The sequence below is a fragment of the Janthinobacterium sp. NKUCC08_JDC genome (assembly GCF_019345575.1).
Classification (GTDB): Bacteria; Pseudomonadota; Gammaproteobacteria; order Burkholderiales; family Burkholderiaceae_D; genus Janthinobacterium; species Janthinobacterium aestuarii.
Window position 1 is genome coordinate 632,831 of sequence record NZ_JAHKQW010000002.1, and the last position, 115,343, is coordinate 748,173.

At 58.7% G+C, this 115,343-nt stretch carries 103 protein-coding genes and 1 tRNA gene (2 of these 104 running past the window's edge); 37 read left to right on the plus strand and 67 right to left on the minus strand.

The genetic code is table 11. The features are described 5' to 3' along the window. A protein-coding gene (locus KO538_RS08875) for a YkgJ family cysteine cluster protein (RefSeq protein WP_219328053.1) crosses the window boundary here: on the plus strand, positions 1-21 show its end. The gene continues 258 nt to the left of window position 1, outside the view; 21 of the gene's 279 nt are visible here — the last part of the coding sequence; its start codon lies beyond the left edge, outside the window; its stop codon occupies positions 19-21. 22 nt (positions 22-43) lie between these two features. Here KO538_RS08875 and KO538_RS08880 read toward each other — a convergent pair whose 3' ends face one another. Beyond that, positions 44-1,027, minus strand: a complete 984-nt coding sequence (locus KO538_RS08880) for a DUF5655 domain-containing protein (protein ID WP_219328054.1) — start codon at positions 1,025-1,027, stop codon at positions 44-46. A 186-nt stretch (positions 1,028-1,213) separates the two neighbouring features. Here KO538_RS08880 and KO538_RS08885 point away from each other — a divergent pair, with 186 nt between their 5' ends. The 8 genes from KO538_RS08885 (at position 1,214) to rfbD (ending at position 10,012) form a co-directional block, all read left to right on the plus strand. After that, on the plus strand, positions 1,214-1,984 hold the full coding sequence (locus tag KO538_RS08885; protein WP_070302905.1) for a DeoR/GlpR family DNA-binding transcription regulator: 771 nt from the start codon (positions 1,214-1,216) through the stop codon (positions 1,982-1,984). Positions 1,985-2,016: 32 nt separating this feature from the next. Beyond that, a complete protein-coding gene (locus tag KO538_RS08890) occupies positions 2,017-3,165 on the plus strand; it encodes an MFS transporter (RefSeq protein ID WP_051990746.1) in 1,149 nt (382 codons plus the stop codon). 168 nt (positions 3,166-3,333) lie between these two features. Further along, the gene (locus tag KO538_RS08895; RefSeq protein WP_070302901.1) at positions 3,334-4,179 is read left to right on the plus strand and encodes an undecaprenyl-diphosphate phosphatase; all 846 of its coding nucleotides are present in this window, start codon (positions 3,334-3,336) and stop codon (positions 4,177-4,179) included. A 6-nt stretch (positions 4,180-4,185) separates the two neighbouring features. Continuing rightward, positions 4,186-6,009, plus strand: a complete 1,824-nt coding sequence (gene recQ / locus KO538_RS08900; RefSeq protein WP_034745931.1) for a DNA helicase RecQ — start codon at positions 4,186-4,188, stop codon at positions 6,007-6,009. Beyond that, positions 6,009-6,491, plus strand: coding sequence for a hypothetical protein (locus KO538_RS08905; RefSeq protein WP_219328055.1), 483 nt, complete (start codon positions 6,009-6,011; stop codon positions 6,489-6,491). The genes recQ and KO538_RS08905 overlap by 1 nt, the downstream gene beginning before the upstream one ends. Positions 6,492-6,535: 44 nt before the next feature. After that, positions 6,536-7,513: a LysR family transcriptional regulator gene (locus tag KO538_RS08910; protein WP_070302899.1), complete on the plus strand. Its 978-nt coding sequence runs from the start codon at positions 6,536-6,538 to the stop codon at positions 7,511-7,513. 162 nt (positions 7,514-7,675) lie between these two features. Beyond that, the gene (locus KO538_RS08915) at positions 7,676-8,962 is read left to right on the plus strand and encodes a Glu/Leu/Phe/Val dehydrogenase (protein ID WP_034745922.1); all 1,287 of its coding nucleotides are present in this window, start codon (positions 7,676-7,678) and stop codon (positions 8,960-8,962) included. Between the two features lie 177 nt (positions 8,963-9,139). Further along, complete coding sequence (gene rfbD, locus KO538_RS08920) at positions 9,140-10,012, plus strand: dTDP-4-dehydrorhamnose reductase (RefSeq protein WP_072454896.1); 873 nt, start codon at positions 9,140-9,142, stop codon at positions 10,010-10,012. Positions 10,013-10,028: 16 nt separating this feature from the next. Here rfbD and galE read toward each other — a convergent pair whose 3' ends face one another. The 3 genes from galE to KO538_RS08935 all read right to left on the minus strand — a co-directional run bounded on the left by galE (position 10,029) and on the right by KO538_RS08935 (position 12,043). Continuing rightward, entirely contained in the window at positions 10,029-11,048 is a 1,020-nt protein-coding gene (gene galE, locus KO538_RS08925) for a UDP-glucose 4-epimerase GalE (RefSeq protein WP_219328056.1), read from the minus strand. Between the two features lie 148 nt (positions 11,049-11,196). Next, on the minus strand, positions 11,197-11,877 hold the full coding sequence (trmB, locus tag KO538_RS08930) for a tRNA (guanosine(46)-N7)-methyltransferase TrmB (RefSeq protein WP_070302896.1): 681 nt from the start codon (positions 11,875-11,877) through the stop codon (positions 11,197-11,199). A gap of 92 nt (positions 11,878-11,969) precedes the next feature. Then, positions 11,970-12,043: transfer RNA gene (locus KO538_RS08935), tRNA-Gly, on the minus strand. Positions 12,044-12,341: 298 nt separating this feature from the next. Here KO538_RS08935 and KO538_RS08940 point away from each other — a divergent pair. The 7 genes from KO538_RS08940 to rfbC all read left to right on the plus strand — a co-directional run bounded on the left by KO538_RS08940 (position 12,342) and on the right by rfbC (position 18,935). Continuing rightward, positions 12,342-12,584: a hypothetical protein gene (locus KO538_RS08940; RefSeq protein ID WP_219328057.1), complete on the plus strand. Its 243-nt coding sequence runs from the start codon at positions 12,342-12,344 to the stop codon at positions 12,582-12,584. A 233-nt stretch (positions 12,585-12,817) separates the two neighbouring features. Beyond that, the gene (locus KO538_RS08945; RefSeq protein WP_219328058.1) at positions 12,818-13,174 is read left to right on the plus strand and encodes a diacylglycerol kinase; all 357 of its coding nucleotides are present in this window, start codon (positions 12,818-12,820) and stop codon (positions 13,172-13,174) included. Positions 13,175-13,325: 151 nt separating this feature from the next. Continuing rightward, complete coding sequence (locus KO538_RS08950) at positions 13,326-14,744, plus strand: mannose-1-phosphate guanylyltransferase/mannose-6-phosphate isomerase (protein ID WP_219328059.1); 1,419 nt, start codon at positions 13,326-13,328, stop codon at positions 14,742-14,744. 76 nt (positions 14,745-14,820) lie between these two features. Next, entirely contained in the window at positions 14,821-16,284 is a 1,464-nt protein-coding gene (gene wbaP, locus KO538_RS08955) for an undecaprenyl-phosphate galactose phosphotransferase WbaP (RefSeq protein WP_219328060.1), read from the plus strand. Positions 16,285-16,392: 108 nt separating this feature from the next. Next, positions 16,393-17,472, plus strand: coding sequence for a dTDP-glucose 4,6-dehydratase (rfbB, locus tag KO538_RS08960; RefSeq protein WP_176389719.1), 1,080 nt, complete (start codon positions 16,393-16,395; stop codon positions 17,470-17,472). Further along, positions 17,472-18,365 carry a glucose-1-phosphate thymidylyltransferase RfbA gene (rfbA, locus tag KO538_RS08965; RefSeq protein WP_219328061.1) on the plus strand — a complete coding sequence of 298 codons (894 nt, stop codon included), beginning with the start codon at positions 17,472-17,474 and terminating at the stop codon, positions 18,363-18,365. Before rfbB ends, rfbA begins: the two co-directional genes overlap by 1 nt. Positions 18,366-18,389: 24 nt before the next feature. Next, positions 18,390-18,935 carry a dTDP-4-dehydrorhamnose 3,5-epimerase gene (gene rfbC, locus KO538_RS08970; RefSeq protein WP_219328062.1) on the plus strand — a complete coding sequence of 182 codons (546 nt, stop codon included), beginning with the start codon at positions 18,390-18,392 and terminating at the stop codon, positions 18,933-18,935. 221 nt (positions 18,936-19,156) lie between these two features. On the opposite strand, the gene KO538_RS08975 is transcribed toward rfbC, so the two are convergent. The 32 genes from KO538_RS08975 to leuS all read right to left on the minus strand — a co-directional run bounded on the left by KO538_RS08975 (position 19,157) and on the right by leuS (position 61,531). Continuing rightward, positions 19,157-19,984 (minus strand): IS5 family transposase, encoded by an 828-nt coding sequence (locus KO538_RS08975; protein ID WP_219328063.1) that lies wholly within the window; start codon positions 19,982-19,984, stop codon positions 19,157-19,159. A gap of 67 nt (positions 19,985-20,051) precedes the next feature. Next, complete coding sequence (locus tag KO538_RS08980; protein WP_219328064.1) at positions 20,052-22,049, minus strand: acyltransferase family protein; 1,998 nt, start codon at positions 22,047-22,049, stop codon at positions 20,052-20,054. Positions 22,050-22,236: 187 nt separating this feature from the next. Continuing rightward, on the minus strand, positions 22,237-23,475 hold the full coding sequence (locus tag KO538_RS08985) for a glycosyltransferase family 4 protein (protein WP_219328065.1): 1,239 nt from the start codon (positions 23,473-23,475) through the stop codon (positions 22,237-22,239). A gap of 181 nt (positions 23,476-23,656) precedes the next feature. Then, complete coding sequence (locus KO538_RS08990) at positions 23,657-24,841, minus strand: glycosyltransferase family 4 protein (RefSeq protein ID WP_219328066.1); 1,185 nt, start codon at positions 24,839-24,841, stop codon at positions 23,657-23,659. 77 nt (positions 24,842-24,918) lie between these two features. Next, complete coding sequence (locus tag KO538_RS08995; RefSeq protein WP_219328067.1) at positions 24,919-26,157, minus strand: hypothetical protein; 1,239 nt, start codon at positions 26,155-26,157, stop codon at positions 24,919-24,921. A 261-nt stretch (positions 26,158-26,418) separates the two neighbouring features. Then, a complete protein-coding gene (locus KO538_RS09000) occupies positions 26,419-27,306 on the minus strand; it encodes a glycosyltransferase family 2 protein (protein WP_219328068.1) in 888 nt (295 codons plus the stop codon). Next, on the minus strand, positions 27,303-28,436 hold the full coding sequence (locus KO538_RS09005; protein ID WP_219328069.1) for an NAD-dependent epimerase/dehydratase family protein: 1,134 nt from the start codon (positions 28,434-28,436) through the stop codon (positions 27,303-27,305). The genes KO538_RS09000 and KO538_RS09005 overlap by 4 nt, the downstream gene beginning before the upstream one ends. 16 nt (positions 28,437-28,452) lie before the next feature. Further along, positions 28,453-29,100 (minus strand): acyltransferase, encoded by a 648-nt coding sequence (locus tag KO538_RS09010; protein ID WP_219328070.1) that lies wholly within the window; start codon positions 29,098-29,100, stop codon positions 28,453-28,455. A 94-nt stretch (positions 29,101-29,194) separates the two neighbouring features. Beyond that, positions 29,195-29,845, minus strand: a complete 651-nt coding sequence (locus KO538_RS29635) for an acyltransferase (protein ID WP_307788874.1) — start codon at positions 29,843-29,845, stop codon at positions 29,195-29,197. Positions 29,846-29,847: 2 nt separating this feature from the next. After that, entirely contained in the window at positions 29,848-30,678 is an 831-nt protein-coding gene (locus KO538_RS09020) for a glycosyltransferase (protein ID WP_219328071.1), read from the minus strand. A gap of 1 nt (position 30,679) precedes the next feature. Next, positions 30,680-31,945 carry a hypothetical protein gene (locus KO538_RS09025; protein ID WP_219328072.1) on the minus strand — a complete coding sequence of 422 codons (1,266 nt, stop codon included), beginning with the start codon at positions 31,943-31,945 and terminating at the stop codon, positions 30,680-30,682. A 145-nt stretch (positions 31,946-32,090) separates the two neighbouring features. Further along, on the minus strand, positions 32,091-33,008 hold the full coding sequence (locus KO538_RS09030; RefSeq protein ID WP_219328073.1) for a transketolase family protein: 918 nt from the start codon (positions 33,006-33,008) through the stop codon (positions 32,091-32,093). After that, positions 33,005-33,814 carry a transketolase gene (locus KO538_RS09035; protein ID WP_257620235.1) on the minus strand — a complete coding sequence of 270 codons (810 nt, stop codon included), beginning with the start codon at positions 33,812-33,814 and terminating at the stop codon, positions 33,005-33,007. The genes KO538_RS09030 and KO538_RS09035 overlap by 4 nt, the downstream gene beginning before the upstream one ends. 11 nt (positions 33,815-33,825) lie before the next feature. Continuing rightward, positions 33,826-34,911, minus strand: coding sequence for an NAD(P)-dependent oxidoreductase (locus KO538_RS09040; protein WP_219328074.1), 1,086 nt, complete (start codon positions 34,909-34,911; stop codon positions 33,826-33,828). A 12-nt stretch (positions 34,912-34,923) separates the two neighbouring features. Beyond that, positions 34,924-36,249 (minus strand): lipopolysaccharide biosynthesis protein RfbH, encoded by a 1,326-nt coding sequence (gene rfbH / locus KO538_RS09045; protein ID WP_219328075.1) that lies wholly within the window; start codon positions 36,247-36,249, stop codon positions 34,924-34,926. A gap of 30 nt (positions 36,250-36,279) precedes the next feature. Then, entirely contained in the window at positions 36,280-37,347 is a 1,068-nt protein-coding gene (gene rfbG / locus KO538_RS09050; protein ID WP_219328076.1) for a CDP-glucose 4,6-dehydratase, read from the minus strand. Then, positions 37,347-38,117 (minus strand): glucose-1-phosphate cytidylyltransferase, encoded by a 771-nt coding sequence (gene rfbF, locus KO538_RS09055; RefSeq protein WP_219328077.1) that lies wholly within the window; start codon positions 38,115-38,117, stop codon positions 37,347-37,349. Before rfbF ends, rfbG begins: the two co-directional genes overlap by 1 nt. 86 nt (positions 38,118-38,203) lie before the next feature. Then, positions 38,204-39,418: a GNVR domain-containing protein gene (locus KO538_RS09060; RefSeq protein WP_219328078.1), complete on the minus strand. Its 1,215-nt coding sequence runs from the start codon at positions 39,416-39,418 to the stop codon at positions 38,204-38,206. Between the two features lie 137 nt (positions 39,419-39,555). After that, on the minus strand, positions 39,556-41,466 hold the full coding sequence (locus tag KO538_RS09065; protein ID WP_219328079.1) for an SLBB domain-containing protein: 1,911 nt from the start codon (positions 41,464-41,466) through the stop codon (positions 39,556-39,558). Positions 41,467-41,517: 51 nt separating this feature from the next. Then, a complete protein-coding gene (locus KO538_RS09070) occupies positions 41,518-44,439 on the minus strand; it encodes a YjbH domain-containing protein (RefSeq protein ID WP_219328080.1) in 2,922 nt (973 codons plus the stop codon). A gap of 380 nt (positions 44,440-44,819) precedes the next feature. Continuing rightward, complete coding sequence (locus KO538_RS09075; RefSeq protein ID WP_219328081.1) at positions 44,820-45,524, minus strand: DUF4197 domain-containing protein; 705 nt, start codon at positions 45,522-45,524, stop codon at positions 44,820-44,822. 181 nt (positions 45,525-45,705) lie between these two features. Further along, positions 45,706-47,295, minus strand: a complete 1,590-nt coding sequence (locus tag KO538_RS09080; RefSeq protein ID WP_219328082.1) for a tetratricopeptide repeat protein — start codon at positions 47,293-47,295, stop codon at positions 45,706-45,708. A 2-nt stretch (positions 47,296-47,297) separates the two neighbouring features. Further along, entirely contained in the window at positions 47,298-49,502 is a 2,205-nt protein-coding gene (locus tag KO538_RS09085) for an EAL domain-containing protein (protein WP_219328083.1), read from the minus strand. 5 nt (positions 49,503-49,507) lie between these two features. Beyond that, positions 49,508-51,670 (minus strand): HDOD domain-containing protein, encoded by a 2,163-nt coding sequence (locus KO538_RS09090; protein WP_257620236.1) that lies wholly within the window; start codon positions 51,668-51,670, stop codon positions 49,508-49,510. A 203-nt stretch (positions 51,671-51,873) separates the two neighbouring features. Next, positions 51,874-53,154 (minus strand): multidrug effflux MFS transporter, encoded by a 1,281-nt coding sequence (locus KO538_RS09095; protein ID WP_198511227.1) that lies wholly within the window; start codon positions 53,152-53,154, stop codon positions 51,874-51,876. 74 nt (positions 53,155-53,228) lie between these two features. Continuing rightward, complete coding sequence (locus tag KO538_RS09100) at positions 53,229-54,434, minus strand: class I SAM-dependent RNA methyltransferase (protein ID WP_374106838.1); 1,206 nt, start codon at positions 54,432-54,434, stop codon at positions 53,229-53,231. 405 nt (positions 54,435-54,839) lie between these two features. After that, positions 54,840-55,457, minus strand: coding sequence for a 2-hydroxychromene-2-carboxylate isomerase (locus KO538_RS09105; protein ID WP_072457224.1), 618 nt, complete (start codon positions 55,455-55,457; stop codon positions 54,840-54,842). A gap of 10 nt (positions 55,458-55,467) precedes the next feature. Continuing rightward, complete coding sequence (locus tag KO538_RS09110; protein WP_034745744.1) at positions 55,468-55,905, minus strand: CopD family protein; 438 nt, start codon at positions 55,903-55,905, stop codon at positions 55,468-55,470. 68 nt (positions 55,906-55,973) lie between these two features. Next, a complete protein-coding gene (locus KO538_RS09115; RefSeq protein ID WP_219328085.1) occupies positions 55,974-57,245 on the minus strand; it encodes a glutamate-5-semialdehyde dehydrogenase in 1,272 nt (423 codons plus the stop codon). 17 nt (positions 57,246-57,262) lie between these two features. Next, positions 57,263-58,279 (minus strand): DNA polymerase III subunit delta, encoded by a 1,017-nt coding sequence (gene holA, locus KO538_RS09120; protein WP_058048018.1) that lies wholly within the window; start codon positions 58,277-58,279, stop codon positions 57,263-57,265. 10 nt (positions 58,280-58,289) lie between these two features. After that, a complete protein-coding gene (gene lptE / locus KO538_RS09125) occupies positions 58,290-58,889 on the minus strand; it encodes an LPS assembly lipoprotein LptE (protein WP_128141709.1) in 600 nt (199 codons plus the stop codon). Positions 58,890-58,891: 2 nt separating this feature from the next. Continuing rightward, positions 58,892-61,531, minus strand: coding sequence for a leucine--tRNA ligase (leuS, locus tag KO538_RS09130; protein ID WP_219328086.1), 2,640 nt, complete (start codon positions 61,529-61,531; stop codon positions 58,892-58,894). 150 nt (positions 61,532-61,681) lie between these two features. On the opposite strand from leuS, the gene KO538_RS09135 reads away from it, so the two are divergent. After that, on the plus strand, positions 61,682-62,470 hold the full coding sequence (locus KO538_RS09135) for a helix-turn-helix domain-containing protein (RefSeq protein ID WP_257620237.1): 789 nt from the start codon (positions 61,682-61,684) through the stop codon (positions 62,468-62,470). Between the two features lie 77 nt (positions 62,471-62,547). Beyond that, positions 62,548-62,913 (plus strand): VOC family protein, encoded by a 366-nt coding sequence (locus KO538_RS09140; protein WP_219328087.1) that lies wholly within the window; start codon positions 62,548-62,550, stop codon positions 62,911-62,913. Here the strand turns inward: KO538_RS09140 and KO538_RS09145 are convergent. After that, a complete protein-coding gene (locus tag KO538_RS09145) occupies positions 62,910-63,806 on the minus strand; it encodes a LysR substrate-binding domain-containing protein (protein ID WP_219328088.1) in 897 nt (298 codons plus the stop codon). The two genes, KO538_RS09140 and KO538_RS09145, sit on opposite strands and share 4 nt — an antisense overlap. A 160-nt stretch (positions 63,807-63,966) precedes the next feature. Here KO538_RS09145 and KO538_RS09150 point away from each other — a divergent pair, with 160 nt between their 5' ends. Then, positions 63,967-65,145, plus strand: coding sequence for an acyl-CoA dehydrogenase (locus KO538_RS09150; protein WP_219328089.1), 1,179 nt, complete (start codon positions 63,967-63,969; stop codon positions 65,143-65,145). Continuing rightward, the gene (locus tag KO538_RS09155; RefSeq protein ID WP_219328090.1) at positions 65,145-66,392 is read left to right on the plus strand and encodes a CaiB/BaiF CoA-transferase family protein; all 1,248 of its coding nucleotides are present in this window, start codon (positions 65,145-65,147) and stop codon (positions 66,390-66,392) included. The genes KO538_RS09150 and KO538_RS09155 overlap by 1 nt, the downstream gene beginning before the upstream one ends. Before the next feature lie 118 nt (positions 66,393-66,510). Here KO538_RS09155 and KO538_RS09160 read toward each other — a convergent pair whose 3' ends face one another. From KO538_RS09160 to KO538_RS09170, 3 genes are read right to left on the minus strand one after another with little or no spacing between them, the layout of a single operon-like run. Beyond that, positions 66,511-66,837 (minus strand): barstar family protein, encoded by a 327-nt coding sequence (locus tag KO538_RS09160; RefSeq protein ID WP_219328091.1) that lies wholly within the window; start codon positions 66,835-66,837, stop codon positions 66,511-66,513. A 7-nt stretch (positions 66,838-66,844) separates the two neighbouring features. After that, positions 66,845-67,654 (minus strand): 4-hydroxy-tetrahydrodipicolinate reductase, encoded by an 810-nt coding sequence (gene dapB / locus KO538_RS09165; RefSeq protein WP_034745720.1) that lies wholly within the window; start codon positions 67,652-67,654, stop codon positions 66,845-66,847. 19 nt (positions 67,655-67,673) lie between these two features. Next, positions 67,674-68,321 (minus strand): outer membrane protein assembly factor BamE, encoded by a 648-nt coding sequence (locus KO538_RS09170; RefSeq protein WP_257620275.1) that lies wholly within the window; start codon positions 68,319-68,321, stop codon positions 67,674-67,676. A 195-nt stretch (positions 68,322-68,516) separates the two neighbouring features. Between KO538_RS09170 and fur the strand changes: the two genes are divergently transcribed. Continuing rightward, positions 68,517-68,948: a ferric iron uptake transcriptional regulator gene (fur, locus tag KO538_RS09175; RefSeq protein WP_034745717.1), complete on the plus strand. Its 432-nt coding sequence runs from the start codon at positions 68,517-68,519 to the stop codon at positions 68,946-68,948. Between the two features lie 48 nt (positions 68,949-68,996). Here the strand turns inward: fur and hrcA are convergent, their stop codons facing one another. Together hrcA and KO538_RS09185 are read right to left on the minus strand one after the other, a co-directional pair. After that, positions 68,997-70,013: a heat-inducible transcriptional repressor HrcA gene (gene hrcA, locus KO538_RS09180; RefSeq protein ID WP_034745713.1), complete on the minus strand. Its 1,017-nt coding sequence runs from the start codon at positions 70,011-70,013 to the stop codon at positions 68,997-68,999. Positions 70,014-70,114: 101 nt separating this feature from the next. Continuing rightward, a complete protein-coding gene (locus KO538_RS09185; protein WP_034747630.1) occupies positions 70,115-70,840 on the minus strand; it encodes an HAD family hydrolase in 726 nt (241 codons plus the stop codon). Between the two features lie 244 nt (positions 70,841-71,084). Here KO538_RS09185 and KO538_RS09190 point away from each other — a divergent pair, with 244 nt between their 5' ends. Beyond that, positions 71,085-71,684, plus strand: a complete 600-nt coding sequence (locus KO538_RS09190) for a hypothetical protein (protein ID WP_034745710.1) — start codon at positions 71,085-71,087, stop codon at positions 71,682-71,684. 41 nt (positions 71,685-71,725) lie between these two features. After that, positions 71,726-72,307, plus strand: a complete 582-nt coding sequence (locus KO538_RS09195; protein WP_034745706.1) for a hypothetical protein — start codon at positions 71,726-71,728, stop codon at positions 72,305-72,307. A gap of 187 nt (positions 72,308-72,494) precedes the next feature. Here the strand turns inward: KO538_RS09195 and mmsB are convergent, their stop codons facing one another. Genes mmsB through KO538_RS09220 form a run of 5 tightly spaced genes read right to left on the minus strand, consistent with a single transcriptional unit; the run spans position 72,495 to position 78,017 of the window. Continuing rightward, positions 72,495-73,397 (minus strand): 3-hydroxyisobutyrate dehydrogenase, encoded by a 903-nt coding sequence (gene mmsB, locus KO538_RS09200; RefSeq protein WP_034745702.1) that lies wholly within the window; start codon positions 73,395-73,397, stop codon positions 72,495-72,497. A 24-nt stretch (positions 73,398-73,421) separates the two neighbouring features. Beyond that, on the minus strand, positions 73,422-74,564 hold the full coding sequence (locus KO538_RS09205) for an enoyl-CoA hydratase/isomerase family protein (protein WP_219328092.1): 1,143 nt from the start codon (positions 74,562-74,564) through the stop codon (positions 73,422-73,424). After that, positions 74,557-75,342: an enoyl-CoA hydratase gene (locus tag KO538_RS09210; protein ID WP_034745699.1), complete on the minus strand. Its 786-nt coding sequence runs from the start codon at positions 75,340-75,342 to the stop codon at positions 74,557-74,559. Before KO538_RS09210 ends, KO538_RS09205 begins: the two co-directional genes overlap by 8 nt. After that, positions 75,339-76,499, minus strand: coding sequence for an acyl-CoA dehydrogenase family protein (locus KO538_RS09215; RefSeq protein ID WP_034745696.1), 1,161 nt, complete (start codon positions 76,497-76,499; stop codon positions 75,339-75,341). Before KO538_RS09215 ends, KO538_RS09210 begins: the two co-directional genes overlap by 4 nt. Before the next feature lie 9 nt (positions 76,500-76,508). Next, positions 76,509-78,017, minus strand: coding sequence for a CoA-acylating methylmalonate-semialdehyde dehydrogenase (locus KO538_RS09220; protein WP_070302872.1), 1,509 nt, complete (start codon positions 78,015-78,017; stop codon positions 76,509-76,511). 157 nt (positions 78,018-78,174) lie between these two features. Here KO538_RS09220 and KO538_RS09225 point away from each other — a divergent pair, with 157 nt between their 5' ends. Next, entirely contained in the window at positions 78,175-79,557 is a 1,383-nt protein-coding gene (locus KO538_RS09225) for a short-chain fatty acyl-CoA regulator family protein (RefSeq protein ID WP_070302871.1), read from the plus strand. 1 nt (position 79,558) lies between these two features. On the opposite strand, the gene KO538_RS09230 is transcribed toward KO538_RS09225, so the two are convergent. The 7 genes from KO538_RS09230 to KO538_RS09260 are packed head-to-tail and all read right to left on the minus strand — an operon-like array spanning position 79,559 to position 86,480. Next, complete coding sequence (locus tag KO538_RS09230; protein ID WP_219328093.1) at positions 79,559-80,614, minus strand: adenosine deaminase; 1,056 nt, start codon at positions 80,612-80,614, stop codon at positions 79,559-79,561. A gap of 25 nt (positions 80,615-80,639) precedes the next feature. Then, on the minus strand, positions 80,640-81,584 hold the full coding sequence (locus tag KO538_RS09235) for a nucleoside hydrolase (RefSeq protein WP_257620239.1): 945 nt from the start codon (positions 81,582-81,584) through the stop codon (positions 80,640-80,642). An 18-nt stretch (positions 81,585-81,602) separates the two neighbouring features. Next, on the minus strand, positions 81,603-82,634 hold the full coding sequence (locus KO538_RS09240; RefSeq protein ID WP_219328094.1) for an ABC transporter ATP-binding protein: 1,032 nt from the start codon (positions 82,632-82,634) through the stop codon (positions 81,603-81,605). Positions 82,635-82,647: 13 nt separating this feature from the next. Beyond that, positions 82,648-83,427: an ABC transporter permease gene (locus KO538_RS09245; protein ID WP_034745682.1), complete on the minus strand. Its 780-nt coding sequence runs from the start codon at positions 83,425-83,427 to the stop codon at positions 82,648-82,650. Next, positions 83,424-84,263, minus strand: coding sequence for an ABC transporter permease (locus KO538_RS09250; protein ID WP_219328095.1), 840 nt, complete (start codon positions 84,261-84,263; stop codon positions 83,424-83,426). The genes KO538_RS09245 and KO538_RS09250 overlap by 4 nt, the downstream gene beginning before the upstream one ends. 21 nt (positions 84,264-84,284) lie before the next feature. Then, entirely contained in the window at positions 84,285-85,307 is a 1,023-nt protein-coding gene (locus tag KO538_RS09255) for an ABC transporter substrate-binding protein (RefSeq protein ID WP_257620240.1), read from the minus strand. Positions 85,308-85,364: 57 nt separating this feature from the next. Beyond that, complete coding sequence (locus KO538_RS09260; protein WP_235194139.1) at positions 85,365-86,480, minus strand: porin; 1,116 nt, start codon at positions 86,478-86,480, stop codon at positions 85,365-85,367. Positions 86,481-86,705: 225 nt separating this feature from the next. Here KO538_RS09260 and KO538_RS09265 point away from each other — a divergent pair, with 225 nt between their 5' ends. Beyond that, positions 86,706-87,623 (plus strand): LysR family transcriptional regulator, encoded by a 918-nt coding sequence (locus KO538_RS09265; protein WP_034745670.1) that lies wholly within the window; start codon positions 86,706-86,708, stop codon positions 87,621-87,623. 8 nt (positions 87,624-87,631) lie between these two features. Here the strand turns inward: KO538_RS09265 and rsmA are convergent, their stop codons facing one another. The 4 genes from rsmA to KO538_RS09285 all read right to left on the minus strand — a co-directional run bounded on the left by rsmA (position 87,632) and on the right by KO538_RS09285 (position 93,322). Continuing rightward, the gene (rsmA, locus tag KO538_RS09270; RefSeq protein WP_034745667.1) at positions 87,632-88,411 is read right to left on the minus strand and encodes a 16S rRNA (adenine(1518)-N(6)/adenine(1519)-N(6))-dimethyltransferase RsmA; all 780 of its coding nucleotides are present in this window, start codon (positions 88,409-88,411) and stop codon (positions 87,632-87,634) included. Positions 88,412-88,511: 100 nt separating this feature from the next. Continuing rightward, complete coding sequence (gene pdxA / locus KO538_RS09275) at positions 88,512-89,567, minus strand: 4-hydroxythreonine-4-phosphate dehydrogenase PdxA (protein ID WP_219328096.1); 1,056 nt, start codon at positions 89,565-89,567, stop codon at positions 88,512-88,514. Positions 89,568-89,586: 19 nt separating this feature from the next. Further along, the gene (locus KO538_RS09280; RefSeq protein WP_034745661.1) at positions 89,587-90,996 is read right to left on the minus strand and encodes a peptidylprolyl isomerase; all 1,410 of its coding nucleotides are present in this window, start codon (positions 90,994-90,996) and stop codon (positions 89,587-89,589) included. 88 nt (positions 90,997-91,084) lie between these two features. Further along, positions 91,085-93,322 (minus strand): LPS-assembly protein LptD, encoded by a 2,238-nt coding sequence (locus tag KO538_RS09285; RefSeq protein WP_072457256.1) that lies wholly within the window; start codon positions 93,320-93,322, stop codon positions 91,085-91,087. Between the two features lie 1,146 nt (positions 93,323-94,468). Here KO538_RS09285 and ltrA point away from each other — a divergent pair. From ltrA to KO538_RS09315, 6 genes are all read left to right on the plus strand, one after another. After that, positions 94,469-96,172, plus strand: a complete 1,704-nt coding sequence (gene ltrA / locus KO538_RS09290; RefSeq protein WP_219328097.1) for a group II intron reverse transcriptase/maturase — start codon at positions 94,469-94,471, stop codon at positions 96,170-96,172. A 124-nt stretch (positions 96,173-96,296) separates the two neighbouring features. After that, a complete protein-coding gene (locus tag KO538_RS09295) occupies positions 96,297-97,364 on the plus strand; it encodes an aminoglycoside phosphotransferase family protein (protein WP_219328098.1) in 1,068 nt (355 codons plus the stop codon). Between the two features lie 196 nt (positions 97,365-97,560). Next, positions 97,561-98,280 (plus strand): N-acetylmuramate alpha-1-phosphate uridylyltransferase MurU, encoded by a 720-nt coding sequence (murU, locus tag KO538_RS09300; protein ID WP_219328099.1) that lies wholly within the window; start codon positions 97,561-97,563, stop codon positions 98,278-98,280. Beyond that, positions 98,280-99,602, plus strand: coding sequence for a Xaa-Pro aminopeptidase (gene pepP, locus KO538_RS09305; protein WP_219328168.1), 1,323 nt, complete (start codon positions 98,280-98,282; stop codon positions 99,600-99,602). The genes murU and pepP overlap by 1 nt, the downstream gene beginning before the upstream one ends. A 9-nt stretch (positions 99,603-99,611) precedes the next feature. Further along, positions 99,612-100,754 carry a UbiH/UbiF/VisC/COQ6 family ubiquinone biosynthesis hydroxylase gene (locus tag KO538_RS09310; protein ID WP_219328100.1) on the plus strand — a complete coding sequence of 381 codons (1,143 nt, stop codon included), beginning with the start codon at positions 99,612-99,614 and terminating at the stop codon, positions 100,752-100,754. 115 nt (positions 100,755-100,869) lie between these two features. Next, positions 100,870-101,814, plus strand: coding sequence for a sensor domain-containing diguanylate cyclase (locus tag KO538_RS09315; RefSeq protein WP_081368390.1), 945 nt, complete (start codon positions 100,870-100,872; stop codon positions 101,812-101,814). A gap of 45 nt (positions 101,815-101,859) precedes the next feature. On the opposite strand, the gene KO538_RS09320 is transcribed toward KO538_RS09315, so the two are convergent. Genes KO538_RS09320 through KO538_RS09330 form a run of 3 tightly spaced genes read right to left on the minus strand, consistent with a single transcriptional unit; the run spans position 101,860 to position 104,774 of the window. Beyond that, entirely contained in the window at positions 101,860-103,314 is a 1,455-nt protein-coding gene (locus tag KO538_RS09320) for an NAD(P)(+) transhydrogenase (Re/Si-specific) subunit beta (protein ID WP_219328169.1), read from the minus strand. Between the two features lie 8 nt (positions 103,315-103,322). Beyond that, positions 103,323-103,637 carry an NAD(P) transhydrogenase subunit alpha gene (locus tag KO538_RS09325; RefSeq protein WP_034745644.1) on the minus strand — a complete coding sequence of 105 codons (315 nt, stop codon included), beginning with the start codon at positions 103,635-103,637 and terminating at the stop codon, positions 103,323-103,325. A 24-nt stretch (positions 103,638-103,661) separates the two neighbouring features. After that, positions 103,662-104,774 carry a Re/Si-specific NAD(P)(+) transhydrogenase subunit alpha gene (locus tag KO538_RS09330; protein WP_219328101.1) on the minus strand — a complete coding sequence of 371 codons (1,113 nt, stop codon included), beginning with the start codon at positions 104,772-104,774 and terminating at the stop codon, positions 103,662-103,664. 412 nt (positions 104,775-105,186) lie between these two features. On the opposite strand from KO538_RS09330, the gene KO538_RS09335 reads away from it, so the two are divergent. Both KO538_RS09335 and mnmA read left to right on the plus strand, forming a co-directional pair. Beyond that, entirely contained in the window at positions 105,187-105,666 is a 480-nt protein-coding gene (locus KO538_RS09335; RefSeq protein WP_034745637.1) for an NUDIX hydrolase, read from the plus strand. 31 nt (positions 105,667-105,697) lie between these two features. Then, complete coding sequence (mnmA, locus tag KO538_RS09340) at positions 105,698-106,819, plus strand: tRNA 2-thiouridine(34) synthase MnmA (RefSeq protein WP_034745634.1); 1,122 nt, start codon at positions 105,698-105,700, stop codon at positions 106,817-106,819. On the opposite strand, the gene KO538_RS09345 is transcribed toward mnmA, so the two are convergent. From KO538_RS09345 to KO538_RS09360, 4 genes are all read right to left on the minus strand, one after another. Continuing rightward, positions 106,816-107,223: a response regulator gene (locus KO538_RS09345; RefSeq protein WP_070303021.1), complete on the minus strand. Its 408-nt coding sequence runs from the start codon at positions 107,221-107,223 to the stop codon at positions 106,816-106,818. The genes mnmA and KO538_RS09345 overlap by 4 nt on opposite strands. A gap of 41 nt (positions 107,224-107,264) precedes the next feature. Further along, a complete protein-coding gene (locus tag KO538_RS09350) occupies positions 107,265-108,038 on the minus strand; it encodes a 5'-3' exonuclease H3TH domain-containing protein (RefSeq protein ID WP_034778849.1) in 774 nt (257 codons plus the stop codon). A gap of 61 nt (positions 108,039-108,099) precedes the next feature. Next, a complete protein-coding gene (locus tag KO538_RS09355; RefSeq protein ID WP_219328102.1) occupies positions 108,100-108,633 on the minus strand; it encodes an Sbal_3080 family lipoprotein in 534 nt (177 codons plus the stop codon). Between the two features lie 17 nt (positions 108,634-108,650). Next, on the minus strand, positions 108,651-109,322 hold the full coding sequence (locus KO538_RS09360; RefSeq protein ID WP_034745630.1) for a glutathione S-transferase family protein: 672 nt from the start codon (positions 109,320-109,322) through the stop codon (positions 108,651-108,653). Positions 109,323-109,486: 164 nt separating this feature from the next. Here KO538_RS09360 and KO538_RS09365 point away from each other — a divergent pair, with 164 nt between their 5' ends. The 4 genes from KO538_RS09365 to nagZ all read left to right on the plus strand — a co-directional run bounded on the left by KO538_RS09365 (position 109,487) and on the right by nagZ (position 114,992). Continuing rightward, positions 109,487-110,539: a YjgN family protein gene (locus KO538_RS09365; protein ID WP_072457273.1), complete on the plus strand. Its 1,053-nt coding sequence runs from the start codon at positions 109,487-109,489 to the stop codon at positions 110,537-110,539. 1 nt (position 110,540) lies between these two features. Beyond that, positions 110,541-111,554 carry a M48 family metallopeptidase gene (locus KO538_RS09370; protein ID WP_070302859.1) on the plus strand — a complete coding sequence of 338 codons (1,014 nt, stop codon included), beginning with the start codon at positions 110,541-110,543 and terminating at the stop codon, positions 111,552-111,554. Between the two features lie 103 nt (positions 111,555-111,657). Beyond that, positions 111,658-113,268 (plus strand): FMN-binding glutamate synthase family protein, encoded by a 1,611-nt coding sequence (locus KO538_RS09375; RefSeq protein ID WP_139090549.1) that lies wholly within the window; start codon positions 111,658-111,660, stop codon positions 113,266-113,268. Positions 113,269-113,450: 182 nt separating this feature from the next. Continuing rightward, positions 113,451-114,992 carry a beta-N-acetylhexosaminidase gene (gene nagZ / locus KO538_RS09380; RefSeq protein ID WP_219328103.1) on the plus strand — a complete coding sequence of 514 codons (1,542 nt, stop codon included), beginning with the start codon at positions 113,451-113,453 and terminating at the stop codon, positions 114,990-114,992. A 49-nt stretch (positions 114,993-115,041) separates the two neighbouring features. Here nagZ and KO538_RS09385 read toward each other — a convergent pair whose 3' ends face one another. Then, positions 115,042-115,203: a hypothetical protein gene (locus KO538_RS09385; RefSeq protein WP_157814699.1), complete on the minus strand. Its 162-nt coding sequence runs from the start codon at positions 115,201-115,203 to the stop codon at positions 115,042-115,044. Between the two features lie 72 nt (positions 115,204-115,275). Then, on the minus strand, positions 115,276-115,343 hold the 3' end of the coding sequence (locus tag KO538_RS09390) for a hypothetical protein (RefSeq protein ID WP_070302856.1). It continues 208 nt past the right edge of the window; the window shows 68 of its 276 coding nt (coding positions 209-276); its start codon lies beyond the right edge, outside the window; the stop codon is at positions 115,276-115,278.

Below are 115,343 nucleotides of genomic sequence, written 5' to 3' on the forward strand. Positions count from 1 at the left end.
CTGACGGCACCGCACAACTGACACACGCATAGGCCACCATTGGCTACGTTTGCACGCTACTCCGGCCTGCATACGCGGCAAAAATGAACGGCTTTGCAGCATCGAGTTCCGCGAGCGTACCGATGTTGATCTCCAGATTACCCGTACCCCAATGCCCGATGGCGCTAACGTCGCGCGCTTTTGGCAGGACGTGCAATACGGGCGCCGGGTCGATATGTAAGTACAGCACGAGGCAATTCTTCTTGTGTATCACCACCGTCGCAAAGTTCTTCAGCCGTTTGAAAGCCAAATACAAGCGCAGCTCTTTACGCTCAACGTCATCCCCCAGCGACATCGTGTAATCCTCTAGCGAGGCCAGCAACTGACGCATGGACTCCGACAGACCTGCCAGTATTTCCACAAATGCCCTGTCTGGTCCCGTCGACTTGTTCGTGCCCCCATCTGCGGGCCCCGCCGCCATTGTTTCCAACCTGGCTGGCACCGATGTCTGCCGCTTGGCAGGGCCCTTTTTTGTTGCCGGATCCATGCCGGCGCTTGCGGACTCAAGAAGGAGCAGGTCCTCTGCAAATCGGCGATAGCGAATAAGTTCGATCGTCCTGCCTATCTGCTGGACGGCATGGCTATCAAACTTGGTAAAGTCAGCCGCAATGCAAATCACCCGCGGCGCGCTCCAATCGATGGCCTCCGATGCAAGCTTGCCCAGCTTGTCGAGGACCAGCAGTTTAAAGTCTGCCTGATGGTCCATCAGCCAGTCCAGGTAGTACAAACCTTGATTGATCACATTTTCACCAACCGACCGTTTGTACTCAAGAATGACCGGGCAATTGTTCTCATCCAATCCAAGGGAATCGATGCGCCCAGCATGCGTCTTGCCGGTCGAATACTCGCTCGCCAGAAAACGGATGCTCAGCAAAGTATCGAGGTTTGCCTCAATCAAGGTCTGCAATGGTTTTTCCAGGTCCGATGCGCTACCTTGCAGTTCCTGGGCTTGGCCATGGGCCAACTTGAAAAGTTTAATGTCGCTCATCCGTCTGTTTCCCTTATTCCTTGGTAAGCAAACACCAAGGTGCATCACGATATCGGCGATGAGCATAAACGTAAATTTATCTTTTTTGCAAATTGATTTGCGACGATGCCTGCATCAAGTAAACGTTGACGCATTTTGCACGTTTGCGTATATTCATGCACATTCCTGCACGTTTACAAGTTCACCATGTCCGCCACCCTGCTCCTCAAACAACGCCACGCGCTGATTCAGCAACAATTGCACGCCGATGGCAGGGTGCTGGCACTGGACCTGGCGCGCCAGCTCGATGTTTCCGAAGATACGATACGGCGCGACCTGCGCGAGATGGCGGCGGCCGGCCTGTGCCAGCGCGTGTATGGCGGCGCCCTGCCGCTGGCGCCCGACGGCGGCACCCTGACGCAGCGCAAGCAGGAAGCGCCCGAACGCAAGGCGCGCCTGGCGCAGGCCGCCGTGTCGCTCGTGCGCGCGGGCCAGGTATTGTTTTTTGATGCGGGTTCGACCAACCTGGCCATCGCCAGCGCCTTGCCAGAGTTGGCGCTCACTGTCATCACCAATGCGCCTGCGATCGCCATGGCACTGATGGAACGCCCGGAAATCGAGCTGATCATGGCTGGCGGCCGGGTCGACCGCCGCGCGGGCGCCAGCCTGGGTCCGCAAGCCTTGCGCACGGTCGAGCGCATGCATCCCGACCTGTGCTTCCTCGGTGCCTGCGGCGCCGATGCGGACGCAGGCGTGACGGCATTCAACTACGACGAGGCCGAGTTCAAGCGCAGCATCGCCGGTGCCAGCAAGGCGGTAGTCGTCGCCGTCACCAGCGACAAGCTGGGCACGGCCGCGCCATTCGGCGTGCTGGCCACGGGCTTGCTGCAGCACCTGGTGCTGGAAGCCGATGCCGATGCGGCCCACGTGGCCGCCTTTGAACGGCTGGGCGTGCAGATCTTGCGCGCCCGCGCCTGATTTTATCCATCCGACTCTTGAAAAGCTCCCCCATGCATCTCACCGGCACCCTGCAACAACGCGCCACGCGCCTGGTTTTCTTTGCCGCCGGCCTCGGCATGGCGGCCTGGGCCCCGCTGGTCCCCTACGCCAAGTCGCGCCTGGGCCTCGATGAGGCCACCCTGGGCATTTTGCTGCTGTGCTTGGGCGCCGGTTCGCTGTGCGCGATGCCGTTTACGGGCATGCTCACGGCACGCTTCGGCTGCCGCAAGGTCATCGTCTGCGCAGGCCTGCTGCTGACCGCCGTGCTGCCCGGCCTGGCGCTGGCCGCCACGCCGCTGCAACTGGGCCTGGTGCTGCTGGTGTTCGGCGCGGCCATGGGCACGTTTGACGTGGCCATCAATATCCAGGCCGTGATCATCGAAAAAGCCAACGGCGGCGCCATGATGTCGGGTTTTCATGCGCTGTTCAGCGTGGGCGGCTTCGCCGGCGCGGCCTGCATGGCCCTGCTGCTGTGGCTGGGCCTGACGCCGGCCTGGTCCTGCGTCGTGGTGATGCTGCTGCTGTGCGGTGTGCTGGGCGCGGCGCAAGGCCATCTGCTGCCGACCGCGTCCGCAACCGGCGAAAAGACGCCGCTGTTCGTCATGCCGCACGGCGCCGTCATTTTCATCGGCTTGCTGTGCTTTATCGTCTTTCTGGCCGAAGGCGCGATCCTCGACTGGAGCGCCCTGTTCCTCACCACCACGCGCGGCGTGGAAGAAGCCAAGGGCGGCCTCGGCTACGCTGCCTTCGCCATCGCCATGACGGTGGGCCGCTTCACGGGCGACAAGGTGGTCAGCCGCTTTGGCGGCAAGCGGGTGCTTACTTTTGGCGGCTTGTGCGCGGCGGCAGGCTTCTTCCTGGCCGTGCTGGCGCCGCATGCCAGCCTGGCCATGCTTGGGTTCGTGCTGATCGGCCTCGGTGCGGCAAACATCGTGCCCATCCTGTTTACGGCGGCGGGCCAGCAACATGCCATGCCGGCCAGCCTGGCGGTGGCGGCCATCACCACCATCGGCTATGCGGGCATCCTGGCTGGTCCGGCCGTGATCGGCTTCGTGGCGCACGCTACCAGCCTGAATATCGCCTTCGCCATGCTGGGCGCCGCCCTGCTGCTGGTGGCGGCCAGCGCGCGCCTGGTGGCGCCGGCAAAACAGGCTTCCTGAACCCGTCCCTTGCCTGGCTGGCAGCGGCAAAAAACCGCTGTCCGCCAGCGCCCAAATCGGCTAGCCGGGCCTGCGGCATGGTAAGCTTCGACCCCGCGCACATTGCGGGCGCCGCACACTCACCCCATCCTGTCACTTATACCCGTACTTATACCCTTTTATACATCTATGGATCTCATTCTTGCGTTAAAAGCCATCATCATGGGGCTGGTCGAAGGTTTTACCGAATTCTTGCCGATTTCGTCCACCGGTCATCTGATCCTGGCCGGCAGCCTGCTCGACTTTACCAAGGATGTATCGAAAGAAGTCATGGATGTCTTCGAGATCGCCATCCAGGCCGGCGCCATCCTGGCCGTGTGCTGGGAATACCGCCAGCGCATCGGCAGCGTGCTGACCACCTTTGGCAGCGAAGCGAAGTCGCGCAAGTTCGTGCTGAACGTGGCCATCGCCTTCCTGCCGCTGGCCGTCATCGGTCTGGCGATTGGCAAGATGATCAAGCATGCGCTGTTCAAACCAGTACCGGTGGCCATGGCCTTCATCATCGGCGGCATCGTGATTTTGCTGGTGGAGCGCCGCGCGCGCACCAATCCCGTCACCGTGCGCGTCAACTCGGTCGATGAAATGACGCCATTCGACGCCTTGAAAGTGGGCTGCGCGCAGGCGTTCGCGCTGATTCCCGGCACCAGCCGCTCCGGCTCGACCATCATCGGCGGCATGCTGCTGGGCCTGTCGCGCAAGACGGCCACGGAATTCTCGTTCTTCCTGGCCATCCCGACCCTGCTGGCGGCCACCTTCTACTCGCTGTACAAGGCGCGCGATATCCTGTCGGCCACCGACGTGCCCCTGTTCGGCCTGGGCACCGTGTCCGCCTTCATCTCCGCCTTCCTGTGCGTGCGCTGGCTGCTGCGCTATATCAGCTCGCACGACTTCACGTTTTTCGCCTGGTACCGCATTGTGTTCGGCTTGCTGGTGTTGGCCAGCGCCCACTACGGCTGGGTTGTTTGGGCAGAATAAGGCACTATGAATCAAGATCTTAACCAGCGCGCGCTGCACCTGCTGCAAACCGTTTTCGGCTACCCGGCCTTCCGAGGCCAGCAAGCCGACATCGTCGACCACGTCAGCCATGGCGGCGACGCGCTGGTACTGATGCCCACGGGCGGCGGCAAGTCGCTGTGCTATCAGATTCCCGCGCTGCTGCGCGATGGCGTCGGCGTCGTCGTCTCGCCTTTGATCGCGCTGATGCAGGACCAGGTGGACGCTTTGGCCGAAGTCGGCGTGCGCGCCGCCTTCCTCAATTCCACGCAAACCTACGAAGAAGCGAGCCGCATCGAGCGCCTGGTGCGCACCGGCGGCATCGATGTCGTCTACGTGGCGCCCGAGCGCCTGATGACGCAGCGTTGCCTGGACCTGTTCCAGGCCTCGAAGATATCCCTGTTCGCCATCGACGAGGCGCATTGCGTGGCCCAGTGGGGCCACGACTTCCGTCCCGAATACATCAAGCTGTCGGTGCTGCACGAACAGTTCCCGGACGTGCCGCGCATCGCGCTCACGGCCACAGCCGACCCGCAGACGCGCGCCGAAATCGCCCTGCGTTTGCAGCTGGAAGACGCGCGCCAGTTCGTCTCGTCCTTCGACCGCCCGAACATCCGCTACCAGATCGTGGAAAAGGCGAATGGCCGCAAGCAGCTGCTCGACTTCATCAACACGGAACACGCGGGTGACTGCGGCATCGTGTACTGCCTGTCGCGCAAAAAAGTCGAAGAGACGGCGGAATTTTTGAACCAGAGCGGCATCCGCGCCCTGCCGTATCACGCCGGCATGGAGTACGCCAAACGCAGCGCCAACCAGGCGCGCTTCCTGCGCGAAGAAAACATCGTCATGGTCGCCACCATCGCCTTTGGCATGGGCATCGACAAGCCCGACGTGCGCTTCGTAGCCCACCTGGATCTGCCGAAAAGCATCGAGGGCTATTACCAGGAAACGGGGCGCGCGGGCCGCGACGGCATGGCCGCCAACGCCTGGATGGCCTACGGCTTGCAGGACGTGGTGCTGCAGCGGCGCATGATCGACGAGTCCGAGGCGGACGACACTTTCAAGCGCGTGCTGGGCGTCAAACTCGACGCCATGCTGGGCCTGTGCGAAACGCTCAGCTGCCGGCGCATGCGATTGCTCGAATACTTCGGCGAACCGGCTTCGCCGTGCGGAAATTGCGACACCTGTTTGGTGCCGCCCGTATCGTTCGACGGCACGGTGCCTGTGCAAAAACTGCTGTCGGCCATCTACCGCGTCGACCAGCGCTTCGCCGGCGGCCACGTGATCGACGTGCTACGCGGCGTGGAATCGGAACGCATCAAGACCTGGCACCACGATTCCTTGTCGGTGTTTGGCATCGGCTCGGACCTGGGCGAAGCGGAATGGAAATCGATCCTGCGCCAGGCCATCGCGCTGGGTCTCGTCTCGGTCGACCATGAACAATACAGCTCGCTGAAACTGACGGACGCCTCGCGCCCCGTGCTCAAGGGCGGCCAGAAAGTACAGCTGCGCCAGTACCAGAAACCGGTGAAAACCAGCAAGCGCAGCACCAGCGTGGCGAAGGGCTATGTCGAGACGGATCTATCGGCAAGCGAGCAGGCGATCTTCGACAAGCTGCGCTGGTGGCGCGTGGAGACGGCGCGCACGCACAACGTGCCCGCCTATGTGATTTTCGTCGATGCCACCTTGCGTGAAATCGCCAAAGCCAAGCCCACTTCGCTCGAGCAGATGCGCGGCGTGAGCGGCGTGGGCGAGAAAAAACTGGCCTCGTACGGCGACGAAATCGTCGCCATGATTCTGGAGATGATTTGATGGAAGCACTCTCGCCGGACCTGATCTATCAGGCCGTGAAAATCCTGGGCGCCCAGCCTGACGCCGACGATGCGGTGGAAGCGCAAGTACGCGCCTTGGTGCAGGACGACCTCACCGTGCGCCGCCTGGCCGACGTGGTGCCGGAAGCTTTCGGCCTGGTGCTGGCGTCGCACCTTCCCGGCGCTGAAAACATGACCCTGCCCGACACGTTCTGCGCCCAGGACGAAGACGGCGAATGGGTGGAGTTCCCCTTGCGCCGCGAGCCGATCTTTGTCGTCGCCGCGGATATCGCCCAGCACACTTTCCACAACGGCCCGCGCGCGCTGCTGCAAAACCTGGCCGACCGCAGCTCCCTGCTGGCGGCCATCAACAAGGGCTTGAACGCGGGCGGCTCGCTCGATGGCACGACCCTGGGTCCGCCGTCCTTCTTTGGCCTGCCCGCCGCGCTGTACCAGCCGGCGACATCGCCCGAGACGCCCTGACCACTTTACCTTGCCTTTGCCCTTGATAACGGAACGGTCCCGCGATGGAAACCAAATGGCTGGAAGACTTCATCTCGCTCGCTGAAACACATAATTTCAGCCGTTCCGCAGCCCTGCGCCACGTGACCCAGCCCGCATTCTCACGGCGCATCCAGTCGCTGGAAAACTGGCTCGGCATCGACCTGGTCGATCGCACCTCCTACCCCACGCGATTGACGCCGGCCGGCGCCGTGTTCTACGAACAGGCGCTGGAAATGCTGGGGCAAATCAACGGCGTGCGCGCCCTGTTGCGCGGCAAGCGCGCGGCCACGCAAACGAGCGTCGATTTCGCCGTGCCGCATACCCTGTCGCTGACCTTCATGCCGAAATGGCTGACGGCCTTGGAAGAGGGTTTCGCGCCGATCAACAGCCGCCTGATGGCCCTGAACGTGCACGACGCCGTGCTGCAGCTGGTCGACGGCGGCTGCGACCTGCTGCTGTGCTACCACCATCCGCGCCAACCGGTGCAGCTGGATCCCGGCCGCTACGACATGCTGGTGATGGGCCGCGAAACCCTGCGCGCGTATGCGCGCTGCGGCCAGGACAAGGTGCCGGACTTCGTCCTGCCCGGCAGCGCCAAGGAGCCATTGCCCTTCCTTTCCTACACCAGCAACGCCTACCTGGGACGCATGGTGGAATTGCTGCTGGCCGACGCCAAAGCGCCCCTGTTCCTGGAAACCTGCTACGAAACGGACATGGCCGAAGGCCTCAAAATGATGGCCCTGGAAGGCCGCGGCATCGCCTTCCTGCCCGAATCGGCCGTCATGCGCGACGTCAAATACAAGCATCTGGCACGCGCCGACGGCGGCGCGCCCGGCTGGGAAATCGAGCTGGAAATCCGTTTATATCGCGAGCGCCCATCGAGCCTGCGCCCTGGCAAGCAGATCGTCGAAAGCCTGTGGCAGTACCTGGTGCAGGCGCAAGATGGCAAAGCGCGCATGGGCAAGCGCCGCAAGCGCGCAGCCGAGGCTGCCCGATCCTGACTGGCAATCCTGGCAATATAACTATGCAATAAATGCATAACCGGATGCGCACAAAGCATTGGCCGGGGCATGAGGCTATCGCCTACGATGCGGTTCCGCTGCGCGCAGCTGCATCTCGGCTGTGCCTCTAACGTATTCGTATTGTCCAGGAGCTTATCAAGCATGACCAGCAAGCACGCACTTCCTTCCTACCTCAATCCTGAAGACCTTGGCCCATGGGGCGTCTACCTCGAGCAGATCGACCGCGTTACGCCATACCTGGGCAACCTGTCGCGCTGGGTGGAAACGCTGAAGCGTCCAAAGCGCATCCTGACGGTCGACGTGCCTATCGAGCGCGATGACGGCACCATTGCCCACTACGAAGGCTACCGCGTGCAGCACAATCTGTCGCGCGGCCCGGGCAAAGGCGGCGTGCGCTTCCACCAGGACGTGACCTTGTCGGAAGTGATGGCCCTATCGGCCTGGATGACGGTCAAGAATGCAGCGGTCAACGTGCCATACGGCGGCGCCAAGGGCGGTATCCGTGTCGATCCGAAGACCCTGTCGCGCAACGAACTGCAACGCCTGACCCGCCGCTACACGAGCGAGATCAGCATGATCATCGGACCGAACAAGGATATCCCGGCGCCGGACGTCAACACGAATGAACAAGTCATGGCGTGGATGATGGACAGCTACGCTATGATCGGCGGCAATATGTCGACCGGCGTGGTGACGGGCAAGCCAATCTCGCTGGGCGGCAGCCTGGGCCGCCGCGATGCGACGGGCCGCGGCGTGTTCGTCGTCGGTTGCGATGCGGCCGCCAAGGTCGGCATGTCGCTCGAAGGCGCGAAAGTCATCGTGCAAGGTTTCGGCAACGTGGGCGGCGTCGCTGCCCGCATGTTCGCTGAGGCCGGCTCGAAAGTGGTCGCGGTACAAGACCACAAAACGACCGTCGTGCACTCCGGCGGCTTGAACATCCCGCAATTGCTGGCACACGTGGCCGAAGTGGGCAGCGTCGAAGGCTTCCCGGGCGCCGAGGCATTCGTGCCACGCGAAGATTTCTGGGGCATCGATTGCGACATCCTGATCCCGGCAGCGCTGGAACAGCAGATCACGGCCGAACGCGCACAAGTCATCCGCGCCAAGATCATCCTGGAAGGCGCCAACGGCCCGACCCTGCCGGCAGCGGACGACATCCTGACCGACCGCGGCGTGCTGATCGTGCCGGACGTGCTGGCCAACGCCGGCGGCGTGACCGTCAGCTACTTCGAGTGGGCGCAGAACTTCTCGAGCTTCTTCTGGACGGAAGAAGAAATCAACAGCCGCCTGACCCGCATCATGCGCGAAGCGTTCGACTCGGTATGGCAAGTGTCGCAAGAGAAGAAAGTGTCGATGCGTACCGCGACCTTCATCCTGGCATGCACGCGCGTGCTGCAAGCTCGCGAAGTGCGCGGCCTCTACCCATAATATCCGGCTAGGAAGACTACAAAAAAAACCCCGCTGCACAGTGATGTGCAGCGGGGTTTTTTATGGGTGGCGCATGTCAACTTTTACCAGACAAGGCACTGAAAAACTGACGGACGCTTTCACTTAATCCAGCCACCTTCAGGCATACTATTGACACCAATATAAACAGGAACACTCATGGGTCGTATTTTAATCTCCGGAAGAACTGGACAGGTAGGCTATGAGCTCGAACGCAGCCTGCAAGGCTTGGGCGAGGTCATCGCATTGGACCGTAGTCAAATGGATTTGAGCAATCTGCAACAGGTGCGGGACGTCATTCGCCGTGTGAAGCCTACGCTGATCGTCAACCCTGCCGCCTATACCGCGGTCGATCAAGCGGAACGCGAACCGGAACTCGCACTGCGCATCAATGGCGAGGCTCCCGGCGTCATGGCAGAGGAAGCCAAAAAGCTTGGCGCCACACTGATACATTACAGTACCGACTACGTGTTCGATGGCAACAAGGACAGTGCCTATCTGGAAACTGATCCTACCTGTCCAGTGAATGTTTACGGCAGCAGCAAGCTGGCGGGCGAACAGGCCATTCAAGCCACGGGCGTAACCCACCTTATTCTACGCACCAGCTGGGTGTACAGCACGCATGGCAAAAACTTCCTGCTCACCATGCGCCGCCTGGCCCAGGAGCGTGACGCGCTGAACATCGTGTCAGATCAATTCGGCGCTCCGACATGGAGCCGTACCATTGCCGATACCACCGCGCACATCGTAGCGCAAAGCTTGGCCGCCGCCGACCAGCAAGCGTGGTGGGACGGGCACTCCGGGCTCTACCATTTGACGGCTCAAGGAAAAACCACGTGGTTTGGCTTTGCCGAAGCGATCATGGCCCATGCATCGGTCACAAAAAAGCCGCAGCTGACACCAATATTGGCATCTGAGTACCCGGTCCCGGCGCAGCGACCTGCCAATTCGGTACTGTCGTCGCAGAAACTGATGGAAACTTTCTGCGGATTACCAAACTGGCAAGATGCATTACTGCTATGCCAAAACTAAGTAAATCTCTCTTCTCTCAGGCAAGGTAGCCTTGCGGATTCTGGTGCTGCCAGCGCCAGTGGTCGCGGCACATGTCGTCGATGTTTTTCTGTGCTTGCCAGCCCAGCAATTGCTTTGCCCTGTCGGCCGAGGCGTAGCAGCTGGCGATGTCGCCGGGACGGCGCGGCACGATGTCGTAGGGGACTTTGCGGCCGCTGGCGGCCTCGAAGGCGCGTACAGTGTCAAGCACGCTGTAGCCGTGGCCCGTGCCCAGGTTGACGGTAAAGCCGCCCTCGGTGGAAAACAGGCGATTCAACGCGGCCACGTGGCCCAGCGCCAGGTCGACCACGTGGATGTAGTCGCGCACGCCCGTGCCGTCCGGCGTATCGTAGTCGTTGCCGAACACAGCCAGGCGCTCGCGGCGGCCGACGGCCACCTGGGCGATGAAGGGCATCAGATTGTTCGGGATACCGGCCGGATCTTCGCCGATCAAGCCGCTGGCATGGGCACCGACCGGATTGAAATAGCGCAACACGCCGACTTGCCATTGAGCATCAGCATGCACGAGATCGGCCAGGATCTGCTCGACCATCAGCTTGGAGCGGCCGTACGGGTTCGTCACGGACAGGCGCGACGATTCCAGGATCGGCAAGGCTTCCGGATCGCCATACACGGTAGCCGACGAGCTGAACACAAAACGCTTCACGTTCGCCGCCGCCAGCACTTCCAGCAGCGCCACGGTGCCCGATACATTGTTATCCATATACATCAGTGGCTGGGCCACGGATTCGCCCACCGCCTTCAAGCCTGCGAAATGGATCACGGCATCGATGGTGTGCTCGCGCAGGACGGCGGCCATGGCCGTGCGGTCGCGCACGTCCGCCTCATAGAAGGGCACGCTTTTGCCGGCAATGCGCTCCACACGCGCCATCGCTTCGCGCGCGCTGTTGCACAGATTATCCACCGCGACTACCTCAAAGCCGGCAGCCAGCAATTCGACACAGGTATGCGAACCGATGAAACCGGATGCGCCGGTCACGAGTATTTTCTTGGACATAATATCAATCAATGCAAAAAAGATAAGACTACCGTAATTCGCCCACCTTGCCTAGCCAGCGCACGATAGCGCGTACATAAAAAAGCCTGCGGCGTCGCCGCGGCAGGCTTTTTCTCGTGCCAACGGCACAGGTGGGCAAACCGCCAGGTTATTTCTTGATGAACACCAGGTCCCACACGCCATGGCCCAGCTTCAAGCCGCGGTTTTCAAACTTGGTCAGTGGACGATACGCGGGTTGGGGCGCGTAGCCCTCAGCGCTATTGCGCAGTTGCGGCTCGGCGCCCAGCACTTCCAGCATTTGCACCGCGTAATCTTCCCAGTCGGTGGCGCAATGCAGATAGCCGCCCGGCGCCAGACGATCGGTCAATTGCTTGACGAACGGCGACTGGATCAGGCGGCGCTTGTTGTGGCGCGCCTTGTGCCATGGATCGGGGAAGAACACGTGGATACCGGCCAGCGAATTGGCAGGAATCATGTGCGTCAGCACTTCCACAGCATCGTGCTGCAGCAGGCGCAGATTCGTCAGTGACTCTTCGCCGATCAGCTTCAACAGGCTGCCAACACCGGGCGTATGCACTTCGACGCCGATGAAATCCTTCTCCGGCATGGCCTTGGCGATATGCGCCGTCGTCGCGCCCATGCCAAAGCCGATCTCCAGGATGACGGGCGCCTTGCGGCCGAAGACCTGCTCGAAGTCCATGGACTCCTTGGCGAAAGGCAGCAGGAACTGCGGCCCCAGGGTCTCGAGCGCGCGCGCCTGCGCGACAGACAGCCGTCCCGCGCGGGTCACGAAACTGCGGATACGGTGTTCGGTCGGATCGTACATCATCGGCCGCGCCGGGCCGTTTGCTGGGGTATCAGAAGACATGGGAATGAGGAAAATAGTGGCCGCGCCGCACAAAACCAGGCGCCAGCGGAAAATGGAGCGGGTGAAGGGAATCGAACCCTCGTCGTAAGCTTGGGAAGCTTCTGCTCTACCATTGAGCTACACCCGCGAAGCCTGCATTTTACGCGCGATGGCAAGGAGTTGGCAAACTTGTGCGGCTCGTTCGAACTCGTCAGGAATTCTCGCGACATGTGACAAAACGCATAGGCAACCACATCGGCACGATAGCGGTTTGTTGATAGAGAACAACATCGCGGTTTATCAGACACCGTGAATAACTTGGTATACAGCTAAAATAGAATAAATTATTGTTACCGTGAACTGTGTGGCGCAGACTAGCAGGAGAAATGTTGCTACAATCGCGTGACAGTTTGCCATTCCCGCTGTTCAACCTAAAAGGATATCCCATGAAGAAAATTCTGATCGCTTCGGCAATCCTGTGCTTCGCTTCCGCACAAGCCATGGCTCAATCGGCACCAGCTCCTGCACCAGCAGCAGCTGCACCAGCTGCTGGCGCTGCCGCCGGCGGCACTGTTGCCGGCCTGAGCACGAGCGCCCTGATCGCAATCGGCGCAGCAGTTGCCGTTGTGGCTGGTGCTGCTAGCTCGGATTCGACCACCGCGCACACGCCCTCAAGCCACGCCAAGTAATCTGTCAACGCCTCTGGCTGAAACAGACAAGACCAAGCCTGCGGATTGACGTCAAACCTCGACACGCTGGCCTGGTCCCACGAGAAGCTGGCCTTGTCATACGCAGCGCCACTTCCTCGCTAAAAGCCCTTTTCATTTCTTGAAAACGGGCTTTTTATTTTTCTTCAATAATGCGCGCTGAAGAGCACCGGCCGTCAGGAACAAGAAACGCCCTGACCAATCATGCATAGCCAATGAAAAACCAGCCTTTCCATAAACGCATGGGATTTGCCCTGCAAGGCTTGAGTGCCGCCTTCCGCATGGAATCGAGCTTTCGGCTGCAATGCCTTGCCGCCCTCTTGGTATTGCTGGTACTTGCCCGCTACCGGCCAGCGATAATCTGGTGGGCTTTATTATTACTCAACTGCGGCATGGTTCTGGCTGCGGAACTCTTCAACACCGCCCTCGAAAATTTAATTGATCACCTCCACCCGGCCCTCCATCCCAGTATCAAGATCGCCAAGGATTGCGCCGCAGGAGCCGTGCTCATTCTCAGTATCAGTGCCCTATGCGTCTTTGTTGCTTTTTTGCTTGAAAACGTTGTGTGCTAAGCAGGAATACCGGGGTAGCAAACTACAATACAGGATGAGCTGAACTACCTGCCTCCCAGACCCAATAGCGTCGGGAGAAAAGACAGAGATCCCTGTAATTCATTAGAATATTGCCCCCATTGGCAATAATTACATTTACATTGAAGCATAGATGACTATTCCCCTCCTACCGGTAATTCTTTGTGGTGGTTCCGGCACACGTTTATGGCCTCTTTCGCGCGAGGCGTTCCCAAAGCAGTTTCTGCGCTTGTCCACTCAAGGCAGCATGCTGCAACAAACGCTGCAACGCCTGGCAGATATCGACAGCGCGTCGCCAGCACTTCTGGTATGCAACGAATCCTCGCGCTTTATTGTCGCGGAGCAAGTGCGAGAGATCGGCCTGGAACATAGCCGCCTGTTACTCGAACCCATGCGCCGCAATACGGCGCCGGCGATCGCCTCGGCCGCCTTGCATGCGATGGAGAACGGCGAAGATCCGCTCCTGCTGGTGCTGCCATCGGATCACGTCATTCTGGATACCCCGGCGTTCCATCGAACCATCGCGCTGGCGCGTACTGCTGCAGAGGCAGGTAATTTGCTGACTTTCGGCATCACGCCAACGGGTCCAGAAACAGGATACGGCTATATTCGCGCCGAGGGCGCTGCAAACGGGCAAGTCCAACGCGTACTTGAATTCGTGGAAAAGCCGGCCCTGGCGCTTGCAGAACAATATATCGCCAGCGGCGACTACTTCTGGAACAGCGGCATGTTCCTGTTCCGCGCCAGCCGCTACCTGGAAGAGCTGGAACGCTTTCAGCCCGCCGTCCTGGCCGCTTGCCGCGCTGCCATCGCCGCAGCAAAGAGCGACCTCGACTTCATTCGCCTGGACAAGGATGCCTACGCCGCCAGCCCCGATATCGCCGTCGACTATGCGGTCATGGAACGCACCAGCCATGCCTCGACCATCGCCCTCGATGCGGGCTGGAATGATATCGGCTCCTGGAAAGCCGTACTCGAGGTGGCGGAAAAAGATGCCTATAGCAATAGCACCCATGGCGATGTGCTGATTCAGGATTGCAACGATTGCCTGGTACACAGCACTAGCCGCCTGGTCACCGCCATCGGCATGCGCAATACCGTGATCGTGGAAACGGCCGATGCCGTGCTGGTCATGGATGCGGATCAGGCACAACAAACAAAAACCTTGGTTGCGCAACTGGTCGCCAGGGAGCGTCCCGAGGCCACCATGCACCGTGAAGTTTTCCGTCCGTGGGGCTCCTATGATTCCATCGGCAATGGCGAGCGCTTTCAGGTCAAGCGGATCACTGTCAAGCCTGGCGCCAAGCTGTCATTGCAAATGCATCACCACCGCGCCGAGCACTGGATCGTGGTGTCCGGCACGGCGCAGATCACCAATGGCGACAAGGAATATTTGCTGACCGAGAACCAGTCCACGTATATTCCCCTCGGCGTGGTCCATTCTCTGGCCAACCCGGGCAAGCTACCGCTGGAATTGATTGAAATTCAATCGGGCAGCTACCTTGGGGAAGACGATATTGTCCGCTTTGAAGACCGCTACGGCCGCGTTTGATAGAACAGATACGTCATCACCATGCATGCGGCACCGCAAGAATTCACACTGAAGTTTATAAGGTTTAGCAAGTATCATGAAACCAATCGAAGGCATCTTTGTACAAGAAGTGAAATGGTATTGCAGCAGCAGGGCAGAAAAATATTTTCTCACCTTTGCCGATGCCTTTGCCATGTTCATGGCATTCTGGTTTGCCGGAAAATGGACGCTCGATGCCAGCGACTTGAACAGCTTCGGCCTGGATAGTTCGCGCCTGCTCAGTTACAGCCTGCTATCCTTGGTCACCCTGGCTATCTTCAAACTGAAGGGCCATCATGCCAAACGCCGTCCGTACTCGAATGAAATCAAGGAACTCCTGAAGATCGCCATGGTCATGGGCCTGATCGACGCGGCCCTGGTCTTCCTCGACAAGCGCGACTCCTCGCGCGAAGCACTGTTGGCGACCTGGCTGCTGGTGCCGTGCTGCGTCTTGCTGTTGCGCGGCCTGGTCAAATACTTGCTGATGAAAGCGGGTGGCTGGATACGGCCCATGGTCATCATCGGATGGGGTGACAATGCCTTGCAAACAGCGCGCGCCTTCGATGAGGAAGCATTGATGGGCTATCGCCTGATTGCGTTCCTGATACCGGAAGGCCAAGACCGTCTGGAACAACATTATGTGAACCGCAGCAAGCAAGCCGTGCCCTGCATTCAGCTAGGTGAGAACCCGGAACAAACGCTCAAGTTGCTGGGCGACCCGCATACGGTTGTCGCCCTGGAGCAAGGCGGCATCGACACTTATCAGAGCATGATTCAGCAAGTCAGCCGTTGCGTTGCCAATATGCAAGTTGTACCGGCCGTACGCGGGCTACCCTTGTACGGTATGGAGGTCAACCATTTTTTTGCACATGAAGTGTTGCTGCTGACCATGCGCAACAACCTGGCGCGGCCAGGCTTGCAACTGATTAAGCGCTGCTTTGATCTGACGGCCTCGATCTGCGTGCTGATCATCGGTGCCCCCATCTTGCTGTGGATCGCGGCCAAGGTCATGGCATCTGGCCGTCCCATCTTCTACGGCCACAAACGCGTGGGCCAGAATGGCAAGCATTTTCTCTGCTACAAGTTCCGCACCATGGCAGTGAACGCCGATGTCTTGCTCAAGGAGTTACTGGAGCGCGATCTCGAAGCCCGTGCCGAATGGGATCGTGATTTCAAACTGAAGAATGACCCGCGCATCACCTCGATCGGCCACTTCCTGCGCCGGACCAGCCTTGATGAACTACCGCAGCTATGGAATGTGCTGAAAGGCGAAATGAGCCTGGTCGGGCCGCGCCCCGTTGTCGATGCGGAACTGGAACGTTATGGCCCCCAGGTGGACTATTACCTGGAAGCGAAACCCGGGGTCACGGGCCTGTGGCAAGTCAGCGGCAGGAACGACGTCAGCTATGATACGCGCGTTTATCTGGACGCCTGGTATGTCAAGAACTGGTCTTTATTCAATGACATTGTCATACTACTGAAAACGGTTAAAGTCATTTTCAAGAAAGATGGCGCATATTAGTAACGTTATTAAGTAAATAGTTGCATTTAAGAATATTTAATTGCCCTCGCTCTCAAGACAATTTGTCGTGGGGGCATTGTGGCAATGTTCCAGAAAAAGGATAACAGCATGATTTTAGTGACTGGCGGCGCCGGCTTCATCGGTTCCAATTTTGTACGCGACTGGCTGGCGCTCAACGATGAGCCCGTGGTCAATTTTGACAAACTGACCTATGCTGGCAATCTCAGCAATCTGGCAAGCCTGGAGCAAGACTCCCGGCATATCTTTGTACGCGGCGATATTTGCGACACCGCGCACATCTCCCGCCTGCTGGCAGAACACCAGCCACGCGCCATCGTGCATTTTGCCGCAGAGAGCCATGTCGATCGTTCGATCCATAGCCCCGGCGAATTCATTTCAACCAACGTCAACGGTACCTTCAGCCTGCTCGAAGCGGCGCGCGCTTACTGGTCCGGCCTGACAGGCGAAGCCAAGGATGGCTTCCGCTTCCTGCACGTCTCGACCGACGAGGTATATGGCACCTTGGGACCGAATGACCCGCCATTCACGGAAACAACGCCGTATGCGCCCAACAGCCCCTACTCGGCATCGAAAGCGGCGTCCGATCATCTGGTGCGCGCCTATTTTCATACCTACGGCATGCCGGTGCTCACCACCAACTGCTCGAACAACTATGGCTCCTTCCATTTCCCGGAAAAACTGATTCCGCTCATCATCAGCAATGCCCGTGCCGGCAAAGCCCTGCCTATCTATGGCGATGGCATGCAAGTGCGCGACTGGCTGTACGTAGGCGACCATTGCTCGGCGATTCGCCGCGTCCTGGAAGCGGGACGCCTGGGCGAGGTCTACAACGTAGGCGGCTGGAATGAAATGGCCAACCTGGAAGTCGTGCACACCCTGTGCGACATCCTCGACACCCTCGATCCCAAGGTATCCGGCAGCTATCGCGAACAAATCACCTATGTGCAGGATCGCCCTGGTCACGACCGCCGCTATGCCATCGACGCGCGCAAGATCGAGCGTGAACTGGGCTGGAAACCGGCCGAAACCTTCGCCACCGGCATCCGCAAGACGGTCCAGTGGTACCTGGACAACCAAGCATGGGTACGCGACGTCCAGTCGGGCGACTACCTGAAGTGGGTAGAGAAAAACTACGCGGCACGCGATACAGCCCAGGAGCAAAAATAATGGAAACCACCATCGAACGCAAAGGCATCATCCTCGCTGGCGGCTCCGGCACGCGCCTGTACCCCGTCACCATGGCCATATCGAAGCAGCTGCTGCCCGTATATGACAAGCCGATGATCTATTATCCGCTGACCACCCTGATGCTGGCCGGCATACGCGACATCTTGATCATTTCCACGCCACAAGATACACCGCGCTTCCAGGAATTGCTGGGTGACGGCAGCCAGTGGGGCATCAAGCTCAGCTACGCCGTGCAGCCGACTCCGGACGGCTTGGCACAGGCGTTCATCATTGGTAAAGAGTTTGTCGGCGATGCACCATCGGCACTGATTCTGGGTGACAACATCTATTACGGCCATGACTTTGAAACACAATTGCGCAAAGCTTCGGCGCGGACTAGCGGTTCGACCGTATTCGCCTATCACGTGCACGATCCGGAACGCTATGGCGTCGTCGCTTTCGACGCGCAACGTCGCGCCGTCAGCATCGAGGAAAAGCCACTCAAACCAAAATCGAACTATGCCGTCACCGGCCTGTATTTCTATGACAGCCAAGTGTGCGATATCGCTGCCGGCATCGCCCCGTCACCACGTGGCGAGCTGGAAATTACGGATGTTAACCGCACCTATCTCGAGCGGGGCCAACTGAACGTCGAACTGATGGGCCGCGGTATGGCCTGGCTCGATACCGGCACGCATGAATCCCTGCTCGAAGCGGGCCAATTCATCGCCACCATCGAAAACCGCCAGGGCTTGAAGATTGCCTGCCCAGAAGAAATCGCCTACCGTCGTGGCTACATCGACGCCGCCAAACTCGAGGCATTGGCGCAACCCTTGAAAAAGAACGCTTACGGTCAGTACCTGCTGCGCCTGCTCGAAGAAAAAATATACTAAAGCCTGAACGGCTCATTTCACACCATGCAAATTCAAACCACCACCATACCAGACGTCCTGATCATCGAGCCCACCGTATTCGGCGATGACCGGGGCTTTTTCTACGAAAGCTTCAACCAGAAGCGCTTTGCCGAACTGACCGGCGTCACGCGCGATTTCGTGCAGGACAATCATTCCAAGTCGGCCAAAGGCGTGTTACGCGGCCTGCATTATCAGATCCAGCAGCCGCAAGGCAAGCTAGTACGCGTCACCGCCGGCGAAGTCTTCGACGTTGCCGTTGACCTACGCAAAAGCTCACCGACGTTCGGTCACTGGGTGGGCGTGACCTTATCCGCGGCCAACAAACGCCAGCTATGGATACCGGAAGGCTTTGCACACGGCTTCGTGGTGACCAGCGATAGTGCCGAATTTTTGTACAAGACGACCGACTATTGGGCACCGGAGTTCGAACGCAGCCTATTATGGAACGACCCGGCAATCGGAATCGATTGGCCACTCGATGACGAACCGCTGTTGTCGGGCAAGGATAAGGCAGGCACAATCCTGTCAAAAGCCGATATATTTACCTGATCCACAAGCCTGTCCAGACACACTGCCGCCCACGGCAACCCAGCCACAACAGGTAGCTCGTCCAGCAAGGCCGCATGATTGATCGTAACCAGAAATATCCAGTTACGATCAATCAAATATGGCACGCCATCGGCAACATAAAATCGCCACTGATCAAATGATGCAATCGTAGATTTCGCAAATCCAATATATATAATATCACTTAGAGACGGTTTAATAACTTAGCGGAAATTTAGTCGATGCAGCAGCAGCGATCCCATGGCCAAGTAAATCATGTTTTCCGACACGTCAATGCGCTGTTCATAGTCGCGCACCAAGCGTCGGTAACGCATCAGCCATGCAAACGTTCGCTCGACCACCCAGCGCCTTGGCTGAACAGCGAAACCTTGCTGCCGCTGCAGGCGCCGCACGACCTCCACCGTAAAGTCGAGAAACTCTGCCTTGTCCATCAGTTGTCTGCGGTCGTATGCCGCATCCCCAAACAGATGCTTCACCCACGGCCAGCGTTTGACCAAGCCGTCGAGTACCATCTGAGCACCAGTGGAGTCGGCGATATCGGCTGGTGTCAGGTTCATCGCCAGCAAGCGACCATCCGTGTCGACCGCGATATGGCGTTTGCGCCCGCTGACTTTCTTGTTGGCGTCATAGCCTCTCGTTCGTGCCCCTGGCGCTTTCACTCTGTGGCTATCGACAATGCCGGCACTCGGCAGCACCTCCCGCTCATTGGACAAGCGATCAAGCATCAGCGCCAAGTCATGAATGGTGCGAAACAGCATGCGCCGCATCAGTCGCCGGAACCAGTAATAAACCGTCTGATAGGGCGGAAAATCATTGGGCAGCATGCGCCACTCGCATCCAGATCGCACCATATAACGCAGCGCATTGATCACTGCGCGCAGATCCGTCTTGCGAGGTCTTCCCGTCTTCGCTTGCTTCGGCAACAGCGCTGCGATCAGGTGCCACTCTTCATCTTTCACATCCGTAGGATAACCACGTTTGAGCGATGTCCGTACCTGTTGATGCTTGCTACGATTCTCTTGTGTCCACATGACAGCTACTCCAAAACGTCAAAGACGCTTTGACACAAAAGTTGCTATGAAGTTTTTAAACCGTCACTTAAGGCGCAGTCAAATATTGGTTAAGCTTTCGCCCGACAAGTCCTGCGGCATAATCTGATATATGATCGGTATACCCGTAGAGTAAACGTCCATTTTTTGTCATGGAACAAGACTCAGAAGCGGTATCGCAAAGAATATCTGTTGTATCGAATATTCGAATCTTCTCCGGATTCAAATCCTTCACTTTCAACAACAGTTCCCTGTATTTCTTAGCCGATTTTATCTGATCGGCAATTTTCATCTTACATTCAACTTTTACATTTCCATTGATGATTTCATCAAAAAACTCAGGATGCAATCTTCTTGGCAAACAATCGTTTGGATCTTTGAAAGTCGGGTTATCTATTACAAATACTATCGTTTTTCCAGTCAAAAGAATTTTTCTTGTGAAATTTTGAACACCAGCTAATGCAATATCAAAATTCTTATTTTCTTCCAAATCATCTATAGAATATATATTATTTAACGAGAAAATCCCACGCGTTGCGGCGGCTATGACTACCGTCTCGAACTCTGGATTAGCCGCAATCTTCGCCACTGCAGCTATCGCATTTTTCTGATAATCTTCATAAATTTTTTCATTGGACAAAATTGGTGTCACAGGACCATTTCTACCATTACCACCAATTAGCGACCAACGCCCGTTTTTATCAGAAGTTCTGATCAACCCAGGATATAGTGCCAACGCCTTGCTATCTCCAATCAACGCATATCTCGGTTTATCACGTCGGTCACTGGTGCAAATCGAGAAATTCACATCAAGATCAGTTCTATTTTGTCCGCATCCAGCAACGATCTGACCTTGGTAACCGCCATCATATCCGGAAATACTAACCGCATTATCAGCCAAGAAAGATCTTGGCAATCCGCCCTTCCCTTCCTTAAAAAATGAAAAAATACCTATTGCACCGATTACCATGAGCAGCGCGGTCAGAGAATAATAATTTTTTTTAGATGATTTACCGAACCGAATTGGAGTCTCAATAAACTTGTAGGTCAGCCAGGCCATAATAATCGATAGCAATATCAAACAGCAGATCAAATTCGTATTGACATGGCCATGCCATAATATTCTAGCAAAAGACAATAATGGCCAATGCCAAAGATAAAGAGGAAAGCTAATCAAACCGAACCAGATCATTAAACGCGTGGATAATATTTTTCGATTTATCCAAGCATCCGGGCCAGCCATGATAAGGCAGGCTGTCGCAAACGTCGGCAATAATGCCCACCAACCAGGAAACACAGCTTCTTTAGTTATGCAAATTAATGCAATGAGCAAGGTTAGTGTACCAAGCAATGACAACTGATCAGCATAACGTTTAGTAAACCGGAAAGTTCTAACTTTCTCAAATATGCTCAAATATGCCAAAAAAGCACCAATCAGCAACTCCCAAAAGCGCATGTGGGGCATATAGAATACGGCATTTGAATCAGCCTCAGCATTCCAAACATTCAAAGAAAAAGAAATGGCAATACCAGAAAGAATAACCAATTTAAGGTTAATATTTTTCTTCCAAGATAACCAGAGAACCAGTGGCCATATGATGTAAAACTGCTCTTCAATTCCCAACGACCATAAATGAAGCAAAGGTTTTAAATCTGCAGTCACATCAAAATATCCATTCTCTAGGAAGGATACAAAATTCGATAGAAATATTGCCCCCCCAAAGATATGTTTATTAAGCCCCTTAAATTCATTTGGAAATAAAAAATGCCATCCGAAAAAGTAACAAAAAACCAAAACAACTATTAGAGATGGAAATATTCTTTTTGCGCGCCGTAAATAAAAATCAAAAAAACTGAATTTTTCATCAATTAAAGATTCAAACAAGATCGTCGAAATCAAAAACCCGGACATTACAAAAAATATATCAACACCGACAAATCCGCCTGGCAAATAATTTGGAAATCCATGAAATATAACGACACATAGGACGGCAACAGCACGTAAACCATCAATATCGGGGCGGTATTTTTTGTGGTGCTCAAGCATCGACTCGGCAATTGGATTTGAATAATTATTCATTGTATAAAAAAAGAACCATATCAAAAAATTCCATAAGCAGTATTTGATTCGACAAAACTTACCAAGATCCAAAAAACAATATAGACAAAATAAAGTATGCGAAATCTCTAAATAATTTCAGAGTAAGTTATTCAATTAAAATACATTGTTAATATTAATTAAAAATATCATCATATCGGTCAAAAATTGAATCCTTTGCGTATATATCGTCAAATAATTTTTTGCAATTTTTAGAGTAATACTTATTTTTGACAGGGTCACACAATTTCAATACGGAGTCACTGAAATCTTCCCATGTGTTGGCCAATTCACCATGTACGCCATGAATAAAGTCGATCCCTTCGACCCCAATATCGGTTGAAATAATTGGCAAAGAACATGCTAAAGAATCGATTATTTTTAATTTAACACCTGAACCAAAAGCCAAAGGCGCAATCAAAGCGCAGGCATTAGATAGCAGCGGTGATAATTCTTCTACACGTCCCAGAAACTTTACTGCTTGACCAAAGGGCTGGCCACACTGTTTGAGTTCGTCTGTTACTCCGCCACCGATGATAGTCAGTGTTGCGACAGGATTGTGTACTAATACTCGTGGAAATACCGATGTTAAAAAGACCTTCAATCCCGCCACATTATGCGGTAAATTCATTGAACCTAAAAATATGAAGTTAGGCTTCTCATCCCAATTTCGCGCCACGATTTCGGTCGCAGGCAAAAAAGGTGGAATGGCTGCAAGGCGCATCTCACCATGACGTTTCTTGAAATAATCGACCTCACTGGAACTGATCAACAGCGAAATATCGCAATCAGCAGTAGCCCTGATCTCTGATTTTTCTATAATATCCGCTTCATATTTAAGGATAAATTTTTTCAAAGGATCAAATTTATCTACTGCAAATCGCAAAGATGAAGGTATATTTTTTTCAAAATTACCAAATACGCCGATCGATTTGAGATCCGAGGCAGCCATACGCATATATCTCAACGAGAATAAGTCATCAAGATAAACAATCTTGCGCGCATCAGAAAATTGCAGATTATTTACATATTGTGCCAGCCGTACAGTATCAAAAATCACCATATCCGGCTTATGCTCGGCTATAAGAGCCTGCATTCTGTCACGGATTTTGCGACTGTAAAAAAAGCACTCTTGAATACTTTTTTTACGCCTCAATAAAGTGTAATTCAATATATTTGAAATTATCACCAGCCGTGATGGTCGCCCAATGGTTTCTACAATATTATCACTTCCAAGGAATTCACCAATCACTGCCACATTGAAATATTTTCCATGCCTTTCCTGTAGGTAGTCGAATATACCGGAAAGTACAACACTTTTACCATTATTACGGGGTGACGGATCAATTGTCGTAAAAAAAAGGACTTTCATCATTTATAATCCTATTGCTGAAAAAACCGGAATGGCCAAGAACCATTCCGGTTTTTTTATATTTAAATTCGAATAAAAATAGTATTTTCTCGAAAGTCGTCCCCGAAAATCTCGCAAAAAACTCAATTTTTAAAATTAATTTTATCAATGGAAAGCCAGAATACTCTTCCAAAAACGATTCACATCAATAATCATCTTCTTCTAAAGCCTTGATATAGTTGAACATATATTCATCATGCTGAGTAAAGTTATGTTCCAATACTTTCTTTGAACGATGCAGGTTTAAAATACCTTGCAGAATCTCATCAAAATAGATATTAGAAAATTTTTCCACCAAATCATCAATATCTTGATAAGAGAATCTTGTATCCTCAACCAACTCTGCCTGACCACACGAGTTTGGTACTAAAGTCAAACATCCAAGACGCTGCAATTCTAATGCAGAAATTCCGTAATGCTCAAATAGCGCGCAATGTAATCCCCATTTGCAGGAGGAAATCACTGATTCCAGTTGTTCACGATTCAGTCCCTGCCTCCATTCCACATAACTCTTGTCTGAAATCAGTTTATTGATATCCGCAGTGTATGCCGCATCGGCGCGACCAACAATCAATAAATTAACGGCTATACCACGCTCTCTTATTTTCTTTACAAATTCAATAGCGAATTCAATCCGCTTGCCAGGCACGACACGCCCTAACACGACCACGGTATCACGGCGTTCCGACCACCAATTTCCAAGTACATCATCGGCAAAGCATTGTTCTGTCTTCGCACCCATATAAGTATAATCCGCCACTATTTCAGGATAATGTCGTCTCACCTGACCCATCGTCCACTTGGAGTTTGCAAGGGCCGGAATTTTCTCAACTTGCTGTTGGTTCCAACCTGAAATGAGACGGCATGACTGTACATATACCATGCGTGCCAGTCTGCGGCTTAACTTGTGTGCTTGTTCCCCAAGATAGGTCAAGCTTTCAGAATCATGAAAAAAAATCGGCACATGAATGAATTGGAAATTTTTCTTCCCACTGACTGTCAATTCTCCATAACTCGAAACAACAAGATCATATTGGGATACGTATGATTTTGCTGCACGTAATGCCAACGCGTATCGCAGCAAGGACACCTTGCGGGATTTAATAAGCGTCTGAAGAAATGGAAATGCCCGAATGACTTTCAAGCGGGTTTCATCAATAGCAATACCAGACCAATCAGATAACGACTTGACATTAAGAGCACCACCACAGTGCACCACATCGACGTCATATCCAGCTCGCATTAACGTATTAATTGCGCGGATAGCGAAGAGTTCCGCGCCGCCGAAACTATATAGATCATTGTGAATCAAAAGACATTTTTTTTTCATTATTTTCAGTTCTTATTTACAAAGCACTTGAACACTTATACTGAGCCAGATCATGAATAAAACACATTAGCAACATATCAACCGGGATTTTTTTTCACATACCCCTGATGTATAAGATAAGAAATAACAAGCCAGTAAAATGGATAAGTAATTGCGGCCTGCCATAATGAGCAAATAAGCAGAAAAGCAATGACAAGCATTCGAAATTCACGCGGCAAATCAATCAGCGGCTTTAAAATAAATAGAAAAATTATAAAATAGAAGAACAGCCCTATATAACCGCCATATAGTACTATATTAAAAAATGGAGTTTGCGCAGAAGACCCCTTGTCAATAATATCGATGGAACGAAATGCACTGCTTAACCAATCCGGATAAATTTGCGATGACGGCCCGGCAAAACCAAATGTACCAGTACCAAAATACGAACCAATTCCCTCATACCAACCAGCAGCATTTGATATAAAGCGGACTACAGAAGAGGGTTCAAGCAATAGCCAATTCGCAAGAAAGTCACCATCAAAAGCAGAAAGCGCAAAATTAAAAAAAATTCCTAGTCTGGAATTTTCTTTAAACATGATAGACGCGGCAACGGCTGCAAATGTGAGGAGCATCAATACATATATAGTAATTTTTGATTTTATGGATTTCCCACCGTGCATTATGAACTGATTCAGCAATATAAGCATGGCAAATATAATCCCGGTGATAGACAGGGTAGCCACCAATAAAACTGCTATTATCGCGAATAAAAAACCTTCACCATCTTTTATTTTATCGGTAGATCTATTCAATAAATACATGATGTACAAACCAAACAAATTCAGTGAAGCATATGAAGGCTCAGAGGAAAAAAATGAGTTAAACCCATAATAATAAAGCGTTCCTCTGGGGAAAAATAGTCCCAACATTGCACGTGTCGGAGATGACGCCAGTAATCCACATATAATTACTAAAAACAACAAAATAACAACCCAACGCATTACCCATAAATTACATAAAGGGATCAACCGCCAGCCAAAAAGGATATAGCTTATCAATACAAATATTTTCAGCGCGGATGCCAGATCAGCAGCATTGCCGAACGCCAGACCAATTGCCGTCATCAATAAAAGTATGGCTGCCACCAGCATTAGTCGAAATGACAATTTTCCATCCTGTAGAAATACCATCATTGTCAGGGCCATCAATACAATTGGCTGATACTCCCCCATAGGCAATACTTCCAAATTAACAGTCAAAAATCCGAGCAATAACAGGAAAGATAGCAGTAGATCTCTTGGCGCCAGTGGTATTTTTTTAAATATATTATTCATTGATAAATCCAGAATGTTGGTCTTGCCACGTCAATTTCAGTACGCTCAGCTCGTATATTCATATTTCGTTGCACTCTTGTTGCAATAAACGCCATAGAATTGTGCTACGAAATATTATGTGCGGACGCCGCTTAAGTCAGGCACCGATATTTCAGGCTAAATCTGTCACCTTGGAAACCAGTTTTAATTTTCCATAATAAATTCTGGCGCAATCACTATCCCCATTCTCATATTTTAGATAATCAACAGAATTATTGGCACTTATGGCTTCATTTTCAATCCATCACGTGTTCCACGATAAAATGAAGAAAATAATTTTTTCGTAAACAAACGCCATTTCAGAAGGCGTGTAAGGTAAAAATAAGTAAATGCCACTATTTTATGTATTGGCGAAAAATTCTTCTTGATGAAATAAATTCGATTACGATGGCCGTAGTAAATTGAGAATGGGGAAGTTCCCCCGCCTGTACTACTGCTAACTTTATGCCATACCTGGCCTGCCGCCCAATAATAGACTTTATATCCAGCCAAACCTGCACGCCAGACAAAATCAGTATCGTCATGGTAGACAAAATATTTTTCATCCATGATGCCTACAGTATCAAAAACCGAGCGATGAATGAGCATAAAACAAGTCGGCGCGTATTCTGTGTAACCATCCTTATCATACTGGCCGGCGTCTTTCTCTCCTTCGCCAGTATGATTGGTAGTGCCTATCCATCGATTAAAAACACCTCCGGCACACCAGATTTTTCCCGAATCAAAAAAATATATTTTAGGAACAATCATTCTTTCCTGGCGCGCATCAGCCAATGCCAGCATTCCTCCCAACAGACCAGGATTATTAAACTCAATATCATTATTGAGCAATAAAACATATTCACATCCCATTTCCAATGATAAATTAATACCCTGGTTGTTTGCCGCGGCCACACCTACATTCGAGGCATTATGTATCAATGTCACGTTCTTGAAACCGTATTGCTCAATCAATTCTTGTGCTTTCACATAAGAACGATCATCTAGACTATTATCAATAATAAATAACCAATAATCCTGCATCTTTTGCTTTGACAGGCTTTCAAAAAATCCCGGCAATACCGATTCGCTATTGAATAGTACGGTTACCAGTCCGGTATTGACTGTCATTTGTACAAGCCTCGCTGTTTCATCTCGGCAATGCTTGCCTCATAGGCATCTGCCTGCACCGCCTGCTCATTGACCCATTCGGTGAACAACTTGATACCTTGCTCAAAGCCGACCTTTGGTTTGAACCCGAGCAAACGTGTCGATTTTCTTAAGTCGGCATAATTATGTCGGATATCACCTAATCGATAAGCGCCAGTTACCTTGATTGGTACATCGACGCCATAAGCATGCACTAGTGACTGCGCAACCGTCAGCACATCGGTGGCGACGCCAGCACCAATTCCGAATACTTCGCCATCGGCCTCACCCTTTGTTAACGCTAAGGCAGTCGCAGCAACAATATCGGAAATAAAGACGAAGTCACGACTTTCTTTGCCATCTTCAAAAATGTTCAAGCCATTGCCATTCTTGATACGTGTTGAAAAAATGGACAGGATGCCCGTGTAAGGATTACTCAAGGATTGACCAGGGCCGTACACGTTCTGATAACGCAGTGCAGTAGCACCAATGCCCAGTGAGGCACATACCGTCATTACCATCTGTTCCTGATTCTGTTTGGTAATGCCATAGACTGAAGATGGATGAATCTTTGATTCCTCATCAGTTGCCAACAAGCTCAATGGTGCACCGGTATCAGGACACAGCGGTTCAAAGCGGCCGGCCTGCATGTCTTCATCCTTGCGCGCACCTGGATAGACGATACCGAGCGCCTCGGAGCGATATTTCCCTTCCCCGTAGATTGAACGGGATGATGCAACCACGACCTTCTTGACCTGATACTTCCCATTCGCCAAAAGGTCTAACATCAGACCTGTTCCACCAATATTCACGTCAACGTAGCGCTTTATTTCATACATAGACTGGCCGGTGCCGGTCTCAGCGGCAAGATGTACAATGGCATCCTGTCCTGGTAAGACTTCACGCCAGGCCGCTTCATCACAAACACTTCCGACGACAAAACGAACCTGATTTTTGATGCTTTGGTACAAAGGCGAAGATTCAGCCGGGTCAATGCCGTGAATTTGTGGGGACAGGTTATCCAGCACGGTAATCTCATGCCCTAGCTCAATCAGATGAAGAGCCAGATTTGAACCAATAAAGCCTGCACCGCCTGTAATAAGAATATTCATCTTGCTTTCCAAAAAATTATTTAATTATTGTTTCCCAATGCTTATCATCAGCATTATATTTTTTTATCAGTTTAGCCGGGGAACCCGCGACCACAGAAAATGACGGAAAACTTCGCGTTACCACACTATTTGCAGCGACGACGCATCCTTCACCCAAGGTTACTCCACTGCCAATAAACGAATTAGCGCCGATCCAGCATCGATCACCGATAGTAATCGGCCCTTTTGATACCAATTCAGTGTCTAATCTGGACTTCTTGATATCTTCATATCCGTGATCAAAATCTGTCAAAAATACGTTGGGGCCAAACACAACCTCTTCGCCAATATTCATAGTAAAAGCTGCAGTCAGATTAAGATATCGATTTGCAAAAGTTCGCTTGCCGATATTAATCCTGCTACGGTAATCCTGGCTGCCGTAACGTTTTACCGCATACAATATTGCTCCACGCTCAATTCGAACTTCATCGCTGACAAAAATGCGATTGGCACCAAAAACCTGATCTGGTTTCTTTATCCAGGATCTATTACCTATCTTCCCAAAGATCAAAGAATAAATAACACGACTCTTTATTCTTGCTAATATAACTTGAAAGCATGAATAAAAATCAAAAAAGTCCATTCTTTTGAATTTAGAATATTTCCTTGAAAATATATCCAGCACAAAAACTCCATAATATTATTTATTATAAATACCTGCATTTCATCATTTAAAAATAGAACAGGTTGAAGCAAATAACTATCTCAAGAAAATAATATCAACCTCTTTCCCATTGTTTGCGCTCAAAAGAATATCTTTTGATTAACCTTGCGGGATTTCCGGCAACTGTAGAATATTCCGGTACATCTTTTGTAACGACTGCGTAGGCTCCGACTACAGCGCGTCGGCCAATTCGGACATTGGGCAAAATGATCGCTCCATAACCGATCAACACACCTTCGCCTATTTCAACATAATTATTTTCAGCATCAATTCTGTCAGCTATTTTTCCAGAATCTAAGACATCGGTATGCGGATGATTTACATCGACAATTGCCGCGCCGGCAGCGATAGAAACGTTATCGCCAATCAATATATTGCAGCCACACACGATATGAACATTTTGCTCGATATTGACATTATTTCCAATAGTCAACTTAGGAGCGGAATGATCGTTGGCGATGACAACTTCCAGGCGCACGCCTTGGCGGATAACTACTAAATTTCCAATAAAAATTCTATGTGGATTTACAATCAGCAGAGGTTTGTAAATTGCCACCGAACGCCCGGCAGAGCCAAAAATGAATTGATAGAAAAGAAGAAATTTTATTTTTGAACAAATTAAATCAATGCGATTTTTTATTTTATAAAAATTTAATCTATTTATTTTACATTTACTCATAATCCCATTCCATTTCGGCGAAAACATCTTTATTTTCTCTGAATTTTAAGCATTCTTTCGCGCTCTACATTATTTAGTTTTTCAATAATTTCACCTGAAATATTATTTCTTTTCTCATATATTTTCATTAACAATATACTTTGATAATACATCATTTGCAAAACGAAGAACATGCCAGGCTTACCCGCTTTATAAGCCCGCCCAAGTATATAATTCTTCAGGAAATTTTTTGCAAGGTGCAAAAAAAGTCTGAAACTACTAAAATCCGAATGCTCTTGCGCTTGTATATCTGTATATTTGTCTATAGTTGCCAGATAAGACTTGGCAGTATTTGATATGAAATGCCTAACATAATATTTCTTTGCGTCAAGGTAATATATCTGATCTTTCTCCACGGTACTGCGTCCAAAATTATGTATTTTGTTACCGGTAAAATCCAAGGCGTTCTTTTCAAATACACGATTCAAACGATCAGCATAAGCTTCGTGACAGAATTTTCCATAATAGTAATTTTTTCTTGCTATATTAATAATTTTATGTTTGCCGGATGTCACTGCTGCGATTACGGCATTCAGGCTTTCCTCGTCGAGTAACTCATCTGCAAACGCCCAATATATCCAAGGAGTAGCGACCGTATTTTTAATTAGCGCCACCGTATTTTCGTCTTCGACCCAGCCTGGATTTTTATGCAATAAAACTTCGGCGCCATGTCGCTCAGCTATAAGTTTTGTATCATCGGTACTGTAGTTATCTACAACCAAAATACGAGCCCAGCCTGAAAAATTCCGCAGCACCCGTTCAATTCTATTTTCTTCATTATATGTAAAAATTACAAATGTCAATTTATCACAGAACTTCATTTCACTTCCCGTTCATAATTTTTTGCAGACGTATAACATGCACAATAAGGAATGCACCAATAAATATCTGAGATAGAGCAATTGGCACACCGATCGCAAAAGCGTTTTCCGGCCAAAAATACAATGCCAAATAACCGCCGGCCATCGATCCAAGCGCCGCGGCAATATTGCAAAATATGGCTGACTTTGCTGCGTTATTCAGCATTAAATATACTGTCGCGGCACCAATCACTAAATTACCCGCTTCGACCAACACTCCGAAACCGATAGCATTGGCATACTCTATATAATCATTCTTTGTTAAAAATAACAGTAAATACTTTCCAGTCAAAGTCGCACCTATGCCGACAATGAGTGCCAGAATCAGCGCGTTGCGGATATATGTAAGTGTAAATACTCCCTTACTGGCATAAATTTTTGGCAAAAATATCTGTGAATAGACTGAGGAAATTGCCCCCATGCCAGCGCTACCCAAATTGGTCACGACCACATATATTGCGGCAGTCGCCGGCGCCCCCGCCCATACATACATTAATCTGTAACTCTGCAATTGTGCCAAATTGCAAATTGCGCTAACTGAAATGGCATATGAACTTCCGAATACCGTTTTAAAGTCATCGAAGCCTTCATTCAGCCAGTTATACTCCAACCTTTTTAAAGAAAAGAAACCGATAATCAAAAATTCAAGTAAAAAAGCCAGTATCGAAGAATAGAGCAAGGCACCTGATGTCGCGTTTCCATAATTAGCAACCAACATAAATAAACCAAGGCGCGCGCCGCCTTCGAATACCAACATCATGACGACAAATACCTTGAATCCACGATTATTAAGCAATCCACGCGAGGAACTGCAGAGGTAGAAAAGGACCGAGGTGACATAAATTCCAAATATGTCGGTGGCATGTATTTTCCCCAAATACAACAGAGGTAATCCGACAAAAAGGCATAAAATAAGAGCAATGAAACATACTACCTTATTCAATTTCCACAAGGCACCGAATGGTATCACTTTGTCCGACAATGCAAGTTTAGCTTGCATGTAGTAGTCAATCGGCACAAATATGATCGCATTCATCACATATGACAAAGTCACCAGATAAAAATATCTGCCAATCTCCTCCGTGGAAAGGTTATTGGTATAAATCTTTATATAAGCAAAACCAACCGCAATCGATAAAAGTCGCAAACCAATGACAATTCCGTTTTCAATAAGACTCTGCCTCTTGCTACTAAGCATGCTATTCTTCATCGTGATGGCAACTACCATCGACAGCGTTCTTTAAGTAAAAACAAATTCGTTGCAATATCATGTCATTTTCCTTCATCACACGCAGCAGACCATAGCTGTCCGAGCTCTAGCAGGCCCGGCTCATTTGTCGGCAAGAGACGGACAGCCAGCGTCAAAATTACCTTTATAATTTCAACTTGTTTTTCAAACTCGCCAACAAGAAGTCCTTGTCGAGCTGATGTTCGCGCATCAAGTATTCATAACTTCCGCACTTTTCGGAAAAGCGATCCTGCATACCACAACGGATCACGCGCGGTTTTGCACCTGTGGATTCGCTGACTATTTCGGCGACCAGCCCACCAATGCCGCCGACATTGCTATGCTCTTCAAGCACTACCAGATTTTCAGCGGTGGCGGCGAGTGCCAGCAGTTGCTGATGATTAAGCGGTTTGATACCAGGCATGCTCCACACAGCACAGTCATCAAGTTCTTGCGCTAGCTTCATAGCGGTTTGCACCATTGAACCGGTGGCTAGCAACACGGTCGACAAATTACCGCCAATACGTACAGGCAACAGATCGCCCATTAACGCTGTCGGAGGGCACTCGTGCGTTATGCCAACATCGGATTTGCCAATCCTGATGTACGTGGGCGCAGTAAATTCAAGTGCATGGTCCATCACGTATGCCATCTCGTATGCGTCCGATGGCGACAGAATCTGAATGTTGGGAATAGGACGCAGCATGGCGATGTCTTCGGTTGACTGATGGCTGCTACCCAAGCTGCTATAAACGACACCGGCGCCATCACCAATAAACACGACGGGCAAATTTTCATAACATACATCCATCTTGATCTGCTCAAGCACACGTACCGGCACGAAGGCGCTCAGCCCATAGACAATGGGCTTAAAACCGGCTTTTGCCAGCCCCGCTGCCACACCGACCATGTTTTGTTCGGCGATGCCGGCATTGATGAATTGTGCCGGGCAGCGCTGACGGAATTCGTCAAATAACGCGTAGCCGTGGTCACCTGTCAGCAACAGAATTTTCGAGTCTGCCATAGCGGCATCGACAATCGCTTTTGAAAATGCTGATCTCATTTAAATTGCTCCAACTCGGCCATCGCGGCGCCAAATGTGTCTTCGGTAAGGCGGGTGTAATGCCAGATATTTTGATTTTCCATGAAGGACACGCCTTTGCCCTTGACGGTCTTGGCGATAATCGCTTTCGGTACGCCATTTTTACTTGCTTTCAATTGCATCAAAGCATTATCGAGCGCCGCTTCATCGTGACCGTCTACGGTAACTGACTCAAACCCGAATGCTTCGAATTTAGTATGCAGGGAACCAAGCTCCATCACTTCAGATGTTGTCCCCATTGCCTGGAAACCATTTTCATCGACGATCACGATCAGATTATCGAGAGCCCAGTGCTTGGCAAACAGCATCGCTTCCCACATCGGACCTTCATTCATTTCGCCGTCGCCAACAACTGCGTAGCAGTACTGGTCGGTCTTTCCCAGCTTTGCTGCGAGAGCCATACCGGTACTAACCGATAGGCCATGGCCCAGGGAGCCCGATGTTACTTCACAACCTGGCACGTGCGCGTCTGACAAACCTTTTAGGCGAGATCCATCGCTAAAATAATTGTCCAAGTCGCTTCTAGGCAACCAACCTTTTTCGTGCAGGCAGGCATACTGCGCCATCACGCCATGCCCTTTGCTGAGCACCATGTAGTCACGTTGTGCCGCATGTGGGTCGTTGCCGGGATAACGTAAATGATTGCGATAAAGTACCGCCATGATCTCGATGATGGAGAAGGCGCAGCCGATATGTACAGTCGATCCGGCATATGCCATCTGCAGCACAGTAGCGCGAAGTTGAGATGAGTTAAATTCAGACATCATGAATTTCCGGATTAAGCACGACTGGAAGAAGACCGCATAATCGTCCAGTCGACGGTTTTACGTATGGCCGAGGATAAATCGGTATGAACGAACAGCTTCAAATCGCGACGTGCCTTATCGATATCAGGCACATAACGTTGTGCCGGTACGCCAGGTAGGGCCGCAATACTGACAGAAACGCGTTCTTCGCCAAGCACCACGCTCGACACGGCCGCCGCCAACTGGCGAATCGATAATGCTTGGTCGGAACCCAGGTTATAGGCTTGGCCAGCGGCGCCGTCGATGAGTATAGTCAGCAGCCAGATCACCATATCGGCGGTATACAGATACGAGCGATAGGCTGTCCCGTCGCCACCAACCTTGATTTCTTTACCAGCCATGGCGTCACGAATGAAATTGCCAGCTGCAAAATGGGCATCCAGCGGAAGGTAAGGGCCAAGCAATGCAAATACCCTGGCGACGCGAGTCTCCAGCTGGTGCTCAGCTGCAGCACATTGCACCAGCCATTCGGATACCCGCTTGCCCTGGCCATAAGCAGTGCCAGGTTGCAAGATATCCGGCGCGCCCACGTAACTTTCCGGGATATGCGTCAAGTCGTCTGGCTGCCGGCCATACACGGCGCCCGAGCTGGTCAGTAGGTATCGACGCGCCTTGCATCTGACTGCCAGATCCAGCGTTTGCTTGGTACCGTTGACAATATCGTCAAATACCTTTTGCGGTTTGCTACTGGCGTGGGTGACATCCGTCGCAGCGTGCAACACTATATCGACAGGCTCATTGAAAAAGCCGAGATCCGTAACATCGCCCTGTACCAGCTGCAGCGAAGGATAGCATGCCAAGTGTGGTGCCTTGGCCGAGAATGCAGCCGGGTTCCTGGTCAGGATCAACAAGCTAAGCCCAAGTTGAAAGTACTTGTCCGCCCACAACAACGTTTCCAGCAACCAGCAGCCGATAAAGCCTGTGCCACCGGTAATGAAAATACGCTGTCCGCTCAACCCCCGCCACACGGCGGGAGAGGTATGCTTCTGGATCAGGAGCAAATCGTCCGTCGCAATACCAGGGGCGTAAGTACGGCTCTCAGATGGTTCTTGAGACATCAACTGGCTTGATTAAAAGTTTACGCCAAAGAACTCTTCAATCTTGCTGATCGAGAAGTCCATCATTTCCTTGGTCAAGCCAGGGAAGACGCCAATCCACAGGGTATCGTGCATGATGCGGTCCGTATTTGTCAGCTCGCCAGAAACACGGTAGTTGCGGCCAATCATGTAAGGTTGGCGTGTCAGATTGCCAGCGAACAGCAGGCGTGTGCCAATCTTGTTTTGATCGAGGAACGTCAACAGGTTGACCCGGTCCACATTAGCCTCAGGGCGCAGGGTAATCGGGAAACCGAACCACGATGGATCCGAGTTCGGTGTCGCCTCTGGCAAGATCAGGAATTCCTCGCAGCTTTTCAGACCGTCCTTCATGTAGGCGAAGTTGTCCTTGCGCGCCTGAACGAAGCCAGCCGCGCGATCCATCTGCGCCAGACCGCAAGCGGCCTGCATGTCGGTGATTTTCAGGTTGTAGCCCAGGTGGCTGTACGTGTACTTATGATCGTAGCCTTCCGGCAGGGTACCCAGCTTGCAGCAGAAACGCTGGCCGCAGGTGTTGTCCTTGCCCGGCGCGCAATAGCAATCGCGGCCCCAGTCGCGAAACGATTCGGCAATCGCTTTCAGTTCCGGATTATTGGTAAACACCGCGCCGCCTTCGCCCATCGTGATGTGATGCGCAGGGTAGAAACTCATGGTACCGATATCGCCGAAGGTGCCGCACATCTGGCCGTTGTAGGTGGCGCCCAGGGCGTCACAGCAATCTTCCACCAGCCACAGATTGTATTTTTTGCAGAGCGCGACGATGACTTCCAGATTGAACGGATTGCCCAGGGTATGGGCCAGCATGATGGCCTTGGTTTTATCGGTAATGGCCGCCTCGATCTTGCTGGCGTCGATATTGTAGGTGCCCAGCTCGACGTCGACGAAGACAGGTACGGCGCCAAATTGCAGGATCGGATTGACGGTAGTCGGAAAACCGGCCGCCACACCGATGACTTCGTCACCCGGCTGAATGGCGCGCGCGCCCAGTTTTGGCGATGTCAGCGCCGAAAAGGCCACCAGGTTGGCCGACGAACCGGAGTTGACGGTGATCAGGAATTCGACGCCAATGAACTTGGCCAGGCGCTTTTCGAATTCATCGTTGAAGCGACCGGTGGTCAGCCAGGCGTCCAGCGACGCTTCGACCATCAGGCCCATCTCAGGGGCGCCAACGACTTTACCGGCCGGTGGAATCACCGTCACGCCAGGTTCGAATGGCTTCGGCACGCTGGCCAGTGCGCCGTATTGCGCCACCAGAGCAGCGATCTGTTCGCGGATTTGTTGTTGGGTCAGTTGTTCACTCATGATGCAGCCTTCAATTTATTAGGTAATTAATTAGGTATTTTGATAGGTGGCGATTTGCGCCAGCGTCATTGCACGCATGTCGGCCCCTTGGTCGCACGCCTTATGCCACTCGACGATCTTGGCGATGGTCTGGCCGATGTCCCAGCGCGGATGCCAGCCCAGCTGGCCGCGCGCCTTGGAGCAATCAAGCTTCAGATAGGTCGCTTCGTGTGGATGATCCTGGCCATCGAGCGACCAGGAGGCGCCAGCGCCCCACTCTTGCGTCATGCGCTCGATAATCCACTCGACGGGTTTCGCATCGGTGTCGTGTGGACCGAAATTCCAGCCTTCGGCATGCACGGTGCCTTCCGTATACAACTTTTCCGCCAAGGTCAGATAGCCGCTCAGCGGTTCGAGCACGTGCTGCCATGGACGGATGGCGTGGGGGTTGCGGATCAGCACCGGCTCGCCAGCGCCAATGGCGCGCAGCATGTCGGGAATCAATCGATCCAGCGCCCAGTCGCCACCACCGATGACGTTGCCGGCGCGAGCGCTGCCCAGGGCCACGCCGTGCTCGGCGTATTTGTCCGTATGGAAGAAGGAACTGCGATAGCCGGCTGTCACCAGTTCGGCGCAGCCCTTGCTGTTACTGTAGGGATCGTAACCACCCATCGCCTCATTTTCGCGGTAGCCCCACGGCCATTCGCGGTTTTCGTAGCACTTGTCGCTGGTGACGTTGACCACTGCGCGCACGCCAGGCGTGGCACGCACGGCCTCGAGCAGATTGACCACACCCATTACGTTGGTGGAATACGTTTCCACTGGATTCACGTACGAGTAGCGCACCAGCGGCTGTGCCGCCATGTGAATGACGATATCCGGGCTGGCTGAGGCCATGGCGCGCTTGATGGCGTCGCCATCACGCACGTCGCCGATGACCGATTGCATGCCGTGCGCGACATTGGCCACTTCAAACAGGCTGGGCGTGGTAGGCGCTTCCAGTGCGTAACCGGTCACGTCGGCGCCAAGCTGCTGCAGCCACAGGCTCAGCCAGCCACCCTTGAAGCCGGTATGACCAGTGAGGAAGACGCGCTTCCCTTGCCAAAATTCCATGTTCATCAGGAAACCTTCCAAGGAGCCTTACCCGACTGCCACAGCTCTTCCAGATGCACTTTGTCGCGCAAGGTATCCATCGGTTGCCAGAAGCCGCGGTGGAAAAAAGAATCCAGCTGACCTTCGGCCGCAAGACGCTCCAGCGGCTGCTTCTCCCATGTCGTGCTGTCGTCAGCGATGTAATCGATGACCTTCGGCGAAAGCACAAAATAGCCGCCGTTGATCCATGCCCCATCGCCTTGCGGTTTTTCCTGGAAGCTATTGATTTTCTGCCCATCGAGGATTAACGCGCCGAAGCGACCAGGGGGCTGGGTCGCGGTCAACGTTGCCATTTTGCCGTGCGCCTTGTGGAAAGCAATCGACTCAGTGATATTGACATCGCTAACGCCATCGCCGTAGGTGAAGCAAAACGCCTCTTCCCCTTTCAGGTACTGCCTGACACGCTTCAGGCGGCCACCAGTCATGGTCTCGTCGCCGGTATCGACCAGCGTGACCTTCCAAGGTTCAGCATTGCGCGCATGCACTTCCATCTGATTATTCTGCATATCGAACGTTACGTCCGAGGTATGCAAAAAATAGTTGGCGAAATATTCTTTGATGACATAGCCCTTGTAGCCGCAACAAATAATGAAATCATTAACGCCATGCGCCGAATATGTCTTCATGATATGCCACAGAATCGGCTTGCCACCAATTTCCACCATCGGCTTTGGTTTGGTGGAAGTTTCTTCACTAATACGTGTACCCAAACCACCGGCGAGAATGACTGCTTTCATTTTTTCACCAAAAATATATTTTAAAAACAAGAAAAATCTTTAAATCAGATTCAGACAATAAAATTCATATGAATGGAAAATTATTTTTACCAAACTTTGGATAACTTTACCCAACGCTCTCTCGATTTCTCACTTCTCCGTGAAAAACGATAAAATTCACGCATAAAAATAAAAAATACAGAAAAAACAAAGCCAACAATCACAGCACCCAGCATGATAAAAATTCTTCTCGGCTTTGATTTTTTCTCTGCTGGAACAGCCTTATCCAGTATCTGAATATTTGAAGATTCTTTCGCCTCGTCGATCTTGGCCAACTCATACTGTTTCGAAAGCAATTCAAAAATCGTCTCGTTATACTTAACATCGCGCAATCCACGAATATATTCCACTCCAATGTCTGGCAATTTCGATGTCGACACAAGTGCATCTCCATTCCTGCTTTCTGGACCTCGCTTTAATTTTTCAACTTGGCCCTGTAGCCCTTGAATTTCCTGTTGCAGGCGAATAACTTCCGGATTATTATTAGTTGCAAAACTTCGCATGGATCCAAGTTGCACCTCTTTCGCAGCAATCGTGCCCTCAAGCTGTGCCACATTGGAAATAATTCCTCTTACCTGACCTTCAAGCTGAATAATTCCGGTATCTTTTTGAATATTACGCAAAGCAATCTCAGATTCAGCAAGATCATTTTTTGCCTTCACCAACTGCTTTTCAAAGAACAAGCGCCGTTGTGAAGCATCTGTAATTGCCAGGTTCTGCGTCAATGCGGATAATTCGGCAACATATGAATTTGCTAATTCTGCGGAAAATTTTGCATCAGTATCTTCGACCGCAATCGAAATAATTCCTGACTTTGCGCTCGAAATATCAACTATTCCTGCAAGCTTCTTCCGGGCGTCATCGAAGGTATCCACCTCAAACTTCTTCTTCAAATCAAATTTATTAATCAGATTATCAGCCACAGTCCGGCTTTCCAACATGCCGACATAAAGATCGTTCGGATTTTTCAATCCGGCGATACCTCCAGCGGCACCAGCCAGACCTCCCAGCTGTCCCAACATTGCTGCCATACCTGCCCCTTGTTGCTGTTGCGGAGGCAGAATGGCAGACTTCGACAAAAATTTCGGACTGATGATGAAAAATGCCGCCGCTACCCCAACTAACAGGCAAAACAGGGGGGTAAGAAATAGCAATTTCTTATTTTCACCAAGTAGCACAAGAAAATCCAGGATATGAATTTCATTATCTTCCTTAATCGCAAGCACGTTCTCTTTTATTTCCACCATTTGCTCAGACATCATTTTCTTTCACGTAACAGTCTATTTTAAAGCCAGAACATAATTTTGATTTAATCAAATCGTAACAATATGGCTACGCATTCATTGCGACAAGTTATTAAAAGTCAAAATTAACGGCAAATGAAATATGATATTTTCAATCAGTCTTTCAATACCTTCAAACCAGCGGCACCCAAACCAAACTGATAGAAAATTGCTGTCCAGTCTTTCACGCTCTGCATGAAAGTGCTGCGATCGATTTTCTCTGGCACGACCACAGTATCGCCTGGATTGAGCGCATTACCGCCAATGCCACCGAACCAGCCGCTGGCTTGACTACTAGCGGCTGTACCATCGGCACGAATCACATATATTTCAGACTTGTCCGCATTGGATGTAACACCACCAGCCTGCCTCACATAATCGTTTACCGTACGTTGTGGACGGTAAACGAAGGCGTTTTGCTGGAAGACGGAACCCAGCACATCGACAGTGCCGGGACGGCGCGGAATCAGAATGGAATCGCCGTCCTGCAGCGGCAGATCGGGAAGGTTTTTGACCTGCGTGTCGACACCTGGCAAATCGAGAACAATGCGGCCCTCAGCCTTGATACTGCGCAGTTTTTGTGCGATACGGCGCTGCTGCTCGACTTCGGCCACAGCCTTCGCCGCGTTATCCTTATCGTTGCTGGCTGCCATGCGCTGGGTGGCATTCGACTCCATGTCGCGCTCAAAACGGTCAGCTACCTGGTCCAATTTGATTTGCTGTGCACGGCGTACAGATTCACGGTTCAATTGTGTTGCGTAAAGGTAGCCGTTTTCATTGGCGCCGCCGACACGGGTGATCAGCTCGCGCAAGGTTTCACCTTTTTTCAACAGGAAAATACCGCTCTGCTTTGCTTCGCCAGCCACGCGCACGTATTCATTCTGGATTTGCGCCTGGACCGGTACGGCGCCTGGGGCAAACACGCGCAGAATATCGGTAGGCTTGACGGCAATGCCGGCCAACTGACTGCCGGACACACCTTTGTCGGCTACCAGTTCCAGCACGGTTTTATATTGATTATCGATGTTTTTTTCGACCACGATCTGCTTGGTTTCAGCCGCCGAATCGAAGCCGCCGGCCCAGCTCAGTACATCGGCCAGTGTCGCGGTACCTTTCAACTCGAAAATGGCCGCTTGCTTCACGTTGCCGGTCAAGGCCACCAGCGGACCCACCTCAGGAATATAGATCACGTCGCCGTCGCGCAAGGTGACGTCGCGGCTCTTGTCACCGCTGACCAGCATGTCATACAGGTCGAAGGTGCTGACGGTATCCTTGCCACGCTTGAGCTGGATATTGCGCATGCTGCCGGTGGCGTCCGGACCGCCCGAAGTAAACAGGGCGTTGAGCAGGGTGCTCATGGAATTCAAGGTATACGTGCCAGGACGGACAGCATGGCCGACCACGTACACTTGCACGGCGCGCGTTTGCGCAATGCTCGCCGTCAGGTCGAAATTGGTGTAGATCTTGCCAATGGCTTTCTTCAGGTAACCCTGCAAGTCCTTGTACTGCACGCCGCTGACCTTGATGGAGCCAACGCGCGGGATGAAAATCGCGCCGCTGCGGTCAACCGTGGCGCTGACGTCGATGTCAACCATGCCCCAGCCGCGTACCTGCAGCTCGTCACCCGTGCCGATCACGTATTCCTGGTTCACCTGGACACCATCGAGCGGTGCGAAGGTGGACGGCACATCACTGAACAGATCCTTGCCGAAGATGCTCAGTTTTTTGCCTGTCACGCCATCGACATACTCTTCGAAAGCACCGGCCTTGGTACCTGTCGCAGCCTGCTTGCTGAGATTATTGGCAGCCAGCGCTTTCTCCTGGCGCGGATCACTGCGGCCGCTACGGATACTCGGCAAGGTACCTGCACCCGACTCGCTTGCCTGTGCGCGAGACAGGTTCGAGCGCGACATGTCAGCCATGTCCATGTCCTGCCCTGCGGCGTAGGCAGAACTTGCGCCCAACAGGCAAGCCGAGAAAATGAGATGTTTCACGAAAGGCGGGGAAGTACGAAATTGCTTTTTCATGCTGGTCTTTGTCTGGATGAATGTTGTATGAGTAAAGGGAGCGCCATGCGCTTAATACTTGCCCTGCCAGGTCACGCTGATTTCTTTCGGTCCGGGATTGATCGACAGGCCCGATTTGCTCTGGTCGCGCTGCGCGTGCCACAGCCAGCTGCCCATGGCGTAGCCCAGGATGCCGCCGGCGACCGTGTCGGAGACCCAGTGCTTGCGGCCAAACACGCGGCCGGCGGAACCGACGGCGGCCACGCTGTACAGCCATGGCGCATCATATTCCTTGGCAAACGGCGTCACGGCGGCGAAACCGATCGCGGCATGCGCGGAAGGGAATGAGGAGTTCGAGCGGGAATTGCCGCTGCCGACGCGGCTCCACGTTCCGAGGTCTTCCTCTGGACGGGCGCGGCCAAACGCATATTTGCCGGCCACCGCCAAACCCGTTGCCGCGGCAACCGATTGCAGGGAAATGAGTCCCGTATTTTGCATGCGCTCATCGCCCAGGGCGAAGGCGGCGGCAGCGGCGCCCACTGCCGCATAGGGCATGGCCTTGCCCAGCTTGTCCCAGTTGCGGTAAACCTTGGAATCTTCATGTTTCTTGACAAAACGGTCGACCGGTTTGTCGGCCAGCGCGGAAGCCACCACCACACCGCCGACCACCGCCGTCGCCTTGAGCCATTCAGGGGCGCTAGGCGTAGCAGATGCGGATTGCTCCAGGCGCGCGCGCATGGCGGGCCATGGGCTGACAAACGGCCGGTCCGGCGGATTGACGGCAGGCAGATGCTGTTCGTCCGGGCGCTCGGCAAAGTTGCCCAGGCCATCGTAGCTGTGCATGTCGGCGCGCGGGCGCTCGAGCATGTCGTACAGGTCGCCCGGCGAGGCCACCATCTGCCCCACGTCGCGCGTCCATGGCGCAATGGCAAAACCGGCCGTCGATTGCGTGTCCATCGGCAACATGCTGTTCAGCGGCACGGACATGAAGATGCCACGGTCCTGGTACGGCTTCGATGGCGTGCCGGGGCTGGTGATGTCGTTGCCGTTCGTATGCGTGTACCAGGCGCCGACTTCGATGCCGGACTGGAAGCGGCGCTTGAATTCCATGCGCACGCCCGTGTCTTTTGCCAGGAAGCGGCCGGCACGCGCCGTCACGGTAATGTCGTGCGGCAAGCGGTAATGCAGGGAACCGATCGCCGTCACCGTCTTGTAGTCGCGCGAATCGAGCAAACCCTTGTAGCCTCGCTGTTGCAAGGCATCGACGGCCGCGTCGGCCGCCCAGCGGCTATCCTTCGGCAGGTACAGCACCTGGCCGCCCACGCCGCGGAACATGTCTTCATACAGGCCGGCCGACATGCGGGTATACACGCGCTCGGCAGGATTGTTGTATTTATTCAGCAAGACGCGGCTCAGCGAGAAACGCCCGCCGCGCAGATATTCCGCGATATCGGTACGCACGTGCGGCAAGTTGCTGTTCGATGGCTGCTTGACGCCCGATACCGTTTCCAGCAACTGCAGGCTGGCGGCGCTGTTCAGGTACAGGCCGTCACCGAGGCGGCGGTCGTAGTTGGCCACGGCCGAAATCGAATAGCGGAAAGCGCCGCTCGGGTCATTGAAGAAGAAGCCCACCTTGGGAGCGACCTTGAAGCGGTTCGCCTCCCGGTCCAGCGATTTGATTTGCACCACGTCGCCATCGACGCCGACGCCGACGGCCAGCTTGCCATCATCGCTCAGGACGTTGGCGGCCCTGGCGGGAGCCGGTGCGGCGGCAAGCGCGGGAGCTGCGGCAAGTACCGGCACGGGCGCAGGTGCTGGTGCTGGTGCAGTTGCAGGCGCGGCGGCAACGACGGGCGCCGGCTTGTCGAGGAATTCCTGCAGCCAGCCTTGCTGATCGTCCCGGATGACATCGCTTTTCTCCGGATAGCGCAGCAGCACGACGTCGAGGAAGGCCTTGCGGTCGATCTTGCCTGCCAAATAGTCGGTCAGTTTTGGCAAATCAAAGAATTCGTAGGTGGCGATTGGCTGGTCCAGCTTGGTATACGTGATGCGCAAGGTCGTCACGCCCTTCGGCGTAAAGGCGACAGCCGTGCGCGCGGCGCGGCCAACGGCGCGGCCCATGTTCGAAATCCGGCTGTTCGTCAGGCTCAGGCTCAGGACATTGCCCTCTTGCTCGACACGGATATTTTTATAGTCCTGTTTTACCAGAGCATTGACCAGGTCGGCGCCATACACGGGGTCGCGGTGCCATTCTTCCTTGCTCGGCAGCGGTGGCGGATTCTTGTCATCGACGAAATACGCCGGTTCGTACACCTTGGGGACAAACTCGCGTTCGCCAAATGGAATGCTGACAAAGGCGTTCACGCTGAACTGGTCGCGGCTGCGTGCCGCTTGCAGGGCAAGCCAGCCCCAGCGGTATTCCAGGCCCACGGAAGCGCCTTTACGGCGCTTGCCGGCGTCCGTTTCGCTGGCGCGGAAGTCGCGCACATAATTCGTTGTATCGTATTCCGCCACCACCGACCAGCGCGGCAGCGCAGTCGGCGTCCAGCGCGCGCCGGCAAACACGCCGTCCGGGCGTTTATGGGCATAGCCCAGGCTCGCTTCGATATTCTTGCTGGCGCCAAATGTCTTGGTGGCAACTACATATTGGCCCTTGAACAACTCGGTACCAAACAGATCCGTCATGCCGACGGCAACGGACGGCATCCACTCCGTTTCCGTCCACAGGCGCAATTTACCGTCGACGACTTTATCCTTGTAGCGGCCATAGCCACTGCCATATTCGCCGGGCACATTGGTAAAGCCAGGAATGCCCGTGATCGACACATAGCGCCCCGTCATTTGCAGGAAAGGCAGGATATTCGCCGTCGCCCACAACTGGCCATACGGGCTGTCATAGCTGTAGCCGACGCTGAAGGTGCCGTCCGTTTCCACCACGGCGCTGGGCATATTGATGTAGCCGGATTGACCACCATGATTCGGGGTCGCGGCCATCACCGAAGGCGCGCCAAGCACCAGACAGCCACACCAGGTATATTTGATTGATTTTCTGAGTACGCTTAACAAATCCGGCTACCTAAAAGATCCTGCACCTGGAATTCCTGACAATATATTCAGAAAATCAATGAGCTTGGGGAAACGTGAATGAAACGAAAAAAGGCCAACCGACGGGCATCTTGCAATGCCACGCATCAGTTCGCCACTAAAACTGGGCACTCCCGGGCAATTGATCGTTGCTTAACCATGCCTCAGGAATGTATGTCGCAGAATTTTAACATTGTTTTCTTGTAGCAAATGCTTAACTTGTTTCCCTTGCGCCACACCTATCCATACAGCGAAAACGCCGCCCACGGCCCTGCATCACGCTTGAACTGTCACTTCAAACTGCCAAACACTTTGCCGATAATCTTGCTGCCATAGGCGAGCGGATTGCTGCGGATGGCTTTTTCTTCCTCGCCGATCATCAGGTACAGGCCGTCAAGCGCACGGTCCGTGACATAGCCTTCCACCGTCGATTGCTGCTGCGGCACCAGTCCCGTCTTGCCGATCTGGCTCATGGTGCTGTTGTACTTGCTGGCCAGGCCGGAACGGTCGGTCACGGATTTCACGATGGGCAGGAATTTGACGGCCAGGGGCGCCGAGGTCTTCTGGCGGAAGAAATCCGTGACGGAGGTATCGCCACCGGACAGGATATTTTTCGCATCGCTCACGCTCATCGACTTGACCGCATCGAGCAGCAAGGGCTTGGCCATGGGCACGGCCGACTCGGCGGCACGGTTCATCGACACCACCAGCTCGTCCAGCTGCTGGCCGCGGCCCGTCATTTTCAGCAAGGGCTTGGCTTGCTCGAGAATGCCGGGCAGCTTGATTTTGACCTTGTCGTTGTTCAGGAAACCATTCTCGACACCCAGTTTCGATACGGCGGCGGCGGAACCGGCTTCCAGCGCCGCTTTCAAGCCATTGCTGGCATCCTGGTTGCTGAGGGCATCGAGGGGGCCGGCGGCACCTGCGCCGGACGACAGCAGCGCCAGCGCAAACAGCATGGCGGCCGGACGGCCAGGGAAAGGGTTCAGGCGCATGGTTTTCCTTTTCTAGAGAATATACAGACCACCTTCTTCTGGAACCTTAGCACATCAAAACTGCAAATACCGCAGCAATTTTGTGCGTCTGGGGGAAACAAGGGGTGCCACAGATGGCGAAGGGAAAGGACTATACAGCACCTGCTGTTGTATCCGCGCACGCTAACGCGGGCGGCAAGGCTCAGCCTGCTATCGCCGCCAGCTGTTCGCGCACCCGCGCCAGATCCGTCTCGCGCATGCGCGCCGCCGTCTGGCGCAAGGATTTTTCCGCGCCGGCCACGCCGGCCGCCACGGCCATCGACAGCCAGATATACGCCTGCTGCAAATCGAGCGGACCGCCCTGGCCGCTGGCCGCCATCAAGCCCAGATTCATCTGCGCCCGCGCATGGCCCTGGCGCGCAGCCAGCGCATACCAGTCCCAGGCGGCGGCATAATCCTGCGGCACGTCCTGGCCATTGTCATGGCGCAGCCCCAGCGCGAACTGGGCCAGGCTGTGGCCCTGCGCGGCGGCGCGGCAGTAACAGGCGCAAGCCTGCTGACTGTCGGGCGCCGGGCCATCGTCGCGGTCGTGCAAGACGCCCTGCATGTATTGCGCCGGCGCGTAATCTTGATCCGCGGCGCGCCGGTACCACTCCAGCGCCAGCGCCAGATCCTGCGGCACGCCCTGGCCATGTTCGTAACGCAGGCCCAGGTCGAACTGCGCCCGTACATGCCCCTGGTCGGCCGCCTTGCGGTACCAGAAGATGGCTTCCTGCGCATCGGCGGGCATGCCCTGACCATGCTCGTACAACAGTCCCAGCTGATACTGGGCGGCGGGAAAACCCTGCTCTGCCGCCTGACGGTAGAACGCTTGCGCCTGCGCGTAATCGTGGGCGCCGTGTTCATGATGCAGGCCCAGGTTGTGCTGTGCCGCCGCATGGCCCAGTCCCGCCGCCTTGACATACCATTCCAGCGCCGCCTGCTTATCGCAGGGCACGCCCTGGCCATTGTCGTAGATCAGGCCCAGGTTGAACTGCGAACTGGCGTGGCCCTGCTCGGCCGCGCGCCGGTACCAGGCGATCGCCTGCCGGCTGTCCTGCGGCAGCACGTCGCCATTTTCATAGCGCAGCGCCAGGTTGAACTGGGCCGGCGCATAGCCCTGTTCTGCCGCCTTGCGCATCCAGGCCGTCGCCTGCTGGCGATCCTGGCGCACGCCCTGGCCATTGTCGTAACGCAGGCCCAGGTTGAACTGCGCGCGCGCATAGCCCTGTTCGGCCGCCTTGCGGTACCAGGCGATCGCTTGCACGAAGTCCTGCGGCACACCCTTGCCATTGTCATACATCATGCCCAGATTGTTTTGCGCACCGGCGTCGCCCTGTTCCGCCGCGCGGCTGAACCACAGCATGGCTTGTCCGCTGTCTTGCGCGAGTCCCTGGCCCTTGGCGTACAGCCAGCCCAGGTTGTACTGCGCCGCCGCGTAACCCTGCTCGGCCGCCTGCTGGTACCAGTGCGCCGCCTGCGCAAAATCCTGCGGCACGCCCTGGCCCTTCTGGCACATCACGCCCAGGTTGTATTGCGCATGCTCGAGTCCCTGCGCGGCAGCCAGGCCATACCAGTGCAGCGCCTGCGCATAGCTTTGCTCGATGCCCTGGCCATTGAAATACATGAAGCCCAGGCTGTGCTGGGCGTTTGCATTGCCCTTCTCGGCCAGACCTTTCAGACGCAGATAATCAGCTGTGTAATGAGCAGCTGTGGAATGAGCGGCCGTGGAGCGGGGATCGGCAAGCGACACGATCAAGCCTCGATGGTCAGCGTCTGGGACGGCGCGGGGGCGGCATCGGCGATCAGACGGTTCTGCTCCTGCAGCACGCCGATGAAGCTGCCCAGCGAAATGGGCCGATGGTACAAGTAGCCCTGCATCGTGGTACAGCCCTTGTCCTGCAGGTAGCGCGCCTGCCCTTCCGTCTCCACGCCCTCGGCGATCAGGTGCAGGCCCAGGCCGCGCGCGATCGAGATGATGGCCAGGATGACGGGATAGTGTCCGTGCTCGTCGTGGATTTCCTTCACAAACGACTGGTCGATCTTGATCGTGTGGATGGGGAAGCGGTGCAGGTACGACAGCGAGGAGTAGCCAGTGCCGAAATCATCGATGGCCACCGACACGCCCAGCTGGCACAGCTTGTTCAACTGCTCGATCGCATACTGCGGGTTGCGGATGCAGATGTTTTCCGTGATCTCCACTTCGATCTTTTCCGGCGCGATGCCATAGCGCGTCAGCGCGCCGCGCATCTTCTCGAAGAAGTCGCCCCGGTCCAGGTATTGCGGCGACAAATTGAGCGACAGGCGCACGGCGTCGCCGCCGGCCGCGTTCCACTGCACCAGGTCGCGGCACAGCGCGCCCAGCATCCAGTCAGAGATCGGCAGCATCAAGCCGTTTTCCTCGGCAAACGGCAAAAATTCGCCGGCCGTCAGCAAGCCCCGTTGCGGATGGTTCCAGCGCATCAGGCCTTCTGCGCCGACGATGCGGCCCGTCATCACGTCCACCTGCGGCTGGTAATACATCTCCAGCTGGTTCAGCTCCAGCGCCTTGCGCAGACTCTGCTCGAGCGCGATCTTCTGGTGCGACACGTCGAGCATGGACTCGTGATAAAAACTGTGGCCGTTCTTGCCCAGCGCCTTGACCTGGTACATGGCGATGTCGGCATGGCGCAGCAGTTCATCGATGGTCTCGCCGTCGCCCGGATAGATGGCGATGCCGATCGAGGCCGAGATATGCACCTGGTTGCCATCGAGGTCGAAGGGCTGGTGCAGGCATTCGAGGAATTTGTCGGCGATCAGGCGCGCATCCTGGCGGTCCCGCAGTTCCGGCAGCACGATGGTAAATTCATCGCCGCCCTGGCGCGCCAGCGTATCGCCGCGGCGCAGACAATCCTTCAGGCGCAGCGCCACCTGCTGCAGCAATTCGTCACCCTTCACGTGGCCCAGGGTATCGTTGACCAGCTTGAAGCGGTCCAGGTCGATGAACATCACGGCCAGTTCCGTCAGCTTGCGCCGCGCCTGGATCACGGCCAGCCCCAGGCGGTCCTTGAACAGCATGCGGTTCGGCAGGTCCGTCAGGATATCGTGATAGGCCTGGTAGGAGATGACTTCCTCGGCGCGCTTGCGGTCGGTGATGTCGCGCGCCACGCCGTAGGTGCCGAAGTATTCCTGCTTTTTCGCTTCCTGATCGTGGCTGTGCATGCCGATCGAATTGAGCGGAATCGTCATCAAGGTGTTGTTGAAGGTGCGGTCGCTGCCAGTGCCGCTATGGCACTTCAGGCGCAGTTCCACATTGCGCGAGGCGCGTTCGTCGAGGCGGCGCTCATTGAAAGCATAGCGCGCCCGCTCCTGGTCCTCATCATGCACGAGGATGGAATAATGGCTGCCGATCAGCTCTTCGCGGCTAAAGCCCAGCAACTGGTGCACCCTGTCGTTGATGAAGGTGATGCGGCCTTCGTGGTTCAGCGTATAGATGATGTCGGGCGAGCTGTCGACCAGGTAGCGGTACATCTTTTCCGAGTTTTCCAGCTGCAGCGCGATGCGCTCGTTCTCCAGCGCCAGCTTGCGCTTTTGCAGCGCGTTCTCCACCGTCTTAAGCAGCTCTTCGCGGCTGTAAGGCTTGCGCAGATAATCGTAGGCGCCGCGTTTCAGGGCGCCGATGGCCGCTTCGATGCCGACGTCGCCGCTCATGACGATCACGTCGCCCTCGATGCCGCGCCGGTTGATGTGGTCCATGATTTCATGGCCGCTCATGTCGGGCAGGCGCAAGTCGAGCAGGATCAGGTCGAAGCGCAGTTTCGACAACTGCGCCAGCGCCTCGCTGCCGCAGGTGGCCGTGTGCAGCTGGTAGCCGCGGTCCTTCAGCAATTCGTGGAGGGAGGCGAGCAAACGGGGCTCGTCGTCGACCAGCAGGATGCGCGGGCTGTTTTCCAGGTCAAACGGAATGGCGGAGGAGTTCATGGACGTTACGAAGACAAGGCGGTATTGCCGGGCGCGGGCAGCGCGGCTGCGGCGCTCGCCGGCAAGGGAATGGGCAGTAGAATTTCAAACGAGGTGCCGGACTTGCTGCTGCGGCAGCCGATCACGCCATGCAGGCGCGTGACCAGGTCATGCACGATGGACAGGCCAAGGCCGTGATGCGCGCCTTCCTTGCTGCTGCGCACAGGCGAGAACAGATTGGCCAGCACTTCGGGCGCCAGGCCGGCGCCATTGTCGCTGACACACAGTTCCAGGTACAGGCGGCGGTCGCGGTTGACGTGGCCACGGTTCGCCACTTCGATGCGCCCGCCATCGGGCAAGGCTTCGACGGCGTTTTTCAGCAGATTAAGCAGGATTTGCTTGAGCATGTCGGCATCGGCTTCCACCTCGCATGGCGCGTCCTGCATGCGCGTGACCACCTCTATCTTCGGCGGCAGGAAGTCGGTGGCGCGGAACAGGCGCAGCACATCGTCGACGACGCGCGCGCAATCGGTCACGCCATTGGCCTCCGCCGGCTGCAGATCGGCCAGGCCGCCGATCAACTGGCCGACCCGGTCGATTTCCTCATTGAGGATCGCCATTTCGCCGGACACCGGTTCCTGCTTCTCGAGCTTGTGATCGAGCACGCTCAGGTAGTTCTTGATGATGGACAGCGGGTTGTTCACTTCATGCACGACGCGGCGCGACGCGGCGCGGTATTCCTCGGCCACATGATCGAGCTGGCGCCGCGCCAGGCCGCGCGCGCTGATGGCCGTTTCCAGCGCCGTGGCGGCCTGGTTGGCATACGCGCGCAGGAAACCTTCGCGCTTCTGGCAAGCGGGAATCTGCCATGCCGCCACGCCGCCAATGAGCACGCCCAGGCTGCGCTGCCCCGACGCCAAAGGCACGCAGACCAGGCTGTCGGTACCGAGAATGCGGAACAGCTGCTCCTCGACGATGCCCAACGCCGGCATGTCGCGTTTCAGGAACGCCAGCTGGCACTCGATCGCCGAGGCGGCCAAAGGTCCGCCCTTGGCCAGCGGGATCGAGAAGCCGGCCAGGCGCTGCTGATGTTCGCCCGCCGCCACGCCGACGAGCGCATGGCCGGTGGCGTTTTGCAGCAGGATGACGGCGGTGTCGAAATCGAACAGGATACGCGCCGAGCGTGTGATGGCTTCGAGCAGGCTGCTCTCGCCCTGCTGCCGGGCGAAGGTCTGCCCCACTTCGGACACCAGCACCATGTTGCGTACTTCGTCGGACAGGCGCCGCTGCACCGGATCGCCGGATGGCGGCGCATACGCGGGCGGCGTGGCGATATCGTCCGCGCCGGCCAGGTCGATGCCCAGATGCTGCGCGGCCTGCTCCACTTGGCGCGCGACGCTGCCGGCCAGCTCGTCCAGTGTCTCGACGTCCAGCGCGCACAGGCTTGCCGCCTGCGTGATGGACTCGGCCTCGTCCGCATCGTCGGCATGGCAGCACAACAGGTGCGCCAGACGCACGATGCGGATCAGGGGATGGCTCGCTTCCAGGCGCGCCAGCGGTTCATGGTGATACAGCACGCTGTCGGCCAGGAAGGAATCGAGATGCCAGCGCTCGATCAGCCAGGCGCCCGCTTCCGCATGCGTGATCTGCAAGGTGCGCTGCTCCACCGCGCACAGGGCGGCATCGTCGCGCGCCGTGAAATTGAAGGCGTATTCCTTCGGCGCCGTGGCCAGCAAGGCCAGTCGGCCCACGTTGTGCAGCAAGCCGGCCAGATACGCTTCCTCGGCGTGCGGATAGGCCATGGCCTTGGCCAGCGCGCGCGCCATGACGGCGGCCGACAGCGAGCTCTTCCAGAAGGCGCGCAAATCCGTGCTGCCGGAATGGGGAAAGCTGTTGAAGGTCTGGAAGACGGATTCGCTGATGACCAGGGTCTTGATCATGTCCGTGCCGAGCGAGACGAGCGATTGCTCCAGGCTGACGACCTTGCTCTGGCGATGGTAGGCCGAACTGTTGGCCACGCCGAGTATCTTGCTGGTCATGCCCGCATCCTTGGCGATCAGGGCGGCCAGCTCCGGCATGCCGGCATCGTCGGCCTGCAGGTGGGCGATCAGCTTGAGGAGGATCTGCGGCATGGCCGGCAGGCGGGCAATCAGCAGGCGATTGCGTATATCTTGATCAGATTGATGCATCGTATCAGGCATTGCCGGTTCGAAAAGGATGAGCGCTCAGCAGCGAAGCGCGGCCACGTTCAGAGGAATCCTCCACTCCTGTAAGCAAAAAATGTGTTGCCTGAGAGGATGCCGGGAAAGCAGTCATCTTATCATAAGCGCCGGATATTACTTGCAATATAGAAAATTAAGTTGAAATAAATCCAGCGTTCTACAGTGGAAACTTATGCCTTGAAGGAACCCAGCAAACGGTGGCGGAAGCGCCGCGATATCAGCCACAGGGCCAGCGCCAGCCCCGTAAACGCCAGCTGGCCCGACGCCAGCCACAGCACGGAACCGGACAGCAGCGGCGAGATCACGCCAGCCACCACGGCGCCCAGCAAGGTGCTGGCAAACGACTGGCACGAGGCCACCGTGCCTCGGATATGCGGGAACAGGTCAAGCGCCAGCAGGGTCGCGCCCGGCCCCACCAGCGACATGCCGAAGGTGTAGAAGAACAGGGGCAGCACCGACCAGGGCAACGATGGCGGCAGGAACAGGTGATACACGACATTGACGCTGGCGGCACACAGCAGGAAGGCAAAGCCGATGCCGATCTGGCGCGCGAACGTGACCTTGCCGGCAATGCGGTTGGCCGCCGCGGCGCCCATGAAAATCCCGCTCACGCAGGGAATGAACAGCCAGGCGAATTGCGATGGTCCCAGGCCCAGCTGCTTGGGCAGCATTTCCGGCGCGGCCGTGATGAACAGGAACAGGCCCGCGAAATTGAGGGCGACGATGCCCGCCTTGATGTGGAACAGGGGCGAGCGCAGGATCTGGCCATAGCTCGACGCGAGGAAACGCGGATTGAACGGCTGGCGCTTGGCCAAAGGCAGGGTTTCGGGCAAGCGCCAGTAGCAGAACGCCAGCAGCACCACCGTGTAAAAGGCGAGGAACAGGAAGATCGAGCGCCAGTCGAACCAGATGACGATCCAGCCGCCGAGAATCGGCGCCACGGCCGGCGCGATGGAAAAGATCATCGTCACCAGCGACAGCAGCCGCGCCGCCGCCGCATCGGCATACAGGTCGCGGATGATGGCGCGGCTGATCACCACGCCGGCGCCGGCCGAGACGCCCTGCATGATGCGGAAGAACCACAGATAGTGCACCGTATGCGCCGAAGCGCAACCCAGCGAGCCGATGGCGAACATCAGCAGGGACACGAGAATGACGTTGCGCCGGCCAAAGGTGTCCGAGATCGCGCCATGCCACAGCACCATGCCGGCAAAGGCCAGCATGTAGAACGTCAGCGACTGCTGCACTTCCAGCGGCGACGCCTGCAGCGAACCCTGGATCGCGCCAAACGCGGGCAGATACGTATCGATCGACAGGGGGCCCAGCATCGACAGCCCGGCCAGCATCATCGCCAGCGCACCGCGGCTCAGCGGCGCCATGTGGCTCGGCGTGGGAGGCGGAACGGGGGTAACCGGGTCTGGCGGCACATCGGCCGGTGGGGTGGGAAACATGGCGGATCCAAAGTGGCGCGCGGACCTGCATTGGTCCGCGCGCGGGGTTACTGCGGGTGTCTTGCGATGAATGCTTACTGCTGTGGCTTCGGTTTCGCTTCTTCGCGGCGGTTGTAACCTGCGACCATGTCAAAGCGGAACAAACGGCATTCCAGCGCACCGTTGAAGAATGGCGTCTTGCGCGCTTCTTTCAGGCGCAGCAGCTTGGGCAAGCCCAGGTCGGCCGTGAACAGGAACACGGTCCAGCCGGCGAAACGCTGCTTCAGGGTCGTGCCCATGGCCGAGTAGAAGGACGTCGACAGTTCATCTTCCGGGATGGTGCTGTCGCCGCGCACGCCGATACGCTCGCCGTACGGCGGGTTGGTCAGCATGATGCCCGGCACGTCGCTTGGCGGCTTGACTTCCTGCGCCTCAATCTGTTTCAAGGGCACGTCGAAGCGCACGCCGGCGCAACGCAGGTTGTGGCGCGTCATGGCGACCATGTCGCCCGAGATATCGCTGCCGAAAATCGTCGGTTCGGCCGGCAACGGATTGACCTTGATAGCGTTTTTCATGGCATTCCATGGCGCCGGATCGAAGTCGTGGAAGTTTTCAAACGCGAACTGGCGCGACGCGCCCGGTGGTATCCCCTGCAGCATCTGCGCCGCTTCGGCCAGGATGGTGCCGGAACCGCACATCGGGTCGAACAGCACCATGCCAGGCTTCCAGCCCGACACGCGCAGCAGGCCGGCGGCCAGGTTTTCGCGCAGCGGCGCGTCGCCCGTCTCTTCGCGCCAGCCGCGCTTGAACAGGGCTTCGCCCGAGGTGTCGAGGTAGACGGTAAACGTGTGCGCGTCAAGGAAGCCGACGATGCGCATGTCCGGCGTCTTGGTGTTGACCGATGGACGCTCGTTGAACTGGTCGCGGAAGCGGTCGCAGATCGCATCCTTGATTTTCAATGTCGTGAATTCCAGGCTGCGCAGCGGCGATTTGACGGCCGTGACATCGACGCGGATCGTGTGGTGCACGCCGAACCAGTCTTCCCAGGATTGCGCCAGGGTCAGGTCATAGATGTCGTTTTCCGTCTTGTAGCCGGAATGGGCCATGCGCATCAGCACGCGCGAAGCGATGCGCGAATGCAGGTTGATGCGGTAGGAATCGAGCAGGTCGCCCGAGCAGTGTACGCCGCCCGGTACCTGGTTATGGACCTTCATGGTCGCACTATCCTGGGCGATCTCGCCCAGTTCCTCGGCCAGCGCCGCTTCCATGCCGCGCGGGCATGGGCAAAAATATGAAGCCATGGTGTACCTTTTATCCGTTGTAGTGAACACCCGCAGGCACCTGCTGCGCGGTACGGCGCTCGCCCGGCGATGCTCGCCGTACCTTCGTACGGCTGCGCTTCTCGGACAAGCGGCGATCCGCTCGCGACGGTGCCTGCGGGTATCGTTACTTTTACTGCATTAAAAAAACCACTTTGTTAACACTGCTTTTAACTTGCTACCTCGCCAGCCGACATGTGCCGCTGACTGTGCTGGTCGGATTACGCGCGGCCTTGCCCCGCTAATCCGACCTACATCCTCAGACCATGAGGCAAAACCGCGCCTGTCCCGTAGGTCGGCTTAGCCCGCCAGGGCGTAAGCCGACATGCGCTGCCGACTGAGCTTGTCGGATTACGCGCGGGGCGCTAATCCGACCTACATCCCTATCTATTTTGCGTCCAGCGCCCGCTCGACGAAATCGAGGCGGTCCTGGCCCCAGTACCCTTCGCCATCGACGATGTACCACGGCGAGCCGAAGACGGAAGCGGCGGTGGCTGCCTCCGTATTGGCGTCGTATTCCGCCTGCACGCTTGCCGTTTCCGACGTTTTCAGCAACTGGCGGCCATCGAAACCGGCATCAACGGCGATCTGCACCAGCGTCTCTTCGTCGCCGATGTTGCGCTCTTCGGCCCACAGGCCGCGCATGATGGCGTGCGCCAGGTTCAGCGATGCCTCCACGCCGTGCGCCAGGCGCGTGGCGATGATCAGCTTGGCCGACGCTTCCGGCGACACGGGGAAGAACTTCGGCTGCAAGGTCAATGGCACTTGCAAAAAGGCCGACCAGCGCGCCAGTTCGGCCAGGCGGTAGGCCTGGCGCTGCGGCGCGCGCTTGGCCAGCGGCAGGCCGCCCGAGACGCTGAAGACCTTGCCCAGGTCGAAGGGACGCACGTCGATCTGTGCGCCCGTCTTCGCGGCGATGGCCATCAGGCGCGCGTGGCCCAAATAGGTCCATGGCGAGTGGGGGGCGAAGAAATACTGCACGACTTTGTCCTGACTTGCACTCATCTCGACTCCCTTAGAAAGGCTTGACCACGACCAGCACGACGACGGCCAGCAGCATCACCACCGGCACTTCATTAAACCAGCGGAACCAGGTGTGGCTGCGCTTGTTGAGACCTTTTTCAAACTTGCGCAGGATAGAACCGCAGGCGTGGTGATAGCCGAGCAGCAGCACCACGAACGTCAGCTTGGCGTGCATCCAGCCCGGCATCTTCATGCGGCCTTCGCCCCCGCCGTACAGCATCCACATCAGGGCCAACCCCAGCACCATCGCCGGCAGCGCCAGCAGGGACATGAAGCGGTACAGCTTGCGCGCCATCAGCAGCAGGCGCTCGGTGGCCACCGTTTCCGTCTCCATCGCCAGATTCACGAAGATGCGCGGCAAATAAAACAGGCCGGCGAACCAGGACATGACGAAGATAATGTGGAAGGCTTTGGTCCAGAGAAAGAGCATGGGGTTCCCAGTGTCGGAGGTGGAGAAAAACAGAGCACGGGCCGCCTTGTGGGCAGCCCGCGAGGAGACTACTTGCGGATTTCGCCGTGGCCGAATACCACGTACTTGAGCGAGGTCAAACCTTCCAGGCCCACCGGACCGCGTGCGTGCAGCTTGTCGTTCGAGATGCCGATTTCGGCGCCCAGGCCATACTCAAAACCGTCGGCGAAACGCGTCGACGCGTTCACCATCACCGAGGCGGAATCGACTTCGCGCAGGAAGCGCAGCGCATCGCTGTAGTCTTCCGTGATGATCGATTCCGTGTGCTTCGATGAATACTGGTTGATGTGGTCCATCGCCTCATCGATGCCGTCGACTACCTTCACCGACAGGATGGCCGCCAGGTATTCGGTGGACCAGTCTTCCTCCGTGGCCTGTACCAGGTGCGGATAAGCGGCGGCGGCCAGGATCGCATGGCTTTCCGGATCGGCGCGCAGTTCCACCTGCTTGGTCAGGTACAGTTCGGCCAGTTGCGGCAGCACGGTGGCGGCGATGGCGCGCGACACCAACAGGGTTTCCATGGTGTTGCAGGTGCCGTAGCGGTGGCATTTCGCGTTGAAGCCAATATCGATCGCCTTCCTGATGTCGGCCTTGGCGTCGATGTAGACGTGGCAGATGCCGTCGAGGTGCTTGATCATCGGTACCGTAGCTTCTTCCATCAGGCGCGCGATCAGGCCCTTGCCGCCGCGCGGCACGATGACGTCCACGTACTGCGGCATGGTGATCAAGGCGCCGACGGCGACGCGGTCCGTGGTGTCGATGACTTGCACCGCATCGGCCGGCAAGCCTGCTCCCTGCAAGCCTTCGGCCACCAGCTTGGCCAGCGCGCGGTTGCAGTGGATCGCTTCCGAGCCGCCGCGCAAGATCGTCGCGTTGCCGCTCTTGATGCACAGGCCGGCCGCGTCCACCGTCACGTTCGGACGCGCTTCATAGATGATGCCGATGACGCCCAGCGGCACGCGCATCTGGCCCACCTGGATGCCCGTCGGGCGGAATTTCATGTTCGAGATTTCACCGATCGGATCGGCCAGCGAGACGATCTGCGTCAAGCCTTCGACCATGGTGGCAATCGCCGCATCGGACAGGGTCAGGCGGTCGAGCATGGCCGGCGCCAGGCCGGCGGCAGCGGCCGCATCGAGGTCGCGCTGGTTGGCGGCGCGCAGCAGATCGGCATCGCGCACGATGGCGGCGGCGATCAGGCTCAAGGCGCGGTTGCGCGTGGCGCTGTCGGCACGCGCCATGGCGCGCGAAGCGGCGCGCGCGCGCGTGCCCACGTCCTGCATATATTCTGTGATGTCCATGCTCGTATCCATAAAAGTTAACCTCGGGCGATCTTCAGGCCCAGCTGCAGCATGGCGTCCCAGGCATCGCCCGCGTAGCCCTTGGCGCGCAAGCCCTTGATCATCTTGTCCACCTGCGCCGCCTGCTGCAGCGCCGCTTCCAGCACGGGCAGCGAAATGCGCCGCAGGGCCGGTTCCATCATCCGCTCGCGCGGACCCCAGATGCGGTATTCCTTCAGCAGCGCGCCCAATGGACGCCCTTGCGCCATGCCGGCCTTCAATTTTAACAGCGTGCGGATTTCCTCGGAGACGGCCCACAAGACCAGCGGCAGCGCCTCGCCCTCGCCTTTCAAGCCTTCGAGCATGCGCACCAGGCGCGCCGGGTCGCCGGCCAGCATGGCTTCGGACAGCTTGAAGACATCGTAGCGGGCCACGTTCAGCACCGCGTCCTGCACTTGTTCGTACGTCAGCTTGCCAGCGGCATGCAGCAAGCCCAGTTTCTGGATTTCCTGGTGCGCCGCCAGCAAGTTGCCTTCCACCCGCTCGGCGATGAAGTCGATGCTGGCGCGTTCGGCGCTTTGTCCCTGCGCGGCCAGGCGCTGCGATATCCATGCCGGCAACTGCGCCCGTTCCACATTCGGAATGTCGATATACACGGCCGCCTGCTGCAGGCTGGCGACCCAGGCCGCCTTCTGCGTGGCCCAGTCCAGCTTGGGCAAGGTGATCAGGGTGAGATTATCGGGACTCAGGTTTTTGGCGTAGCTTTGCAGCGCCGCGCCGCCATCCTTGCCCGGCTTGCCGGTGGGGATGCGCAGCTCGATCAGTTTTTTATCGCCGAACAGCGACAGCTCCTGATTCGCCGCCAGCAGTTCGCCCCACTTGAAGCTGCGCTCCACCGTCAGCACGTCGCGCTCGGAATACCCTTGCGCGCGCGCCGCGCGGCGGATCTTGTCGGCCGCTTCCAGCGCCAGCAGGTGTTCGTCGCTGGTGATCACATACAGCTGCGCCAGCGGCTTGGCCACATGCCCATCGAGCGCGTCTATCCGCAATTGCATGGCGTCCCCGTTACTGCTGCGGGGCTGCCGGCGCGACCGGCGTCACGGGCGCCACTGGCGCCACCGACATGGCCGGCAGCACCGGCTTGATGGCGGCCAGGCGGCGCATGATCTGCTGCACCAGGTCGTTGCGCATGTCGCGGTACAGCGCCGCTTCCTCGGTTTCCTTGGCCAGCACCTGCCTGTCGTCGAAGGTGATAGGACGCACCAGGCTGATGGTCGTCGGTGCCAGCAACTGGTTGCCGGCCTTGTCCAATACGCGGAAATTGATCGCATAGCCAAGTTGGTACTCTTGCACGCGACCGCTCGTATTCAGGGACAGAATGGTCTTGGTACGATTCCTCTCCGGATCGCTGAGCACCTCAAGGACGGCGTCGGCGCCATCCTTGGTATTGACCACCTCCGTGCTGCCAATGGCGCGGATATAGCGCTTCAGGCCGATCGCCAGCGGCGACGAATCAGGCAAGCCGATGTACATCGTCGCGAACGGCAGCATGAAACTGCCGTTCGAACCGCGCAAGTGAAAGCCGCAGGCCGACAGCAGGACAGTCAGGCCCAGCGCCAGCACGGCGCGGCGGCCCAACAGCGATACTTGAGAGGAAGTCGTCATGATTACACCACGATGCTGATTAACTTGCCTGGCACGACGATGATCTTCTTCGGCGTGGTCTCGACGTACTTCTGCACACTTTCGCACGCCAGCGCAGCCGCTTCGATGCTGGCCTTGTCCGCATCCTTGGCCACCGTGATCGAGCCGCGCAGCTTGCCGTTCACCTGGATCATCATCTCGATCTCGGACTGTTCCAATGCGGCCGGGTCGACCTGCGGCCATGCCACGTTCAACAGATCGCCGTGCACGCCGGCGTAACCCAATTCCTGCCACAGCACATGGGTGATGTGCGGCGCGACAGGGTTAAGCAGGCGCAGGAAGATGGAGAAGCCTTCGGCGATCAGCGCCTTCGACTGCGCGCTGTCATCGAGCTTGGCCGATTCCAGGGTATTGAGCATCTTCATGCAGGCCGACACCACGGTGTTGTACTGGATGCGCTTCAAGTCGTAATCGGCTTGCTGCAGCAGCTTGTGCAATTCGCGGCGCAGGTTTTTCTGCGCGTCGCCCGTGGCCGGTGCGGCACCGCCAGCCAGTGCGGCCTGGATCGTTGCCGACTGCGCGTAACCGAAGTTCCACACGCGGCGCAGGAAGCGGTTCGCGCCTTCGACGCCGCTGCCCGACCATTCCAGCGTCTGTTCCGGCGGCGAGGCGAACATGGTGAACAGGCGGGCCGTGTCGGCGCCGTACTGCTCGATCTGCGCTTGCGGGTCGATACCGTTGTTCTTCGACTTCGACATTTTTTCCGTGCCGCCGATTTCCACCGGCTGGCCGTCGGCCACCAGGACGGCGCTTTGCGGACGACCCTTGTCATCGAGCGACAGGCGCACGTCGTCCGGGTTGAACCAAGTGGTCTTGCCCGCCGCGTCCTTGCGGAAGTAGGTTTCGTTGAGCACCATGCCCTGCGTCAGCAGGTTGACGAATGGCTCGTCGAACTTGACCAGGCCGAAGTCGCGCATGATCTTGGTCCAGAAGCGCGCGTACAGCAAGTGCATGACGGCGTGTTCGATGCCGCCGATGTACTGGTCCATCGGCATCCAGTAATCGTTGCGCGCGTCGACCATGGCGTCGTTCGAGCCTGGCGAGGTATAGCGCATGTAGTACCACGACGAATCAACGAAGGTATCCATGGTGTCCGTCTCGCGGCGCGCCGGCTTGCCGCACTGCGGGCAGTCGCACTGCAAAAAGGCTTCATATTTGTTCAGCGGATTGCCCGTGCCGTCCGGCACGCAGTCTTCCGGCAGCACCACCGGCAGATCTTTTTCCGGCACCGGTACCACGCCGCAATCGGCGCAATGGATCATCGGGATCGGCGTGCCCCAGTAGCGCTGGCGCGAAATGCCCCAGTCGCGCAGGCGGAACGTGGTTTTCTTTTCACCCAGGCCCAGCTCCGCCAGGTCGGCCGCCACCGCATCGACGGCGGAAGCGAAATGCAAGCCGTCGTATTTGCCGGAAGCGACGCAGACGCCGTCCTTGCTGCCATACGATTCCTGCCAGGCGTCCGTCGAAAATTCCTGGCCCTTGACTTCGATCACTTGCTTGATTGGCAGATTGTATTTCTTGGCAAAGCCGAAATCGCGCTCGTCGTGCGCCGGCACGCCCATCACGGCGCCATCGCCGTAGGTGATCAGGACGTAGTTGCCGACCCAGACTTCCACTTGCGCGCCCGTCAACGGATGGGTGACGAACAGGCCGGTCGGCATGCCCTTCTTCTCCATCGTTGCCATGTCCGCTTCGATCACGGAACCGAGCTTGCATTCGGCGTTGAAGGCCGCCAGCGCGGGATTGCTTTGCGCGGCGTGGATGGCCAGCGGGTGCTCGGCGGCCACGGCGCAGAAGGTCACGCCCATGACGGTGTCAGGACGCGTGGTAAACACATACAGCTTGCCGTCGCCGATCAGGGCGCCTTCGGCATCCGCGATTGTGTGCGGGAAGGCGAAGCGCACGCCCGTCGACTTGCCGATCCAGTTGGTCTGCATGATGCGCACGCGCTCGGGCCAGCCCGGCAGCTTGTCATCCACATAGGCCAGCAATTCTTCCGCGTAATCGGTGATGCGCGCGTAGTACATGGGGATTTCGCGCTTTTCGATCAGCGCGCCCGAACGCCAGCCCTTGCCATCGACCACTTGTTCGTTGGCCAGCACGGTCTGGTCGATCGGGTCCCAGTTCACGGTACCGGTCTTCTTGTAGATGATGCCTTTTTCCAGCATCTTGAGGAACATCCACTGGTTCCATTTGTAGTATTCAGGCTTGCAGGCGGTCATTTCGCGCGACCAGTCGATGGCCAGGCCCATCGATTCCATCTGCTGCTTCATGTGGGCAATGTTCGAGTACGTCCATTGCGCGGGCGGTACGTTGTTGGCCATGGCCGCGTTTTCCGCCGGCATGCCGAACGCATCCCAGCCCATCGGCATGAGCACGTTGTAGCCGTTCATGCGCAGGTAGCGGTACATCACGTCATTGATCGTATAGTTGCGCACGTGACCCATGTGCAGCTTGCCCGAAGGGTAAGGCAGCATCGAGCAGGCAAAATACTTGCCTTTTGGGAAACGCGGGTCGTGTTCGACGGCTTTATAGGCGTCGATCGCCTTCCAGTGCGATTGGGCGGCTTGTTCGACGTCGGCGGGACTATATTTGTCTTGCATAATGGATGTGCGACCAGCGTGGCCCGGCCAATAGTGGATATGAACCGAGCATTATACTGGTTGTCGCCGCCCGATAGCGCGGCGCGCTGGCGGCCCGGGCGCGCATATTTTGGCCGGCGCACAATTATGCTGTGTAAGATATACGCAATCTTGTTCTTTGCATCAAAGCCGGCCATGATCGTCTACCAGGAATATCCGCCCATCCCCGCCCTGCGGCCCTGGCTGGACTGCGTCTGGACGTGCCGCGTGCAGACGGGCGCCACGCCCTTCACGCACCAGGTCTTGCCCGACAATTGCATCGACATCCTGTGCCAGGACCAGCAGGACGCCAGCTTTGCCGTCGGCATGATGACGGCGCCGATTGCCGTCGTCAGCCAGGGCCTCGTGCAGACGGTGGCGGCCCGCTTCAAACCGGGCGCGGCGGCACGCTTCTTCCAGCTGCCCTTGTGTGAACTCAACGATGGCCGCACGGGATTGCAGCAGCTGTGGGGCCGCGAGCTGGCGGCGCGCCTCGGTGACGCGCTATGGAGCGAGCCTTTGAGCAACGTGCAACGAGTTTCCATTTTGCAAGAATATCTGCTGCTGCGCTTGCGCACCGCGCCGCCACGGCGCCAGGCTGGCGCGGCCGACCACGCGATCGCGGCCATCGAGGCGGCATCGGGGCAAGTGCGCGTGGATGGGCTGGCGCGGCAGCTGGGCGTGTCGCGCCAGCACCTGGCGCTGCAATTTCGCCAGCAAGTGGGTATCAGCCCGAAGCTGTTTGCCCGCATCTGCCGCTTTCGCGCGGCCAGCGCTGGCATGCGAAGCCTGGCCGGACAACAGGATTGGGCGCAAGTGGCCTTGCAATATGGCTATTTCGACCAGTCGCACCTGATCCACGACTTCCAGGATTTCGCCCGCAGTTCGCCCGAGGCGTGGCTGACGGGCCGGCGCACTTGAATACCTTCCATTTTTACAATCACACGCCGCGCGCCGGTGGCATGATGACCGTATTCTTCATTCATCAGGAGCAGAACATGATCAAAGGTTTACGCACCGTCACCTATCCCGTCCCCGACCTGGACAAGGCCAAGGCCTGGTACAGCCAGGTATTCGGCACGGCGCCGTATTTCGACCAGCCCTTCTATGTCGGCTTCAATATCGGCGGCTTCGAGCTGGGCTTGCTGCCGGACGGCCAGCCTGGCACGCAGGGCAGCGTGACGTACTGGGGCGTGGACGGCATCGAGCAGGAAGTCGAGCGCATCGTGGCACTGGGCGGCAGCCTGCACCACCCGCTCACGGACGTGGGCGACGGCATCCGCACGGTGGAATTGCTCGACCCGTTCGGCAACCAGATCGGCCTGATCGACAATCCCCATTTCGATACCGCCAAGGTCGCCTAAGCCGCCTCGTCCTGCAACCATCGCCGGAACTGCTGCAAGGCCGGTTTTTCATGCGCCGCCTCGGGCGTGATCAGGTAATACGCGCGCTGGCCGCGCAGTGGGCGCTCGCATGCGATGCGCAGCTCGCCGCGCGCCAGTTCCGCTTCGACCAGCATGCGTGGCAGCAAGACCACGCCCTGCCCCTGCACGGCCGCCATGGCCAGCATGGAAAACAGCTCATAGCGGGCGCCGTAGCGCGCCAGTTCCCCATCGACCTGCATGGCGTCAAACCACTGGCGCCAGGCGCCCGGGCGCGTACTTTGCTGCAACAAGGTCAATTCCAATAAATCCTGCGGCTGCCAGGCGCTGCGCGCGGCCAGCAGACGCGGGCTGGCGACGGGCACGATTTCTTCATGCATGAGCAAGGTGGCACGCGTGCCGGGCCAGCGCGCCAGCTGCTCGGGCGTGCCCGCGTACAGGGCGCCATCGTATTCCGTATCGGCAAACATGAACGGTTTCGTATAGGCATCGATGTGCACGACGATGTCCGGGTGCAAGCCCGCCAGTGAAGCCAGCCGCGGCATCAGCCAGCGCGTGGCAAACGTGGGGACCGAGGCCAGCTGCAAGGCGCCGCCACCACCCTGGCGCGCCATGGTGTCGAGCGTATCGCGCTCGAGGCCATCGAGACGCGCCGCGATCTGCCGCGCATACCCGGCGCCGGCGCTGGTCAGCAGCACACCGTGGCGCGTGCGCTGGAACAGTTGCACGCCAAGAAAGCTTTCCAAGGAGGATATCTGGCGCGACACGGCGCTTTGCGTCAGCGACAGTTCGCGCGCCGCATGCGTGTAGCTCTGGTGCCGCGCCGCCGCCTCGAAACAGTTCAGCGCTTGCAGCATGGGGATTTTGCGTGACATGGGAGTATCCGGCCGGTGAAAGGCTCCTAGTATGCCGCAAGATATGCGCAACACGCATGTCTGAGTGCGAAAAAATCGTTTGCGCAAGGCTAGGCAAAAACCTACCATGAGCCATATTCAATCTTGCGCCGATCACCGGCGCTCACCTGCGAGGCCTGTGATGAGCAAAACCGTATTCGACTGGAATTCCCCCCTGCTGCTGGAAGAACAACTGACGGGCGATGAACGCGCCGTGCTGGAAGCGGCCCGCGACTATTGCCAGGGCAGCCTGGTGCCACGCGTACTCGAATCGTTCCGCCATGGCCGCACGGACGCGGCCATCTTCCGCGAAATGGGCGAGCTGGGCTTGCTGGGCACCACCATTCCCGAAGAATACGGCGGCGCCGGCCTGAACTATGTTTGCTACGGCCTGGCCGCACGCGAAGTCGAGCGCGTCGATTCGGGCTACCGTTCGATGATGAGCGTGCAATCGTCCTTGGTGATGGTGCCGATCAACGCCTTCGGCAACGAAGAAACCAAACAGAAATATCTGCCGAAACTGGCGACGGGCGAATACATCGGCTGCTTCGGCCTGACGGAACCGAACCACGGCTCCGACCCTGGCAGCATGGTCACGCGCGCCCGTAAAGTGCCGGGCGGCTACAGCCTGTCGGGCGCAAAGATGTGGATCACCAATAGCCCGATCGCCGACGTGTTCGTCGTCTGGGCCAAGGACGATGAAGGCGCGATCCGCGGATTCGTGCTGGAAAAAGGCTGGAAAGGCTTGTCGGCGCCGGAAATCCACGGCAAGGTCGGCTTGCGCACCAGCATCACCGGCGAAATCGTCATGGATGAAGTGTTCTGCCCTGAAGAAAACGCCTTCCCCGACGTGCGCGGCCTGAAAGGCCCGTTCACTTGCCTGAACAGCGCCCGCTACGGCATCGCCTGGGGCGCGCTGGGTGCGGCCGAAGACTGCTACCTGAAAGCACGCCAGTACACAATGGACCGCCAGCAATTCGGCCGCCCATTGGCCGCGAACCAGCTGGTGCAAAAGAAACTGGCCGACATGCTGACGGAAATCACCATGGGCTTGCAAGGCTGCTTGCGCCTGGGCCACATGAAGGATGAAGGCTCGCCGGCCGTGGAAATCACGTCTATCATGAAACGCAACAGCTGCGGCAAGGCGCTCGATATTGCCAGAGTGGCGCGTGACATGATGGGTGGCAACGGCATTTCCGACGAGTTCGGCGTCATCCGCCACCTGGTCAACCTGGAAGTGGTCAATACCTATGAAGGCACGCACGATGTGCACGCGCTGATCATCGGCCGCGCCATCACCGGCATCGCCGCGTTCAACTAATGGACGCCATGGCTTCCACCTTGCGGCCCGCGCCGCTGACCGGCTTGCGCGTACTCGACCTGTCGCGCGTGCTGGCCGGCCCGTGGGCCGGGCAAATGCTGGCCGACCTGGGCGCCGACGTCGTCAAGGTTGAACAGCCGGGCCGCGGCGACGACACGCGCTCGTGGGGTCCACCGTATCTGAAAGACGAGGATGGCCGCGACACGGCCGAGGCCGCCTATTTCCAGTGCGCCAACCGCAACAAGCGCTCCTTGTGCATCGACCTGGCCGCCCCCGAAGGGCAAGCGCTGGTGCGCAAGCTGGCTGCCGAATCGGACGTGCTGCTGGAAAATTTCAAGCTGGACGGCTTGAAGCAATACGGCCTCGATGCGGCCAGCTTGCTGGCGTTCAACCCGCGCCTCGTCTACTGCTCCATCACGGGCTTCGGCCAGGATGGGCCGTACGCGGCGCGCGCCGGCTATGACTTCCTGATCCAGGGCATGGGTGGGCTGATGAGCATCACGGGCGTGCCCGATGGCCAGCCGGGCGCCGGGCCGCAAAAAGTGGGCGTGGCGCAGACGGACATCCTGACGGGCCTGTACGCCACCATCGCCGTGCAGGCGGCGCTGGCCGAACGGGAACGCTCGGGCCTGGGCCAGCATATCGACCTGGCCTTGCTCGACGTGCAAGTGGCGGCGCTGGGCAACCAGGCGGCCAATTACCTGTGCGGCGGCAAGGTGCCGCAGCGCATGGGCAATGCGCACCCGAACATCGTGCCTTACCAGGACTTTCCCACGGCCGATGGCGACATGATTCTGGCGATCGGCAACGATGGGCAGTTTTCGCGCTTTTGCGCCGTCGCCGGCCACCCGGAATGGGCGCAGGATGAACGCTTCGCCACCAATCCGCAGCGCGTGGCGCACCGGGCGATCCTGATTCCCTTGATGCGCCAGACCACGGTCATGCGCACGACGGCCGAGTGGATCAGCGCGTTCGAGGCGCAAGCCGTGCCCTGCGGTCCCGTCAACCGCATCGACCAAGTGTTTGCCGACCCGCAAGTGGTGGCGCGTGGCTTGAAAGTGGAGATGCCGCACCCGACGGCGGGCACGGTGGCGCTGGTGGGCAATCCCGTGCGCCTGTCGGCCTCGCCAGTGCAATACCGCTTGCCGCCGCCATTGCTGGGGCAGCATACGCAGGAAGTGCTGCAGCAGTGGCTGGGATTGGACAGTGCGGAAATTGACGGCTTGCGTGAGCGCAAGGTGGTGTAAAGATTGATGGGAAGAACGTAGGTCGGATTAGCGCTTGCGCGTAATCCGACACCGCACCCAGCGCCAACAATGTTGTCGGATTACGGCCCGCAGGGCCTAATCCGACCTACGATTCTATTTACTTGAGTACCAGCTTCAACGCCGGCTTTTCGCCATAATCGTCATAGCGCTCATTGATACCGGCGATACAGAAGGTGATTTCTTCCAGTAAATCAGGTACTTGCGCCTTCATGCTTGCCGCATCCTGCACAACGATTTCCAGCACTTCGTTCGGCTTCAAACGGAACTGCGTCATGTTTTCGTCGTCGCGCAGGTAGCTGAGGCAATCGACCCAGGCATCCATGCTGTTGCCGTAGAACTCGGGAAAACCGAAGGCTTGCACGCATTGGGCGTGAAAACTCGCTTCGTCGCTGATGTCTTTTCCATTCAGGATGGCAGTGGCCATATCTTCCTCAGTTCTTCAGCGACAGCACATCCTGCATGTCGAACAGGCCGGTCGGTTTGTCGGCCAGGAAACGCGCGGCGCGCAGTGCGCCGTGGGCGTAGGTGACGCGGCTGCTCGACTTGTGGCTGATCTCGATGCGCTCACCGATGCCGGCAAACAGCACCGTATGGTCGCCGACGATATCGCCGCCGCGGATGGTGGCAAAGCCGATGGTTGACGGGTCGCGTTCGCCCGTTACGCCTTCGCGGCCGTACACGGCGCATTCCTTCAAGTCGCGGCCCAGGGCGCCGGCCACCACTTCACCCATTTGCAGGGCCGTGCCCGACGGCGCATCGACCTTGAAGCGGTGATGCGCTTCGATGATCTCGATATCGTAGCCTTCGGACAGGCTTTTCGCGGCCAGTTCCAGCAGCTTCATGGTGACGTTCACGCCCACGCTCATGTTCGGCGCGAACATGATGGCCGTCTTTTCGGCGGCGGCGGCAATAGCGGCCTTGCCCGCGTCATCGAAACCGGTGGTGCCGATGATCATCTTGACGCCGTGCTCGGCGCAATACGCCAGGTGCTGCAAAGTGCCTTCCGGACGCGTGAAGTCGATCAGGTAATCGGCGCCGGCCAGGCCGGTAGCCAGGTCGGACTCGATCAGCACGCCAGCAGGCTTGCCGAGGAAAGCGGCCGCATCCTGGCCGACGGACGGCGAACCGGCGCGGTCGAGCGCGCCAGCGAGCACGGCGTCGGGCGCGTTGCTGACCGCTTCGATCAGGATATGGCCCATGCGGCCGCTGGCGCCAGCGATGGCAATTTTCAGTTCAGTCATTTTATTCTCTTACAACAGCTTATTTGGTGGGTTCGGCAGCAGGTGCAGGTGCAGGTGCAGGCTCGGCGGCAGGCGCCGTTGCGGGTGCGGGTGCAACGTCAGGCTTACTCACAGGAATGGCAGGGGCGGCATCGGCTGGCACCGGCACGGCGCTTGGCGCCACCGGCAATGGCACGACGGCGGCAGGCACGTCGGCCTTGGCGACCTTGGCGAACGGCGACGGACCGGCGATACGGTCGATGTATTCTTTCTCCGTCGGCAAGTTGCCGCCTTCGAAACGTTCCACTTTACCATCCTTGCCGAAGTACACGACGACGCGGCTGCTGGTGGTTTCGCCACTGCCCCGGGCCAGGCGGAATGGGTAATCCCAGCGGTCGGCATGGAAGATATCGGTCAGCAGCGAGGTGCCGAGGACGAAGCGCACCTGGTCGCGCGTCATGCCCACTTTCAACTGGGCCAGCATCTCTTCGGAGACAAAGTTGCCTTGTTGAATGTCAGGACGATAGGGCGAGAAAAACCACATGAATTTTTGCAGCGGCGTAATAGTGGTCGTTTGTGCGCCCTGTTCGGGGACCAGTTCCTTGCCTTCTTTTTGAGCAGCTGCCGGCTTTTCGCCAAGGATGCCACGGCTGGCGCAGCCGGACATGGCCAGCGCGACACAGACCATGCCTGCCACGACTGGTGCTCGGAATGAAATACGGTGCCAGAGAGATGGCAATACAGCCGGTGTTACGCGCATAAATGACCTCAATTTGATGAACAAAACGCCAGGAGTGGCCGGCCTGCCAAAAAATGCATATTTTGGCACTCCCCGCTAAAACGCTATATGATAAAGCACCTGACCCACATACGAGCAACAAACATGAGTAACAATCCTAGTGATCTCAAGGCAAGCGGCCTGAAAGCCACCCTGCCACGGCTGAAGATACTCGATATCTTCCAGAGTAGCCCGGTACGCCACCTGACGGCGGAAGACGTCTACAAGATTCTGCTGGCCGATAATATGGATGTCGGCCTGGCAACTGTCTACCGCGTCCTGACCCAATTCGAACAGGCAGGCTTGCTCAACCGCAACCATTTTGAAACCGGCAAGGCGATTTTCGAACTCAACGAAGGCTCCCACCACGACCACCTGGTGTGCCTCGACTGTGGCCGGGTCGAAGAATTCTTCGACGAAGAAATCGAAATCCGCCAGCAAAAAGTGGCCGAAGAGCGCGGCTTCAAGATCGCCGAACACGCGCTGGCCATCTACGGCAACTGTACCAAGACGGCTTGCCCGCACAAAACCGCCTGATTCGTTCCGGCCGCTCCCATGGAGCGGCTGGCGCATCAGGCAGTACGATCAATGATGGCTGAGCGCGCTTGACAGCAACTTGGCCGTGATATCGACAATCGGGATGACGCGCTCGTAAGCCATGCGCGTCGGTCCGATCACTCCCAGCGTTCCCACGATCTTGCCGTTGACTTCATACGGCGCCGTCACCACGCTCATTTCATCCATCGGCACCAGGTTCGATTCGCCGCCGATGAAAATCTGCACGCCCGTCGCCTTGCTCGACACGTCGAGCAGCTGCATCAAGCCCGTTTTTTGCTCGAACATATCGAACATCTGGCGCAGCGAATGCATATTCGATGACAGATCGCTCACGCTGAGCAAGTTGCGCTCGCCGGAAATCACCATGTCGTCGCTATGGTCGGCCATCGCCTCGCTGCCAGCCTCCACGGCCGCCTGCATCAGGCTGCCCATGTCGTCGCGCAACTGGCGCAGCTCGCCCTGCAGGCGCACGCGCACGGCGTCGAATGACAGGCCGCCATAGTTCTGGTTGATGTAATTGGCCGATTGCACCAGTTGCGCCGGCGTATAGTCGGCCTCCGTCAGCAATAAACGGTTCTGCACGTCGCCGCCGGGCGCGACGATGACGAGCAGGATGCGTTTTTCGGACAGGCGCAGGAATTCGATTTGCTGGAACACGGATTCGCGGCGCGGGCTGAGCACGACGCCGGCAAACTGCGACAGCGACGACAGCATCTGCGCCGCGTTGGCGATGGTTTTTTGCGGCTGCGGCGTCTGCAGGCGCATGCGCGACTCCACCAGATGCTCGTCCAGATGCCGGACAGTCAGCAAGGTGTCGACAAAGATGCGGTAGCCACGCGGCGTGGGGATGCGTCCGGCCGAGGTATGCGGACTGGACACATAACCGAGCTCTTCCAGATCGGCCATGATGTTGCGGATCGTGGCTGGCGACAGGTCGAGGCCGGAAATTTTCGACAAGGCGCGCGAACCGACCGGCAGGCCGTCGGCGATATATCGCTCGACCAGGGCTTTCAGCAGTGTTTGGGCACGTGTATCGAGTTGCATGGTTTTTTATTAAGCAAGTATTTTGTTAAGCAAGCGGCAACGAAAGCGGCCGAACGTGCATCAACAGCGCCTATTATGCACGTTCGTCCGCCCGGCGGCGATCAATCTTCCAGTTGCCCCTGCAGCCACAGCAGCAATTCATCAAAGTTGGCGCAGATGGCGTCGGGCTGCACGCCGGCGGCCAGGTGGGCGTCGCTGCCCTTGCGGTTCATCCACACGGCACGCATGCCCGCCCCTTGCGCCCCCGTCACATCGAAATACAGATCGTCGCCGACATACACGGCTTCATGGGGCGCCACGCCCAGCGCGGCGCAACCGGCCAGGAAGATGCTGGCGTCGGGCTTGGCCACACCGAAATCGCTGGCGGCGATCGATACCTTGAAATGCTGCGCCAGGCCGATAATTTCAAGGTCCGCATTGCCATTCGAAATGGAGCCGACCAGCATGCGCTGGCCCATCCAGGCCAGGCCAGGCAAGACGTCGTCATACGGCTGGACGCGATGGCGCGCCGCCAGGAACTGCGCGATGGCGCCATCGACCAGGGCCGGATCCTCGCCGGCGGCCTCGAAGGCGGTCAGCAAGCCCGCGCGGCGCAACTCGATCAGGTTGCCATGAAAATGCGGTTGTTCATTGAGCATGGCCAGGCGGTGCTGGCGCAGCACCTCGATGGAAAACTGCTGCGCCACCTTGGGCGCATGCGTGGCCAGCCAGTCGTGCAGCAGGGTTTCGGCGGCGGCAATCACGGGCGCGATGGGCCACAGAGTATCGTCGAGGTCGAACAGGATGGCCTTGGGCGGCACGGCAGGTTTTACAGGAGCAAGGGACATGGGATTCACGGTGGATGCCGCGCCACAGTGCGCAGCCTGCATCTATTGTCGCACCGATCGCCGCCACCGGCATCGCTGCGCCCCCGTGAAATGGGGCCGGGCCAGCGCTTCCCGGCGAAAAATTGTTACAGGGTGATACAAGGCAAGATCATTCAGCTTGCCAGATAGACTAAAATAGGCGCCATTCCAATGCGGCGCCAGCGTCCGCGTTGCGCTACCCAACCTAATTCGTTTTGGAGAATGTATGAAAAATTTGTACCTGCGCTCGATGCTGGCGGCGGCTTGCGCCGTCACATTGGCAGCCTGCGGCGGCAGCGGCGGCAACCTGTATCTGAGTGGCCAAGTGTCCAATCTGGCAAAAGACGGCCTGATTCTCCTCAATGACGGCGAACGCTTGCCGGTCTCCGCAGGCCAGACCTCGTTTGTTTTCACCAAGCTGGTCAACACCGATGACCGCTACGACATCAGCATCGCACAACAGCCCAAAGGCGCCGTGTGCACGATTACCAATGGCGCAGGCAAGGCATCGAGCTATACCGTGACCACTGCCCTGGTGACTTGCACGACCAATACCTACCCGCTGAGCGGCACGATCACAGGCCTGACCGCCGACGGTTTGACCTTGGCCATTGGCAACGCCAGCACCAGCCCGCTGAAAGGCAGCACCAGCTATACGTTCCCGGCTGTCAATGACGGCATCGCCTACAATATTTCCATAGCGACGTATCCAGCGGGCCAGACGTGCAGTTTCGTGGGCTCTGCCAGCGCCAACGGCCGCGATGTCGTCGGCACCATGGGCTCAGCCGCCACGACCGGCGCCACACTGAACTGCACGGCGCAGTAAGCCACGCGATTCGTCACCACTATATTGGATTGGAGAAATACATGAAGTTATCCTGCCTGCGCCCACTCGCCGCGCTGCTGTTGACCCTGGGACTGGCTGCTTGCGGCGGCAAGGCCTCGTATGATGTCAGTGGCACCATCAGCAACTTGAACACCGACGGCCTGGTCCTGGCCAACGGCGGCGTCAATCTTCCGATTAAATCGGGCCAGACCTCGTTTACCTTTGCCAAGCGCATCGACTATGGCACCGACTACAACATCACCGTGCAGACCCAGCCAGCCCACATGACTTGCGCCATCAGTGGCGGGACCGGTTCGGCCGGTCATTACCTGAGCATCCAGGCAGCGGTCGTGTGCACGCAGAATAGCTACACGGTTGGCGGCACGGTGACTGGCCTGACAGCCGACGGCCTGGTCTTGATCAACGGCAATGCGCAAACCACGGTGGCCAAGGGCAGCACGACCTTCACCCTGGCATCGCGTGTTGCCGATGGCGACAAGTATGGCATCAGCGTATTTACCCAGCCAACCGGCTTGAAATGCAGCGTGGCGCCCAACACTGGCGTCGGCGTGATGGGCGAAGCGAACGTGACCACCGTGCAGATCGCCTGCAATCCGGGCTAACGCTGTGGCGCTGGCAGCCGCGACGCGGCTGCCAGGAAGAGATATCACTGAAGAATATAGTTGATATTCGAAAGATAAATTGGAGTTATATGTGGCGATGCAGCATAATGCATCTGTCTCCTCCAACTCTTCCAAGAATTGGATTTAGCCCGCTTTTACCAGCGGGCTTTTTTTTGCCCAAAATTCCTCAAGCGGGTTTATTCAAGTCCGGCTGCAGCATCTGCACGATGCTGGAGAAATCCTGCTGCGCATAACCGGCTTGCGCATGCATCTGGTACAACTGGCGCACCAGCCCGCCCAACGGCGTGGGCGCGTTCGCCGACAGGGCCGACTGCTGCGCCAGGCCCAGGTCTTTCAGCATCAGCGCCGTGCCGAAGCCGCCCGTGTAATTGCGCGACGCGGGCGTGCCGTCCATGACACCGGGCCACGGGTTGTACACTTCCAGGGTCCAGTTGCGGCCCGAACTCTTGGCCATGATGTCGGACAAGACTTTCGGATCGAGGCCATGCGCCACGCCGAGGTTCAGCGCCTCGGCCGTACCGGCCATTAAGATACCCAGCAGCATGTTGTTGCAAATCTTCGCTACCTGGCCCGCACCCGCCTCGCCCGCATGGAAGATGTTCTTGCCCATCTTTTCCAGTAATGGACGCGCCTGCTGCAAGGCCGCTTCGCTGCCGCCGACGATGAACGTCAGGGTGCCGGCCGCCGCGCCCGCCGTGCCGCCCGAGACGGGCGCATCGATCATGGCAAAGCCCCGCTCGCTGGCCGCCTGCGCCACTTGCCGTGCCACGTCGGCCGCGATGGTGCTGCAATCGATGAACAGGGCGCCGGGCTTGGCCGAATCAAGCACGCCGCCAGCCGCCAGGTACAGCTCCTGCACGTGCTTGTTGGCTGGCAGCATGGTGATGACGGCGTCGGCCGTCTGTACGGCCGCGCTGGCGGAAGCAGCCGCCGTGGCGCCCGCTTCAACGAGGGATGCGACGGCTGCTGGCGCCAGGTCGAAGACGGACACGTGGAAGCCGGCGGCCACCAGGTTGCGGGCCATCGGCGCGCCCATGTTGCCCAGGCCGATGAAAGCGATATGTTGCATTTTTTAAAGTCTCCTGTTGTTCTTTTAATGCAGGTCGCGCAAAGGATGGCTATCCCATGGCGCCGCGAAATATTCATTCAGATACGCATCGCCGACCTCGGCCAGGCTGGCCGGCTGCCACTGTGGCGCGTTGTCCTTGTCGATCAGCAAGGCGCGCACGCCTTCGCTGAAGTCCGCATGGGCGCAGCATTGCACGGCCACGATCAATTCCAGCTGGAACACTTGCGCCAAGCTCATGTGGCGTGTGCGGTCGCGCATGGCCCAGACCAAAGCGGCGGAAGTGGGCGCGCCCTTGTCCAGCGAGTGGGCCGCCTTTTGCAGCCAGGCCGACTCGCCGTCATACGCGGCAATGGCGGCCACCACTTCGGGCAAGGTGGGCGCTTGCGTCAAGGCGGCGATGGCGTCGAAGTTGGCGCGCACTTCGGAGACGGGCAGCATGGAGGCTGGCGCCGAGAAGCCGCGCAGCAAGCGGTCCAGCTGCTCGCCGTTCGTCTGCGGGCTGGCTTGCCATTGCGCCAGCGCCAGCGAGTCGAGCACCATGGCGCGCTCTTCCTGGCGCAGGAAATAGTCGCCGAGCCCTGTGAACAGGGCGTCGGCCGCGTTCATCGGCGCGCCCGTCAAGCCCAGGAACAGGCCGCTGCGGCCCGGCATGCGGCCCAGGAACCAGCTGCCGCCCACGTCCGGGAACAGGCCGATCGTGATTTCCGGCATGGCGATGCGCGTGCTTTCCGTTACGACACGGTGACTGGCGCCCGCCATCAGACCCAGGCCGCCACCCATGACGATGCCGCCGCCCCACACGAGCAGCGGCTTCACGTACGTATGGATGCGGTGGTCGAGCCGGTATTCCTCGGCAAAGAAGGCCAGCGCCTGCGGGTTCGGCACGACGCCCGGTTGCTCGGCAACTGCCGAACGCAGGCTGCGCACGTCGCCACCCGCGCAAAAGGCCTTGTCGGTCGACGAGTGCAGCACCACGCAGGCGATGGCGTCGTCACTGGCCCAGCGCACGAGGGCGCCATCGATGGCGCGTATCATGTCCAGGGTCAGCGCATGCAGGGATTTGGGCGCATCGAGGGTGATGACACCCAGCTTCATGCCGCCGGGACAATCGCGCTCCTCGATCTTCACCGTATCAATCAGGGTGCTTTCAGCCAAGATTTCAGCCATTGCGCCACTCCGCCGGACGTTTTTCCAGGAACGCTTGCACGCCCTCTTTCTGGTCTTGCGTATCGAACAGGCCCAGGAACAGGGTGCGTTCGTCGGGCAAGGAGTTGACCAATGGATGGCTGCGCGCGCCCTGGATCAGGGTCTTGCACGCCGTCACGCTGCTGGGGCTTTGGCGCGCCACCTTGGCGGCCAGGGCCAGCGCCGTGGCGGCAGCCTTGCCGGTTGGCACGACTTCTTCGACGAGGCCGATGGCCAGGGCCTTGGCTGCATCGACCCGCTCGCCGCATAAAATCATGCGCTTGGCCCAGCCTTCGCCCACCAGCCATGGCAGGTGCTGCGTGCCGCCCGCGCACGGCAGCAGGCCGACGGATGCTTCCGGCAAGGCCATCTGCGCGTGCTCCTCCGCGATGCGGATGTCGCAGGCCAGCGCGCATTCGAGCCCGCCGCCCATGGCATAGCCATTGATGGCGGCGATGCTGACGCCGCGAAACGCGGACAATGCCTCGAACGCCTCGCCAAACGCGGCGGCCATGGCAAACGCCGTGTCCTTGTTACCATCGGCAAACACGTTCAAGTCGGCGCCGGCCGAGAAGAACTTGGCGCCGCCCCCCGTAATCACGAGCGCATACACGTCCGGGTCGGCATTCAGGTCGGCCACCAGCTGCGTCAGCCCGTTCAGGCTGGCCAGGGTCCACGTGTGGGCCGGAGGATTATCGAGGGTCACCAGGGCCGTGTGGCCACGGCGTTCCAGCAGTAAATTTGTATACACTTTGCTCATCGTAAGGTCTCCGTGGCGCCGTCTTTCAAAATCGCTCGCGCGACGATCAGGCGCATGATTTCATTCGTCCCTTCCAGGATCTGATGCACCCGCGTGTCGCGCACATGGCGCTCGAGCGGGTACTCGCGGATGTAGCCGTAGCCGCCATGCAATTGCAGCGCATCGTTGGCCACATTGAAACCCACGTCCGTGGCGAATCGTTTGGCCATGGCACAATACGCCGTGGCGTCCGGGCTTTCCTGGTCCAGTTTCCAGGCCGCCAGGCGCACCATCTGGCGCGCCGCCACCAGTTCCGTCAGCATGTCGGCCAGCTTGAATTGCAGGGCCTGGAACTGCGCCAGCTCGCGGCCAAACTGCGTGCGCTCCTTCATGTACGCTTGCGCGCGCGTGAGGGCCGCCTGCGCCGTGCCCACCGAGCACACGGCGATATTGATGCGCCCGCCATCGATGCCCTTCATGGCAATGGTAAAGCCTTCGCCTTCCGCGCCCAGCAAGTTACCTACAGGAACTCTTACCTGGTCGAAGCTGATGATGCGCGTGGGCTGGCTGTTCCAGCCCATCTTTTCTTCCTTCTTGCCATACACGATGCCGGGCAAATTGGCCGGCACGGCAAACGCGGAGATGCCGGCCGCGCCCTCGCCGCCCGTGCGTGCCATGACGATCAGCATGTCCGTCTGGCCCGCGCCCGAAATGAAGGCCTTGGTTCCATCCAGCACATAGAAATCGCCATCCTTCACGGCTTTCGTGCGCAAGGACGCCGCGTCGGAGCCCGATTGCGGTTCCGTCAGGCAATAGCTGGCCAGCTTCTGGCCGGCAGCCAGGGCCGGCACCCATTCGTCGCACAGGGCTTCCTGGCCCCAGCGCGACAGCATCCACGTGGCCATGTTGTGGATCGTGATGTAAGCCGTGGTCGAAGTGCAGCCCCCGGCCAGCTCCTCGAAGACGATGGCCGCATCCTGGCGGCTCAAGCCCAGGCCGCCCCAGCGCTGCGGCGTGTACAAGCCGCAAAAGCCCATCTCGCCCGCCTTGGCGATAGTTTCCACGGGAAAGATCGATTCCGCGTCCCAATGGGCCGCATGCGGCGCCAGTTCCCCTTCGGCAAACGCGCGCGCCGCCTGCTGGAACTCGCGCTGCTCGTCGCTCAGTTCAAAGTCCATGCCAGCTCCTTATTTGAGGCTGATGGTCGTGTTGACCTTGCCCACCGAGGCCGCATCCGTGAACCAGCGCTGGGTAATCGTTTGCGTCTGCGTGTAGAACAGCACGACTTGCTTGCCGAACGGGCCCAGGTCGCCCAGCTTGGAGCCGCGCGAACCCGTAAAGCTGAACAGGGGAACGGGCACAGGAATGGGCACGTTGATGCCGACCTGGCCCACGTCGATTTCTTCCTGGAAGTAACGCGCGGCCGCGCCGCTTTGCGTAAACAGCGCCGTGCCGTTGCCGTTCGGATTCGCGTTCACGAGAGCAATCGCTTCATCCAGGGTATCGACTTCGACGACGATCAGGACGGGGCCAAAGATTTCCTGGTCATACACGACCATGCCGGGTTTCACGCCGGACAGAATCGTCGGTCCCACGAAGTTGCCGTTCGGGTAGCCATCGACCTTGACGTCGCGGCCATCGAGAGTCAAGACGGCGCCCTGTTCGATGCCCTTGGCAACGAGGCTGTGCACGCGCTCCTTGGCTGCGCAGGAAATGACGGGACCGAGGTCCGGATTGTCCTTGCCCGCACCGACGCTCAAGCCTTGCGCCTTGGCGGCCAGTTCCGGCAACCATTCGCGCGCTTCGCCCACCAGCACGGCGACCGAGGCGGCCATGCAGCGCTGGCCGGCCGCGCCGAAACCCGCACCCAGCAACTGGTTCAAGGTCTGTTCTTTATTTGCATCCGGCAAGACGACGGCATGGTTCTTGGCGCCCATCATGCATTGCGCGCGCTTGCCGTTCAGGCTGGCGCGCTGGTACACATGCGTGCCCACCTTGCTGGAGCCAACAAACGAGATCGCCTTGATGTCCGGATGGTCGCACAGGGCGTTGACGACGTCTTCGCCGCCGTGGATCACGTTCAGCACGCCGGCAGGAATACCCGCCTGCAAGGCCAGGCGCACGAGTTTTTCCGTCACGAGCGGGTCTTGCTCCGATGGTTTCAGCACGAAAGTATTGCCGCAGGCAATTGCCATCGGGAACATCCACAGCGGGATCATGGCGGGGAAATTGAACGGGGTAATGCCGGCGCACACACCCAGCGGCTGCATCACGCTGTAGGTATCGACGCCGCCGGCCACGTTTTGCGCGTATTCGCCCATTTGCAGGGTGCCGATATTGGCCGCGTGTTCCACCACTTCCAGGCCACGGAAGACGTCGCCTTCCGCGTCGAGCAGGGTCTTGCCCTGTTCCATCGTCAGGGTGGCGGCCAGGTCGGACATGTTTTCGCGGATCAGCTGTTGCAATTTGAGGAAAATGCGGGCGCGCGCGCCGATCGGCGTCTTGCGCCAGGTCTTGAAGGCGCGCTGGGCCGAGGCGATGGCCGCGTTGACTTCGTCCGGGGTAGCGAACGGCACCTTGGCCAGGACTTCCTGCGTGGCGGGGTTGACGACGTCGCGCCAGATGGTGGTCTGGGATTCAACCCACTCGCCGTTGATCAAGAGGGGAACGGTCGGAATAGCGTTTTGCGTGGTCACTCGGTGTCTCCTTGTGTGGGTATAAGTCTGTTTGCATTATTCGCACAATCGCCGCCGCGAACAAGGCGTGAAAATGCGAGATAATGCAAAGCTGAATCTGTTAATCTGCAAAGATTGTAAATTTGCAGATTCCACAAACCGGGGAAGAGGAAACGCGATGGCAAAGGTTTTCATGGGTGTGCGCCTGCAGCGGCTGCGCGAGGAACGGCGCATGACGCAGGTGGCGCTGGCCAAGTCCCTGGGCATCTCGCCCAGCTACCTGAACCAGATGGAGCGCAACCAGCGCCCGCTGACGGTGCCGATTTTGCTGCGCATCGGCACGGTGCTGGGCGTCGATCCGCAAATCTTTTCCGAACACGACAGCGCCAGCCTCGTGGCCGACGTGCGCGACGTGTTCGGCGAATTGCCCGACGCGCCGCCCACCTCGATGGCCGAACTCAAGATGCTGGTGGAAAACATGCCGGAACTGGCCCGCTCGATCTTGCTCTTGCAGCGGCGCTACCGCGTGATGGCGGAGCGGGCCGATACGCTGGCCGCGCGCCTCGACGACGGCAGCCGCGGCGCCAGCTCGGCGGCACCGTCCACGGACGAGGAAGTGCGCGAATACCTGAACCGGCGGCAAAACTATATCGATGAGCTGGACCGGGCGGCGGAGCTCGTGGCCGGCGAATTCGATCCCGCCCTGCGCACGCTCGACGCGCTGCAAGGCCGGCTGCTGGAACGCCACGGTATCGAAGTGCGCTTGTCCGATGGCGACGCGGGCATGGTGCGCAAGCACCGCTACGACGCCCAGCAACAGATTTTATGGCTGCCCGACACCCTGACGGGCGGCCAGCGCGCCTTCCAGATGGCGGCGCAAATCAGCCTGCTCGAACACAGCGACCTGATCGACGCTCTCGTGCTGGCGGCAGGATTGTCCGGCGCGGCCGCGCAAACGGGCGCGCGCCTGGCTTTCTCGAATTATTTTGCGGGCGCCCTGCTGATGCCGTACCAGCGCTTCCTGCAGGCGGCGGAAACGCGCGCCTACGATATCGAGCGTCTGGCGCACCAGTTCGGCGTGGGTTTCGAAGCCGTCTGCCACCGCCTGAGCACCATGCAGCGCCCGGATGCGGCGGGATTGCCGTTTTTCTTCGTGCGCGTCGACCGGGCCGGCAATGTCTCGAAGCGCCAGTCGGCCACGGACTTTCATTTCTCAAGAGTGGGCGGCACGTGCCCGCTGTGGATCGTCTACGACGCCTTCAGCCATCCGGGCCAGGTGCTCACGCAAGTGGCCAGCATGCCGGACGGCTGCACCTATCTGTGGATCGCGCGCCAGGTCAGCACGGCGTCGCCTGGCTTCCGCGCGCCCGGCAAGACGTTTGCCGTGGCGCTGGGCTGCGACATCTCGCAGGCGCACCGCTTGATCTATTCGAAGGGACTCGATCTGCACGACCCTTCCAGCGCCACGCCGATCGGCACGGGCTGCAAGGTGTGCGAGCGCCAAAGCTGCCCGCAGCGGGCGTTTCCGTCGCTGCTGGCACCGCCGCCAGCATCAGCCTGATTTATTCGGCGACCCGGGCGCGCAGCGCGTCGAATTCGCGCGCAAACTCCGCGCGCCAGTCGCGCCGCGTGCTCTCGTCTATCCAGGCCGCGTCCAGGCCATTCAACATGAAGCCGCGCATGTCGTCGAGGCCAAAGCCGAATTCGCGCATCATCATCCAGGCGCCCGTCGGCGTCACGTGGTGCAGGGTCGGATCATCCGTATTCGGATGCAGTTTCAATCCCAGCTTGGCCATGGCGCGGATCGGGTGATCGAGGGCCCAGCGCTCGGGCGCCAGGGTGCGCAAGTAATAGGAATTGGTCGGCACGACCGTAAACACGAGACCGCGCTCCACGCAACGTTGCGCCAGTTCCGGATTGTCGACAATCGTGTAGCCATGGTCGATCCTGTCCACCTTCAATTCGTCTATCGCCGTCTCCACGTTCATCCACGGCATGCCGAATTCGCCCGCATGCGCCGTGCATTTGAAGCCGGCTGCGCGCGCGGCGCGGTAGGCTTCGATGAACAACTCTGGCGGGCGGTCGTTTTCGCGGTAGTCGATGCCGATGCCGATGACTTCCGGCGCGCGATAGGCCTTCATCCACTCCACCATCTGCACGGCTTCGGCGGGAGCCGCTTCGCGGTCGATGCTGGGGATCAAACGGCCGATCACGCCGAAGTCGCGTTGCGCGTCGCGGATGGCGGCCACGATGGCGTCTTGCGCCGATTCATAGCGGATGCCCGACACGCGCACGGTGCCGGTCGGGTTCCAGAAGAACTCCGCATAGCGCACGCCGTGGCCATGCGCGTCTTCCAGGTATTCGTAGGCCAGGCAATACAGGTCGGTCGGCGAGACGATCAGATGCGCGTCGAGCGCGCGCAGCACGCGCAGCACGCCGACGGGCTTGTCGCCACGCGTGTAGAACGAGTCGATTTCCTCGGGGGTGACGACATTGCGCGTCTTGGCGGCCAGCGCGCGGAAGGTTGCCTGGCGCACCGTGCCGAACAAATGACAATGCAGCTCCACTTTCGGCATGGCGCGTAAAAACTGTTCGATGCTCAGGGGGGAATTAGACATGAAGCTCGTTTCGTAATGGAGTGGATCAGGCGAGAATGCCGGCCAGGCGCCGCATCAACAGTGCGATGGCGGCCGGGCCGTCGGCCAGCATCGCCACCTGCGTGTTGATGGGCGCGCGGCGCGGCACGCGGAACTCGCACACCGTCATACCGCGCGTCAGTTCGCCCGTCAATTCGATGGCCACGTGGGCGCTCTGGAACTGGAACAGCTGCGGCGCTTCCAGGTACAGGGCCACCACGGGGTCGTACATGGGCATGGGTACGGAACCGTCGGCGCTGCGGATGCGCACGTACGCTTCCAGGTAGCCGGCCAGACGCTGCGCGCGCGGCGTGCCGATGGCGCGCAGCTGCCGCACTTCCCCATTCGTCACCAGCAGTTGGCGGCACAGGTTCAAGCCGAACATGCGCAGCGGGATGCCGGCCTGGAACACCTGGGCGGCCGCTTCCGGGTCCGCATAGATATTGAATTCGGCCGCCGCCGTGTGGTTGCCCTGGTCGGTCGAGCCGCCCATCAGGATGATCTCGACGATTTTTTCCGCGATGTCGGGCGCCTTGGCCAGCGCGGTTGCGATATTCGTCATCGGCGCAATCGCCATGATGGTGATCTGGCCAGGGTGGGCGCGCACGGCGGCGATCAGCGCGTCGACGGCGTGGCCGGCAGCGTCCGTGGCCGCGCCGGGCGGCAGGATCTCGCCCGTCGTCGGCATGCCGCTGTCGCCGAGGATGCGCTGCGCCGTTTCGATGACGCCGGCCAGCGGCTGGTCGCAGCCGCGGTAGATGGGCACCGTCAAGCCATCATGGGCCTTGATGCGCAAGGCGTTGTCGTAGGTGATGTCGACGGGCGCATTGCCCGCCACCACGCTCACGCCCAGCCACTCGATGCCGGGATTGCTGCCCAGGAGCAGCATCGTCAGCCAGTCGTCGAAACCGGGATCGGTATCGAGCCAGATCTTTTTCAAGGGTTTGTCCATGATGGTTTCCAGTCGAAGTTAGGCACCCAGCCACAAGGCGCTGTCGGCAGGCAGCACGAAGGACACAGCCGTGCCTTCGCGCCAGGCGGCGCCGCCTGCCGCGCAAATGCCCTTGACCTGGCCCAGCGGCGTTTGCAACAGGTATTCGACGGTGTCGCCCAGGAAGCCGCGTGCCAGCACGGTGCCCGGGTATTGGCCTGCAACGTCATCCGATGCGCAGACGCGCACCTTGTCCGGACGCCAGCCCAGCACCGTGGTGCCGGCGGCGACGGGAGACGTGTACGGCAGGCTGGCGCCCGCGTGGTGCAGCGCGCCGTCGCGGTAGTCGAACAGGTTTTCAAAACCCATGAAGTTGGCGACAAAACGCGTCGACGGCGTGTTGAACACGGCTTCCGGCGCGGCCAGCTGCTCGATTCGCCCGCCGTTCATGACGACGATGCGGTCGGACAGGGCCAGCGCTTCTTCCTGGTCATGCGTCACGTACAGCATGGTGATGCCCAGTTCGCGCTGGATGCGGCGCAGCTCGGCGCGCATCTGCACGCGCAGCTTGGCGTCCAGGTTCGACAACGGTTCATCGAGCAGCAGCAGGGCCGGTTCGACGACGATGGCGCGCGCCAGCGCCACGCGCTGCTGCTGGCCGCCCGACATCTGCGCCGGCAAGCGCGTTTCAAAACCCGTCAGGCCCACGGCGGCGATCACGGCTTCCACTTTCGTTTTCAGCAGGGCCGGTGCGACCTTGCGCAGGCGCAAACCAAACGCGATGTTGTCGTACACGTTCAGGTGCGGGAACAGCGCATACGACTGGAACACCATGCCGATATTGCGCTTGTTCGGCGCCAGCTTGCCGATCTCGCGGCCGTCGAGCACGATGCGTCCTGACTGCAGCGGCATCAGGCCGGCAATCGCGCGCATGGTGGTGGTCTTGCCGCAGCCGCTGGGGCCCAGCAGGGAGATCAGTTCGCCCTGCTCGACGTGCAGGTCCAGGTCTTTCACGGACGTCGTGTTCTTCGCGTAGCCGAGGTTCAGCTTGTGCAGTTCCAGATAACTCATGGTGTGTTGCCTCTTACATGTATTTAGAAATGCCCAGCACCTTCTCGGTCACCATCACGAAGGCCATGGTGAACAAGACCAGCAAGGTCGACAGGGCAGCGATCGATGGATCGAAGCTGTTTTCCATATGGCCCAGCATCTCGATCGGCAAGGTGCTGATGCCGGGCCCCGTGAGGAACAGCGACACGGGCACCTGGTTGAACGAGGTGACGAAGGCGAGGAAGAAGGCGGCGATCACGGCGTTGCGGATATTCGGCAGCACGATCATGAAAAACGCCCGCAGGCGCGACGCGCCCAGGGTGATGGCGGCATCCTCGATATCCACGCGCAAATTCACCAGGCTGGCGTACACGACGCGCACCGAATACGGAATCAACAGCGCGATGTGGCCGATCAGCAGGCCCACGTAGACGGGCGCGTTAATCGTCAGCACCAGGTGGTGCAGCAAGCCCAGACCGACGAGGATGGCGGGAATGATCAGCGGCGACGTCAGCACCTGGCGGATGGCGCCGATGCCCGGTGGCGGCATGCGCGAAAACGCGTACGCGACGGGTATGCCCAGCAGCAGCGCGATGACGGTCGCGATCAGGCCGATTTCCAGGCTGGTCTGGAAGGCACGGCGGAACTCGGGCGCCGACCACACTTCGATGATCCAGCGCAGCGAGTACGACTCGGGCGGGAAGGCCAGCGTCTCGCCGCCGGAAAAGCCTGCCAGCACAACGATGGCGAAAGGCCCCAGCAGGAACAGGAACACCAGCCATAAAACGGCACGCGAAAAGAGGCTTTCTTTCATACGGAACTCCGGCTCGAGGAAATACGTTTAAGGCCGGCGTTGACCAGCAGGGTCATGCAGACGAGGATGACGGCGATGACATTCGCCGCGCCAAAATCGCTCTCCACGCTGACCTTCTGGTACAGCAGCGTTTCCAGCATCAGCACCTTGGTGCCGCCCAGCAGGGCCGGCGTCACGTAGGCCGTCACGCAGCCCGTAAATACGAGCGTGCCGCCCACGACCAGGCCTTCCTGCGTCAGCGGCAAGGTGACCTTGCAAAACACTTGCCATGGATTGGCGCCCAGGGTGGCGGCAGCCGGTTCCACGTCGCGCGGCAGGTTTTCCAGCGCGCCCGCCAAGGACATCAGCATCAGCGGCAGCAGCAATTGCAGCAGGCCGACAAAGACGGCAAATTCGCTGAACAGCAAACGCAGCGGCTCTTCCGTGAAGCCCATGTTGACGAGTGCCGCGTTGACGGCGCCGTTACGGCCCAGCAGCACGATCCAGGCGTAGGTACGCGCAATCGGCGAGACCATCAGCGGCAAGATCATCATGCCCACCACCAGGCCGCGCCACTTCGGCGACACGCGCGCCACGGCTTGCGCGGCCGGGTAGCCAAGGATAATGGCCGCCAGGGTCACCAGCGCGGCAATACGCAGGGTGCGCCAGAAGATGGTGCAGTTGAATTCCTGCGAGAAGAAGTCGACGAAGCGGTCGACGCCCCACTGCATGCCGTCGCCGACGCGGAAGGCGTCGACCAGCAAGGCCAGCACGGGCAGCAGGAAGCAGACGACGATGAAGATCAGCGCCGGCAGGACCAGCAGCAGTCCCAGGCGCTTTTTTGGATCAGCAAACATGGTGTTCTCTCCTCGTCACCACTATTTGCTCATGGCCTTGTTCCACTGCGTCATCCAGTTGCTGCGCTGTTTGATGATGGTTTCCGGCTTGACGAATTTCAGCGAATTGATCTGGTCGGCGCCATAGGTATTGAATTGCGCGGCCGCCACGGACAGGCGCACGTCCTTGTTGACGGGCGAGTCGACCAGGTTGGTGGCCAGCTGCGTCTGCACTTCCTTGGACAGCCAGAAATCCATCAGCTGGTAGGCCAGGTCCGCATTCTTCGAACCGGCGACGATGCCCATCACGTTCATGCCGGCCGCCTGGCCTTCGGCCGGGATGCTCCATTTCAGGGGCAGGCCCGTCTTGAGCATTTGCGACCACGTAAAGCGCGCCACGGGCGCGGCCCAGATTTCATCCTGGGCGAACAGAGCCGCCAGCTGCGCGCTGTTTTTCGAGAACGTGACGACGTTGCCCTTCATGCCGACGATCTTCGCAAAGCCGGTCGCGTAGTCGTCCGTCTTGCCGCCCCAGGCCGCATCGGCCATGCGCAGCATCAGCGGGCCCTGCGTGGTGCTCACGTCGGGGAAGGCCACGCGGCCTTTCAGTTCGGGGCGCCACAAGTCCTTCCACGACGTCAGCGGGGCGATCTTGTCGCTGCGATACACTAGGCCCACGGAATACAGCGTGTAGCCGACGGCGTAGTTGCCGCCGATGGGGTTTTTCGCCATGTCGTACAAGGCTTTGTAATTGCTCAGCTTGGAGTAATCCATGGGCTGGATCACGCCCTTTTGCGCCGCTTCCAGCATGCCGGAATCGGACAGCAGCACCAGGTCGATCACCGGATTCTTGGCGTGCACCACCAGCTTGGCGATGCGGTCCGCGTTATTCCCCGTTTCCACCTTGATATCGCAACCGCATTTGGCCTTGAACGGCTCGTACACATACTTCATGAACAAGGGCTGGGCAATCGGATAGGCCGAAATGACCAGCTCGCGTTTTTCCGCGTGAGCGGCGTTAGCCAGCAAGCCTAGGCTCAACGCCAACATGAGGTGCTTTTTCAAGATGCTTCCTTTCAGGGGACGGCGCTGCGGGACAGCGCATGTAAAGATGAATCAGAGTCAGAAATAATGCCGCATGCCGGCGATCAGGACGCTTTGCGTCTTGCCGCCCGAGGCGCCGAAGCCGAACACGCGGGCGAACGTCGCATCGCCGGCCGCTTTCTGGTAGCTCCAGGTGATGGCGATATCGGTGCGCTTGGACAGGAAGTAATCGGCCTGGAAGTTGACCTGATGCCATTTCGGCGTCTTGTTGATCACGTCATATTTACCGGTGGTAAAGAAATATGAGGCGCCCAGGTTCAACGCTTCCGTCAGTTTGTGGTTCACGTTCAAGTCCACGTTTTGCAAGGTCAGATTGCTTTGATCCAGGTAGTGGTAGCGCACGTTGGTGTACAGCGCGCCAAACTTGGTCTTGCCGACATTATAAAAGCCTCCCGTGCCGGCGATGGCCTGGCTGTCCACGCCGGCGCCCTTTACGGCGCTCTTGTTGAAGATCAACAAGGAGCTGCCATAGTCGTTGCCGATGGCGCCATTCGGCGCGTCGGGGCTGTTCGGACGGTCCATCTTGGTATACGCAACGGCCCAGCTGAAGGCGTCGACCTTGTAGCCGGCGCCCATGCTGTAGACGCGGTTGCGGTTCGAGTCTTCCGGATTTTCGCTGAAGCCGTACAAGCCCGTGAACGACAGGTTGCTGATGTTCGGGCTCACATACTTGACGGCGTTTTGCACGCGCAGGTTGTTGTAGCCATTGTCGTTGTCGCCGATGTGCACGCCGTTACTGGCGATGACCACGGGGCCCAGCAGATCCTTGACGGCTTCGTACTGGCGGCCAAGGGTGAGCGTACCCTTGTCGTTGCTGGACAGCCCCACATACGACTGGCGGCCGAACAGACGGCCGCTTTGCGAGGCCGTGCCCGTCATGACGTTAAAACCGTTCTCCAGCACGAAGACGGCCTTGGTGCCGTTGCCCAGGTCTTCCTGGCCGCGGAAACCGATGCGGGGATTCTGATTCGTGCCGCTCAGCGCATGCGTGCGGCTGCCCTTGCCTTCATCCGATACATAGCCGATACCGGCCGACAGCAAGCCATACACTTGCACGCTGCTTTGCGCCTGCGCCACGCCATGCGCCGCCAGCAAGCCCCCCACCACCATCGTTCCCGTCATCCATTTGTTCATCGCCGCCACCCTAAAAAGAATAAACCCTGAGTTTTTTTGGAATTATTTTATTGATGCATCCCTTGCATGGCGTGCTGCCGCGAGTATCGGCGCCGCCTGGCAAGCGCTTCTCTGAAGATTGTTGCCTTCAAGACAAGTAAGGACCAGTCCAGAATATGGTAAATTGCAGGATAAGAAAATTTGTTTATTTTTATAAATCCATTACTTTTTCTAATAAGCAAACCCATGCATGAACTGAGCAAGAAAATTTCCTTACGACATTTGCAAGCGTTTGCCACCCTAGCCCGGGTAAACAGCTTCAGCAAGGCCGCACAGGAATTGTGCGTGACCCAGCCGGCCCTCAGCGCATCGATCAAGCTGCTGGAAAACCAACTGGGAAAAAAGTTGTTTAACCGCACAACCCACCAGCTGGAACTGACGCGCGAAGGCAAGCTGGCGCTCGACTACGCCACGCATTTATTGAATACGGCGAGCAATACCTTTGCCGATATCCAGCGCGCCATCGGCAGCGGCCGGCACCGCATCCGCATCGGCGCCATCCCGTCGGCCATGGCGATGACGGCCGTGGTGGTGGCGCGCTACTGCGAGCAGCATGGCGATGAAGTGGAAATCGTCCTGTCGGACATGCCCAACGATGGCTTGCTGCACGCGCTGCATTCGGGCCAGCTGGACTTTTGCGTGGGCATCGAAGTGCCCGGTTCCGTGTCGCTGGAAAGCGTGGGCCTGTTCGAAGACGAGCTGGTGCTGGTGACGGCGGGACGCCATGCGCTGGCGCCGCTCAAGGAAGTGCGCTGGGACCAGCTGGCGGGCCAGGAAATCGTCGTGTTCACCAAGGGCAGCATCTGGGAGTTCGCCTCGAGCGCGCTGCGCCAGCATGGCTTGAGCCCGTCGAGCCTGTACCAGATGATCCACAGCGAATCGCTGTACGGCGTGGTACGCGCCGGCATCGCCGTGGGCATCATGCCCAGCCTGTACACGACCTTCCTCAACGACGAGGACCTGCACGTGGCGCCGCTGCGCCAACCCACGTGCAAGCGCAAGATCGCCCTGATGCGGCGCAATGAAATCAGCCGCAACCACCATGTGGACGACTGTTTTTCAGCGCTGCGGCAGGATTTGCAGCAGGTCGACCAGTGGTTTTAAGTTAATACTTAAGCAGGTGCCTTCAGCAAGTTCGCCAAAGCCACATACTGCTCCAGCCCCACCGTTTCCGGACGCAGGGTTGGGTCGATGCCGGCCGCCTTGATCTGCTCTTCCGTAAACATCCCGGCCAGGCAGTTGCGGATCACCTTGCGGCGCTGCGAGAAGGCCTTCATGACGACGGCTTCCAAAGTCGCCTGATCGCAAGCCAGGCGCTCGGCCACGGGGATCATGCGCACGATGGCCGATTCCACTTTCGGAGGCGGATCGAAGGCCGTCGGCGGCACGATGAACAGCAGCGACATCTTGTAGCGCCACTGCAGCATCACGGACAGGCGGCCATACGCCTTGCTGCCCGGCTCGGCCACCATGCGTTCGACCACTTCCTTTTGCAGCATGAAATGCTGGTCCTGCACCAGCGGCGCGAAGTCCGCCAGGTGGAACAGCAGCGGGCTGGAAATGTTGTACGGCAAGTTGCCCACGATGCGCAGCTTCTGGCCGGCCGGCACGGGGATTTGCGCGAAATCGAATTTCAGCGCATCGCCCGAATGGATCGTCAGCTTGGCAGGATTGAAGGTTTTTTCCAGGCGCACGATCAGGTCGCGGTCCAGCTCGACCACGTGCATCTGCTTCAAATGGCGCAGCAGCTGCTCCGTCATCGCGCCCAGGCCGGGGCCGATCTCGACCATGGCATCGTCCGGCTGCGGCCCGATGGCGGCCGTGATGTCGTCGAGGACGAAGCGGTCATGCAGGAAGTTCTGGCCAAAGCGTTTGCGGGCAACGTGTTTCATAATGTGTTTTCTATTAATGCGGTAAAGCCGGCACAGGCCGGCGGAATCGGTTGAGCAGGCAGCGTCGGGTTACGCCGTGCCGGCTAACCCGACCTACGCTCTATGCTCTGGTCGGGGTGCTGGCGCGCAACATGTCGAGCGCCGTTTGCAGCGCTTGCTCCATGCTGTGGCCGTCGGCCAGCCCCAGCCCTTGCGCGGCCAGGTCCAGCGCCGTGCCATGGTCGACCGAGGTGCGTATCAGCGGCAAGCCCAGGGTGATATTGATGCCGCGCCCGAAGGTCGCGTATTTCAGCACGGGCAAGCCCTGGTCGTGGTACATGGCCAGCACGCAGTCGGCATCGGCCAGGTATTTGTGCTGGAACAGGGTGTCGGCCGGGTACGGTCCGCGCGCATCGATGCCGCGCGCTTGCGCCGCCGCAATCGCCGGAGCGATGACATCGATTTCCTCGCGTCCCAGATAGCCGCCCTCGCCCGCGTGCGGGTTCAGGCCGGTGACGAGGATGCGCGGCGCGGCGATGCCGAATTTCCGTTGCAGGTCCGACTGGAGGATATCGAGGGTGACGGCCAGGCTGTCCATGGTGATGGCAGCGGACACGTCCTTCAACGGCAGATGCGTGGTGGCCAGCGCCACGCGCAGGGTCGGTTCGCCATGGCCGGGTTCACCGGCCAGCATCATCACCACTTGCGGCGTGCCGGTTTTTTCTGCCAGGTATTCCGTATGGCCGGAAAAGGCCACGCCGGCGTCGTTGATCGTGCTCTTTTGCAAGGGCGCCGTGACCATGGCGCCAAACCAGCCGGCTTCGATGCCTTCCACGGCCGCGTCCAGGGTGGCGAGCACGGAACGCCCGTTTTCCTTGTCCAGCACGCCGGGAATGACATTGTTCACGGTGGGAATATCGATCACGGCCAGGCGGCCGGGTCCGAACTGGGGCAAGCCGCTGTTGCGTACGGCTTGCAGCGACAGCGCCGCCAGACGGATCTCCGGGTCGATCAGGCTGGCCGTCAGCGCCAGGAAGGCGGCGTCGCCCAGCAGGATGCAGTTGACCTCATGCCGCATGGCCCAGGCGGCGCGGATCGAAATTTCCGGGCCGACACCGGCCGGTTCGCCACAGGTAATGGCGATGGCCGGGCGGCGGGCAACAGGCAAGTTACTCATGCGCAATCAGTCAGCGGCATTACTGGTCGTCCGCGCGGAATTCGACGTAGGCACGGTCGCGCACTTCGCGCGCCCAGTTTTCCGTCGCTTCTTCCAGCTTGCGTTCGCGCAAGGCGTTGCGTGCGGCAGCGCGCTGCTTCTCTTTCGAGACGTCATCGCTCTTGCGTTCCAGCACTTCGATCAGGTGGAAGCCAAAGCTCGATTCGATCGGTTCGCTCACCTCGCCCGGTTTCAGCGCATTCATCGCCGTTTCGAATTCCGGTACGGTGTCGCCTGGATACAGCCAGCCCAGGTCGCCGCCCTTGGCCGCGGAGCCGTCGTTCGAGAACAAACGGGCCAGGTCTTCGAACTTGGCAGCCTTGTTGTCGAGACGCTCTTTCAGCTCCAGCAATTTACGCTTGGCTTCGGCCGCCGACAGGGTCGGCGTCACTTTCAGCAAGATGTGGCGGGCATGCGTCTGCTGCACGGCGGCGACGGCTTGCGCCTCGGCAGCGCTGCGGCGGTCCACCAGTTTCAGGATATGGAAGCCCGTGTTGCTCTTGATGATAGGCGTGATCTGGCCCGGCTTCAATTTCAGCAATTGCTCCGTGAACAGGGGCGGCAGGCGGTCGCTATTGCGCCAGCCGATATCGCCGCCGCTCAGCGCATCGCTGGCGTCGGAATAGCTGGCGGCCATCTTGGCGAAATCGGCGCCCGTGCGCAGCTGGCGGCTGACTTCTTCGGCGCGCGCGCGGCGTGCGGCGATTTGTTCAGGGCTCGAGTTTTCCGGGATGCGCACGAGAATTTGCGCCAGGTTCAGCTCCACCTGTTCGCTGGCGGCCGCCTTTTCCGCTTCCAGGAAGTTATCCACTTCGGAATCGGAAATCTGGATCTTCGCGTCGACTTCGTGCTCGCGCAGGCGCTGCATGATGATTTCATCGCGGATTTCTTCGCGGAAGGTCGCAAACGGCGTACCTTCTTTTTCCATCTGGTTGCGCAGCTCTTGCACCGTCATCTTTTGCTGTTCAGCAATACGGCCAATCGCGCGGTCCAGGGTCAGGTCATCCACGCGGACGCCCATTTCCTTGGCCAGTTGCATTTGTGCGCGCTCGACAATCATGCGCTCGAGCAGTTGACGACGCAGGTCGGCAGGATCGGGCAAGGGCACGTTCTGCGCCTTCATGCGCTGCTCCACGCTCTTGATACGGGCCGCCACTTCATTGCGCGTAATCACATCGTCATTGACGACGACGGCGATGGAATCGATGGTCTGGCCACTGCTCGACGCGGGGGGAGTGAATCCCTTGACCGGCGCTGGGGCAGCGGCAGCGGGCTTGGCCGCAGGAGCTGGCGCAGCCTGTTGCGCCCAGACACTACTGGTCGTGGCGCCGGAAATGGCGCACAACAAAACCGTTGCAATTTTGAGTTGGTGCATACTGGCATTACGCATAATGTGTAGAGCGCTCATGAGTTCAGGTGAATAAAAAAACCGGTTTGTGCCAGCGCCGGGAACACCGGCGGCGGCAACGGTGCCTATCTTAACGGAGTGGCTGGCTCAATGTCTGGTAACCAGGGATGGTTTTTGTAAAAGTTTCCAGGCCATTCGCACCCAGGCCCAGGCCATTCGACAAGCCCGTCAATTCCAGCTGGAAGAAGATCGGCGTCGAGACAGTCTTGGTCGTCGTCACGAAACGCTGCGCGCCCATGCGGAACACCCAGCAGTCGCCCTTGTATTCCAGGCCGACCAGGCTTTCCAGCATGCTGCGATCCTTGATGGAGTAACTGATGCGGCCGACGCCATACAGCCGGTCCGTCAACGGCCATTGCGTCGACACTTCCGCATTGCGCAGGACGTCACGCTGAAAACGGTTACTGAAATTCAATACCTTCTTCGGCCCTGGCTGATATTGCAAGGTGTAGTTGTAGCTCATCAGGCGGCGATCGCTGGGATTGTACTGCAACAGGCTGTCGGCGGTCCAAGTCTCGGACACGCGGCCCGTTGCGGCCAGCAGGATATCCGAACGCGACTGGTTGACGGGCGTCGTCGAATTGAGCTGCACGCGCTGGTCGGCAAAATAGAAACGCTGGCCGAAAGTCAGGCGCATGCGCTCCGTGCCGTCCGATTGCAGGAAGCGCGAGACGACGGCGGCCGTGACCTGGTTGGCGTCGCCGATGCGGTCGCTGCCGACAAAACGGTTTTCCGTGAAGATCTGCGTCAGGTTGAACGTGCCATCGGCCGTGTCGAAGTTCGGGAACTGCGACTGGTCGCGGTACGGCGTGTAGACGTAGAACAGGCGCGGCTCCAGGGTTTGCGTGCCACCCTTGGCGCCGAACAGATTCGTGTCGCGCTCAAACACCAGGCCGCTGTCGACCGAGAAGGTCGGCACGGCGCGCGTAAACGAGGTGTCCTTAAACAGCGCCTTGGTCCGTGCGTCATTGTCGAGCTGATACGCGCTGGCATTGAGCATCAGCTTGGGCGTGACGAAATAACCAGGGCGCATGATGGGGAAACTCACCTGCGGCACGGCCACGAGGCGCGAGCCTTGCACCAGGGTCGGATGCGCGAAGCGCGTCGCTTCCGCGTCGAAGGTCCAGTCGAAACCGCCCCAGACGTCGTATTTGCCTGCGTGGAAGTTCACCGCCGGCAAGCGGTCATACGGGCGTGGCACGACCACATTGGGATCGGGATCCTGCAGCACCTGGTAATTCTGCACGCGTGCCGTCAGGCTCCAGTCCTCGGTGCGGTAATCGGTGCGCAATTCGCGCAGCAACTGGCGCTCGGTGGCGGAGGCGACGGTTTTCGAGAAATCGTTCGGGTAATTATTGTCCGACGCCTCGCGCAGATCCCAGCTATAAGTCCAGCCCTTGGCCAGCGCCTGCTCATGCTTGGACTTGATCATGTAGCGGTTGGTCTTGGTTTGCTTGTCGTTAGGCAAGAATTCAAACGACGTTTCACCGCCATACAAGCCGGCATCCGTCTCGCCCATGTAGCGGCCCGTCGCACCGAGCTGGATGCCGCGCCGCTGGATGTAGCGTGGGAACAGGGTCAGGTCGCGGTTCGGCGCGATGTTCACGTAATACGGCATCAGCAGCTCGAAGCCGTTCTTCGAGGCAAAGCCCGGCGTGGGCGCCAGCCAGCCCGAGCGGCGCGCACCCGACAGCGAAAACGAAATGCCCGGCGTGCCCAGGATCGGCACGTCCTTGAAATAGATGATGGTCTTGCTGCCGGTGCCCACGTCGCGGCCCGTATCGAGGTTCAAGGTGCTCGATTTCAGGTACCAGTCCGGATTCGGCCCCTCGCAGGTACTGTACGTGCCGTCGATCACAGTGGCTTCGTCTGGATTGATGAAGTCGACGCGCTCGGCCTTGCCCTGGCCGCCGCCCACTTCGAAGCGATAGGTCGGGTTGAGCAGGAAACCCTTGCCGGTCTCCATGTTCAGCTTCAGGACGTCGCCCGTGTAGTAATCGCCGAAACGCCACATCTTGATATGGCCCTCGGCGTCGAACTGATCTTCAACTTGTTTGTAACAAGCTGTATCGGCCGTCATTTTTGTGGTTTTTCCGCGCTCAATCACGACATTCTGGTCGAGATTGATCTCTCTTTCCGGTCGTCCGTTCATGCTGTTCGCCGTCATGACGGTGGGCGCGTCGGGATCTTCCACATGCACGGGACGCGGTGCTTTCTGGGCGTGGACAGGCACCGTCGTGGCGGCGACGAGCGCGCTGATGGCGAAAGCCCAGCGCTGCGAAGGGGGGGAGGCCGAAAACCAGCTCATGAATTGGAAGGGGCAAGCACCATTGACAGGCGATTTTTTGATTTGAATCCCTTATTATATGGGAATCTGTGCGACACGCCTTAAAGCTCGGGTAGCTGGCCCCGGTCGCAACGTAGCAGTAACGACTAGCAGCGCAGGAACTGCGCAGGCAAATCACTGGTTTACCAGTGATAAAACAGTGAGGGGCTCCCCGGAGTACCCATTCTTGGCAAGACAAGACACGCTGCGAGAACGTGGCTTGTCAGTCTTATACGCCCGCCGCATCACCGGCGAGTAGCTATCCCTTTGCCTGTTTTTGATTACACAAAACATTGAAACTGTAGTTTATTTGCAAAGCTTGTAAATATTTTACATTTGCTTACAATTTTCTATATTTCAACAGTTTTCTGCAAGACTCGGTTTTCTCTCAGCCGAGTCATACCCGAGTGAAACTCTTCGATATCTTGTCATGCTTCAGTGTTGCAACTGCTGCCATGACCGGATGTACGACCATCTGTCACCTACTTGAGTGTGCGTCGCCAGTAACGGCGGGGTGCAAAGCCTCAGGGACAACGTACCCCCATTCTTTTTCGGCAGCCCGGCGTGCGAACGCCTGGCTGGAGACTGCGAGCAGCGATGCGGTCCAGGGGCTAGGTGAGTGCTGCAAGGGCAATGTTATGTGAACCATCGTTTGAACCCTCGTAAATATTAATAGGCCAAAGCTGCTAACAGGCCTAAACCAAACGGTACGTGGCTGGCTATCTCCGTGGATTCTGGGGATACGTCGTCATTCAGCCACCGGGGGAAAGATGGGCCCTAAACAGCCAGTCGCGATGTAGCTGTCGCGTCGATATCGTTGGGAACGTGGTAAGCCCGACTCCCTGCCGCTCGATCAAAGAACCGAGATAGCGGCAAGCAAACCGCAAGGCACGCCCTTGGGGGAGCGGGTAGAGGAGGATGGAGAAAGCGAATGCCGGGCTGTAATGGTCCGGATAGGGATTCAAGATTTGTCCCGGCCTGAAAGGGTGCCCACTTCCATCTGGTGTAATAGTCGTCATACGACTGTACTGGCTCCAGGCAGTCATCATTTTCAACCGCCCCGAAGGGATGCAGCTCACCCTTCGGGGATGCGCTGTGTCTCGTCGGAACAACTACACGAGGTTCAGCATGAAAGTAACCGCCAGCAGTCTTGCCGGTTCTGCGTCCTCGCACGTGCCAACTGAATGGGTCGCCATCAACTGGCGGCTCGTACAACGCAACGTGAGAGCCATGCAGCATCGATTAACGAAGGCTACACAGGAAGGCGACTGGCGCAGGGCGAAAGCGCTGCAAAGGTGGCTAACCCACTCGTTCAGCGCGAAGGCGCTGGCAGTCAAACGAGTGACAGAGAATCAAGGCAAACGAACCGCAGGCGTGGACCAGCAGTTGTGGGACTCAGCAACGCAGAAGTTCGCTGCCATTGCGCAGTTGAAGAAACAAGGCTATCGGCCCCTGCCATTACAGAGGGTCTTTATTCCCAAGTCAAATGGAAAGATGCGCCCACTGGGCATCCCTACCATGCGGGACCGGGCGATGCAGGCGCTTCACCTGCTGGCCTTGGATCCGGTCTTGGAAACGCTGAGTGATCCCAACTCATACGGGTTTCGCAAAAATCGCTCAACGGCCGATGCGATGTCGCAAATTTTTCTCCAGACCTGCCGGAAAGTCTCGGCAACCTGGGTATTGGATGCGGATATCGAAGGTTTTTTCGACAATATCAACCATCAATGGCTGGTCGACAATGTCTTCATGGACAAGTCGATCCTGTCTAAATGGCTGAAATCCGGGGTAATTGACCGGAAGCAATTGATGGCAACCACAGCTGGAACGCCACAGGGCGGCATCATCAGCCCTGCCCTTGCGAATTGGACGTTGAACGGACTGGAGACTGAACTGATTGCGCACCTCGGTGCGAAATTCGGCAAGTCAAAGGCAGGCAAGCTCAAAGTCGGTGTCGTGCGATATGCGGACGATTTTGTCGTTACCAGTGGATCGAAGGAATTGCTGGAAACGGAAATCAGGCCATGGATCGAAGCATTCCTTGCAGTCAGGGGATTGCGACTGTCCAGTGCCAAAACCAAGCTCGTGCACATCGATGAGGGCTTCGACTTCCTGGGGTGGAACTTCCGAAAATATTCCGGGACACTACTCATCAAGCCAAGTAAGAAGAACATGAAAACGTTCTATGAAAAGCTGAGGAAGACGATCAGCGAAAACATCGGGGCGAAGCAGGAGAATCTCATTCGATTGCTAAACCCCATGCTGCGGGGCTGGGCGCAATATCACAGCCCTGCAGTCGCCAAGGAGGCGTTTTCGACGATGGAGTCGCTGCTGTACTGGCGGCTTCGTCGCTGGGCCATGCGCAGGCATCCGAAGAAAACCGACAGTTGGATACGCGACCGATACTGGCGCCCAACCGAGAGTGGAAATCGGGTGTTTGCAGCGGACGTTGTCACAAAGAATGGCAATAAGGCCATGAAGGAACTGTACTCGTTACCAGGTACGGCGATTCTGCGTCACACGAAAATCAAGGGCGGCTATCACCCCTACGATCCGCAATGGGAACTGTACGGCGAAACCCTTCGGCAGGAACGCATGTTGAAAAACATGTCTTACCGGCGTGAGTGGGCCAAGCTCTACCTCGACCAACGTGGCTTGTGCGCTCTGTGTGGATACGAGATGAACATGGAAACCGGATGGCATGACCACCACATGGAATACCGTGTGGCAGGTGGTTCCGAGGCCCTTGGAAATCGCGTATTATTGCACCCAAATTGCCATATAAATGTGCACGCAAACGATTTACACGTTGCGAAGCCGGTCCCTGCATAGGGACTTTTATTATGCTTGAGCCGTGTGCGGTGAAAGTCGCACGCACGGTTCTTAGGGGGGAGAGCTTCCAGCAATGGGGTTCTCCTACCCTCCGCACCATCAACCCGATTCCACAGGCCGCTTAATGTCATTCTCCCCCAATTCCTCCACCGCGCCGGCCTCCGCCGACGCTCGCCTGACCCTGTTGAAAGCCTGGTTGACCTCGCTTAACCTCGTCGCGCCCGAATCCGCCCGCCCCGCTTCCAGCGATGCCAGCTTCCGCCGCTACTATCGTCTCGATGTGCTGCCAGGTAACACAACATTGCCAGGAAGTACACTGATCGCCATGGATGCGCCGCCCGAGCGCGAAAACGTGCCCGCCTTTGTCAAGGTGGCCGGCTTGCTGAAAGGCGCCGGCGTGTCCGTGCCCGAGATCATCGCGCAAGACCTGGAGCAGGGCTTCCTGCTGCTCTCCGACCTGGGCACGACCACCTATCTCGACGCCCTGAACCACGACAACGCCAGCGTGCTGTACGCCGAAGCGCTGGAATCCTTGATGAAAATCCAGCTGGCCAGCCAACCGGACGTCTTGCCCGAATTCGACCGCGCCTTCATCCTGCGCGAAATGAATCTGTTCCCGGAATGGTTTATCGGCAAGCATCTGAGCGCCACCTTGACAGATGTGCAACAAACCCAGCTGGAGAAGGTCTTCGAAGCCATCACGGCGAATATCTTGTCGCAGCAGCAAGTATTCATGCACCGCGACTACCATTCGCGCAATTTGATGCACATCAACGATGGCTCCATCCCGAATCCCGGCATCCTCGACTTCCAGGACGCCGTTTTCGGCCCCGTCACCTACGACATCGCCTCGCTGCTGCGCGACGCGTATATCCAGTGGGATGAGGAACTGGTGCTCGACTGGGTGATCCGCTACTGGCAGCGCGCCAAGCAGCTGGGCTTGCCAGTCAATCCCGACATCGACGCCTTCTACCGCGATTTCGAATTCACGGCCCTGCAGCGCCACCTGAAAATCCTCGGCCTGTTCGCGCGCCTGAATTACCGCGACGGCAAGGATCTGTACATGGGCGACCTGCCAACCGTGCTCGACTACGTGCGCAAGACAGCCAACCGCTATACGGAACTCAAGCCGCTGGTGCGTTTGCTCGATGCTCTTGAGAACAAAACGCCCCAAGTCGGCTACACCTTCTGAGGACACCGGCCAAAACCTACTGCGCGTCGCGCTTTGCGGCCGGCGATGCTCACCGTACTAGAGTACGGTTGCGCTTCTCGGCCACAAATCACTGCCGCTCGCTACGGTTTTGCCAGGTGTCGCTACTGCAGAATTAACTTATTGTACGGCTCACGCCACGCAACCTTTACCGAACGAAACAGAAAACGAGTACCCCATGAAAGCCATGATCTTTGCCGCAGGCCGCGGTGAACGGATGCGTCCGCTTACCGATACCTGTCCCAAACCGCTGCTGAAAGTGCGCGGCCGTCCGCTGATCGTCTGGCATGTGCTGAACCTGGTGCGCGCCGGTATCACGGACATCGTCATCAACCATTCGCACCTGGGCCATCTGATCGAGGAAACCTTGGGTGACGGTAGCGCGTACGGCGCGCGCATCGCGTATTCGCCCGAGACCACGCCGCTGGAAACGGCGGGCGGCATCGCGCAAGCGCGCCACTTGCTGGGCGAGGAACCGTTCCTCGCCATTTCCGGCGACATCTATTGCCCGTATTTCGATTTCAAGCAGGTGCTCGACGTGCTGGCCGACAAGGACGTGCTGGGCACGCCGTACCCGGCCGACCAGCGCGATATCGCCTGGGCCTATCTGGTGCCCAATCCCGACTTCCACCCGAAGGGCGACTTCGGCCTGACCTTGTTCGCGATCAACAATACGGACGACACCAGGTGGACCTTCGCCAATATCGGCGTGTACCGTCCTGAAATGTTCGACGGCATCGCGCCTGGCAGCCATGCCAAACTCGGCGATTTGCTGCGCCGGTATGCGGACCAGGGCCGCGTGGGCGGTGAAGTCTATACCGGCGAGTGGACCAATGTGGGCACGCCGGCACAGCTCGACACGCTCAATGGCGTGGCAGCGAAGGCGCCTGCGGCATGATGGCCAATTACGCGGCACGGCGCGCGGCGCTGCTGGCGCAGATGCTGCCGGGCAGCGTGGCCATCCTCGCCACGGCGCCCGAAGTGCCGCGCAACAGCGATTGCGATTATCCGTATCGCCACGACAGCTATTTCTATTACCTGAGCGGTTTCACGGAACCCGACAGCGCCGTGGCCCTGGTGGCCGCCAGCGCCACGGCGCCCGCGCGCGCCATCCTGTTTTGCCGCGCCAAGAACACGGAGCGCGAAATCTGGGACGGTTTCCGCCACGGCCCCGAGGCGGCCCGCGCCAGCTTCGGTTTTGACAGCGCCTTCCCCATCGAGGAACTCGACGTGGAAATGACACGCCTGCTGGCCGACGCCCCCGCCATCTACCATGCGCTGGGCGGCAGCCTCGATGCACAGGTCAAGGTGTGGCGAAACAATGTGCGGCAAAAGGCCCGCAGCGGCGTCACGGCGCCCGCCATCGCGCATGACATCCATGGCATGCTCGACGCCATGCGCCTGCTGAAAGACACGGAAGAACAAAACCTGATGCGCCGCGCGGCCGCCATTTCCAGCGCCGCCCACGTGCGCGCCATGCGCGCCACGCGTCCCAGCATGCACGAATATGCGCTCGAAGCGGAGCTGCTGTACGAATTCCGGCGCAGCGGCGCGCAGTTCCCCGCCTATTCCTCCATCGTGGCCGGCGGCGGCAACGCCTGCATCCTGCACTACAGCGCCAACAACGCGGTATTACAGGACGGCGAGCTGGTATTGATCGACGCCGGCTGCGAACTCGATGGCTATGCCTCGGACATCACGCGTACCTGGCCCGTCAACGGCCGTTTCAGCGGCCCGCAGCGGGCGCTGTATGAACTGGTGCTGGCCGCGCAGCAAGCGTCGCTGGACATGGTGCGCCCCGGCTTGCCGCACAGCGCCATCCACGAAGCGGCCGTGCAGGTGCTGGCGCAGGGCATGCTGGACCTGGGTTTGCTGGACCGGCAAAAAAGCGGCGGTGTGCAGGACGTCATCGCCGACAAGGCCTATATGCCCTTCTACATGCACGGCACCAGCCACTGGCTGGGCATGGACGTGCACGACGTGGGCGCCTACCGCGACACGGATACCCCCGGAAAGCCGTGGCGCGCTTTGGCACCGGGCATGGTGCTGACGGTGGAACCGGGCATCTATGTGCGCCCCGGCGCGGGCGTGCCGGAGCAGTTCTGGCATACGGGCATCCGCATCGAAGACGATGTGCTGGTCACGCCGCAAGGCCATGAAGTCTTCAGCACGGCACCCAAGAGCGTCGCTGAAATCGAACAACTGATGTCACAGGATTAACGCCGCCGCATGCATACACCGTCCACTTTCGATCTCGCCATCTGCGGCGCCGGCCCCGTCGGCATGGCGCTGGCCGCCCTGCTGGTACAGCGCGGCAGCCGCGCCGACGGCATCGTCCTGCTCGACGCCAAATCCATCGAACAAGCGAGGCGCGATCCGCGCACCATCGCCCTGTCGCACGGCAGCCGCCAGATTCTCGAGGAAGCGGGCGCCTGGCCCGTGGAAGCGACACCGATCCATCAAATCCACGTCTCGCGCCGCGGCCAGTTCGGGCGCAGCCTGATGGACCGCAGCGAGCATGGCGTCGAGGCGCTCGGCTACGTGGCCCGTTACGGCGCCGTCGTCAGTTCGCTGGCCGACGTGTGCGAGCGCCTGGGCGTGGCCAGCCTGCGCCCGGCGCTGGTGACAGGCAGCGTGGAGGATGCCGATGGCGTCAGCGTGCAGATCGACCAGGCGGGCGCCGCGTCGAGCTTGCGCGCCAGCCTGCTGGTGCAAGCCGAGGGCGGCCTGTTCGGCCAGCAGCAGGAACGGGCCGTCAGCCGCGACTATGGCCAGAGCGCCATCATCGCCCATGTGCGCACAAGCAGCCCCATCGTCCACCGCGCGTATGAGCGCTTCACCGACGAAGGCCCGCTGGCCCTGCTGCCGCAGGACGATGGCTACGCGCTCGTGTGGTGCGTGCCGCCCACGCGTGCAGAACAATTGCTGGCGCTGGACGACGCTGCCTTCCTGGCCCGCTTGGGCGCCGCCTTCGGCAGCCGCCTGGGACGCTTTACGCATACGACGCCACGCTTGGCCTATCCGCTGGGCTTGAACGCGCAGGCGAACGGCACGGCGCGCACGGTCGCCATCGGCAATGCGGCGCAAACCCTGCACCCGGTGGCGGGACAAGGCTTGAACCTGGGCTTGCGCGACGCCGCCGTGCTGGCCCGCGTGCTGGCGCAGGACGGCAGTCCGGCCGGGCTGGAACGCTACGCCAGCCTGCGCCAGACCGACCGGGGGCTGACCGTGCGCGTCACCGACACCATGGCGCGCATCTTCACGGGCAGCGCCCCCACGCAAGGCTTGTTGGGCCTGTCGCTGGGTTTGCTGGACGTATTTTCCCCTGCACGCAAGGCACTGGCTGGGCTGATGATGTACGGCCGCCGATAAGGCTTAACAATAAGGAAAGAGCTGGGGCGAAAAAGAAACAGGGAACATATCCGGCATGGAATAAACGGCCCGCGGATGCGACAATGGCTGTCACCTGGCTTTTGGCGACCGTTCCATGACAGATGTATTGCCCGCAGCACCGCCTGCCGCTCTTCCCGAAGTGCTCTTTTCCCGCCTGCTGGAAGACGCCCTCGACGCCGTCATCATCATCGACGAGCATTGCCGCATCCGCTATATCAATGGCGCCATGCAGGCATTGTCGGGCTATGCGAGCGGGGAATTGCTGGGCCAGACCTTGAACGGCCTGCTGCCCGACGCCGTCGGCGCGCAGCACGACAACCACGTGATCAATTACATCCGCAGCTCGCGCACGTCCAGCGTGCTGGGCAAGATACGCGAATTCGCCATCCGCCACCGCGACACGCAGATGATCCCCATCGAAATGAAGGCGATGGACCTGGGCGTGGTCGACGGCATCCGCTATTTCGGCGCCTTCTTGCTCGACGTGCGCGAACGGCGCGAACTGGCGGCCAAAAACGCCAGCCTGCTGGCGCAGCTGGAACAGCAGGCGCTGCACGATGCGCTGACGTCGCTGCCGAACCGGCGCGCGTATGAAGCGCAAGCCGAGCAGGCGATGGCGCGCGCGGCGCGCAGCGGCGCCGCCTTGACCGTGGGCGTGGCCGACCTCGACCATTTCAAGAAGATCAATGACCGCTACGGCCATGCCGTGGGCGACGCCGTACTGCGCACGGTGGCGCAGGCGCTGCGCGACACGGGACGCATCACCGACGTGGCGGCGCGCCTCGGTGGCGAGGAATTCGGCCTGCTGTTCCCCGACGCCAGCCTGCAGCAGGCGCATAGGGTGGCCGAACGCATCCGCGCCGCCGTGGCCGCCGCCATCACGCCGTTGCCCGATGGCGGCGAACTGCAGGTGACCATCAGCATCGGGGTGGCGTCCCTGACGGCCGGCGCCACCCTGGATGCGGCCATGTCCGATGCCGACAAGGCCCTGTACGCGGCCAAGCACCAGGGCCGCAACAAGGTCGTGGCGGCCCAATAAAAACGGCCCGCGCAAGGCGGGCCGTGCGGTCGCTGCAAGCCGTGCTTATTCGACGGCCTTGAGCATATCCTCGATCACCTTCTTCGCATCGCCAAACACCATCATCGTGTTCGGCTGGTAGAACAGGTCGTTGTCCAGGCCCGCATAGCCGGACGCCATCGAGCGCTTGTTGACGATGATGCTCTTGGCTTTATACGCTTCCAGAATCGGCATGCCGGCGATCGGCGATTTCGGATCTTTCGCCGCCGGGTTGACGACGTCGTTCGCGCCCAGCACCAGCACCACGTCCGTCTGGCCGAATTCGCCGTTGATGTCTTCCATCTCGAAGACCTGGTCGTATGGCACTTCCGCCTCGGCCAGCAGCACGTTCATGTGGCCCGGCATGCGCCCCGCCACGGGGTGGATCGCATACTTGACGGTGATGCCCTTGTGCGTGAGCTTTTCCACCAGTTCCTTGAGCGAGTGCTGCGCGCGCGCCACGGCCAGGCCGTAGCCGGGCACGATGATGACGGTTTCCGCATTGCTCATGATGAAGGCGGCATCGTCGGCCGAACCCGATTTCACGGGCCGCTGTTCCTGCGCACCGGCCGCGCCGGCCGCCGGCGCATCGCCGCCGAAGCCGCCGAGGATGACGTTGAAGAACGAGCGGTTCATGGCCTTGCACATGATGTACGACAGGATCGCGCCAGACGATCCCACGAGCGAACCGGCGATGATCAGCATCGAGTTATTCAGCGAAAAGCCGATGCCGGCCGCGGCCCAGCCCGAGTAACTGTTGAGCATCGACACCACCACCGGCATGTCGGCGCCGCCGATGGGGATGATGATCAGCACGCCCAGCGCAAAGGCGATCAGGGTCATGACGATGAACGGCGTCCACGCCGGTTCGACGCCATCGGCGAAGCAGAACGTCAGGCCCAGTCCCACCATCACCAGCGCCAGCACGAGGTTGAGCATGTGCTGGCCCTTGAAGCTGACGGGCGCGCCCTGGAACAGACGGAACTTGTATTTGCCCGACAGCTTGCCGAAGGCGATCACGGAACCGGAGAACGTGATGGCGCCGACAAAGGTGCCGATGAACAGTTCGAAGCGGTTACCGATGGGCAGCGCCTCGCCATGCTTGGCGATATTGAAGGCCCACGGTTCCGACACGGCCGCCACGGCGATGCACACTGCGGCCAGGCCGATCAGCGAGTGCATGGCCGCCACCAGTTCCGGCATCTTCGTCATTTCCACGGTTTTCGCCAGGTAGGCGCCGATGGCCCCGCCCGTGACGATGCCGATGATGACGAGGGTCAGGCCCATGCCGCCCGTCTGCTGCTCCTTCAGTTTCAGGATCAGCGCCACGGTGGTGACGGCGGCAATGGCCATGCCGCTCATGCCAAAGGCATTGCCGCGGCGCGCCGTCGATGGCGACGACAGGCCTTTCAGGGCCTGGATGAAGCACACCGAGGCGATCAGGTACATCATCGTCACCAGGTTCATGGTGACGAAGCTCATGGCGTGACTCATTCTTTTGCTCCTTGCTTGGCCTTCGGTTCTTTTTTACGGAACATCTCGAGCATGCGCTGCGTGACGAGGAAGCCGCCGAACACGTTGACGGCGGCCAGCGCGACGGCCAGGGTGCCGGCCACTTGCGCCAGCGGGCCATCGGTCAGGCCGGCCGCCAGCATGGCGCCGACGATGATGATCGCGGAAATGGCATTGGTGACGGCCATCAGCGGCGTATGCAGCGCCGGCGTGACGGTCCAGACGACGTGGTAGCCGACATAAATGGCCAGCACGAAGATGATCAGGTTGGTGATGGTATGACTGATTTCCATGATGTTGTTCTCTCCGGCGCCGCGTTATTTACGTAAGATTTCGCTGCCTGCGCAAACCAGGCTGGCCTTGATGATTTCATCCTCGCGGTCGATCAGCAATTGATCGTCCTTGTCGATGATGAGCTTCAAGAAGTCCAGCACGTTGCGCGCATACAGGGCCGAAGCGTCGGCCGCCACCAGGGTGGCCAGGTTCGGCTCGCCCACGATGTAGACGCCGTGCTTGACCACCGTCTTGCCCAGTTCCGACAGCGGGCAATTGCCGCCCTGCTCGACGGCCAGGTCAACGATGACGGAGCCCGGTTTCATGGCTTTCACCGTTTCTTCGGAAATGAGCACGGGCGCGGCGCGGCCGGGAATCAGCGCGGTGGTGATGATGATGTCGGCCAGTTTCGCCCGTTCGTGCACGAGTTCGGCCTGGCGGCGCATCCAGTCGGCCGGCATGGCGCGCGCATAGCCGCCCGAACCCTTGGCGATCTCTTTTTCTTCATCGGTGAGGAAAGGCACGTCGAGGAACTTGGCGCCCAGGGACTCCACTTGTTCCTTCACGGGCGGGCGCACGTCGGACGCTTCGATGACGGCGCCCAGGCGCTTGGCCGTGGCGATCGCCTGCAGTCCTGCCACGCCCACGCCCATGATCAGCACGCGGGCCGCCTTGACGGTGCCGGCCGCCGTCATCAGCATCGGCATGAAGCGCTGGTAGGTATTCGCGGCCACCAGCACGGCCTTGTAGCCGGCGATATTGGCTTGCGAGGACAGCACGTCCATCGACTGCGCGCGCGTGATGCGCGGCACGGCTTCCAGGGCGAAGGCGGACAGGCCGGCCGTGGCCATGGCGGCGATATTGTCGGCGTCAAACGGGTTCAACATGCCGATCAGCACCGTGCCGCTGGCCATCAGGGCCCGTTCATCGGCATCGGGCGCGCGCACCTTGAGCACGATGGCGCAGCCATAGGCTTCCTGGGCGGTGCCGATCTGCGCGCCGGCGGCGGCATAGGCGTCGTCGGGAATCGAGGCTTGCAGGCCCGCTCCGGACTGCACGACGACTTGATGCTTGGCTGCCAGCTTCTTGACTGTCTCGGGCGTTGCCGCCACCCGCGTTTCACCAGGCCGTGTTTCGGCCGGTATGCCTATCCTCATGATGCCTCCGCTAATTGATAAACTGACTAGAATCTAACACGGAAAGCAGCGCGTTAAACGTTTGTGAAGCAGCAACTTTTAGTCGTACGACACTAATTTACCCGTAATACCAATCCTTGTTCCGCCATGCGGTATGGCGACCATATTGTGGGAAAGGTGTGTCAATCTCACCACAGTCGAGCACGCGTACGCGCTTGTTTTGACCACAGGGAAAGCCTATATTAGCGGGCGCTTGCTACCCTCTTGCCGACTAAGCCCCCATGCTAGTGCGCTCCCCGGGACAGACGTAAGTACCTCCCACCGCTATTTGCTAAAACGTTGTCATTTATCAATATGTCCGCGCAACAAAAGGCCGGCTTCAAACCGCGCGCGCAGAACAAGATAAAATGTCGGCTCTTTCAAGGATGGAATCATGCCGAGAATCTGGAAACCCTCTGTCACCGTTGCCGCCATCGTCGAACGCGACGGCCTGTTTTTACTGATTGAAGAAGAGACCAGCGAAGGCATCAAGATCAACCAGCCGGCCGGCCACCTCGACCCGTTCGAGTCGCTGGAGCAGGCGGTGATCCGCGAAACGCTGGAAGAAGCGGCTTACGATTTCATCCCCACGGCACTGGTCGGCATGTACATGTCGCGCTATCAGTCCTTGCGCACGGGCGAGGACGTGACCTACTTGCGCTTCACCTTTTGCGGCACGGCCGGCGCCGAGCATGACCGCCCGCTGGACGAAGGCATCATCCGCACCTTGTGGATGACGCGCGACGAGCTGGCCGCGTGCCAGGAGCGCCACCGCAGCCCGCTGGTGCTGCAATGCGTGGACGAATACCTGGCTGGCAGGCGCGCGCCGCTGGCCCTGCTGCACACGCATGCGTCCGTTTTCAATAGCGCATAGCAACATTATCTAAAGTACACTGGAAAGCAAGATGAGCAAGAAGAAAGTCGTTATCGGCATGTCGGGCGGGGTCGATTCCTCGGTCGCGGCATGGATGCTGAAGGAACAAGGCTATGAAGTCATCGGCCTGTTCATGAAAAACTGGGAAGATGACGACGATTCGGAATACTGCTCCACGCGCCAGGACTGGATCGACGCGGCCAGCGTGGCCGACGTCATCGGCGTCGATATCGAAGCCGTCAATTTCGCCTCCGAATACAAGGACCGCGTGTTCGCCGATTTTCTGCGCGAATACCAGGCCGGCCGCACGCCGAACCCGGACGTGCTGTGCAACGCCGAAATCAAGTTCAAGGCCTTCCTCGACCACGCCATGACCCTGGGCGCCGACCTGATCGCCACCGGCCACTATGCGCGCGTGCGCCAGGCGCCGACCGATGCGGGCCGTTATGAACTGCTGAAAGCCGTCGACGCCAGTAAGGACCAGAGCTACTTCCTGCACCGGCTGAACCAGGCGCAGTTGTCGAAAACCCTGTTTCCGCTCGGTGAAATCCCGAAGACGGAAGTACGCAAGATCGCTGAAAAACTGGCGCTGCCGAACGCGCAGAAGAAGGATTCGACGGGCATTTGCTTTATCGGCGAGCGCCCGTTCCGCGAATTCTTGAACCGCTACCTGTCGTACAAGCCGGGTCCGATGAAAACGGCCGACGGCAAGACCGTGGGCGAACATGTGGGACTGAGTTTTTATACCCTGGGCCAGCGCAAGGGCATCGGCATCGGCGGCGTGAAGTCGTACCAGAACGCGGACGGCAGCAGCGACGCCTGGTATGTGGCGCGCAAGGATATCGCCAACAACACCCTGTGGGTGGTGCAGGGCCATGACCACCCGTGGCTGCTGTCGCCCGCCTTGACGGCCGACCAGGCCAGCTGGGTCGCCGGCACGGCGCCGCAGGCGGGCGCCTTGAGCGCCAAGACGCGCTACCGCCAGGCCGACGTGGCTTGCCAGCTGCTGCCGGATGGGAATGAACACTTCGGCCTGGCCTTCGACCAGGCGCAATGGGCCGTCACGCCGGGCCAGTCGGCCGTGCTGTACGACGGCGACGTATGCCTCGGCGGCGGCATCATCGCCAGCGCGACGGGCCTGGCTGGCGTCTAACTATTGCCTTGCGCGGCGGCGGCCAAAGCCTGCTGCTTGCGCACCATGGCGATCACCGTATTGCGCACGGTTTTCAGGACCGTGTCGGCCATGAACGGTTTCACGATAAAACCCGACACGCCCATGGCGAGGGCCGCCTGCAGCGAGGTGGCGTCGATGCCGCCCGAGACCATGAAAATGAGCGTCTTCGGATACTGGGCGCGGATGGTTTGCACCACATTGGTCCCGTCTTCCACCTGCTCGCGCGCGATGCAGACGAAATGCGGGTGGTGCTTGACCAGCAGCGCCAGCCCCAGCGCGCTCGTATGCGTCTGCCCGCAGACATCGTAGCCGCCATCGGTCAGGACCGTGTTCAGCAGGCCGCGCGCCACGGCGCTGCTATCGATCAGGACTGTCTTTAACATCATGATTTACTTCCCTTGCTTGATTGTTCTTGCCTGGCGCTTTACTTTTCCCACACCAGCTTGTTCCAGGTGACACCCAAGGTCACGTCGGTCTTGAGCGCAACTAACTTTCTTGAAAGATACAGTATTTCCCGCTCTTTTCGCAGGCTTTCACCGAGCGCACCGGGCAAAATGCCCGCGCCGGCCATCACGGCGTCAATATTGCCGTAGGCGCGCAACAGTTTTGCGCCCGTCTTCAGGCCGATCTTCGACACGCCGGGGATGCTGTCGGTGACGTCGCCCATCAGCGCCAGCAGGTCGGGCAGCAGTTCCGGCGGCACGCCGAACTTTTTCTCGACCCAGGCGTGGTCGTGCCAGACGCCCTTGAAGTGGTCCCACACGAGCGCGCCGTGCGCGATCAGGCCGTGCAAATCCTTGTCGGTGGTGGCGATGACAGCCGCGCCGCGCCCCTCGTGCAGCCAGCGCATGACGGCCGTGCCGATCACGTCGTCGGCCTCGACCTCGGGAATGCTGACCACGTGCATGCCGAAGCTGGCCAGGGTGGCGTAGAAGCCAGGCAAGGCGTCGCGCAGCACCTGCGGCATGGGCTGGCGCCCCTCGCGGTAACCGGCATACAGGGCGTGGCGCCAGGTCGGGCCGCCAAAGTCGAAGGCCGGCAGGATGTGCGTCGGCTCGTGGTCGTTGATGAGCGTGCGGAACGACGACAGCGCATGGCGCAGCGCGATCTCCGCCTTCAGGTCGGAATCGGGTTCAGGACTGGCTTCGTAGACGCGGCGTACGATATTCAAGCCGTCGATAGCGAGGAGTCTGGCCATGCGGTAAATGGATACTGGTTGAATCGATCATTTTACCGTATGGGCCGCTCCGAAAGCAGTTTCACATCCCCGCGCCGCCTGGGAAGAGTTGATTGACCAACTCGCCAATCTTTTGATCCGCATCGATGAACTTCGCCGTATTCATGCCGGCGCGTTTGGCGTCGTATACGACTTCGCCCACCACTTTGCCATTGTTGTACACCTTAATATTCGCATAATTCATGTACATCGCCAGATCCCAACGCCAGTTTGCCGTGTAGGTGGACGTCAGGGGGCATTCGATGATCGATGCGGTAGGCGGCAGTTGACGGGCGATATATCCCTTGCCTTCGAGCGCTCGCTTGTACGACGTAATAAACCCGACTCGCACATCGGGGTTATCCAGAATGCATACTTCCTTGCTGGCGAAATGCTCCACCGGCTTGACTGTCTGTTTAATTGCGCATCCCGTGAATAGCAGCATCAGGGCGGAAACAAGCGTTATTCTTTTGAGCATGGAAGGAGCGCATCGCAGCGCGGTTAGATGGTTGCATGAAGGAAAATATTCTATAGCAAAATAATATGAAAAAGTAATATTAATTTCCTTGCATGCCATCTTCCGCACTCATCATTTTACTTTGCGAAATCGTAGGGCCCGCCACGTTCGAGCGCCCGCTGGTAGGCTGGCCGCGCATGAATGCGCTGCAGGAACGCCGTCAGCTTTGGCAGGCGCTCGTCGAGTCCGCCGCGCATGGCCGCCGCTTCCAGTGGAAAGCTCATCTGGATGTCGGCCGCCGTGAATTCATTGCCGGTAAACCATTTGCTGTTCTCCAGTTCCGCTTCCATGTAGGCCAGCTGGCTGTTGATATTGGGCAGGATGAAGCTGCTCTTGACCTTGCTGGCGATGCCGCGCGCGATCGGTTTGACGAAAAACGGCATCGGCGACGATTCGACCTTGTCGAATACCAGCTTCATCAGCAGCGGCGGCATGGCCGAGCCTTCCGCGAAATGCAGCCAGTAGGTCCAGCGCAGCTTCTCCGGCGTGCCCGCCGCCGGGATCAAGCGGCCATTGCCGTAGCGCTCGACCAGGTACTCGATGATGGCGCCCGATTCGGCGATGGTGTTGGCGCCATCGGTGATCACGGGCGACTTGCCCAGCGGATGGACGGCCTTCAGCGAGGCTGGCGCCAGCATGGTTTTCGGGTCGCGCTGGTAGCGCTTGACCTCGTAATCGAGGCCCAGTTCCTCGAGCAGCCAGAGCACGCGCTGCGAGCGCGAATTGTTCAGATGATGGACGACGATCATGGTTTTCCCGTTAAGCGATGGTTGAGTTCCAGTATAGCCGGGACGGCCGGATCGGGGCGGCGCAAGGGAATCTGCAAAAAAATTGCGAAAAACAGTATTTTCAATTGATAACTTTTCAATCTTCCCTTATCTTGTTTTGTTTCCAATAAGTAAGGAAACCCCCTGTGGATTTCGACACCAACAACACCACGCCCAAGCGCGAAGCCATCACCTTCAGCGCCACCGGCAGCGAATACTTCCGCATCTGGATCGTCAACCTGCTGCTGAGCATCGTCACCCTGGGCATTTACTCCGCCTGGGCCAAGGTGCGCCGCAACCGCTATTTCTATTCCAGCACCCACCTGGCTGGCAGCAGCTTCGAATACCACGGCAATGCCGTCGCCATCCTGAAGGGCCGCATCGCGGCCGTCGTACTGATCGGCGGCTACAACATCGCCTTCCAGATCTCGCCCATCATCGGCCTGATCATGCTCGTGCTGATGATGGCCGTGCTGCCATGGCTGGTGTGGAAAAGCCTGCAATTCAAGCTGTACAACACCAGCTACCGCGGCATCCGCTTCGGCTTTGACGGCAGCGCCAAAGAAGCCTACAAATACTTCCTGTGGCTGCCCATCCTGAACACCTTCACGGCTGGCCTGATGACGCCGTTCCTGCACCAGCGCCTGAAGCGCTTCCAGCACACGCAAAGCCGCTTCGGCAGCAGCAACTTCAGCTTCGACGCCTCGGTCGGCAGCTTCTACAAAACCTATTTGCTGTTCTTCGCCCTGCTGCTGGCCGGTTTCCTGGTCCTGATCTTTGTCGTCTTCGCCAGCGTCTTCGCCACGTTTGCCACCGATGCCAACGATGTCACCAAGGCCGGCAGCATCTTCGGCGCCGTGGCCGCCCTGTATGCCTGGGCCTTTATCGTGCTGCCGCTGTTCCTGACCATGATCCAGAACCTGATCTGGAACCACACGCGCCTGCAGCAGCACCAGTTCCAGTCGCAGCTGACGTGGGGCCGCACCACCTTCATCATGCTGACCAACCTGCTGGGCATCGTCGTCACCCTGGGCCTGTTTTCGCCATTCGCCCAGGTGCGCTGGCTGAAGTACCGCCTGGAAGCGACTTCGATGCTGGTGCACGGCAGCCTCGACGCCTTTGTCGCCGCCACCGGCGAGCAAGTGTCGGCCACGGGCGAAGGCATGGTCGACCTGCTGGACTTCGACCTGTCGCTGTAACATGACGCTCGACAATCAAGCACCGGGCGCGGCCCCCGTGCCCGCGCGCTATTTCGACGGCCAGACCTCGCGCCTGTACCACGTCACGCTCAGCGTGCGCGATGGCATGGCCGTGCTGGCCGGCGATATCGAGCGCAGCTCCCCGCTGGGCGAGCTGCACGTGTCCGAACGCAGCAGCCATGCCGTGCGCAAGGTCAGCTTTCCCGACGGCGCCTATCTGGAGATCGCCGACCAGGCGGCCTTCAACGACATGCTGCATGACACGGGCCACCGCGATGGCTGGGTGGTGCGGCTGCAGCAAAGCTGGCGCGGCGCCCTGCTGGCCACGGTCGCCACCGTGCTGGCCCTGTGGCTCAGCTATCAGTACCTGCTGCCGGTCGTGGCGAAGGGCGTCGCGTATGCGATTCCCCAGTCCGTCGAGCGCCAGCTGGGCCAGGGCGTGCTCGATTTCCTCGACGAACACGTGTTTGAGGCAAGCAAGCTCGCTGACGCGCGCCAGCAAGCCTTGCGCGCCCGGTTCGCGCGCCTGGCCACGCCCGGCGACAGCACGCCCGAGCACCGCATCGTTTTCCGCAAGAGCAAGATCGGTCCGAACGCGTTCGCCCTGCCGTCCGGCGACATCGTGCTGACCGATGAAATGGTGGAACTGATGCCGGACGACGATGCCATCATGGGCGTGCTGGCGCATGAACTGGGCCATTTGCAGCAGCGCCACCTGACGCGCCGCCTGATCCAGACGTCGGCCGTGGGCGCCGGCGCGGCGCTGCTGTTCGGCGACGTGTCGACCGTGGTGGCGACCTTGCCGCCGCTGCTGCTGGACTTGAAGTATTCGCGCGACGTCGAGCGCGAGGCGGACGACTACGCGATCGCCATGCTGCGCCAGAACGCTATTCCACTGGAACACCTGGCGCAAGTGTTTGTCGCCCTGGGCAAGCTGGATCACGGCACGCCCTACCTGTCTAGCCATCCGGCCAGCGCAGAGCGTGTCGAGCGTATCCGCGCCGCACAGCGCTAAGTCTTCACGCGGCGTCCACCGGGCGCCGCTTTCTTTCCCTCCAGCACGTTCGGCGAATCGAAGGTAGACTCGGCTTTACCAGTCTGACTTCACCGGAGTACCCATGCACCTAGTACCATTTCGCTACCTGACCTTCATTGCGACGGCAGCCATCTTTGTCCTGTCCCTGTTTTACTACGATCATTACTGGCTGCCCGTGCTGGCCGGTGCGCTGACCCTGGTCGGCATCAGCGACCTGCTGCAAACGAAGCGCGCCCTGCGCCGCAATTACCCCATCCTCGCGCATTTCCGCTTCTTTTTTGAGAGCATCCGCCCCGAAATCCGCCAGTATTTCCTGGAAAGCGACAGCGAAGCGACGCCGTTCTCGCGCAGCCAGCGCAGCATCGTCTACCAGCGCGCCAAGGAGCAGACGGACAAGCGTCCGTTCGGCACCCAGCTCGACGTGTATGAAGCGGGCTACGAATGGATCAACCATTCCATCGCGCCCGCCAAGGTAACGGGCCACGATTTCCGCATCGAGATCGGCAACCATCCGGACTGCCCGCGCGCCAAGCCGTATTCGGCCAGCGTCTTCAATATCTCGGCGATGAGCTTTGGCGCACTGTCGGCCAACGCCATCCTGGCCCTGAACGGCGGCGCGCGCAGCGGCGGCTTCATGCACGACACGGGCGAAGGCAGCATCAGCCCCTACCACCGCGAAAACGGGGGTGACCTGGTGTGGGAAATCGGCTCCGGCTACTTCGGCTGCCGCAATCAGGACGGCACGTTTTCGGAAGAACGCTTCATCGCCAACGCCAGCTCCGAGCAAGTGAAAATGATCGAGCTGAAAATGTCGCAGGGCGCCAAGCCGGGCCACGGCGGCGTACTGCCCGGGCCGAAAGTGACGATCGAGATCGCCACCACGCGCGGCGTGATGGTGGGCGAGGATTGCGTCTCGCCGGCCGCGCACAGCGCCTTTTCCACGCCGCTGGAAATGCTGCACTTCATCGACCGCCTGCGCACGCTCTCCGGCGGCAAGCCGACGGGCTTCAAGCTGGCCATCGGCCATCCGTGGGAGTTCTTCGCCATCGTCAAAGCCATGCTGGAAACGGGCATCACGCCCGACTTCATCGTCGTCGACGGCAGCGAAGGGGGCACGGGCGCCGCGCCCCTGGAATTCACGGACCATGTGGGCACGCCGCTGCAGGAAGCGCTGGTGCTCGTGCATAACACCCTCGTGGGCGCCAACCTGCGCGCGAAGATCAAGATCGGCTGCTCGGGCAAGATCATCACGGCCTTCGACATCGCCCGCTTGCTGGCGCTGGGCGCCGACTGGTGCAATTCGGCGCGCGGCTTCATGTTCGCGCTGGGCTGCATCCAGTCGCAAAGCTGCCACACGGACCGCTGCCCCACGGGCGTGGCCACGCAAGACCCGCAGCGCCAGCGCGCGCTGGTGGTGCCCGACAAGATCGCCCGCGTGGCGCACTTCCACCAGAACACCATGAAGGCGCTGGCCGAACTGATCGCCGCCGCCGGCCTCGCGCACCCGCAGGAACTGCGCCCGCACCACCTGGTGCGCCGCATTTCGCCGAACCAGGTGAAACTGGCGTCGGCCCTGCTGCCGTTCCTGGAAGCGGGCCAGTTGCTCGATCCGAGCCAGCTGCCGCAATTGCCGCCCGTGTTCGGCCTGTATTGGCCAAAGGCGCAATCGGCCTCGTTCCAGCGCCTCGATTGACAGCGCCGTTGCGCAAGTGGAGCAATACCACTTAACAACCACTTGCGCAAATATCCAAATCCAATACAATACCAAAATAAGTATAAAACCAAGGCAGCTTTTCCGGTGATTGTCCAGACGCGTCACCAGGGGCCAGAATACGGACTTGTCGTCATCAGAATGAATACCGGAGGAGTTGCAGCATGGAACAGGGTTTGCGCGAGAAAGTAGGACAGCTATTCATGGTGGGCTTCGACGCCCTGCAGGCGGACGAGCATATCAAGACCTTGATACGCGAAAAGAAGGTGGGCGGCGTGATCCTGTTCCGCCGCAACGTGCATACGCCCGCGCAAGTGTCCGCCCTGTGCCGCGAACTGCAGGAGATCAACGCGGAAGTGTCCGACACCCCGCTGCTGATCTCCATCGATCAGGAAGGCGGCATGGTGATGCGCATCGAACAGGGCGTCACGCCGATTCCCGCAGCGATGGCCTTCCAGGCGGCCGGTTCCATCGACGACTGCGAACGCATGAACCAGATCAGCGGCGATGAAATGCGCCAGGTGGGCATCAATATGCTGCTCGCGCCCGTGCTGGACGTGAACAACAACCGCAACAACCCCGTCATCGGCGTGCGCGCGTATGGCGAGGATGCCGCCACCGTCATCGACTACGGCATGGCGGCCATGCGCGGCCAGCGCGCCAGCGGCGTGGCCGTCACCGCCAAGCACTTCCCCGGCCACGGCGACACGGCCACCGACACGCATTACGCCATGGCCCTGGTCCCGCACGACAAGGAACGCCTGCGCGCCGTGGAACTGGCGCCGTTCCGCGCGGCCATTGCCGGCGGCGTCGATGCCATCATGACGGCGCACGTGGTCTTCCCCGCTTTCGAGGCCGATACCAGTGTGCCGGCTACCCTGTCGAAAGGCGTGCTGACGGACCTGCTGCGCGGCGAGTTGAAATACCAGGGCGTCGTCATCACCGACTGCCTGGAGATGGCGGCGATTGCCGACGGCATCGGCATCGCGCAGGGCGCCATCACCACCTTGCAGGCTGGCGCCGACATCGTCCTCATCTCGCACCGCGAAGCGCAGCAGACGGCCGCCATCGATGCCGTCATCGCCGCCGTGGAGCGCGGCGACATTGCCATCGCCCGCATCGACGCGGCTTGCGCGCGCGTGGCGGAACTCAAGCGCAACCGCGCCGTGCGCGACTGGCGCGAACGCCCTGTCGCCCCGCCGGCGCTGATGCAGCCGGCCGCCATGGCCCTGTCGCAGCTGCTGCAAAAGGCCGCCTTGCGCGTGCAGGGCGACTACCGCCCGCTCGACGCCAGCCTGCCCGTGACCCTGCTGACGGTGGAAGTGCGCTCGCGCAGCGAAATCGACGAAGTGGCGCTGGGCCGCAACAAGGAAGCGCGCAGCTCGATGCTGCCGGCGCTGCTCGAAGCGGGCCTGGACGTACGCGAGTACGCCTTGTCGGCCGAGGCGCTGGAAGAAGAGGTCAATGCAGCCATCGCCTTTGCGCAAGGCGCGCAGCAGATCGTGCTGCAAACGTATAACGCCATGTTCGTCGACGGCCAGCGCCGCCTGGTGGACGCCCTGCCGCACGACAGACTGTGGCTGGTGGCGGGCCGTCTGCCGTATGACCTGGATCTGGCGCCCGACGCGCAAGGCCGCCTGGCCGCCTTCGGCTGCCGCCCGGCCGCGCTGGTGCCGGTCGTCGACAAGCTGGCGGGCAAGGCGTAAGCGCAGCGCTGCAGACGTAAAAAAACCCGCATGCGCGGGTTTTTTTCATTCAGCTTGGCGCAACGGGCGGCAGCGCCGCCACCGCCAGCAAGGCAAACGGACCGAGGAACAGGCCGATGCCGAACCAGAGTCCCCCGTGGCGGCCGCGCCGGCTGGCCAGCAGCCAGGTGGCGACCGCAAACAGAAACATGAAGATCAACAGTATCGCCATTGCCACTCCTTGCCATGCGGAAAGCCCAGTGTAGCCCACAGGCGCGCCCGTGGCTACACTGAAATACAAGCCCTAGCGCTGCACCTGCATCAGGATCACGCGCTTGCTGCTGCCGTCGGCCGGTGGCGTGGCGGACGGCG

What these genes read in the sequence shown, in the direction of transcription:
- KO538_RS09285 (WP_072457256.1), bottom strand. Translation starts at nt 93,322, where the DNA reads ATGAGCTGGTTTTCGGCCTCCCCCCCTTCGCAGCGCTGGGCTTTCGCC.
- KO538_RS09070 (WP_219328080.1), bottom strand. Translation starts at nt 44,439, where the DNA reads ATGGCCGCGACCCCGAATCATGGTGGTCAATCCGGCTACATCAATATG.
- KO538_RS08980 (WP_219328064.1), bottom strand. Translation starts at nt 22,049, where the DNA reads ATGCTTGAGCACCACAAAAAATACCGCCCCGATATTGATGGTTTACGT.
- KO538_RS09330 (WP_219328101.1), bottom strand. Translation starts at nt 104,774, where the DNA reads ATGAGGATAGGCATACCGGCCGAAACACGGCCTGGTGAAACGCGGGTG.
- rfbD (WP_072454896.1), top strand. Translation starts at nt 9,140, where the DNA reads ATGGGTCGTATTTTAATCTCCGGAAGAACTGGACAGGTAGGCTATGAG.
- KO538_RS09190 (WP_034745710.1), top strand. Translation starts at nt 71,085, where the DNA reads ATGAAAAATTTGTACCTGCGCTCGATGCTGGCGGCGGCTTGCGCCGTC.
- KO538_RS08995 (WP_219328067.1), bottom strand. Translation starts at nt 26,157, where the DNA reads ATGAATAATATATTTAAAAAAATACCACTGGCGCCAAGAGATCTACTG.
- KO538_RS09320 (WP_219328169.1), bottom strand. Translation starts at nt 103,314, where the DNA reads ATGAGCTTCGTCACCATGAACCTGGTGACGATGATGTACCTGATCGCC.
- trmB (WP_070302896.1), bottom strand. Translation starts at nt 11,877, where the DNA reads ATGATGTACGATCCGACCGAACACCGTATCCGCAGTTTCGTGACCCGC.
- KO538_RS09095 (WP_198511227.1), bottom strand. Translation starts at nt 53,154, where the DNA reads ATGTTTCCCACCCCACCGGCCGATGTGCCGCCAGACCCGGTTACCCCC.
- holA (WP_058048018.1), bottom strand. Translation starts at nt 58,279, where the DNA reads ATGCAATTGCGGATAGACGCGCTCGATGGGCATGTGGCCAAGCCGCTG.
- KO538_RS08880 (WP_219328054.1), bottom strand. Translation starts at nt 1,027, where the DNA reads ATGAGCGACATTAAACTTTTCAAGTTGGCCCATGGCCAAGCCCAGGAA.
- KO538_RS09185 (WP_034747630.1), bottom strand. Translation starts at nt 70,840, where the DNA reads ATGTCCCTTGCTCCTGTAAAACCTGCCGTGCCGCCCAAGGCCATCCTG.
- KO538_RS09240 (WP_219328094.1), bottom strand. Translation starts at nt 82,634, where the DNA reads ATGAGTTATCTGGAACTGCACAAGCTGAACCTCGGCTACGCGAAGAAC.
- wbaP (WP_219328060.1), top strand. Translation starts at nt 14,821, where the DNA reads ATGAAACCAATCGAAGGCATCTTTGTACAAGAAGTGAAATGGTATTGC.
- nagZ (WP_219328103.1), top strand. Translation starts at nt 113,451, where the DNA reads ATGGAACAGGGTTTGCGCGAGAAAGTAGGACAGCTATTCATGGTGGGC.
- KO538_RS09005 (WP_219328069.1), bottom strand. Translation starts at nt 28,436, where the DNA reads ATGAATATTCTTATTACAGGCGGTGCAGGCTTTATTGGTTCAAATCTG.
- KO538_RS09265 (WP_034745670.1), top strand. Translation starts at nt 86,706, where the DNA reads ATGCATGAACTGAGCAAGAAAATTTCCTTACGACATTTGCAAGCGTTT.
- KO538_RS09035 (WP_257620235.1), bottom strand. Translation starts at nt 33,814, where the DNA reads ATGATGTCTGAATTTAACTCATCTCAACTTCGCGCTACTGTGCTGCAG.
- KO538_RS08975 (WP_219328063.1), bottom strand. Translation starts at nt 19,984, where the DNA reads ATGTGGACACAAGAGAATCGTAGCAAGCATCAACAGGTACGGACATCG.
- rfbB (WP_176389719.1), top strand. Translation starts at nt 16,393, where the DNA reads ATGATTTTAGTGACTGGCGGCGCCGGCTTCATCGGTTCCAATTTTGTA.
- KO538_RS08990 (WP_219328066.1), bottom strand. Translation starts at nt 24,841, where the DNA reads ATGAAAAAAAAATGTCTTTTGATTCACAATGATCTATATAGTTTCGGC.
- KO538_RS09205 (WP_219328092.1), bottom strand. Translation starts at nt 74,564, where the DNA reads ATGGCTGAAATCTTGGCTGAAAGCACCCTGATTGATACGGTGAAGATC.
- KO538_RS08985 (WP_219328065.1), bottom strand. Translation starts at nt 23,475, where the DNA reads ATGATGAAAGTCCTTTTTTTTACGACAATTGATCCGTCACCCCGTAAT.
- KO538_RS08895 (WP_070302901.1), top strand. Translation starts at nt 3,334, where the DNA reads ATGGATCTCATTCTTGCGTTAAAAGCCATCATCATGGGGCTGGTCGAA.
- KO538_RS09280 (WP_034745661.1), bottom strand. Translation starts at nt 90,996, where the DNA reads ATGCGTAATGCCAGTATGCACCAACTCAAAATTGCAACGGTTTTGTTG.
- KO538_RS09115 (WP_219328085.1), bottom strand. Translation starts at nt 57,245, where the DNA reads ATGGACATCACAGAATATATGCAGGACGTGGGCACGCGCGCGCGCGCC.
- KO538_RS09230 (WP_219328093.1), bottom strand. Translation starts at nt 80,614, where the DNA reads ATGTCTAATTCCCCCCTGAGCATCGAACAGTTTTTACGCGCCATGCCG.
- KO538_RS29635 (WP_307788874.1), bottom strand. Translation starts at nt 29,845, where the DNA reads ATGTTTTCGCCGAAATGGAATGGGATTATGAGTAAATGTAAAATAAAT.
- KO538_RS08915 (WP_034745922.1), top strand. Translation starts at nt 7,676, where the DNA reads ATGACCAGCAAGCACGCACTTCCTTCCTACCTCAATCCTGAAGACCTT.
- rfbG (WP_219328076.1), bottom strand. Translation starts at nt 37,347, where the DNA reads ATGAACATGGAATTTTGGCAAGGGAAGCGCGTCTTCCTCACTGGTCAT.
- KO538_RS09020 (WP_219328071.1), bottom strand. Translation starts at nt 30,678, where the DNA reads ATGAAGTTCTGTGATAAATTGACATTTGTAATTTTTACATATAATGAA.
- KO538_RS09315 (WP_081368390.1), top strand. Translation starts at nt 100,870, where the DNA reads ATGACAGATGTATTGCCCGCAGCACCGCCTGCCGCTCTTCCCGAAGTG.
- rfbH (WP_219328075.1), bottom strand. Translation starts at nt 36,249, where the DNA reads ATGAGTGAACAACTGACCCAACAACAAATCCGCGAACAGATCGCTGCT.
- KO538_RS08885 (WP_070302905.1), top strand. Translation starts at nt 1,214, where the DNA reads ATGTCCGCCACCCTGCTCCTCAAACAACGCCACGCGCTGATTCAGCAA.
- KO538_RS09025 (WP_219328072.1), bottom strand. Translation starts at nt 31,945, where the DNA reads ATGGTAGTTGCCATCACGATGAAGAATAGCATGCTTAGTAGCAAGAGG.
- lptE (WP_128141709.1), bottom strand. Translation starts at nt 58,889, where the DNA reads ATGACGACTTCCTCTCAAGTATCGCTGTTGGGCCGCCGCGCCGTGCTG.
- KO538_RS08890 (WP_051990746.1), top strand. Translation starts at nt 2,017, where the DNA reads ATGCATCTCACCGGCACCCTGCAACAACGCGCCACGCGCCTGGTTTTC.
- murU (WP_219328099.1), top strand. Translation starts at nt 97,561, where the DNA reads ATGAAAGCCATGATCTTTGCCGCAGGCCGCGGTGAACGGATGCGTCCG.
- rfbA (WP_219328061.1), top strand. Translation starts at nt 17,472, where the DNA reads ATGGAAACCACCATCGAACGCAAAGGCATCATCCTCGCTGGCGGCTCC.
- KO538_RS08950 (WP_219328059.1), top strand. Translation starts at nt 13,326, where the DNA reads ATGACTATTCCCCTCCTACCGGTAATTCTTTGTGGTGGTTCCGGCACA.
- hrcA (WP_034745713.1), bottom strand. Translation starts at nt 70,013, where the DNA reads ATGCAACTCGATACACGTGCCCAAACACTGCTGAAAGCCCTGGTCGAG.
- KO538_RS09350 (WP_034778849.1), bottom strand. Translation starts at nt 108,038, where the DNA reads ATGGCCAGACTCCTCGCTATCGACGGCTTGAATATCGTACGCCGCGTC.
- mnmA (WP_034745634.1), top strand. Translation starts at nt 105,698, where the DNA reads ATGAGCAAGAAGAAAGTCGTTATCGGCATGTCGGGCGGGGTCGATTCC.
- KO538_RS09250 (WP_219328095.1), bottom strand. Translation starts at nt 84,263, where the DNA reads ATGTTTGCTGATCCAAAAAAGCGCCTGGGACTGCTGCTGGTCCTGCCG.
- leuS (WP_219328086.1), bottom strand. Translation starts at nt 61,531, where the DNA reads ATGCAAGACAAATATAGTCCCGCCGACGTCGAACAAGCCGCCCAATCG.
- pdxA (WP_219328096.1), bottom strand. Translation starts at nt 89,567, where the DNA reads ATGAGTAACTTGCCTGTTGCCCGCCGCCCGGCCATCGCCATTACCTGT.
- galE (WP_219328056.1), bottom strand. Translation starts at nt 11,048, where the DNA reads ATGTCCAAGAAAATACTCGTGACCGGCGCATCCGGTTTCATCGGTTCG.
- dapB (WP_034745720.1), bottom strand. Translation starts at nt 67,654, where the DNA reads ATGACTGAACTGAAAATTGCCATCGCTGGCGCCAGCGGCCGCATGGGC.
- rfbF (WP_219328077.1), bottom strand. Translation starts at nt 38,117, where the DNA reads ATGAAAGCAGTCATTCTCGCCGGTGGTTTGGGTACACGTATTAGTGAA.
- KO538_RS09030 (WP_219328073.1), bottom strand. Translation starts at nt 33,008, where the DNA reads ATGAGATCAGCATTTTCAAAAGCGATTGTCGATGCCGCTATGGCAGAC.
- KO538_RS09075 (WP_219328081.1), bottom strand. Translation starts at nt 45,524, where the DNA reads ATGCGCCTGAACCCTTTCCCTGGCCGTCCGGCCGCCATGCTGTTTGCG.
- pepP (WP_219328168.1), top strand. Translation starts at nt 98,280, where the DNA reads ATGGCCAATTACGCGGCACGGCGCGCGGCGCTGCTGGCGCAGATGCTG.
- KO538_RS09195 (WP_034745706.1), top strand. Translation starts at nt 71,726, where the DNA reads ATGAAGTTATCCTGCCTGCGCCCACTCGCCGCGCTGCTGTTGACCCTG.
- KO538_RS09295 (WP_219328098.1), top strand. Translation starts at nt 96,297, where the DNA reads ATGTCATTCTCCCCCAATTCCTCCACCGCGCCGGCCTCCGCCGACGCT.
- KO538_RS09065 (WP_219328079.1), bottom strand. Translation starts at nt 41,466, where the DNA reads ATGAAAAAGCAATTTCGTACTTCCCCGCCTTTCGTGAAACATCTCATT.
- KO538_RS08940 (WP_219328057.1), top strand. Translation starts at nt 12,342, where the DNA reads ATGAAGAAAATTCTGATCGCTTCGGCAATCCTGTGCTTCGCTTCCGCA.
- KO538_RS09110 (WP_034745744.1), bottom strand. Translation starts at nt 55,905, where the DNA reads ATGCTCTTTCTCTGGACCAAAGCCTTCCACATTATCTTCGTCATGTCC.
- KO538_RS09360 (WP_034745630.1), bottom strand. Translation starts at nt 109,322, where the DNA reads ATGATCGTCGTCCATCATCTGAACAATTCGCGCTCGCAGCGCGTGCTC.
- KO538_RS09100 (WP_374106838.1), bottom strand. Translation starts at nt 54,434, where the DNA reads ATGGCTTCATATTTTTGCCCATGCCCGCGCGGCATGGAAGCGGCGCTG.
- KO538_RS09235 (WP_257620239.1), bottom strand. Translation starts at nt 81,584, where the DNA reads ATGGACAAACCCTTGAAAAAGATCTGGCTCGATACCGATCCCGGTTTC.
- mmsB (WP_034745702.1), bottom strand. Translation starts at nt 73,397, where the DNA reads ATGCAACATATCGCTTTCATCGGCCTGGGCAACATGGGCGCGCCGATG.
- recQ (WP_034745931.1), top strand. Translation starts at nt 4,186, where the DNA reads ATGAATCAAGATCTTAACCAGCGCGCGCTGCACCTGCTGCAAACCGTT.
- KO538_RS09355 (WP_219328102.1), bottom strand. Translation starts at nt 108,633, where the DNA reads ATGGCATGCAAGGAAATTAATATTACTTTTTCATATTATTTTGCTATA.
- KO538_RS09150 (WP_219328089.1), top strand. Translation starts at nt 63,967, where the DNA reads ATGAGCAAAACCGTATTCGACTGGAATTCCCCCCTGCTGCTGGAAGAA.
- KO538_RS09335 (WP_034745637.1), top strand. Translation starts at nt 105,187, where the DNA reads ATGCCGAGAATCTGGAAACCCTCTGTCACCGTTGCCGCCATCGTCGAA.
- KO538_RS09370 (WP_070302859.1), top strand. Translation starts at nt 110,541, where the DNA reads ATGACGCTCGACAATCAAGCACCGGGCGCGGCCCCCGTGCCCGCGCGC.
- KO538_RS09000 (WP_219328068.1), bottom strand. Translation starts at nt 27,306, where the DNA reads ATGACAGTCAATACCGGACTGGTAACCGTACTATTCAATAGCGAATCG.
- KO538_RS08945 (WP_219328058.1), top strand. Translation starts at nt 12,818, where the DNA reads ATGAAAAACCAGCCTTTCCATAAACGCATGGGATTTGCCCTGCAAGGC.
- KO538_RS08905 (WP_219328055.1), top strand. Translation starts at nt 6,009, where the DNA reads ATGGAAGCACTCTCGCCGGACCTGATCTATCAGGCCGTGAAAATCCTG.
- KO538_RS09090 (WP_257620236.1), bottom strand. Translation starts at nt 51,670, where the DNA reads ATGCATCAATCTGATCAAGATATACGCAATCGCCTGCTGATTGCCCGC.
- KO538_RS09085 (WP_219328083.1), bottom strand. Translation starts at nt 49,502, where the DNA reads ATGAACTCCTCCGCCATTCCGTTTGACCTGGAAAACAGCCCGCGCATC.
- fur (WP_034745717.1), top strand. Translation starts at nt 68,517, where the DNA reads ATGAGTAACAATCCTAGTGATCTCAAGGCAAGCGGCCTGAAAGCCACC.
- KO538_RS09170 (WP_257620275.1), bottom strand. Translation starts at nt 68,321, where the DNA reads ATGGTCTGTGTCGCGCTGGCCATGTCCGGCTGCGCCAGCCGTGGCATC.
- rfbC (WP_219328062.1), top strand. Translation starts at nt 18,390, where the DNA reads ATGCAAATTCAAACCACCACCATACCAGACGTCCTGATCATCGAGCCC.
- KO538_RS09060 (WP_219328078.1), bottom strand. Translation starts at nt 39,418, where the DNA reads ATGATGTCTGAGCAAATGGTGGAAATAAAAGAGAACGTGCTTGCGATT.
- KO538_RS09325 (WP_034745644.1), bottom strand. Translation starts at nt 103,637, where the DNA reads ATGGAAATCAGTCATACCATCACCAACCTGATCATCTTCGTGCTGGCC.
- KO538_RS09225 (WP_070302871.1), top strand. Translation starts at nt 78,175, where the DNA reads ATGGCAAAGGTTTTCATGGGTGTGCGCCTGCAGCGGCTGCGCGAGGAA.
- KO538_RS09215 (WP_034745696.1), bottom strand. Translation starts at nt 76,499, where the DNA reads ATGGACTTTGAACTGAGCGACGAGCAGCGCGAGTTCCAGCAGGCGGCG.
- KO538_RS09145 (WP_219328088.1), bottom strand. Translation starts at nt 63,806, where the DNA reads ATGTCACGCAAAATCCCCATGCTGCAAGCGCTGAACTGTTTCGAGGCG.
- KO538_RS09155 (WP_219328090.1), top strand. Translation starts at nt 65,145, where the DNA reads ATGGACGCCATGGCTTCCACCTTGCGGCCCGCGCCGCTGACCGGCTTG.
- ltrA (WP_219328097.1), top strand. Translation starts at nt 94,469, where the DNA reads ATGAAAGTAACCGCCAGCAGTCTTGCCGGTTCTGCGTCCTCGCACGTG.
- KO538_RS09345 (WP_070303021.1), bottom strand. Translation starts at nt 107,223, where the DNA reads ATGTTAAAGACAGTCCTGATCGATAGCAGCGCCGTGGCGCGCGGCCTG.
- KO538_RS09210 (WP_034745699.1), bottom strand. Translation starts at nt 75,342, where the DNA reads ATGAGCAAAGTGTATACAAATTTACTGCTGGAACGCCGTGGCCACACG.
- KO538_RS09140 (WP_219328087.1), top strand. Translation starts at nt 62,548, where the DNA reads ATGATCAAAGGTTTACGCACCGTCACCTATCCCGTCCCCGACCTGGAC.
- KO538_RS09040 (WP_219328074.1), bottom strand. Translation starts at nt 34,911, where the DNA reads ATGTCTCAAGAACCATCTGAGAGCCGTACTTACGCCCCTGGTATTGCG.
- KO538_RS09105 (WP_072457224.1), bottom strand. Translation starts at nt 55,457, where the DNA reads ATGAGTGCAAGTCAGGACAAAGTCGTGCAGTATTTCTTCGCCCCCCAC.
- KO538_RS09260 (WP_235194139.1), bottom strand. Translation starts at nt 86,480, where the DNA reads ATGAACAAATGGATGACGGGAACGATGGTGGTGGGGGGCTTGCTGGCG.
- rsmA (WP_034745667.1), bottom strand. Translation starts at nt 88,411, where the DNA reads ATGAAACACGTTGCCCGCAAACGCTTTGGCCAGAACTTCCTGCATGAC.
- KO538_RS08910 (WP_070302899.1), top strand. Translation starts at nt 6,536, where the DNA reads ATGGAAACCAAATGGCTGGAAGACTTCATCTCGCTCGCTGAAACACAT.
- KO538_RS09375 (WP_139090549.1), top strand. Translation starts at nt 111,658, where the DNA reads ATGCACCTAGTACCATTTCGCTACCTGACCTTCATTGCGACGGCAGCC.
- KO538_RS09385 (WP_157814699.1), bottom strand. Translation starts at nt 115,203, where the DNA reads ATGGCGATACTGTTGATCTTCATGTTTCTGTTTGCGGTCGCCACCTGG.
- KO538_RS09245 (WP_034745682.1), bottom strand. Translation starts at nt 83,427, where the DNA reads ATGAAAGAAAGCCTCTTTTCGCGTGCCGTTTTATGGCTGGTGTTCCTG.
- KO538_RS09160 (WP_219328091.1), bottom strand. Translation starts at nt 66,837, where the DNA reads ATGGCCACTGCCATCCTGAATGGAAAAGACATCAGCGACGAAGCGAGT.
- KO538_RS09310 (WP_219328100.1), top strand. Translation starts at nt 99,612, where the DNA reads ATGCATACACCGTCCACTTTCGATCTCGCCATCTGCGGCGCCGGCCCC.